Origin of the sequence: Fusobacterium varium, assembly GCA_021531615.1 — a bacterium.
In the GTDB taxonomy this organism is placed as follows: domain Bacteria; phylum Fusobacteriota; class Fusobacteriia; order Fusobacteriales; family Fusobacteriaceae; genus Fusobacterium_A; species Fusobacterium_A varium_C.
Genome location: JADYUE010000001.1, coordinates 229,155 through 344,497 on the forward strand (window position 1 = coordinate 229,155; position 115,343 = coordinate 344,497).

The 115,343-nt window shown below is 29.1% G+C and carries 100 protein-coding genes and 1 riboswitch (2 of these 101 cut by a window edge); of the genes, 26 read left to right on the forward strand and 74 right to left on the reverse strand.

What is annotated here, in order from left to right:
* The 21 genes from I6E31_01205 to I6E31_01305 form a co-directional block, all read right to left on the reverse strand.
* Positions 1–461, reverse strand: the 5' end (the start) of a protein-coding gene (locus I6E31_01205; protein MCF2638581.1) for an exopolysaccharide biosynthesis polyprenyl glycosylphosphotransferase. It extends 796 nt beyond the left edge of the window; the window shows 461 of its 1,257 coding nt (coding positions 1–461); its start codon is at positions 459–461; the stop codon falls past the left edge of the window.
* A gap of 15 nt (positions 462–476) precedes the next feature.
* The gene (locus I6E31_01210; protein ID MCF2638582.1) at positions 477–2,159 is read right to left on the reverse strand and encodes an aryl-sulfate sulfotransferase; all 1,683 of its coding nucleotides are present in this window, start codon (positions 2,157–2,159) and stop codon (positions 477–479) included.
* Positions 2,160–2,389: 230 nt separating this feature from the next.
* Positions 2,390–3,622, reverse strand: coding sequence for a peptidase T (gene pepT, locus I6E31_01215; protein ID MCF2638583.1), 1,233 nt, complete (start codon positions 3,620–3,622; stop codon positions 2,390–2,392).
* Positions 3,623–3,697: 75 nt separating this feature from the next.
* Positions 3,698–5,095, reverse strand: a complete 1,398-nt coding sequence (locus tag I6E31_01220) for an MATE family efflux transporter (protein MCF2638584.1) — start codon at positions 5,093–5,095, stop codon at positions 3,698–3,700.
* 11 nt (positions 5,096–5,106) lie between these two features.
* The gene (locus tag I6E31_01225; GenBank protein ID MCF2638585.1) at positions 5,107–5,544 is read right to left on the reverse strand and encodes a MarR family transcriptional regulator; all 438 of its coding nucleotides are present in this window, start codon (positions 5,542–5,544) and stop codon (positions 5,107–5,109) included.
* A 544-nt stretch (positions 5,545–6,088) separates the two neighbouring features.
* Complete coding sequence (locus I6E31_01230) at positions 6,089–6,388, reverse strand: cysteine-rich small domain-containing protein (protein MCF2638586.1); 300 nt, start codon at positions 6,386–6,388, stop codon at positions 6,089–6,091.
* Positions 6,389–6,507: 119 nt separating this feature from the next.
* The gene (sfsA, locus tag I6E31_01235; protein MCF2638587.1) at positions 6,508–7,227 is read right to left on the reverse strand and encodes a DNA/RNA nuclease SfsA; all 720 of its coding nucleotides are present in this window, start codon (positions 7,225–7,227) and stop codon (positions 6,508–6,510) included.
* A 67-nt stretch (positions 7,228–7,294) separates the two neighbouring features.
* A complete protein-coding gene (locus tag I6E31_01240; protein MCF2638588.1) occupies positions 7,295–7,705 on the reverse strand; it encodes an Rrf2 family transcriptional regulator in 411 nt (136 codons plus the stop codon).
* A gap of 94 nt (positions 7,706–7,799) precedes the next feature.
* Positions 7,800–8,705 carry a DUF1385 domain-containing protein gene (locus I6E31_01245; protein ID MCF2638589.1) on the reverse strand — a complete coding sequence of 302 codons (906 nt, stop codon included), beginning with the start codon at positions 8,703–8,705 and terminating at the stop codon, positions 7,800–7,802.
* Between the two features lie 18 nt (positions 8,706–8,723).
* Positions 8,724–10,232 (reverse strand): PP2C family protein-serine/threonine phosphatase, encoded by a 1,509-nt coding sequence (locus I6E31_01250; protein ID MCF2638590.1) that lies wholly within the window; start codon positions 10,230–10,232, stop codon positions 8,724–8,726.
* Positions 10,232–11,224 carry a hypothetical protein gene (locus I6E31_01255; protein MCF2638591.1) on the reverse strand — a complete coding sequence of 331 codons (993 nt, stop codon included), beginning with the start codon at positions 11,222–11,224 and terminating at the stop codon, positions 10,232–10,234. The genes I6E31_01250 and I6E31_01255 overlap by 1 nt, the downstream gene beginning before the upstream one ends.
* Before the next feature lie 16 nt (positions 11,225–11,240).
* Positions 11,241–13,016, reverse strand: coding sequence for an excinuclease ABC subunit UvrC (gene uvrC, locus I6E31_01260; GenBank protein ID MCF2638592.1), 1,776 nt, complete (start codon positions 13,014–13,016; stop codon positions 11,241–11,243).
* 7 nt (positions 13,017–13,023) lie between these two features.
* Complete coding sequence (gene rapZ, locus I6E31_01265; GenBank protein ID MCF2638593.1) at positions 13,024–13,878, reverse strand: RNase adapter RapZ; 855 nt, start codon at positions 13,876–13,878, stop codon at positions 13,024–13,026.
* Between the two features lie 214 nt (positions 13,879–14,092).
* Positions 14,093–15,805: an arginine--tRNA ligase gene (gene argS / locus I6E31_01270; GenBank protein MCF2638594.1), complete on the reverse strand. Its 1,713-nt coding sequence runs from the start codon at positions 15,803–15,805 to the stop codon at positions 14,093–14,095.
* Positions 15,806–16,136: 331 nt separating this feature from the next.
* Positions 16,137–17,921 (reverse strand): aspartate--tRNA ligase, encoded by a 1,785-nt coding sequence (gene aspS / locus I6E31_01275; GenBank protein ID MCF2638595.1) that lies wholly within the window; start codon positions 17,919–17,921, stop codon positions 16,137–16,139.
* A 25-nt stretch (positions 17,922–17,946) separates the two neighbouring features.
* A complete protein-coding gene (locus I6E31_01280; GenBank protein ID MCF2638596.1) occupies positions 17,947–19,194 on the reverse strand; it encodes a histidine--tRNA ligase in 1,248 nt (415 codons plus the stop codon).
* A 19-nt stretch (positions 19,195–19,213) separates the two neighbouring features.
* Positions 19,214–20,437, reverse strand: a complete 1,224-nt coding sequence (locus tag I6E31_01285; protein ID MCF2638597.1) for a replication-associated recombination protein A — start codon at positions 20,435–20,437, stop codon at positions 19,214–19,216.
* A gap of 66 nt (positions 20,438–20,503) precedes the next feature.
* Entirely contained in the window at positions 20,504–20,728 is a 225-nt protein-coding gene (secG, locus tag I6E31_01290; protein MCF2638598.1) for a preprotein translocase subunit SecG, read from the reverse strand.
* Positions 20,729–20,873: 145 nt separating this feature from the next.
* Positions 20,874–22,181 carry a PhoH family protein gene (locus I6E31_01295; GenBank protein ID MCF2638599.1) on the reverse strand — a complete coding sequence of 436 codons (1,308 nt, stop codon included), beginning with the start codon at positions 22,179–22,181 and terminating at the stop codon, positions 20,874–20,876.
* 96 nt (positions 22,182–22,277) lie between these two features.
* Complete coding sequence (locus I6E31_01300; protein MCF2638600.1) at positions 22,278–23,192, reverse strand: FAD-dependent oxidoreductase; 915 nt, start codon at positions 23,190–23,192, stop codon at positions 22,278–22,280.
* A gap of 12 nt (positions 23,193–23,204) precedes the next feature.
* Positions 23,205–23,828: an MBL fold metallo-hydrolase gene (locus I6E31_01305; GenBank protein ID MCF2638601.1), complete on the reverse strand. Its 624-nt coding sequence runs from the start codon at positions 23,826–23,828 to the stop codon at positions 23,205–23,207.
* A gap of 177 nt (positions 23,829–24,005) precedes the next feature.
* On the opposite strand from I6E31_01305, the gene I6E31_01310 reads away from it, so the two are divergent.
* The 5 genes from I6E31_01310 to I6E31_01330 all read left to right on the forward strand — a co-directional run bounded on the left by I6E31_01310 (position 24,006) and on the right by I6E31_01330 (position 26,600).
* Complete coding sequence (locus I6E31_01310) at positions 24,006–24,464, forward strand: tRNA (cytidine(34)-2'-O)-methyltransferase (GenBank protein MCF2638602.1); 459 nt, start codon at positions 24,006–24,008, stop codon at positions 24,462–24,464.
* A gap of 1 nt (position 24,465) precedes the next feature.
* Positions 24,466–24,852 carry a VOC family protein gene (locus I6E31_01315; GenBank protein ID MCF2638603.1) on the forward strand — a complete coding sequence of 129 codons (387 nt, stop codon included), beginning with the start codon at positions 24,466–24,468 and terminating at the stop codon, positions 24,850–24,852.
* Between the two features lie 27 nt (positions 24,853–24,879).
* A complete protein-coding gene (locus I6E31_01320; GenBank protein MCF2638604.1) occupies positions 24,880–25,353 on the forward strand; it encodes a YbaK/EbsC family protein in 474 nt (157 codons plus the stop codon).
* A gap of 346 nt (positions 25,354–25,699) precedes the next feature.
* Positions 25,700–26,170 (forward strand): toxin-antitoxin system YwqK family antitoxin, encoded by a 471-nt coding sequence (locus I6E31_01325; protein ID MCF2638605.1) that lies wholly within the window; start codon positions 25,700–25,702, stop codon positions 26,168–26,170.
* 109 nt (positions 26,171–26,279) lie between these two features.
* The gene (locus I6E31_01330) at positions 26,280–26,600 is read left to right on the forward strand and encodes an STAS-like domain-containing protein (GenBank protein ID MCF2638606.1); all 321 of its coding nucleotides are present in this window, start codon (positions 26,280–26,282) and stop codon (positions 26,598–26,600) included.
* Between the two features lie 165 nt (positions 26,601–26,765).
* Here I6E31_01330 and I6E31_01335 read toward each other — a convergent pair whose 3' ends face one another.
* The 18 genes from I6E31_01335 to I6E31_01420 form a co-directional block, all read right to left on the reverse strand.
* Positions 26,766–27,749, reverse strand: a complete 984-nt coding sequence (locus I6E31_01335; protein ID MCF2638607.1) for an ATP-binding cassette domain-containing protein — start codon at positions 27,747–27,749, stop codon at positions 26,766–26,768.
* On the reverse strand, positions 27,749–28,750 hold the full coding sequence (locus I6E31_01340; GenBank protein ID MCF2638608.1) for an ABC transporter ATP-binding protein: 1,002 nt from the start codon (positions 28,748–28,750) through the stop codon (positions 27,749–27,751). Before I6E31_01340 ends, I6E31_01335 begins: the two co-directional genes overlap by 1 nt.
* Before the next feature lie 19 nt (positions 28,751–28,769).
* Positions 28,770–29,654, reverse strand: a complete 885-nt coding sequence (locus I6E31_01345) for an ABC transporter permease (GenBank protein MCF2638609.1) — start codon at positions 29,652–29,654, stop codon at positions 28,770–28,772.
* Between the two features lie 15 nt (positions 29,655–29,669).
* Positions 29,670–30,596, reverse strand: a complete 927-nt coding sequence (locus I6E31_01350; GenBank protein MCF2638610.1) for an ABC transporter permease — start codon at positions 30,594–30,596, stop codon at positions 29,670–29,672.
* A gap of 136 nt (positions 30,597–30,732) precedes the next feature.
* Positions 30,733–32,277, reverse strand: a complete 1,545-nt coding sequence (locus tag I6E31_01355) for a glutathione ABC transporter substrate-binding protein (GenBank protein MCF2638611.1) — start codon at positions 32,275–32,277, stop codon at positions 30,733–30,735.
* A 357-nt stretch (positions 32,278–32,634) separates the two neighbouring features.
* A complete protein-coding gene (locus I6E31_01360; GenBank protein MCF2638612.1) occupies positions 32,635–33,714 on the reverse strand; it encodes a YibE/F family protein in 1,080 nt (359 codons plus the stop codon).
* A 131-nt stretch (positions 33,715–33,845) separates the two neighbouring features.
* Entirely contained in the window at positions 33,846–34,103 is a 258-nt protein-coding gene (rpsO, locus tag I6E31_01365) for a 30S ribosomal protein S15 (GenBank protein MCF2638613.1), read from the reverse strand.
* A gap of 120 nt (positions 34,104–34,223) precedes the next feature.
* Complete coding sequence (gene ftsH / locus I6E31_01370; protein ID MCF2638614.1) at positions 34,224–36,203, reverse strand: ATP-dependent zinc metalloprotease FtsH; 1,980 nt, start codon at positions 36,201–36,203, stop codon at positions 34,224–34,226.
* A gap of 221 nt (positions 36,204–36,424) precedes the next feature.
* Positions 36,425–37,756 carry a tRNA lysidine(34) synthetase TilS gene (gene tilS, locus I6E31_01375; GenBank protein ID MCF2638615.1) on the reverse strand — a complete coding sequence of 444 codons (1,332 nt, stop codon included), beginning with the start codon at positions 37,754–37,756 and terminating at the stop codon, positions 36,425–36,427.
* Positions 37,757–37,812: 56 nt separating this feature from the next.
* Positions 37,813–39,468 (reverse strand): B12-binding domain-containing radical SAM protein, encoded by a 1,656-nt coding sequence (locus I6E31_01380; GenBank protein MCF2638616.1) that lies wholly within the window; start codon positions 39,466–39,468, stop codon positions 37,813–37,815.
* Entirely contained in the window at positions 39,468–40,421 is a 954-nt protein-coding gene (gene mltG / locus I6E31_01385) for an endolytic transglycosylase MltG (GenBank protein ID MCF2638617.1), read from the reverse strand. The genes I6E31_01380 and mltG overlap by 1 nt, the downstream gene beginning before the upstream one ends.
* A 175-nt stretch (positions 40,422–40,596) precedes the next feature.
* Complete coding sequence (gene raiA / locus I6E31_01390) at positions 40,597–41,145, reverse strand: ribosome-associated translation inhibitor RaiA (GenBank protein MCF2638618.1); 549 nt, start codon at positions 41,143–41,145, stop codon at positions 40,597–40,599.
* Between the two features lie 98 nt (positions 41,146–41,243).
* The gene (locus tag I6E31_01395; GenBank protein MCF2638619.1) at positions 41,244–41,930 is read right to left on the reverse strand and encodes an ABC transporter ATP-binding protein; all 687 of its coding nucleotides are present in this window, start codon (positions 41,928–41,930) and stop codon (positions 41,244–41,246) included.
* Positions 41,923–43,086 carry an ABC transporter permease gene (locus tag I6E31_01400; GenBank protein ID MCF2638620.1) on the reverse strand — a complete coding sequence of 388 codons (1,164 nt, stop codon included), beginning with the start codon at positions 43,084–43,086 and terminating at the stop codon, positions 41,923–41,925. Before I6E31_01400 ends, I6E31_01395 begins: the two co-directional genes overlap by 8 nt.
* Before the next feature lie 12 nt (positions 43,087–43,098).
* Positions 43,099–45,363: a penicillin-binding protein 1C gene (gene pbpC, locus I6E31_01405; GenBank protein ID MCF2638621.1), complete on the reverse strand. Its 2,265-nt coding sequence runs from the start codon at positions 45,361–45,363 to the stop codon at positions 43,099–43,101.
* Positions 45,363–50,219, reverse strand: a complete 4,857-nt coding sequence (locus I6E31_01410) for an alpha-2-macroglobulin family protein (GenBank protein MCF2638622.1) — start codon at positions 50,217–50,219, stop codon at positions 45,363–45,365. The genes pbpC and I6E31_01410 overlap by 1 nt, the downstream gene beginning before the upstream one ends.
* A gap of 23 nt (positions 50,220–50,242) precedes the next feature.
* Complete coding sequence (gene recQ, locus I6E31_01415; GenBank protein ID MCF2638623.1) at positions 50,243–52,165, reverse strand: DNA helicase RecQ; 1,923 nt, start codon at positions 52,163–52,165, stop codon at positions 50,243–50,245.
* A 78-nt stretch (positions 52,166–52,243) separates the two neighbouring features.
* On the reverse strand, positions 52,244–52,510 hold the full coding sequence (locus I6E31_01420; protein MCF2638624.1) for a hypothetical protein: 267 nt from the start codon (positions 52,508–52,510) through the stop codon (positions 52,244–52,246).
* Positions 52,511–52,667: 157 nt separating this feature from the next.
* Here I6E31_01420 and mnmH point away from each other — a divergent pair, with 157 nt between their 5' ends.
* Positions 52,668–53,702, forward strand: a complete 1,035-nt coding sequence (mnmH, locus tag I6E31_01425) for a tRNA 2-selenouridine(34) synthase MnmH (protein ID MCF2638625.1) — start codon at positions 52,668–52,670, stop codon at positions 53,700–53,702.
* A gap of 44 nt (positions 53,703–53,746) precedes the next feature.
* On the opposite strand, the gene I6E31_01430 is transcribed toward mnmH, so the two are convergent.
* The 17 genes from I6E31_01430 to I6E31_01510 form a co-directional block, all read right to left on the reverse strand.
* Positions 53,747–53,971, reverse strand: a complete 225-nt coding sequence (locus I6E31_01430; protein MCF2638626.1) for a hypothetical protein — start codon at positions 53,969–53,971, stop codon at positions 53,747–53,749.
* 11 nt (positions 53,972–53,982) lie between these two features.
* Positions 53,983–55,221, reverse strand: coding sequence for a nucleotide sugar dehydrogenase (locus tag I6E31_01435; GenBank protein MCF2638627.1), 1,239 nt, complete (start codon positions 55,219–55,221; stop codon positions 53,983–53,985).
* Positions 55,222–55,242: 21 nt separating this feature from the next.
* A complete protein-coding gene (locus I6E31_01440) occupies positions 55,243–56,436 on the reverse strand; it encodes a dTDP-glucose 4,6-dehydratase (GenBank protein MCF2638628.1) in 1,194 nt (397 codons plus the stop codon).
* Positions 56,433–57,896 carry a flippase gene (locus I6E31_01445; GenBank protein ID MCF2638629.1) on the reverse strand — a complete coding sequence of 488 codons (1,464 nt, stop codon included), beginning with the start codon at positions 57,894–57,896 and terminating at the stop codon, positions 56,433–56,435. The genes I6E31_01440 and I6E31_01445 overlap by 4 nt, the downstream gene beginning before the upstream one ends.
* Positions 57,896–58,735, reverse strand: coding sequence for a dTDP-4-dehydrorhamnose reductase (gene rfbD, locus I6E31_01450; GenBank protein MCF2638630.1), 840 nt, complete (start codon positions 58,733–58,735; stop codon positions 57,896–57,898). Before rfbD ends, I6E31_01445 begins: the two co-directional genes overlap by 1 nt.
* A complete protein-coding gene (locus I6E31_01455; protein MCF2638631.1) occupies positions 58,710–60,017 on the reverse strand; it encodes an oligosaccharide repeat unit polymerase in 1,308 nt (435 codons plus the stop codon). Before I6E31_01455 ends, rfbD begins: the two co-directional genes overlap by 26 nt.
* 3 nt (positions 60,018–60,020) lie before the next feature.
* Entirely contained in the window at positions 60,021–60,584 is a 564-nt protein-coding gene (gene rfbC, locus I6E31_01460) for a dTDP-4-dehydrorhamnose 3,5-epimerase (GenBank protein MCF2638632.1), read from the reverse strand.
* Between the two features lie 3 nt (positions 60,585–60,587).
* Entirely contained in the window at positions 60,588–61,457 is an 870-nt protein-coding gene (gene rfbA / locus I6E31_01465) for a glucose-1-phosphate thymidylyltransferase RfbA (GenBank protein MCF2638633.1), read from the reverse strand.
* Positions 61,454–62,641, reverse strand: coding sequence for a glycoside hydrolase family 99-like domain-containing protein (locus I6E31_01470; GenBank protein ID MCF2638634.1), 1,188 nt, complete (start codon positions 62,639–62,641; stop codon positions 61,454–61,456). Before I6E31_01470 ends, rfbA begins: the two co-directional genes overlap by 4 nt.
* Before the next feature lie 69 nt (positions 62,642–62,710).
* On the reverse strand, positions 62,711–63,496 hold the full coding sequence (locus I6E31_01475) for a hypothetical protein (GenBank protein ID MCF2638635.1): 786 nt from the start codon (positions 63,494–63,496) through the stop codon (positions 62,711–62,713).
* A 36-nt stretch (positions 63,497–63,532) separates the two neighbouring features.
* Positions 63,533–64,303 (reverse strand): glycosyltransferase family 2 protein, encoded by a 771-nt coding sequence (locus I6E31_01480; GenBank protein ID MCF2638636.1) that lies wholly within the window; start codon positions 64,301–64,303, stop codon positions 63,533–63,535.
* 11 nt (positions 64,304–64,314) lie between these two features.
* Positions 64,315–65,244, reverse strand: coding sequence for a branched-chain amino acid transaminase (locus tag I6E31_01485; GenBank protein MCF2638637.1), 930 nt, complete (start codon positions 65,242–65,244; stop codon positions 64,315–64,317).
* A gap of 9 nt (positions 65,245–65,253) precedes the next feature.
* Positions 65,254–65,934 carry a sugar transferase gene (locus I6E31_01490; protein ID MCF2638638.1) on the reverse strand — a complete coding sequence of 227 codons (681 nt, stop codon included), beginning with the start codon at positions 65,932–65,934 and terminating at the stop codon, positions 65,254–65,256.
* Positions 65,935–65,948: 14 nt separating this feature from the next.
* Entirely contained in the window at positions 65,949–68,003 is a 2,055-nt protein-coding gene (locus tag I6E31_01495; protein ID MCF2638639.1) for a hypothetical protein, read from the reverse strand.
* A 28-nt stretch (positions 68,004–68,031) separates the two neighbouring features.
* Positions 68,032–70,173, reverse strand: a complete 2,142-nt coding sequence (locus I6E31_01500) for a polysaccharide biosynthesis protein (GenBank protein ID MCF2638640.1) — start codon at positions 70,171–70,173, stop codon at positions 68,032–68,034.
* Between the two features lie 338 nt (positions 70,174–70,511).
* On the reverse strand, positions 70,512–71,738 hold the full coding sequence (locus tag I6E31_01505; GenBank protein MCF2638641.1) for an aminopeptidase: 1,227 nt from the start codon (positions 71,736–71,738) through the stop codon (positions 70,512–70,514).
* Positions 71,739–71,748: 10 nt separating this feature from the next.
* Complete coding sequence (locus I6E31_01510) at positions 71,749–72,393, reverse strand: alpha/beta hydrolase (protein MCF2638642.1); 645 nt, start codon at positions 72,391–72,393, stop codon at positions 71,749–71,751.
* A 144-nt stretch (positions 72,394–72,537) separates the two neighbouring features.
* Here I6E31_01510 and I6E31_01515 point away from each other — a divergent pair, with 144 nt between their 5' ends.
* Genes I6E31_01515 through I6E31_01525 form a run of 3 tightly spaced genes read left to right on the forward strand, consistent with a single transcriptional unit; the run spans position 72,538 to position 76,384 of the window.
* On the forward strand, positions 72,538–75,294 hold the full coding sequence (locus tag I6E31_01515; GenBank protein MCF2638643.1) for an insulinase family protein: 2,757 nt from the start codon (positions 72,538–72,540) through the stop codon (positions 75,292–75,294).
* Positions 75,295–75,314: 20 nt separating this feature from the next.
* Positions 75,315–75,644 carry a DUF1904 domain-containing protein gene (locus I6E31_01520; GenBank protein MCF2638644.1) on the forward strand — a complete coding sequence of 110 codons (330 nt, stop codon included), beginning with the start codon at positions 75,315–75,317 and terminating at the stop codon, positions 75,642–75,644.
* Positions 75,644–76,384 (forward strand): YaaA family protein, encoded by a 741-nt coding sequence (locus I6E31_01525; GenBank protein ID MCF2638645.1) that lies wholly within the window; start codon positions 75,644–75,646, stop codon positions 76,382–76,384. Before I6E31_01520 ends, I6E31_01525 begins: the two co-directional genes overlap by 1 nt.
* 426 nt (positions 76,385–76,810) lie before the next feature.
* On the opposite strand, the gene I6E31_01530 is transcribed toward I6E31_01525, so the two are convergent.
* The 12 genes from I6E31_01530 to I6E31_01585 all read right to left on the reverse strand — a co-directional run bounded on the left by I6E31_01530 (position 76,811) and on the right by I6E31_01585 (position 89,682).
* Positions 76,811–77,989 carry an NAD-dependent malic enzyme gene (locus I6E31_01530; GenBank protein MCF2638646.1) on the reverse strand — a complete coding sequence of 393 codons (1,179 nt, stop codon included), beginning with the start codon at positions 77,987–77,989 and terminating at the stop codon, positions 76,811–76,813.
* Positions 77,990–78,185: 196 nt separating this feature from the next.
* Positions 78,186–78,404, reverse strand: a complete 219-nt coding sequence (locus I6E31_01535; GenBank protein ID MCF2638647.1) for a hypothetical protein — start codon at positions 78,402–78,404, stop codon at positions 78,186–78,188.
* Positions 78,405–78,474: 70 nt separating this feature from the next.
* Positions 78,475–79,629, reverse strand: coding sequence for a hypothetical protein (locus tag I6E31_01540; GenBank protein MCF2638648.1), 1,155 nt, complete (start codon positions 79,627–79,629; stop codon positions 78,475–78,477).
* Between the two features lie 157 nt (positions 79,630–79,786).
* Positions 79,787–80,539 (reverse strand): 5'-methylthioadenosine/adenosylhomocysteine nucleosidase, encoded by a 753-nt coding sequence (locus I6E31_01545; protein ID MCF2638649.1) that lies wholly within the window; start codon positions 80,537–80,539, stop codon positions 79,787–79,789.
* Between the two features lie 56 nt (positions 80,540–80,595).
* Positions 80,596–81,750, reverse strand: coding sequence for a methionine adenosyltransferase (locus I6E31_01550; protein ID MCF2638650.1), 1,155 nt, complete (start codon positions 81,748–81,750; stop codon positions 80,596–80,598).
* Between the two features lie 104 nt (positions 81,751–81,854).
* Positions 81,855–81,945: riboswitch (SAM riboswitch) on the reverse strand.
* 68 nt (positions 81,946–82,013) lie between these two features.
* A complete protein-coding gene (citF, locus tag I6E31_01555) occupies positions 82,014–83,555 on the reverse strand; it encodes a citrate lyase subunit alpha (protein MCF2638651.1) in 1,542 nt (513 codons plus the stop codon).
* A 26-nt stretch (positions 83,556–83,581) separates the two neighbouring features.
* Complete coding sequence (locus tag I6E31_01560) at positions 83,582–84,454, reverse strand: CoA ester lyase (protein ID MCF2638652.1); 873 nt, start codon at positions 84,452–84,454, stop codon at positions 83,582–83,584.
* Positions 84,455–84,490: 36 nt separating this feature from the next.
* The gene (gene citD / locus I6E31_01565) at positions 84,491–84,751 is read right to left on the reverse strand and encodes a citrate lyase acyl carrier protein (GenBank protein MCF2638653.1); all 261 of its coding nucleotides are present in this window, start codon (positions 84,749–84,751) and stop codon (positions 84,491–84,493) included.
* Positions 84,752–84,877: 126 nt separating this feature from the next.
* Positions 84,878–86,122, reverse strand: coding sequence for a methylaspartate ammonia-lyase (locus I6E31_01570; GenBank protein ID MCF2638654.1), 1,245 nt, complete (start codon positions 86,120–86,122; stop codon positions 84,878–84,880).
* Positions 86,123–86,311: 189 nt separating this feature from the next.
* A complete protein-coding gene (locus tag I6E31_01575; protein ID MCF2638655.1) occupies positions 86,312–87,784 on the reverse strand; it encodes a methylaspartate mutase subunit E in 1,473 nt (490 codons plus the stop codon).
* A gap of 27 nt (positions 87,785–87,811) precedes the next feature.
* On the reverse strand, positions 87,812–89,218 hold the full coding sequence (locus I6E31_01580) for a glutamate mutase L (GenBank protein MCF2638656.1): 1,407 nt from the start codon (positions 89,216–89,218) through the stop codon (positions 87,812–87,814).
* A gap of 44 nt (positions 89,219–89,262) precedes the next feature.
* Positions 89,263–89,682: a methylaspartate mutase subunit S gene (locus I6E31_01585; protein ID MCF2638657.1), complete on the reverse strand. Its 420-nt coding sequence runs from the start codon at positions 89,680–89,682 to the stop codon at positions 89,263–89,265.
* A 509-nt stretch (positions 89,683–90,191) separates the two neighbouring features.
* Between I6E31_01585 and I6E31_01590 the strand changes: the two genes are divergently transcribed.
* The 17 genes from I6E31_01590 (at position 90,192) to I6E31_01670 (ending at position 109,279) form a co-directional block, all read left to right on the forward strand.
* Positions 90,192–90,671 (forward strand): ribosome maturation factor RimP, encoded by a 480-nt coding sequence (locus I6E31_01590; GenBank protein MCF2638658.1) that lies wholly within the window; start codon positions 90,192–90,194, stop codon positions 90,669–90,671.
* A gap of 29 nt (positions 90,672–90,700) precedes the next feature.
* Positions 90,701–91,798, forward strand: coding sequence for a transcription termination/antitermination protein NusA (nusA, locus tag I6E31_01595; protein MCF2638659.1), 1,098 nt, complete (start codon positions 90,701–90,703; stop codon positions 91,796–91,798).
* Positions 91,791–92,318: a DUF448 domain-containing protein gene (locus tag I6E31_01600; GenBank protein MCF2638660.1), complete on the forward strand. Its 528-nt coding sequence runs from the start codon at positions 91,791–91,793 to the stop codon at positions 92,316–92,318. Before nusA ends, I6E31_01600 begins: the two co-directional genes overlap by 8 nt.
* A 21-nt stretch (positions 92,319–92,339) precedes the next feature.
* The gene (gene infB, locus I6E31_01605) at positions 92,340–94,571 is read left to right on the forward strand and encodes a translation initiation factor IF-2 (GenBank protein ID MCF2638661.1); all 2,232 of its coding nucleotides are present in this window, start codon (positions 92,340–92,342) and stop codon (positions 94,569–94,571) included.
* A 39-nt stretch (positions 94,572–94,610) separates the two neighbouring features.
* Complete coding sequence (gene rbfA, locus I6E31_01610) at positions 94,611–94,958, forward strand: 30S ribosome-binding factor RbfA (protein ID MCF2638662.1); 348 nt, start codon at positions 94,611–94,613, stop codon at positions 94,956–94,958.
* 9 nt (positions 94,959–94,967) lie between these two features.
* Entirely contained in the window at positions 94,968–96,686 is a 1,719-nt protein-coding gene (gene recJ / locus I6E31_01615; GenBank protein MCF2638663.1) for a single-stranded-DNA-specific exonuclease RecJ, read from the forward strand.
* Positions 96,687–96,701: 15 nt separating this feature from the next.
* On the forward strand, positions 96,702–97,988 hold the full coding sequence (gene tig / locus I6E31_01620; GenBank protein MCF2638664.1) for a trigger factor: 1,287 nt from the start codon (positions 96,702–96,704) through the stop codon (positions 97,986–97,988).
* Positions 97,989–98,113: 125 nt separating this feature from the next.
* The gene (gene clpP / locus I6E31_01625; protein MCF2638665.1) at positions 98,114–98,689 is read left to right on the forward strand and encodes an ATP-dependent Clp endopeptidase proteolytic subunit ClpP; all 576 of its coding nucleotides are present in this window, start codon (positions 98,114–98,116) and stop codon (positions 98,687–98,689) included.
* A gap of 17 nt (positions 98,690–98,706) precedes the next feature.
* Positions 98,707–99,957: an ATP-dependent Clp protease ATP-binding subunit ClpX gene (gene clpX / locus I6E31_01630; protein MCF2638666.1), complete on the forward strand. Its 1,251-nt coding sequence runs from the start codon at positions 98,707–98,709 to the stop codon at positions 99,955–99,957.
* Positions 99,958–99,969: 12 nt separating this feature from the next.
* On the forward strand, positions 99,970–102,273 hold the full coding sequence (lon, locus tag I6E31_01635; protein ID MCF2638667.1) for an endopeptidase La: 2,304 nt from the start codon (positions 99,970–99,972) through the stop codon (positions 102,271–102,273).
* A gap of 24 nt (positions 102,274–102,297) precedes the next feature.
* Complete coding sequence (locus I6E31_01640; protein MCF2638668.1) at positions 102,298–102,906, forward strand: YihA family ribosome biogenesis GTP-binding protein; 609 nt, start codon at positions 102,298–102,300, stop codon at positions 102,904–102,906.
* 36 nt (positions 102,907–102,942) lie between these two features.
* The gene (locus I6E31_01645) at positions 102,943–105,603 is read left to right on the forward strand and encodes a valine--tRNA ligase (protein ID MCF2638669.1); all 2,661 of its coding nucleotides are present in this window, start codon (positions 102,943–102,945) and stop codon (positions 105,601–105,603) included.
* A gap of 77 nt (positions 105,604–105,680) precedes the next feature.
* The gene (locus I6E31_01650) at positions 105,681–105,995 is read left to right on the forward strand and encodes a hypothetical protein (GenBank protein ID MCF2638670.1); all 315 of its coding nucleotides are present in this window, start codon (positions 105,681–105,683) and stop codon (positions 105,993–105,995) included.
* 62 nt (positions 105,996–106,057) lie between these two features.
* Positions 106,058–106,840 carry a Cof-type HAD-IIB family hydrolase gene (locus I6E31_01655; GenBank protein ID MCF2638671.1) on the forward strand — a complete coding sequence of 261 codons (783 nt, stop codon included), beginning with the start codon at positions 106,058–106,060 and terminating at the stop codon, positions 106,838–106,840.
* A 227-nt stretch (positions 106,841–107,067) separates the two neighbouring features.
* Positions 107,068–107,940: a LysR family transcriptional regulator gene (locus tag I6E31_01660; GenBank protein MCF2638672.1), complete on the forward strand. Its 873-nt coding sequence runs from the start codon at positions 107,068–107,070 to the stop codon at positions 107,938–107,940.
* Between the two features lie 14 nt (positions 107,941–107,954).
* Positions 107,955–108,530 carry a D-sedoheptulose 7-phosphate isomerase gene (gene gmhA / locus I6E31_01665; protein ID MCF2638673.1) on the forward strand — a complete coding sequence of 192 codons (576 nt, stop codon included), beginning with the start codon at positions 107,955–107,957 and terminating at the stop codon, positions 108,528–108,530.
* A gap of 122 nt (positions 108,531–108,652) precedes the next feature.
* Positions 108,653–109,279: a hypothetical protein gene (locus tag I6E31_01670; GenBank protein ID MCF2638674.1), complete on the forward strand. Its 627-nt coding sequence runs from the start codon at positions 108,653–108,655 to the stop codon at positions 109,277–109,279.
* A gap of 378 nt (positions 109,280–109,657) precedes the next feature.
* Here I6E31_01670 and I6E31_01675 read toward each other — a convergent pair whose 3' ends face one another.
* The 6 genes from I6E31_01675 to I6E31_01700 form a co-directional block, all read right to left on the reverse strand.
* Entirely contained in the window at positions 109,658–110,383 is a 726-nt protein-coding gene (locus tag I6E31_01675; protein ID MCF2638675.1) for a GntR family transcriptional regulator, read from the reverse strand.
* 130 nt (positions 110,384–110,513) lie between these two features.
* Positions 110,514–111,785 carry a Gfo/Idh/MocA family oxidoreductase gene (locus I6E31_01680; protein ID MCF2638676.1) on the reverse strand — a complete coding sequence of 424 codons (1,272 nt, stop codon included), beginning with the start codon at positions 111,783–111,785 and terminating at the stop codon, positions 110,514–110,516.
* 67 nt (positions 111,786–111,852) lie between these two features.
* The gene (locus I6E31_01685; protein MCF2638677.1) at positions 111,853–112,686 is read right to left on the reverse strand and encodes a carbohydrate ABC transporter permease; all 834 of its coding nucleotides are present in this window, start codon (positions 112,684–112,686) and stop codon (positions 111,853–111,855) included.
* A 24-nt stretch (positions 112,687–112,710) separates the two neighbouring features.
* On the reverse strand, positions 112,711–113,604 hold the full coding sequence (locus tag I6E31_01690) for a sugar ABC transporter permease (protein MCF2638678.1): 894 nt from the start codon (positions 113,602–113,604) through the stop codon (positions 112,711–112,713).
* A gap of 16 nt (positions 113,605–113,620) precedes the next feature.
* Entirely contained in the window at positions 113,621–114,901 is a 1,281-nt protein-coding gene (locus tag I6E31_01695; GenBank protein ID MCF2638679.1) for a carbohydrate ABC transporter substrate-binding protein, read from the reverse strand.
* A gap of 41 nt (positions 114,902–114,942) precedes the next feature.
* On the reverse strand, positions 114,943–115,343 hold the 3' end of the coding sequence (locus tag I6E31_01700; protein MCF2638680.1) for a beta-galactosidase. Its footprint extends 1,345 nt past the window's final position; 401 of the gene's 1,746 nt are visible here — the last part of the coding sequence; its start codon lies beyond the right edge, outside the window; the stop codon is at positions 114,943–114,945.

Here is a 115,343-nt window from a genome sequence, read left to right on the forward strand (position 1 = left end):
TCAGTTAAGCTTCCTTTTCTATCTGCCTCATCTACATACTTATATTCTGGGAAATTAACTAAACTTTCAACAATTCTATTTTTCATCTCTCCAGTTCCATAGGTAGTTAGATTTTTAATTTTAAAGGTAACTATACTTATAATTGTACTTATAAATACTTGTGATGCAGTAAAGATAAGAAAGAAAGGAATAAGTCCAAAATCCCAAGCATCTATAAACCAGATAAAAAATGCTATAAAATTCAATAGGAAAATTATTACATATCCTTTATTACTACTCTTATATCTAATAAACTCCATATTATCTGTGATATAAAGTCCTAAAATAACAAAACCAAACACTCCTAAAGAGTAAATAGGAAGTCCTACTTCATAAATAAAAAGATATCTACATATATAAAATGTTACCCCTAGCAATGCTATATATACTAACTTTAATACTGTACTCTTTTCTTGTTCCATTCTCTTCTCCCTCTCCTATCTCTCTTGAAAAAGCTCTATTCTCTTTCCAGATAAGATACTATTATCTTCAAAACCATTTTTATCATAATATAATCTTGCTTTGAATAACTCATTTCCACTATCTTTTCCTATTTCAGAAAAAACTCCACTAGGATATACTTTATCACTGAAACCATATACATAAAGAATATTATTTTTCTTAGGTAGATATTGGTTATTTCTAAATAAGATACCATTTTTCCAGTTTTCATCTAGTTTAACTCTATTATTATCTTGAATATTAACTATCTTTCCAAGCATATCAAATTCAAATATCAAATCATCATCATATGCTTCCCAATTTCCATTTTCATTTCTATCTAATAAAGATTTTTTAATAACTGGTGAAACTATAAGAATATATCTGATATTTCCATTTGAGTCAAAAATAAATGGTAATGATTCTTCACGAGTATTAAATGAAACTAGGTTCATTCCATTTTCAATACTTCCATCTACTCTCTTTTCTATAACTATTGCAGGTAGAGCATCATTAATTATTCCTGTTTCAATCTCCACACTTTTTTTCTTTTGTATCTCCCCATCATTTAATTTGATAGTAACATTGTTTTTAGTTTTAGGATATAATCCTATAATCTCTATCTCTCCATTCTCTTTTATCTTTGTTTTATAAGTGTAATTTTGACTGTTCTCTCTTCCCTCAATAGTTACACTTACATCTTTTCCAACAAATTCATTTTCCACTTTTACTATTGCTGAAAGAGGTGTTCTTCCATATGGATTCAATTTTATAAAAGGTGAATCAAAGGTATAGTGATTACTTCTATATTTTTTTTCAAGTTCAACAGAGTTATTTTTATCTAAAAGATAAAACTCTCCATAAGATGCCATCTTTTTATACTCTATTCCATCCATATTTTTTCCAATAATTGTTTTTAGTTCTGGAGATACTCCACCTATACTTTCAAGTTTTTTACTTAATAGTAACAACTTTTTCATATCTTCAAATATCAGTTTATCATTGAAGAAATTTTCTTCACTCTCTTTTAACTTTGCAATATCCTCTTTTTTAAACTCTAAAAGAGATATTAACTCTGCATCTCCTGTAAGTATTCCATTTAATTTTTCAAGTTGCTCTCCAGTTAAATTCTTTACAACTTCATCTATTTCATTATTTGGTATTAATTTTACTATTCTATCTCTTATTTTTAGAGTTTCAGGAATATTCTCTTCATTTTGTGCTATTTTATTATAGTCAAAATTTGGATAGTTTGCCTTTAAAAAATCTTTCATCTCTACTGAAAGAACTTCAATCTCTTGAAACCCTTTACTTATGTTTAATATTTCCATAGCTTTCGGATAATCTATATCCCTTGAATAATATATATCTGTATTATATTCTTTATCTCTATTATTTAAAGCTTCTAATACATCTGGTGTTTTTAGTATCTCTTTTAAAATTTCTAACTTCTCTAAAGAAAGTTTATCTAATAACTTTATAAACTCCTTATTATTTAATTGTTTTTCAAACTCTTTTTTTAATTTTTTACTTTGATTTTCCTTATATGTTATAGAAAAGGTAGGACTATTCTCCATTCTATTCATTATTTTTCCCTTTGAAAGATATAAAACTACTCCTACTCCTATTATAAGAAGTGAAGCTATAAGTGTTATTTTTTCCTTCCTATTTATTTGCATGATTATCTCCTTTTTCTTTCCTTTTCATTGAAACCCTATCTTAATATTATAATAATAATTATAAAGAAAATCTAGTTATATTTTTCTATAATAAAAAATATAATTATTTTAGCCCTATTTTAACATATTTTTTTCCATTTTTTAACATTGATTTTTTTAGTTTCTATACTTTTTTTGTTGACTAACAAAAATAAAAACGACTAGAAATAATTCCAGCCGTTTCATTTTAATTAATAATTTTTCTTTCCTACATTTTCAGCTATTTTTACAATAAGATCTCTAGCTTTTTCCATTGATTGAATACAGATATATTCAAATCTTCCATGGAAGTTGTGTCCTCCTGTAAATAGGTTTGGACATGGAAGTCCTCTGTAAGAAAGTCTAGCCCCATCTGTTCCCCCTCTAATAGGTCTAATATTTGGTGCTATTTCTAACTCTTCCATTGATTTTTTAGCTAGATCTATTATATACATAACAGGCTCTATCTTTTCTCTCATATTGTAGTAACTATCTTTTACTTCAATCTCTATCTTAGCATCTTTATATTTTTTAGCTAGATATTGAACTGCATCTTTAATAATAATTTTCTTTTCATTGAATTTTCTCATTGAGTGATCTCTGATGATATATTCCATCTTAGTATTTTCAACTGTTCCTGTTAACTCATCAAGTAGGAAGAATCCTTCATAATTTTCAGTATGTTCAGGTCTTTGATCACATGGTAACATAGCATTTAATTCCATTGCAATCATAATAGAGTTGATCATACTATTTTTAGCAGATCCTGGGTGAATATCTCTACCTTCTATTTTTACTGTTGCAGAAGCTGCGTTGAAGTTTTCATATTCTAATTCTCCAAGCTCTCCTCCATCTACTGTATAAGCAAATTTACAATCAAACTTCTTAACATCGAATAAATCTGCTCCTCTTCCTATCTCTTCATCAGGAGTAAATCCAACTTTAATAACTCCATGTTTAATCTCTGGATGTTCTTTTAGATATTTAATAGCTTCTATTATTTCAACTATTCCTGCTTTGTCGTCAGCTCCTAAAAGTGAACTTCCATCAGTTACTATAAGATCTTGTCCAACATAATTTTTCATATGAGCAAAATCTTTAGGTGAAAGAACTACATTTTCTTCACTATTTAATACTATATCTTCCCCATTATAATTTTCTACGATTCTTGGTTTTACACCTCTTCCATTGTATGAAGGAGCTGTATCCATGTGAGCTATAAATCCTATTGCAGGAATATCCTCATCACAGTTTGCTGGTAATGTTGCCATAATATAACAGTTTTCATCTAAAGTTATATCTTCCATTCCTAATGCTTTTAGATCTTCAACTATAACTTTTGCAAGATCCCATTGTATTTCACTACTTGGACAAGCATTGCTTTCTGGATTAGAGTCTGTATCAATTTGTACATACTTTAAAAATCTTTCAACTAAACTATTCATCACTAACATCTCCCTATCTATATTTTTAGCTACTTATATTCTAATATGAAATCAGATTTATTTCAATCAGTTATTTTAGTTTTCTTCAACAACTGCTTCTAATTTCTCCATCTCTTCTTGCTCTTTTTGTAGATGTTTTAATGTTTTCATCTCTCTCTTTATTAAAATAAATGTAATCACTGTTGATATAAAGTCTGATGTAGGTGCTGCAAACCAAATACCTGTCAAACCAAATAATCTAGACATAACTATAATACATGGAATCAATATAATTATCTGTCTTGATAAACTTATAAACAAACTTAATTTTGGCTTTCCTACTGCTTGGAAATATACTGATGAGATTATTTGGAATCCTATGATTGGGAACATTATTGTATTTATTCTCAATCCAAATGAAGCTATATCTAACAATGCTTTTTCTCTTGTAAAGATAAATATAAAGTATTTTGATAAAAGTTGTATTACAAGGAAGTTAAATATACATATTACACTAGCTCCTAATATTGCCTTACGCAGTGCTTCTCTTACTCTTGCATAAAGTTTAGCCCCATAGTTATATCCTAAAATTGGTTGTAACCCTTGGTTAATTCCAAAGATAGGCATAGCCAAAAATATTACTATAGCCTGAATTATTGCCATTGCTCCTATTGAATTATCTCCACCATAGATTTTTAATGTATGGTTAAAGGTGTAGTTTACAAGACTTGAACCTAATTGAAGTGCAAAAGGTGCTGATCCCAATGCCATTATATTTTTTATTCTCTCCCATTTCAATGGTAGATCTTTCATATATAGTTTTAAACCACTAAATTTAGATCTAAAATAATAAATTGTCCATGCTGCTGAAATATATTGAGATATTATTGTTGCCCATGCTGCCCCTGAAACTCCCATATCCATACCAAATATAAAGATAGGATCAAGAACTATATTTATTATTGCTCCAATTAATAGAGTTACCATTGACATTTTAGGGTTTCCATCTGAACGAATACCTGCATTAGCTACATACCCCACTATTGTTGCTGGAAATCCAATTGCAACTATTCTCAAATACTCAATAGTATATTTAGAAGTATTCTCACTTCCACCTAATTTGTCAACTAATCCTTCCATAAAAATTATAACTAAGATTCCAATTATCGTTGAAATAATAGTTCCAAAACAAATTGCATTTCCTAAATAATGTTCTGCTTCATCTTTCTGTTTCTTCCCTAAATTTAAAGATATATTAGTTGCTCCCCCTAGCCCTATTAAAACTGCAAATGCAAATACAAAAATAGTAACTGGGAATGTTAACCCTACACCTGCTATTGCAAAATGTCCTACATCTTTTATATTTCCTATATATATTCTATCTACAATACTATAAAGAGCATTAACAAGCATCCCTATTATTGCTGGTAACGAAAACTGAATTAGCAGTTTTGTAATCTTTTCACTTCCCATAAATTGATGTTTATTTTTCATTTACCCTCCCATTATTCCCAATTCTCTATAAGTTTTGACATTATTTTTATAAACATTTTTCTCTCTTCTTCATCAAGTATTTTTTCTACTCTACTTTGAAAAATATCTGAGACTTCAAAAATAATATTTAAAATCTCTTTTGCTTTATCTTCTAATTCTAAATATGTTACCCTTCTATCTTCTTCACATATTTTTTTTCTAAGATATCCTTTCTTCTCTAACTTATTTACTAAAATAGTAACAGTTGACTTATCCTTAGATATCTTCTCTGTAACTTCTTTCATTGAAAGAACTTTAAAAACATGAAGTATTATAATTATTCTTACATGAGAAAAGCCTAACTCTGTTATTCCTCTTTTCCTTAGTTGTTCATCCATAAAACACCTATTCCTATGGAACAACCTTGCAATACTACTATAAAGTGTATTCTCTAATTTCCTCTCTTCCATTATTATCACCCACAAAAAATGTTAACATATAATTAGTTTTATGTCAAACTATTTTTTGCTACTTATACAAATAACTTTAAACTATAATTTCCAAAAGTAGAGGAGCACAAACGACTACTACTTTTGGAAATTACGTCAACTTGATGTTAGGGATAATCTACTTTTTTAATTAGAGTTATTCCTAATATCAGCTAAATGTAATTTGGAAAAGAATATTAGAGAGAGTTACGAAATCTGACGCTAAAAATTCCGACGTGTTTGAAGACTAAGTCAAGTTTCGGAATTTTAGTCAGATGAGTGTTACTCTCTCTTTATTCTTTGACATGGAATTTAGCTGATATTTAAAAGAAATAGAGATAACTAAACTTGACTAATAATCGCTAATACAAAGGCACTTTGTCAAAACCTAGCAATGTGCTGGATAACTGAGCTTAGTTAAATATATTATAGTTTTTAGCAAATAAATAATTATATTGAAAAAAACTACGTTCTAACTTTATTTAAAGTTTCAAACGTAGTTTAATATCAATTTATTTTTTATTTACTATTTTTTCTCTTTTTCCTCTGCTTCTTTTTTATCTAAATATCTTTTTTGTACTATCTCAATTACTTCAAGCATCTTCTTTTGAATATGATCATATCCAACCTCTTTAATATGAGGTAAAGTACAATTTGAACAATCTTTTATTCCATGAGGTGTATATTTAAAGTTTCCTCCACAATTTTCTCCTAACATATATAGTGGGCAATAGCAAAACATACAGTTAAAATCCTCAATATTCTTTACTTGATGACATGGAAAAAATTCACAATCTTTATGGTGGATAAATTTATAGTTATTCATAAAAGACCTCCTAGTTTTAATTTCTATACTTTAAATATACCCTTTTTATATTATTAAATCAAGAGAAGTTTTACATTATTACTCTTTTATCTAAAAAATAGATATTTTATACATTTTCTTTATAATGTTTCAGGTAAAATCTCTATCTTCTTTTCTCTATATATTATATCTCCATCTTTTAAATAAAATTGAACTGGATAAATTTCTACTCCTGCCTTTATTGCTTTATAAAATAGTTTTGAAAACTCTAAATCTGTTTCATATTTTGGTCTAAAACTTTTAGAATCTCTAAAAACTAATAATAAAACTGCTGCTCTATCTCCATTCTCTTTTATTTTTATCAACTCTTTCAAATGTTTTTGAGCCCTTGTGCTTGGAGCATCTGGAAACATTGCTACTTTATTTACAGAAAGAGAAACTCCTTTAACTTCAACCCAAATCTTTTTTCCATCTTTTTCTAAAAGATAATCAAGTCTGCTATCCCCATTTTTTACCTCTGCTGTTATACTATCAACTTTTCCAAAAGGTGAAATCTCAAAATCTCTTAAAAAATTTTCTGAAATATATCTATGGTAAGCAGAATTAATTAAAATATCTTCTCCATCATCTGCTTTTGCTGAAATTAGATCCCAATCTGTTTTTCTCTTACTTCCCTCTTTGGCTTTTTTTAAACTAACTTCATTTCCTAAAAAAAGAAGTTCCTTTATTCTTCCAGAATCATGAACATGACAGATAACCTCTTTTTGATCTTTTAATTCTACCTTTGCTATAAATCTATTTGGTCTCTCTAAAAATTTCCCTATGGTATCTATTCCTATCTTATAAATTAATTTATCCATTTTTTCTCCTAAAATAAAAAATTGGCTAAAACTGTTATAATGATTCTAGCCAATTATTTTCTAATTATTAATATTTTCCATCTGCTAAATCTCTAAAATTAACAGCTTCTAATCTTTTTATAAAATCATCTTCTATACTTTTCATAACTCTGTGAATTCCACAATTTCCACCTCTTAAAGTACAACTTTCAGGTGATTCCATACAATCTTTTAAACAAATTTTCCCCTCTATTGATTCAATAGCATCTTTAAGAGTTATCTCTCTACTATCTCTTTTTAATTTGTATCCCCCTCTAGCACCTTTAAAGATCACTACTAAGTCAGCTTTTTCTAACTTTTTTAAAATTCTCAAACTAAAAAGATGAGGTATATCTTCCAGTAAAGATATTTCATTTGAAGAAATAATTCTCTCTTCTCCATTTTTAGTTAAGTATAGAAGTATTCTAAATGCATATTCTATCTCATTTTTTAATCTCATCGCTTTTTCTCCTATAATACCTTCCTACATTTTTATAAAACATATTGCAATTATAGCACATTAAGTATGCAATAACAATAGTTTTATTCACATTTTAACTTATCTCCCTTGCATTATCTACTTTCTCTCCTAAAGCTGCTTTTATAGCAACAATCGCCACTTCCAATTGATCTAAATCTGGTTCTTTAGTTGTAATTCTTTGAAGTGATAACCCAGGAAATGCCACTAACTTTACCCAACATCTATCTAAATGATTACTACTATATCTTTGAAGCTCATACGAGATCCCTGCTATAACAGGCATCATAATAACTCTTAATACAACCTTTATAATTATTTTTTGTAACATATCTTTAGGTACTGGCAATATAAAATCCATACATGAAAAAACAATTATTGAAATTAACATTACTATTAAAAGAAAGCTTGTTCCACATCTAGGATGTAGTGTAGTAAATTTCTTAGCATTCTCTGGTGTTAACTCCAATCCATTTTCATAGGCATATATAGATTTATGCTCTGCACCATGATACTCATAAACCCTCTTTACATCCTTTGAAAAAGAGATTACCCATATATAGAATATAAAGAATACTAATCTCAATACAGCTTCTAAAAGATTTGAGTGAATCTTGTTATTGCTAAATACAAAACTACCTATTAAAGATGGAATTACTACAAACAATCCTATCCCTAAGGCTAAGGATACAACTGTTGTCATAACAGCTTCCTTCTGAGTAATTTGCTCCTCCTCTTCAACCTCTGACTGATTAGCTGAAAATGTAAGCTCCTTTATCCCCATAACAAGTGCATCAAAAAGTGAAACTGCACCTCTTACAAAAGGTATCTTTGCTAACTTTCCCCTATTTGATGAAATTTTCGTCTTCTTATATACAATCTCTCCTGAGGGTTTTCTCACTGCTGTTGCTAACCATTGAGGACTTCTCATCATAACACCCTCAATTACAGCTTGCCCCCCTATACTAATTTTCTCTACCATCTTGCTCCTCTCCAAAGACTATTTTTTTAAAATAACAAATGTTAAGTCGTCCACTTGTTCATAGTCTCCTCTAAAATCAGTTATCGCTTTTAAAATACTCTCTTTTATCTCTTCAGGTTCTCTATCTTTATTTTGATATACAACCTCTTTCAATCTATCAATTCCAAACATATCTTTATTGCTATTTTCAGTTTCATTTATTCCATCAGTATAGAAAACTACAATATCTCCATCATTTAATTTTAGCTCTCCATGTCTATATGAATACTCTTTAAGGAATCCAATTGCTACCCCTTTTACAGTATGCAGTTCAACTGTATCTGTTTCTGCTCTATACACTACAAGAGGGTTATGCCCTGCATTTGAATATGATAAAATCTGAGTTTTTCTATTATATTTACTATGCATCATTGTGATAAACATATCCTCAGTTATATCTGGATATATCAATCTATTTAATTCATTAAGATTTTTTTCTGGCTCCATATCAGCAGTAATCATCAATGTTTTCAATACCGATCTTCCCAATGCCATCAAAAATGCTGCTGGTACTCCCTTACCACTTACATCTGCTATTGTAATGCAACAGTTATCCTCATCTACTACTGTATAGTCGTAATAGTCCCCTCCAATCTCCTTTGCTGGCTCAAAGAAATTGGCAATTTTTAATCCAAAAATATCATTGATATTTGCTGGAAGAATTTTCTTTTGGATTCTAGCAGCAACTTCAAGTTCATTGGACATTCTCTCTTTTACAAGAAGAGCTGAATAAATTTGAGCATTATTTATGGCAATAGAAACTTGAATTACCAATGCTGATATAGTTTCTTCATCTATATCAATCAATTTATTTCTATCTTCTATTACATATATAACCCCAAGCTCTTTTCCCTTTACAACAAGTGGAGAGATAACAACAACCTCGTCATCTCCAACAGCAAATCCCTTTGAAAGATCTTCGTAAATTCTCTTATAGTCAGCTCTTGTAAACTCTTTTATCTCATCTTCACTAAAGCTTATCTCTCCTCTAAATCTTATAGCTCCCTTTACTCTTCTATTTTTTAATTTTCCATTGTCCCAAAGGTAAAGTGATATTCTCTTTGCTCCTGTAAGTACAAAATAAGCATCTAATATAATATTTATTATCTTATCTACCTCAAGTATTGAAAGAACTGCCCTTGATAGAGAGTTAAGATTTGATAGATTTTCTACCCTTCTTTCAAGAATATGATTACTATACTCTAACTGTGTAGATTTAGTAACAAGAGCATCATATGTCACTTCCAGCTCTTTTCTATACTCTCTCAACTCAACTATTGAATTTTCAAGCTCTAACTCCTGCTTAATTATCTTATTTAAAGTCTCTATATACTCCTCTTTTAAAACTTCTGGAATATCTTCTAACTCCTGTCTTGCCCTAAGACTAGTCAGTATTCTTATAATATCTTTAAAATTTTCTTTCTCCTGCCTCTTTAAAATATAAAAGAAAAATATTGTAAGCAGACAAAGAAAAAACATATACAACATTAGTTAATCCTCCATTGATTTCCCTCTTCTTTTATATTTAAAATATCTCTAGGTATATCATCTACTTTTACACTTGCTTTTCTATTATCTCTTTTTTCTGGTGTTACTACTTTAAATCTTAACATATCCTTTATTTTAATATCCTCTTCATCTTCAAATTTAGATAGTAAACTTTTTGGATCTTTTATCTCTTCAACTTTTACTCCAAATCTATAATCTTTTACAGTATCTACATCTGTTCCCTCTACAAGTAGTATCTTATTTGGAATAATTCTTGGCTCTCCACCTGTTTCTAAAATAATAATATTAGCTTTTATGTCATTCTCTTTTCCAAATGTATCTTTAGTATAAATAGGGAACCCCTCTGCTCCTGCTTCAACTATATTTTTTTCATCTACCTCTAATATAAAATCTCTTGCTATTGGATAGAACATTTTTGAAGTTAATTTTCTCTTATCAAAAACTTCAGACACTATTCTCATTTTATCTAACTCAGTATAGTAAGCATACTCATCATACTCTCCAGATCTTTTTAAATAATCAAACCAGTAGTAAACTTGTTTATTCAAATATTGTTGAATAGTTCCTGCATTTGTAGGAAAATCTATTTTAATTTTAGAATCAATAAGATCTTTCTCCTCTTGAGTTAGATCAGATGCTGGTTTAAAGAAAACTTTTTCACTTTCTCTTACCTCTCTAATTCCAATATTTCTAATATCTTGATAAAGTTCATATGGAATGATAATATTCAAATCTTTTTTATGTGCTATCATTTTACCCATTAGAACATTCAAATTATCAAAAAATAGATCTTTCTCCTCTACTGTTTTAGGATAATCTAGTTTATAAGCTTTTAAAATATATTCCCCTCTTGATAATCCATTATTAAACTCTACTATTTGGCTTTGATCTCTTCTAGCAACTACACTTTGACAACCAGTTACTATAAAAGCTATCAAACTTAAAAATATTATTAGGACTTTCTTCTTCATACTTCCTCCAAATAAACTATTTTTTTAATTTTTCTAATATATTTTCTGCAACTTTTCTAGGAACAAACCTAGTTAAAGATTCTATACTTTCATTTTTCATTCTCTCAATAGAGCCAAACTCTTTTAAAAGAACTGTTTTTCTTTTTGTTCCAACTCCCTCAATATCATCAAGCTCTGACTTTAAAACCCTTTTACTTCTCAATTTTCTATGGTAAGTTACTCCAAATCTATGAGCCTCATCTCTAACCCTTTGAAATATTTTAAGAGCCTCTTGATCTTTAGAAAATATATATGGCTCTTTCTCTCCATATTTATATACTTCCTCTTCTCTCTCTGCTAAGCTTAAAAGATCTGAGATTCCATCTTTTCCTAACTCCCTCAATACCTCTCCAGCTGCATTTATCTGTCCAATTCCACCATCTATTAAAATTATATCTGGAAATTGACTCTCCTCTAATTTTCCATAACGTCTAGTTATTACCTCTCTCATCATCTGAAAATCATCTGGAGTATCTTTACAAGTTATCTTAAATTTTCTATAATCTTTCTTTGACGCTCTCCCCTCTATTGAAACACTCATTGAGGCAACTGCATCTTTTCCTTGAGTATTTGATATATCAAAGCACTCTATCTTTCTTGGATATCTTGTAAGTTGTAAAGTTGTATATAACTTATACAATCCCTCTTCAACTACACTTTTCTTTCTATAATAATTTTCTATATCTCTTTCTAAATTCAATTTTCCCATTTCAAGTAGCTCTTTTCTTCTACTTTTAATCTTTGGAAAATGAAACTCTATCTTTCTATTTTTTATCTTTTTTAATGCCTCTAATATCTGTTCACTCTCTTTTTCATACTCACTTTGAAAAACTATACTATTAGGTAAAGGGTGTTTTGTATAGAATGATAAGATCATACTCTCTAATACATTCTCATATATTTTATCCTTTAAACTTAAATTTGTCGAGATTTTTCCTAAAATTTTTCCATCTCTTACATTTAAAACGCAGATAAAAACTCTCTCCTTTTCAATTTTCAAATTAAATATATCTTCATCCAGCTCTTTTCCATACTCAGTTACTTGATTATTTAAAATGGTTGATTCAATCTCTTTTATCTGCTCTCTATAAATAATAGCATTTTCAAACTCCATCTTCTCTGAAGCTAAATTCATCTTCTTATTAAGTTCTTCAACCAATAATTTTCCTTGCCCTTTTAAAACTTGTTTTGCCTGTTCTACAAATGTATTATACTCCTTTTCTCTATCTTTATATACACAAGGTCCTATACACATTTTCATATAGTACTTTAAACATGGTCTAGAATATTTTTTATTCATATCTCTTGTACAGTCTCTAAGTTTAAATATCTTTACAAGCATCTTTTTTAACATCCATCCTCCTTGAGGATATGGACCAAAATATATACCTGATTTTGTATCTAAAGCCTTTGTTGTTCTTATAACTTGAATATTTGGAAATTTTTCTCTACTGATTTTTATATAAGGATATGTCTTTTCATCTTTTAATAAGATATTATATTTAGGCATATATTTTTTTATTAAGTTGTTTTCTAAAATCAGAGCATCTACTTCACTATTACATATTATAAACTCTATATTCTCGATATTCTTTACAAGCTCTTTTGTTTTTTCGCTCTCATGCTCTCTATTAAAATATGAAGATACTCTATTTTTTAGATTTTTAGCCTTTCCAACATAGATTACCTTTCCCTGTTTTTTCATCAAGTAAACCCCAGGATTCTCAGGTATCTCTATCTTTTTTATATCTATCATAAAATTACCAGTTCCTTCTCTCCTTCTCACGATGGCTAATATATACATTTAAACTTTCCACTTTTGAAAGTTCATCATGTAACAGTCTAGCAAAAGTTACAGAACGATGTTTTCCTCCACTACATCCTATTCCAATAGTAAGATGTTTTTTCCCCTCTTTTATAAAATTAGGAATTAAAAACTTTAACATGTCCAATAATCTTTCAGCAAACTCTTGAGAGATATCATATTTCATAACATAGTTGTAAACCTCTGCATCCTCTCCAGTTTTCTCTCTAAGTTCCTCTATATAGTAAGGATTAGGTAAAAATCTCACATCAAAAAGTAGATCTAAATCAATAGGAATACCATATTTAAATCCAAAAGATTGAACATGAATATTTATTGCCTTTTCATGTGAATCTATCATTAAAATCTCTTTTAATCTTTCTGAAAGTTCTTTTGGTTTAATATCACTTGTATCTATAATTCCACTTGCTTTTTCTCTAATTGAAGCCATTATTCTACTCTCTTTAGTTATACTTTTTAAAAGAGTATCTGCTTCTAAAGGATGTTTTCTTCTTGTTAGATTATATCTATTTAAAATAACTTCATTTGATGCTTCAATAAATACAAGTGAAAACTCCATTCCTGCTTTTTCTATCTCATCTAACAATTTAAAAAACTCTTCTGTTAATTTAAATGAACGAATATCTATTCCTAACGCTAATTTTTCTATTGAAGTATTTATAAAGAAGCTTGCTACTTCACAAGGTAAATTATCAACAACATAATACCCCATATCTTCCAATACATTTAAAGCTGTTGTCTTTCCAGCCCCACTCAATCCACTTACTATAACAAACTTTTTTTTCTGCATAATTTCACCATTCTTTATATTTATTTAAAATTCTCTATAAAAACACTTATGCTTTATTATATCACAATTTTTATAAATAAAATATTTTTCTCTTAAAGAATCTATATATTTTCTGAAATTATACATTATTTTTTATTACCTGATCTTTTTTTGAAATAAATATTTTCAAAATAAAAACTACCCCTAAATTTTAGAGGTAGTTTTTTTAATTATATTACATTCTATCTAGTGTTTTAATTCCTAATAGAGATAATCCCTCTTTAATAGTTTCCCCTGCTACTTTAGCAATTAGTCCTCTTGAATATAGAATATCATCTTCTTGATTTAAGATAGGACAACTATTGTAGAAACTATTGAATTTCTTAGAAAGTTCAAATAGATAATCTGCTATTATATTTGGTTTAAATGATTCAGCAGCTTTTAAAACAACCATTGGGAATGTTGCTATATGATCTGCTAATGCTCTTTCTTGTTTATTTTCTATTTTTATCTCTTTAGAGTAATCAATCTCTTTTCCTTCAGCAGCAGCTTTTCTTAAAATAGATTGGATTCTAGCATAAGAGTATTGTAAATATGGTGCTGTATTTCCTTCAAAACTTAATATCTTATCCCACTCAAATATGATTGGACTTTGTCTATTTTGAGAAAGGTCAGCATATTTTATAGCTCCTACTCCTACAACTTCAGCAATTTGATCTTTTTCTTCTGCTGATAGATCAGGATTTTTCTCATTTACTATATCATAAGCTCTTTTCTTTCCTTCATCTAGAAGTTGCTCTAATCTAATTACATTTCCTTTTCTTGTTGAGAATACTCCATCAGCAAATCTCATAATACCAAACCAAATATGGTATTTTTCAACATCCCAACCAAGCATCTCTGTTATTTTAAAGAATTGTTTAAAGTGATCTTGTTGTCTTTCATCTGTAAGATAAATTAATTTATTTACATTGTAGTTTTCTCTTCTAAATTTAATAGTAGCTATATCAGATGTTGAGTAAAGGAATGCTCCATCTTTCTTTTGTACTATACATGGGAATAGGTTATCTTCTTCTGGGAAGAATACAACTTTTGCCCCATCATCTTCTACTGCTAAACCTTTTTCTACAAGCTCATCTACAACACCTTGCATCATTGGGTGATAGAATGATTCTCCATAGTATGTATCAAAGTGTACATCAAGTCTTGTATATAATTTTTCATACTCATCAAGAGATACTTTTATAAACTCTTTCCAAAGAGCATAGTTTTCTTCATCTCCATCTTGAAGTTTTTTAAGCTCTAATCTTGCTTCCTCTTCAAGTTCTGGATGTTCTTCAGATTGTTTTGTAAACTCAACATATACTCTTTCTAATTCTTCAATAGAATTTTCTTTATAAGCTTCTTGATTAAGCCATTTTCTATATCCAATAATAAGTTTACCAAATTGTGTTCCCCAATCTCCTATGTGGTTGTCAGCTACTAAATGGTATCCTAAATATCTATATATTCTAGCTACTGAATCTCCTATTATTGTTGATCTTAAATGCCCAATGTGCATTCTTTTAGCAATATTTGGAGAAGAGAAGTCTATTATTACATCTCCATCTCTGTTAAGGAATGAAAAATCATATTTCTCATTTCTTGATTTTTTTAGTAATTCTCCAAGATATTCACTTTTTAAAAATATATTAATAAATCCTGGTCCTGCTATTTCTAATTTATCTATTACATTATTAGGCTCAAGATTATCTACTATCTCTTGTGCTATTGCTCTAGGATTTTTTCCTATAATCTTAGAGTTCATCATAGCAAAGTTTGTTTGAAAGTCTCCAAATTTCTCATTTGTTGCCACAGATACTTCAATTTTCTTTGTTTCTATATCTCCATATACTTTTTTTACTGTAGCTTCAAATATCTTAGCTATCTCTCTATCTATAACCTGCACTCTTCCACCTCTTCTTTTTATTTTTTAAAATAAAAAAGGGACATGAAGTCCCGAAAGAATAAATCCAACCTACCGCCTCCAGTGTAGTTTTAGTCGCCAAAACCAAAAGTGGTAGTCAGTTATCTATAATATACAGAGTCCGTAAGTAACTTAAGCTTTAAGCCAATCGTGACTTTGCTGAGCTATTATACACAGCGCCAACCCCATGACGACATTAGGCCCAAAACCTCGTGAAAATAGCAAATAGGTCAGAAACTCTTATTCTTATACGAGAATTATATCACTTTTTTTATTTTTTTTCAATAACTTATATTAATTTAATGTAAATTTATTATTTCTCTTCCTCTTCATAAGTAGATTTTAAATGTAGTTCTTCTAATTGATCTTCATCTACTATTCCAGGTGCTTCTGTCATTAGACATTGTCCTTTATTTGTTTTAGGGAATGGAATAACGTCTCTTATTGAATTTTCTTTTAACATTACCATTAACCATCTATCTAGTCCAAATGCAAGTCCTCCATGAGGTGGTGCACCATATTTAAATGCGTCAAGGAAGAATCCAAATTTAGTTTTAGCTTCTTCTGGTGTAAGTCCTAATCTGTCAAACACTTTAGATTGAATTTCTGGATTGAAGATTCTAATTGAACCTCCTCCAATTTCAAATCCGTTTAATACCATATCATAAGTATTTGTTCTGATATTTTCTGTTTGTCCATTTAAGAATGCTTCTAAATCCTCATCTTTTATTGATGTAAATGGATGGTGTTCAGCTTTATATCTTTGTTCCTCTTCATCATAAGCGAACATAGGGAAGTCAACTACCCATAGGAATCTAAACTCATCTGGATTGATTAAGTTAAATTCTTTTCCTATTCTTGTTCTTAATGCTCCTAAAGCTCCGTATACTACTTTTGCTTTATCAGCTATTATTAAGATAATATCTCCTTTTTCTGCTCCAGTTCTTTCAACTATTGCATCTAATTCCTCTTTAGTTAAGAATTTAGCTATTGGAGAGTTTACTCCATCTTCAGTTACTTTTATATGAGCCATTCCTTTAGCTCCAAAGTATCTTTTTGCATGTTCCTCATATTCTCCTAATACTTTTCTAGAGAATCTTTCTGCACCTTGAGGAGCTACTATAGCTTTAACAATTCCTCCATTTGCAACTGTTTCTTGGAAAGCTTTAAATCCACAATCTTTAACTATATCAGTAAGATCTTTTAATTCTACACCAAATCTTAAATCTGGTTTGTCAGAACCAAATCTTCCCATAGCTTCAGCATAAGGCATTCTTTCAAATTTGTAATCTACTGTTTCCCCTGTAATAGCAGTAAATACATCTTTAGCTAGTCCTTCTATTGTATTCATAACATCATCCATAGTTACAAATGACATTTCAATATCTAATTGAACAAATTCAAATTGTCTATCTGCTCTTAGATCTTCGTCTCTAAAACATTTAGCTAATTGGAAATATCTTTCAATTCCACCAATCATTAAAAGTTGTTTAAATAATTGAGGTGATTGAGGTAGAGCATAAAATTCTCCTGGACTTATTCTACAAGGTACTAAGAAGTCTCTTGCTCCTTCTGGAGTTGATTTAGTTAATAATGGAGTATCTATATCTAAGAAACCATGTTGATCCATATAGTTTCTAATAGCCATTATCATTTTATGTCTCATTTTTAAATTACGTAACATTCTTGGTCTTCTAATATCAAGATATCTGTATTTTAATCTAATATTTTCATTTACATTGTCATCTACACTTGAAATTTGGAATGGTAGAACATCACAACTATTTAATACAGTTAGTTCTTTAGCAAAAACTTCTATATCCCCAGTAGGCATATTTGGGTTTTTACTTTGTCTTTCTCTTACCTCTCCAACTATTCTTATTACAGCTTCATTTTTTAATTTTTGAGCTTGTTCTACTACTTCTTTTGGTGCTACATCTATGTCAAAAATTACTTGAGTTTTTCCCTCTCTATCTCTCATATCTACGAAAGTTAATCCCCCAAGGTCTCTTTTTGTGTCAACCCAACCAGAAAGAATTACTTCTTGACCTATATTTTCCTTCCTTAGTTCACCTAAATTATGAGTTTTGTAAATCATACTATCCTCTCCTTAAATTTTAAATCTATTTAGATTTTTTTATTATCTCCATTGCTTGTTCAAAAGGCATCTCTTCTTGAGTTCTATTTATAAAATCTTTTAATAGAACTACACCTTTATTTATTTCATCTTCTCCAGTAATTATACAATATTTTACTCCAAGCTTATCAGCTTTTTTCATATGAGATTTCATACCTTTACTATTGAAGTCTATATAACTTTTTATTCCTTCATCTCTAAGATCTTTTGTTATTTTTAAACTATAATCTTTTGCATTGTCACCAAGCCATGCTACATATACATCTGGACTGTTGCTAGGGTATTTATCCAATAACATCATCATTCTCTCTACCCCTGCTGCAAATCCAACTGCTGGTATATCCTTATCTCCTAGTTGTTTTAGAAGATTATCATATCTTCCTCCACCTAATACTGTTCCTTGTGCTCCTAATTTATTAGTTACAATCTCATAAACAGTACTTGAATAATAGTCAAGTCCTCTAACTAATTTAGGATCTTCAACATATTTTATTCCAAAAATATCAAGATATTTTTTTACATTTTCATAGTGTTCTCTTTCTTCTGATGAAAGTGAATCTATTATGCTTGGAGCATTTTTAGTAAGCTCTTTACACTTATCAACTTTACAATCTAGAACTCTCAATGGATTTTTTTCCATTCTCATTCTACAATCTTCACAAAGTTCCTCTTTTAGTGGTTCTAAGAAAGAAAGTAGTTTTTCTCTATATTGAGTACGTGATGCATTTGTTCCAACAGAGTTTATATGAACTTCTAGATCACTTATACCTAATTTTTCAAGTAAAGTATAGCTCATTGCTATAACTTCAGCATCTAAAATAGGTGAGCTTTCTCCTAATACTTCTACCCCAATTTGATTGAACTCTCTTTGTCTTCCAGCTTGTGGTCTCTCATATCTAAACATAGAACCATTGTAATAGTATCTAGTTACATCTTCCTTTCCATAGATTCCATTTTCTAAATATGATCTTACAACTGATGCTGTATTTTCTGGTCTTAAAGTAAGGCTTCTATCCCCTCTATCTTTAAAAGTGTACATCTCTTTTTCAACTACGTCAGTTCCCTCTCCAATTCCTCTTTTGAAAAGATCTGTTTCTTCAAAGATTGGAGTTTTAATATATGAATATCCATAGCTTTCAAATGTATCTTGAGCTACTCTTGAGATATAGTTATATTTTACAGCCTCTTCTCCAAAAATATCCTTTGTTCCTCTTACTGCTTTTATTAGCTTCATCCTTTTACCACCTCATAAATTATTTTCCCCATAATTTTTCCAGTTTTTCTTTTATCAGTTTCTCATTTTTATTTTCCCCAGGTATATAATATCTTCTTTTCTTCTCACTATAATTCTGTTTCACAAAATTTCCAGCAAAATCATGTGGATACTTATACCCTTTGTTATTTTGACAGATATTTAACGGTACTTTCTCAAGATCTCCATTTTCTATATCTTCCAACGCTTTATTTATTCCCATATAGCATGAATTACTTTTTGTAGAGATAGCTATATATATCACTGCTTGAGCCAAAATAATTCTAATCTCTGGCATTCCTATCCTTTCACTTGCTTGCATAGCACTATTTGCTATAAGCATAGCCTCTGGATTTGCCATTCCTATATCTTCACTTGCGTGAATCATAATTCTTCTAGCTATATATCTAGGATCTTCCCCACCATGTAGAAGTCTAGCCAACCAATACAGAGCTGAGTCTGGATCACTTCCACGCATACTTTTTATCATTGCAGATATAAGATTATATTTATCCTCTGCCTTATGATAGGAAGATTGTCTCTCTCTAAATATTTGTAAAACTTCTGAGTCATCTAAATCAATACAACTATTTTTATAAAGCTCTAAATAGTTAAGTGCTATTCTACTATCACCTTGAGAAATATCCAATATACACTCTACTATCTCATTAGAAATATCTATACCTAAATAATTTATCCCCTTTTGTAATATCTTTTTTATATCTTCTCTATTTAAAGATTTAAACTCAAAAATCATAACTCTTGAAAGTAAAGCATTATTTAAACTATAATAAGGATTTTCAGTTGTTGCTCCTATAAGAGTCAATACCCCTGATTCACAATAGGATAACAGTGCATCTTGTTGCATCTTATTAAATCTATGAATCTCATCTAAAAAAAGTATAGTCTTTTTCCCATAAAATTCAAGATTTTTTTTAGCTTTTTCAACAATATCTCTCAAATCATTTAAACTAGCTACTGTTGCATTTAAAGTTTCAAAGTTGCTATCTAAAGTTTTAGAGATTATCTCTCCCAATGAACTTTTCCCACACCCTGGTGGTCCAAAGAATATGCAATTTGATATTGTCTGCTTCTCTATAAGTTTCCTTAAAATGCCACCTTTTCCTAAAATCTTCTCCTGCCCTATAAAGTCATCTAAAGTAGTTGGTCGCATTTTTAAAGCTAATGGTTTTACTTTTTCATAGTTATTTTCAAATAGATTCATTATATCACAACCATAGATTAGTTTTTACAAAAAAAGCGTATTGAAGAACAATACGCCTCATACCTTCTATTTTACTAAGTATAATAAAAGTGCACTGACTATAAACAGTACTGCAACTACTTCTGTTGCTTTAGCTAAAGGCCCACCGTCTTTTGATACTCCAAACACAGTATTTGATGCTCCCATTCCCATGCTTGCTGACATTCCGTGGCTCCTATCAGGCTGGATAAGTACAAGAATTATCAAGGCTATAGCAAATACAAAAAGCATTAATGTAAATAATGTTTCCATAAATTCCTCCTAAAATTCACTCCCATGTTTATTAATACATTAAATTATATCATAGATATTCAAAATATTAAAGATATCTTTTACAAGATTTAATTTATTTTTATTAAATTTAAAAGAGCCCCCTTTTAAGAGAGCTCTAATTTCACTATAATAATTTTGCTGCTATTTCAGCTAGTTTAGATCTTTCACCTTTTTTCAAAGTGATATGTCCAACAATCTCTTCATTTTTCAATCTATCAGCCATATAAGTTAAACCATTTGTATTTGAATCTAGATATGGGTTGTCTATCTGTTGAGGGTCACCAGTAAAGATTATCTTAGTATTTTCCCCAGCTCTTGTAACAATTGTTTTTATTTCTAATGGAGTTAAGTTTTGAGCCTCATCAATTATTATAAGCCCTCTAGGAATACTTCTTCCTCTAATATAAGTCAACGCCTCAATTTTCAAAATTCCCATTGCCTCTAAACCTTCAACAACCTTTTCACCAGTTTTATCATCTTTAGCTTCACTTAAAAAATCTATATTATCAAAAATTGGTTGCATCCATGGTTTTAATTTTTCCTTTTCACTACCTGGTAGATATCCAAGATCTTTACCCATAGGAATAATAGGTCTTGCTATTAAAAGTTTTTTATATTTTTTTCTCTCAACTACTTGCTCTAATCCTGCTGCAATAGCTAAAAGAGTCTTTCCTGTTCCTGCTCCTCCAACTAAAGTTACAACTTTTATATTTTCATCTAGCAACAGATCCATAGCAAATCTTTGTTCATCATTTCTTGCTCTTAATCCCCAAGCACTACTATCTCCTAGTAAGAATTTTTTAATTTTTCCATTATCATATCTTCCAGTTTGAATATTTCCACTACAATTTAATTTAAAGAAACAGTTAGGAGTAGGGACAATATCATCTCTTCCTAAATCTTTAAAATCCATTTTTCCACTTTTTTCATACTGTCCAAATGTTTTGCTATCTACTTCAACTTCAAAGAAACCATCATAAAGTTCCATATAGTCAACCATATCAGTAGAATAGTCCTCTACTTCAAGTCCTAAAGCATCAGCTTTAATTCTCATATTTATATCTTTAGTAACTATTATTACTCTTTCATTTGGATGCTCTTTTTTTATTCCCAATGTAACTGAGATAATATGATTATCCATTACATCTTTTCTTAACACTTCTGGTAAAAGGCTCATATCATTTTTTATTTCCACTCTAAAAAAGATATCATTTTTTAATTCTACACCTTTAAATAGGCTTCCTTTTTTCCTAATTTCATCTAATACTCTTGATGCCATTCTTGCTTGTATTGCAGTATTTTGATTTCTTTTTAACTTATCTATCTCTTCAATTACATAGATAGGTAAAATAACATCATTTCCTACAAAATTATAAATACAATAAGGATCGTGAATAAGTATATTAGTATCTAACACAAAAATTTTTCTCATAGAATCAGCCCCTTATTAAAGCAATTTTTATGCAAAACTTTTACTTTTATATAATAATGTACTAGATTTTTTTAGATTTTCCTCTTTTTTTCACACCTATTTTTTCTTCAATACTTCCTTTATTACTTCCATTGCTGCTATTGTTCCCTCTGCAACTGCAACAGTTACCTGTCTTACTACTCCAGATCTTATATCTCCAGCTGCATACATTCCATCTACATTAATTTTTAAATTTTCTTTTGTTACAATAAACCCATGATTATCTAAATCAGCTATTGTTCCATACATCTCAGCTTTACTTTTAGTTCCTAGATATAGAAAAGCAAAGGCAGTAGAATAATTTTTTAACTCTCCATCTACTTTTACATCAACACTTTCCACATACTCATTTCCCTTTATCTCTACAAGTTCAGCATTATATATTATCTCAACCTTATCTGAATTAGCAAGAGCATCAAATACCTCTTGATTACATTTTAATTCAGGAGCATTTACAAAAATTCTTATCTTTTTAGCAAACTTTGTAAGGAATAGTGCCTCTTCTGCAACCTCTTCTCCCTGTCCAAATAGAGAGACTTCCATAAACTTTGTAAAAGCACCATCACAAGTTGCACAGTAAGAAACCCCATTTCCTAAAAGTTCCTTTTCTCCCTTAATTTTTTTATTATCACTATTTCCAGTTCCAGTAGCAATAATAACTGTCTTTCCTCTAAAATTTCCCTTATCAGTTTTTACAATCTTGTTTTCTTCTGAATATACATCAAAATCTAACACAGTTGCATCTACAAAATTAGCTCCAAATCTCTCTGTTTGCTCTTTCATTAATTGATATAGATCTTTTCCTGAAATTCCCATAGGAAAACCAGGATAGTTATCTACTTTATGAGCCATTATTAAGCTTCCAGTCTCTTTTTTTTCTATTACTAATGTATTCAGTTTAGCTCTGCTTGTATAAAGTCCTGCTGTTAGCCCTGCTGGACCTCCTCCAACTATTATAACATCATATACCATTTTTGCCTCCTATTAGATTAACCCTTGCATAGATAAAAACTTCTTCTCTTCTCCGATAGTTGTTTCATCACTATGTCCACTATATACTCTTACATCTTCAGGTAGTTCACACAGTTTTCTAAGACTTTTAAATAACATATCTCCACTACTTGTTGGAAGATCATATCTACCATAACTTCTTCTAAACATTGTATCTCCAGAGATTAAAATTTTTGATTCTGGACAGTAGAAACTTTTTGAACCTATTGTATGCCCTGGAGTATCTATAACTACAAACTCTCCAATTTTGTCTCCCTCTTTTACTACATTATAAGTTCCATCATATACAAAATTTCTACCTGTTATATATACCATTAGGTTCAATTCACCCTCTGTTAAAAATGTAGCTTCCTCTTTTCCAATATAAACCTCTGCCTCTGGATACTCCTCTACAATTTTATTAAGTCCTGCTATGTGATCTCCATGCCCATGAGTTAAAACTATATATTTTAATGTAAGTCCATTTGTTTTTATAAAAGTTGTTAATCTATCTATATTTTCTCCACCACAATCAAAAAGATATGCCTCTTTTTTCTCATTCCATGTTAAATAACAATTTGTCATCATCGGTCCTAAATAAAATGTTTTTATATTCATTATTCTTGTTTCCTCCTAACAATTTCTAGTACTATCTATCTTTAATTATACTTTAACTTCATTACTTTTGTCTACTTAATTTATTTTGTAAGATTTACTTAAACATTAAAAATTCATACACTATTTCTCAAATTTGTTGTATAATTTACTGGTAATTAAATTTTTGGAGGTCAAAAAATGAATATTGTTTTACTAACCCCTGAGATTCCATACAATACTGGAAATATAGGTAGAAGTGCTGTTTTAACTAATACAACTCTACATCTTATTAAACCCCTTGGTTTCTCTCTTGATGAGAAGCAATTGAGAAGAGCTGGATTAGATTATTGGCATCTTGTTGATTTAAAAGTTTGGGAATCTTATGAAGATTTTATAGCTGGTAACCCTAATGCAACTATCTACTATGCTACTACTAAGACAAAACAAAGATATAGTGATGTAAAATTTAAAAAAGATGATTTTGTAATGTTTGGACCTGAATCAAGAGGTATCCCTGAGACTATTCTTAATGCAAATAAAGAAAAATGTATAACTATTCCTATGATTGATATGGGACGTTCTCTAAACCTTTCAAATTCTGCTGCAATTATTCTTTATGAAGCACTTAGACAAACAGATTTTGAGTTTGGTGAGTAATATGTTATTTAATAAAATTCATCATGTGGCTATAATAGTTTCTAATTATGAAATATCTAAAAAATTTTATGTTGATACTTTAGGATTTAAAATTTTAAAGGAAACTTATAGAGAAAACAGAGATTCATACAAATTAGATCTTATGATAGGAGATGATTATCAGATAGAGCTTTTCTCTTTCCCTAATCCTCCTAAAAGGGTTGATTCTCCAGAAGCTTCTGGACTTAGACATCTTGCCTTTGAAGTTGACTCTATTGAAAAAATAGTTGAATATCTTAACTCTAAAAATATTGTAACCGAGCCAATAAGAATAGATGATATTACTGGAAAAAAATTCACTTTTTTTAAAGATCCTGATTCTCTGCCATTAGAGATATATGAAAAATAATATTAAAATTAATATGGGGATGATCAAATGAGTGTTGAAAGTGTAAAAAAATTTTTTGAAGATAATAATTTACCACTAAAAGTTGAAGAAACTATTGGAGATACTGCCACTGTAAAAAGTGCTGCTGAAACTTGGGGTATTGAAGAAGATGAAATTGCTAAAACTATGGGATACAAACTAAAAAGTGGAGAGTACATTCTTATTCTTTCTAAAGGAACTGCTCGTCTTGATAATAAAAAATTTAAAGGTATCTTTAAAGAAAAAGCAACTATGATTCCAAAAGATGAAGTTTTAGAAGCCACTGGACACCCTATTGGTGGAGTTTGTCCCTTTGGATTAAAATCACCTTTAAAAGTGTATCTAGACAAAACATTAAAAGAGTTTTCTATTGTTTATCCTGCTGGTGGTTCTGATCACTCAGCTGTAAAAATTAGTGTTGACCTACTAGCAGAAGTTACCAATGGAGAATGGATTGATGTTTGTAAAGATGAAGAAAAATAAAAAAAGAGAGTTCACACTTTGGACTCTCTTTTTTTATAAATCTGTTCACCCTAAAAATGAAAGTTTATAAACTATCATAAGCGTAAGCAATATCATAGCTTGTATAGAATAACTATTCTCCATTCACTTTCCTCCAAATTTATAAAATCCTTTATAATATTATACCATATTTTATTTATCAAGAGTAATTTTTTTTATTATATCTTTTTTTAAATTGATTTTTTATTTTTAATAACTATCTTTCTTTTATTGTTTTATTCTAAAATATTTAAAAGTATTTTTCCATCAAAATAAATTTATTGCTTTTTTTCTAAAAATTTGTAAAATATAAAATAGGTGATATAGTATGAAGAAAATTAAATTTTTTATTATAATTTTTATTATCTCTTTTTCTAATATTTTTGCTGATAATTGGATTGATATTTCAAATATCCATGAATATGATGGATTAATATACCTAAGAAATAGCAATATCCCTTTTACGGGAAAAGTTAAAGATGAAAAAGATAGACTTTATTATAAAGATGGGAAACCAAATGGAAAATGGATTACTTTCTTTCAAAATGGTAATATTAAATCTATTGAAAATTGGCAAGATGGAAAACTTAATGGAAAATATATTATTTATCAAGAAAATGGAAAAAAAGTTATGCAAACTAGATATCTAAATGGAAAGGATAATGGAGAATACTTTCTTTTCCATGAAAATGGTATGCCCCAAGTAAAAGGTAGTTTTAAAAATGGAAAACCTTGTGGAATTTGGAAATACTATAATTCTAGTGGGAAATTAAAAGGTAAAGCAGATTATACTAATTAAATTTTCTGAGATTATTTGACTTTTTTATTGTTTATATATATAATATAAGTGAGGGAGGATTTATTTAAATTATTATTATTTTTTAACAGATATTAAAGGAGGGTTCTGTATGAATCTTGTATTAAGCAAAATTTTTGAAACTTCTGTACTAGTATCTCCTAAAAAAGCTACTCAACTTTGTACTATGATAGCTAAGAAAGTGAAAAATGGTGATGAAGTAGTAATAGATTTTCACGGTATAAAAGCTACCACATTAGCGTTCTTATATGTTTTATTTTCAAATGTAATTAAAGAATGTGGAAAGGATGTTAAAAAAGTTATTTCTGTAATAAATGCTTCTAATGAATTAAAAGAAGAATTTAAATATTTCAAACAAAACTACAAAGATCTTTGTGATAAATTTTCTGATCTAGATGCAGTTTTAGCATAATTAAATAAGTTTACTTTAGCCTTGGAGAAATCCAAGGCTATTTTAATTTAGAATTATATTTACTTAAATATTTATCTATAATATAAATATTTGAATAGTTGCTCATAATAAAAATAGCTCTCTATGATCTCTCATAGAAAGCCATCTTTATATTTAAATACTTTTTTATTTTTCTTCTTTAACAAATCCAAGTTCTTTTGCTAAGTGACAAGCATAGAAATGTCCATTTCCTACTTCTGTTAATTTTGGATCCTCTTGTCTACAAATATCTTTTGCATAAACACATCTTTTTGCAAATCTACATCCTTTTTCAGGATTAATTGGAGATGTAATCTCTCCTTGAAGTTTAATTCTTTCCATTTTCTTGTCTACACTAGCAACTGGTATTGCAGATAATAGAGCTTTAGTATATGGATGAATTGGATTTTTAAATAGAGCTTTTGAAGGTGCTTTTTCAACTAATTGCCCTAGATACATAACAGCTATGTCATCAGAGAAATGTTTAACAACTGATAAGTCGTGTGTTATGAACATATAAGTTAATCCATATTTTTCTTGTAGATCCTTCATTAGGTTTAATACTTGTGCTTGAATAGATACATCTAGAGCTGATACTGGCTCGTCACAAACTATAAATTTAGGGTTTAAAGCAAGTGCTCTAGCTATTCCTATTCTTTGTCTTCTTCCTCCATCTAGTTCGTGAGGATATGTATTAATAAGTCTTTCACTTAATCCAACTGTTTCCATTAATTCTCTTACTTTTTCATCAAGTTCAGCTTTTGATTTACATTTTTTATGAATGATTAATGGTTCAGCAATAATTTCACTTACTGTCATTCTTGGGTTAAGAGATGCAAATGGGTCTTGGAATATGATTTGCATCTTTTGTCTCATTTCAATCATCTGTTGTTTTGAATAATTTCTGATGTTTTCTCCTTCAAAAATTACCTCTCCATCAGTTGCTTCTAGAAGTCTTAAAATAACTCTTCCAGTAGTTGATTTTCCACATCCTGATTCTCCAACTACCCCTAGTGTTTTTCCTTCACAAATTGAAAAATTAACATCATCTACTGCATGTAGAAGTCCCTTTGGAGTATTAAAATATTTCTTTAAATTTTTTACTTCAAGTAAAACTTTATTTTCTGACATTATTTTTTATCCTCCTCTTCTGCTTTAAATTCAACTTGTCCTTCACAAATTAGACATCTTACTTTATGTCCTGGAGCTACTTCAGTAACCTTTGGTACTTGTGTTGCACAAAGTTCTGTTGCATGAGGACATCTAGGATGGAATTTACATCCTGATGGTAAATCTGTCGGATCTGGCATTAAACCTTGAATTGGTTTTAATCTAGTTGCTTCTTCATCTAAGCTTGGAATTGATCCAAATAGTCCATGAGTATATGGATGTTTTGGAGCTAAGTATACATCTCTTAATGTTCCAGATTCTACTATCTCTCCAGCATACATTATAGCTACCTTATCACAAACTTGAGCAACTACTCCAAGGTCGTGTGTTATTAATATCATTGCTGTTTTAAATTTTTCTTTTAAGTCATTCATCAAGTCTAGAACTTGTGCTTGAATAGTAACGTCTAGAGCTGTTGTAGGTTCGTCAGCTATAAGAAGTTTTGGGTTACAAGCAAGTGCAATAGCTATTACAACCCTTTGTTTCATTCCTCCTGAGAATTGGTGAGGATAGTCATTTGCTCTGGCACCTGGTATTCCAACTAGCTCAAGCATCTCTTTAGCTTTTTCAAAAGCTGCTGCATTTCCTATATTTTCATGAATTTCTATAACTTCTGCTATTTGTTCTCCTACTGTCATTACTGGGTTTAATGAAGTCATTGGATCTTGGAAAATCATTGAAATTTGATTTCCTCTTATTTTTCTCATTCCTTCTTCAGATTCTTTTAAAAGATCTTTTCCAGCAAATTCTATACTTCCACTAACAATTTTTCCAGGAGGATTAGGAACTAGTCCCATTATTCCAAGAGCTGAAGTAGTTTTTCCTGCTCCTGTTTCTCCAACAAGTCCTATTGTTTCCCCTTCATTAAGTTCAATATCTAATCCGTTAACTGCAGATACTACTTCATCTTCAGTAACATATTGAATTGTTAAATCTTTTATGTTCAATAATTTATCACTCATTTTCTTCCTCCTGCCTCTATTATTGTTTTAGTCTTGGATCTAAAGCATCTCTAAGTCCATCTCCTAAAAGGTTTAGAGATAGAATAGTTATCATAATTGCTACACCTGGGAATGTTGTTACCCACCATGCATATCTAAGGTATTGTCTACCTCCTGAAAGCATAGATCCCCATTCTGGAGCTGGAGGTTGAATTCCTAGTCCTATAAAACTTAATCCTGCTGTTGATAAAATAGCACTTGCTACTCCTAAAGTTCCTTGTACAATTACAGGAGCTAGTGAGTTAGGGATTATATGTCTAAATATTATTCTAGCATTATTAGCACCAATTGCTCTAGCTGCTTCTACGAACTCTTGGTCTCTAATTGAAAGAACAGAAGCTCTTACTATTCTTGCATATCTAGGTACACTTGAAATACTAATAGCTACCATTAGGTTAATTATACTTGGTCCTAATGCTGATACAATTGCAATTGCTAGTAGAATACTTGGTACTGCTAAGAATACGTCCATTATTCTCATTATTATGTTATCTATTCTTCCACCATAGAATCCTGCTAAAGCTCCTAAGATTCCTCCAAGAATTATAGATATTCCAACTGCAATAATTCCTACTTTTAATGATACTCTTGCACCATGAACAAGTCTTGCAAAAATATCTCTACCAAATTCATCTGTTCCTAACCAGTGCTCTGCACTAGGTCCTTTTAATCTATTTGCTAAGTTTTGCTTAATTACTACTGTATCATAATCTGCAATTACATCTGCAAATAAAGCTAATAAAACTAAAATTACTAATATTCCAAGTCCAACTAAAGCCATTTTGTTCTTTTTAAGCATTCTCCATACTTCTCTCCATTGGCTTCTTTTTTTATTAGTTTGTTTTGTATTTTCTTTAGTTGACATTATTAATCCTCCTTACTACTTATATTGTGACTTAATTCTAGGGTCAACATAAGCATATAGTATATCCACCAATAGATTTACAACACTGAATGTTGCTGCTAAGAATACAACTGCTGCCAATACTGTTGGAGTATCTTTTTGTCTGATTGCATCTACCATTAGTCTTCCAACTCCTGGCCATGAATATACAGACTCAGTTAAAACTGCTCCTCCAAGAAGTCCTCCAAATTGTAATCCTACAACTGTTATTATAGGGATAAGTGCATTTTTTAAAGCATGTTTATTAATAACTACTTTTTCAGCTACCCCTTTAGCTCTTGCTGTTCTAATATAGTCTTGTCTGATTACCTCAAGCATTGAAGAACGAGTCATTCTTGTGATAATAGCTGCTGATCCTACTCCAAGTGTCAATGATGGAAGAATCAAACTCTTAAATCCATCAAATCCTCCTGAAGGAAGTAATCCTAATTTAACAGAGAAAGTAAGGATAAGCATTAATCCTAACCAGAATACTGGCATTGAAACTCCTAGTAATGCTAATACCATACTGAAACTATCTAAGAAAGAGTATTGTCTTGTTGTTGAAATAATTCCAACTGGAATTCCAATACAAACTGAGATAATAATTCCAATTACTGCTAGAATAAGTGTATTTGGGAATCTTGAAAATATCTCTCCAAAAACTTCCCTTCCAGTAGTATATGATCTTCCAAAATCTCCTAATACAGCCTTTCCAACGAATCTAAAATATTGAACTAAGAATGGATCGTTTAATCCCATCTCTTCTCTTAATTTTAAAATTGCTTCTTTAGGTGCATTTTCTCCTAATATTAATTGAGCTGGATCCCCTGGAGTTAATGACATAATTGTAAAAACTAAAAGTGATACTCCTAATAATACAGGAATAAGTAATAAAAGTCTTCTTAATACATATTTATGCATCTTTTAGTACGACACTTTAACTCTTTAAAGTGCTCTCTCCTTTCCTTTAATTTAAATATAACTAACTTAAAATTTATTTATAATTATTTTAAAGGGCTGACTCTAAATATAGATGCAGCCCCTTTTCTATTATTAACTATTTATCAGCATTTTCTTTAAATTTAACTCCATATAATCTATGGTGTCCTGCTGGTCTTTGTTTGAAGTTTTCTACATATTTTTGTAGTCCAACGTTTTGTTCTTTAAATGCTGTTATATAATAAGGTACTTCTTCTTGTGCAATAATTTGTACTTCTCTGTAAAGAGCTTTTCTTTCTTCTTGGTCATTTGAGTTTCTAGCTCTTAATAATAGATCATCAACTTTTGGGTTGTTGTAGAATGCTCTGTTTCCTGCTCCACCAAAACATGAACTATGTAATAGTGGGAATAATCCATAATCAGCATCTCCTGTTACAGATACCCAACCAAGAATATACATTTCATGATCTCCTCTTGAAGTTCCTTCTAAGTAAGCTCCCCATTCAAGAGTTTCAACTTCGATGTCTACTCCAATAGCTCTTAATTGATCTTGAACTATGATAGCTATATCTCTTCTATCTGGATTTTCATTGATCCAAATTTTGCTCTTGAATCCATTTGGATATCCTGCTTCAGCAAGAAGTTGTTTAGCTTTTTCAATATTTACTTCCCAAGCTTTAGCATCATCTGTATGTCCAAATACTTTTGGTCCAATTAATGAGTTAGCTCTTGTTGCTGATCCTTTATATACAGTTTCTATAATGTCATCAACTTTGATAGTCATAGCAATTGCTTGTCTTACTCTTACATCGTTGAAAGGTGCTTTAGCTGTATTAAATCCAATATAGTCGATTCCTAAAGATGGCTCTTCTAAGAATACTAGATTTTTATCTTCTCTTACTCTATCTTTATCCATTCCTTCTAGATCGTAAGCTATATCAATTTCTCCAGTTTCAAGTCCTATAGTTCTATTAGTTGCTTCAGATATTGCTCTGATTATAACATTTTTAATAGGAGTTTCTCCCATGAAATAATCTGGGTTTGCTTCAAGTATGATTCTATCTCCAGAAGCCCAAGATATAAATTTATATGGTCCTGTTCCAACTGGATGTTGCCCATAAGAATCTCCATACTCTTTAACTGCTTTTTCATTAAGAATAGCTGCAGTTGGATGGCTTAAGTGACTTAATAAAGCTCCAAATGGTTGTTTAGTTATTACTTTAACAGTATAATCATCAACTATTTCTACTCTATCTAAAGTTCCTATGATGTGAGAAACTTGAGGTGAGCTCTTCATTCTATCTAAACTAAATTTAACATCTTTTGCTGTTAATGGTTCTCCATTGTGGAATTTAACTCCTTTTCTTAAATGGAAAATTGTTGTTACCCCATCTGGTTGCTCCCAACTTTCTGCTAGAGCTGGAACAACGTTCATATTATCATCTTGATCTACTAATCTATCATATATTTGAACTGTTACTTTAGATGATGGTGCATCGTTTGTTGCATGTGGATCTAAAGATTTAGCATCTGCTCCGTTAGCAACTATTAAAGTATCTCTAACTTCTCCTTTACCTGATTTAGTTTCTTTCTCTCCACCACAAGAAACAAAAAGTAATACTGACAGTACTGCCATAATTAATAGATGTAGCTTCTTCTTCATACTTTTCCTCCTAAAATATTTTGTTTTCATCTTGAAAAAATCGCTTCCAAAATGCTTTTTTTATAAAGTGTCCTTTTATAGTTTTTTATTTTCTAAAAAAACACTCTTTCTATATTAAGGATACAACATTTTTAAAATAAGTAAAGACCCATATCCTTAAATTTTGCATTTTAGAAATTAACACATAAAAAGAATGTACTATTTATTAGGCTTTTAGTCAAATTTATAAAATTTATATGATAGATATAAATTTTATATATGATTAGTTAAGAGAACATTTTATATACATAAATACTATTTTTTTAGCATAATTCCAAAGTATTCTTCCATTTTATTTTGAAAAAAAAATTTAATTTTTTATTTTTTTGAATAAATTTTAGCCGCAATATATGCTGTAACAGGAACAGCTATTAAAATTCCGATACTACCACATAATGCTCTTAAAATTTCCACCACTATCGATTCAAAATTCAATATTCTAATTGAAGGGTATTGATCTTTCTGCATATATATAAATATTGATGTCATTAAACTGCTTCCTATATATGCTAATATAAGAGTATTGATCATAGTTCCTATAATATCACTACCTATCCTCATTCCAGAATAGAATAACTCTTTTCTATGAATATCTCTATTTTTTTCCTTTAACTCGTTTAGTGCTGAAGCTATAGACATTGCCACATCCATAACTGCTCCCATACTTCCTAAAATAACCCCTGCTGATATCATCTCTTTAACCTTTATATTTCCTAACATAGAAGCATAATTTAAAGTCTCTGTTGTTACATATCCTGTTAATCTCATAGTATTCACAAAGGTATATGATAAAGCTCCTGCTATTATTACTCCACCAAAGGATCCTATTATTGCAACTACACCTTTTCTATTAAACCCTGTCATTAAATATATAGTAACTACTGAAGCAAAAAGTGCTACTATAACAGATAATAGTATTGGAGAGTATCCTAAAATTATTCCAGGTAGGAAAATTTTATATATAAATAAGATTACCAATAATAAAGCTATCATTGCTTTAAACCCTTTAAATTTAGCAAGTAATAAAACTATCAGCACAAATATTCCTGTAAGATATAAAATATCCATTCTCTTGTCTATATCTGCTATATAGTATTTTTCATTTCCTTCATCATCTACTTCATAGTATAGTACTACCCTATCTCCCTCTTTTACATTTATATTAAAAGCTTCCTCTCTATAAATTGGAAATTCAACTAAAATTGTATTTCCCTCTCTTGGACCTTCAGCTATAACTACACTATACAGCATTATCTCCTTCAGTTCTTCTACCTCTTCTTCTGGTGAAAGGCAATCTTCTAATTTTAAGATTCTTCCCTTTAGGTATTCTTCTTGAGCTGAAACACTTATAGAAAATATTGAAAATATCATTAATACTACTAATACAAATTTTTTCATAATCCTCTCCTACAATTTCTTTACTCTTCATTAATTAATAGGATACTTCATAATCATTAAAAATTCAATTTATTTTTAATAATTATAAAAAAACGAGGATAAATATCCTCGTTTTTAGCAACTTTAAATAATTATTTTCTGATTCCAAGTCTAGCGATAAGGTTTCTGTATCCTTCAAGATCTTTCTTAGTTAGGTAAGCTAGTAATCTTTTTCTTTGTCCTACCATTTTTAATAATCCTAATCTTGAGTGGAAGTCTTTTTTGTGAACTCTTAGGTGATCTGTTAAGTGATTGATTTTTTCAGTTAATAGAGCGATTTGTACTTCAGTTGATCCAGTATCTCCTTCGAATTTTCCATATTCTTTGATTATTTCTGCTTTACTTCTCATAGCCATTTTTATGTTTCCTCCTAAATCATAATATTATCTAAGCTAAGTAATACGGGGCTAATCGTAAAACTGAGCTCAAATTACATTCATTCTATCATAATTTTTATTAAAAGTAAATAATTATTTTTCCTCTTCTACTTTTTCTTTAATATTTTTTTCTTCTTCTATTTTTTCTACTATCTCTTCTTTTTCAGCTTCTATCTTTTCAGACTCAACTTCTTCACTAGTTTCTACTTTTACCTCTTCACTCTCTTTTGATTTAAAGATATCTTCTCCTCTCATAAGAGCTTCAAAGTCTTCTCTATTTAAAGTTTCTTTCTCTAATAATGCTTTAGCAACTCTATCTAAAGAGTCATAGTTTTCTTGTAACATTTTTATAGTTTCAGCATACATTTCAGAGATAATTCCTCTTATCTCATCATCTACCTCTTTACCAGTAGTATCACTGTAATATTTTTGTTGGAAAAGATCTCCTTCTTTTGTATTATCTAATAACATAGGTCCAAACTTGCTAGTCATTCCAAATCTTGTTACTAGAGCATGAGCTATTGCAGTAGCTCTCTCTATATCATTACTTGCTCCTGTTGTTATGTCATTAAATACAATTTGCTCTGCTGCTCTTCCACCAAATAATACTCTTATATCATCTAAGAACTCACTTTTGAATTTATAGCTTCTCTCCTCTTCTGGAAGTGCCATTGTAAATCCTCCAGCCATTCCCCTAGGTACAATAGTAATCTTATGCACAGGATCTGTATTTGGTAGTAAATAATGCATTAGAGCATGTCCTGCTTCATGGTAAGCAGTTATCAATCTTTCTTTTTCAATTACAACTTTAGATTTTCTTTCTGGTCCTATACTTACTTTTTCAGATGCTTCTTCTAAGTCAGCCATATTGATCTCATCTCTTCCAGCTCTTGCTGCTAAAATAGCTGCCTCATTTAACATATTTGCTAAATCTGCCCCTACAAATCCTGGAGTTTTCTTAGCAATTACAGACAAGTCCACATCTTTAGCTAATTTTTTACCTCTAGCATGAACTTTTAAAATCTCTTCTCTTCCTTTAATATCAGGATTATCAACTACAACTTGTCTATCAAATCTTCCTGGTCTCATTAAAGCTTTATCTAATATTTCAGGTCTGTTTGTCGCTGCTAAAACAATAATTGTTTCATCAGTACCAAATCCATCCATCTCAACAAGAAGTTGGTTCAAAGTTTGTTCTCTTTCATCATTTCCTCCACCTTGACCAGAACCTCTTTTTCTACCTACAGCATCTATCTCATCTATAAATATGATACATGGAGCACTTTTTCTTGCTTTATTAAATAGATCTCTTACTCTTGAAGCTCCAACTCCAACAAACATCTCTACAAACTCAGATCCAGACATGCTGAAAAATGGTACCTTAGCTTCTCCAGCAACAGCTTTAGCTAATAAAGTTTTACCTGTTCCTGGTCCTCCTAATAAAAGTACCCCTTTAGGAATTTTAGCTCCTATCTTTTTAAACTTTTCAGGCTCTTTTAAGAAACTTACAACCTCTTCCAATTCAATTTTAGCCTCTGGAATACCTGCAACATCTGCAAAAGTTACCTTTGAAATCTCTTCTCCATTGTCCTTTGCCTTAGATTTGCCCATATTAAAGATTTGTGGTCCTCCACCACTACCTTTATTCATTCTATTTAGCATAAATACCCATACACCTATAAGAAGTAACATAGGGAACCAAGATACTAATACATTTACAAGGAATGGAAGTTCTTGTGGTGGTAATGAAGCTACTTCTGTTCCATAAGTGTTTAGAACTTTTACCATATTAGGATCATCTCCTAATCTATTAGTAATCATTCTAGCTTTAAATGTTTTTCCCTCTTCTCCTTCAGAAGTTTGTGCTACTTCACCATATACATACCCCTCTTTTTCATTAACCTTTTTTATCTCTGAATTTTCAATTTTTTGAATAAATTGGCTATATCCAATTTCATTACTTGCAGTAGTATTTACATCTTTTAAGAATGATGAACTTGACATTGCTATTGTGATTATAAATAATAGCATTATAAAGGCTTTAAAATTAAATTTTCCACCTAATTTCTTCATCTTTTTTATATTTCTATTTTTTTCATCATCATCATTAGATTTTTGGTTTAAACCATCTCTTAATTTAGATTTTAACTCTTCTTTTCTCTTTTTTATCTCATCATTTTCTTTATCTTCTTTTTTCTCTTCAGTGTTGTCTTTTGCTTTATCTTTTTGTTCTTCAGTAGAGTTATTTTCTTCCTCTATATATAGTACCTTCTCTTCAAATAAATTTTCCTTGCTCAACTAATGCTCCTCCTTATACTCAATTTAATACAGTTGCCCTTTTGTAAGTTTTTATAATTTTCACTTCCCTTTACTCCAGCAATCCATATTATCTCATTTTTAAATATAACTATTGGTATATTTTCTCTCTCTTCCTTAGGAACTTTTTCATTTATAAGTATATCTTTTATTTTTTTATAATTTTTCATTCCCATAGGAACTATTCTATCCCCATCTTTTTTACTTCTAACAAGTAATTCATCTCCGATTTTTAAATTTGTATAGAAATTATTTTTATTATAAACTATCTTATCACTTTCAATAGCCTCAATTATATAATCTCCAAATTTAATCTGACCAGGGATCTTTAAAACTTTTTCTTCAATACCTTCAAATCTTTCTCTATTTTCAATTATACTGAGATAGTTATAATCCTTTCTCAATATATAATTTCCATTTAGAGAAATATCTTTGCTCCCTCCTTTATTTAAAATCTCTTCTATTCCAGATATTTTTTTTCTAGTTACCTCTATATCATAACTATATAAATATTGTAATAATACCTTTCTTAGAAGATATCTGTCTAACTTTTGCAATTTTTCTATAGATAATTTTCCATTTACAAGATAATCCTCTAAATTTATATTTAAAGCTCTATTTACCTCTCTTATCTCTTCAATCAGAGCATACAATCTATCTTTAAATTTAGGATTATATCTTTTTTCTATAAATGGTATTAAATCTAATCTAATACTATTTCTTGTAAACTCATTTTCAAAATTTGTTTTATCTATTCTATACTCTATTCCATTAGAATCTAAATAGTTTACAATATCTTTTTTATAGATTTCAGAAATTGGACGAATATATCTGTCACGTTTAGAAACTATACCTTCTAACCCTTCTAACCCTGCACCACGAACCAATCTAAACATAAATGTTTCTAATTGATCATCTTTATTGTGTGCAAGAGCTATCTTATTAGCTTTCTCTTGAATAAAAATCTCATTAAAAAGATTATATCTAGCTTCTCTACCTGCTTCTTCTAAAGTCAATCCCTCTTTTTTACCTAATGTAGTTATATCTATTTTTCTGCTAAAAACTTTTAATCCTTTTTTCTTTCCATATTCTAAAGAGAATCTCTCATCTCCATCAGAGGCTTCTCCCCTTAAAAGATGATTTATATGAACTAAAATTATTTCAAACTCAATCTCTTCTTTTAATTTCAATAACATCTCTGTTAAAAAAACTGAGTCTGGACCACCAGAAAAACCTACAACTATTCTATCATTTTTTTCAATAAGATTTTCCCTTAAATTCTTCCTTTGAATCCCTTTATATAGCTCCATAAAATCTCCAATCCATTTCCTTAAAATTATAACATACTTCCCTACTTTTTTTCAAACTATTTAAAAATAATCTCATGTTTCTTTGTCTTATAATTAAAGAAAATATTTATATTCTCTCTTTTATTTGTAAAGATATTATATTTAAACTCTTCTAATTCACTATTTTTATGTCCCTCTCTAACACTTTTAAATTCACTATCTTTTATCAATTGATTGTGTAATTCACTATTTTTATTGCTTTTTAACCATTCTGGATATGATCCTGGCTTTCCTAAAGCTAGATAATCATATTTTAAAAATTCAACAAATATATCTAAATCTTTCAAATTATTTTCCACATAAAAATCATATAAAATATTAAAAAGTGCTACCTCTTTGTGACTAATTTTTAAATACTCTTTCTTATCATAGTAATCTGCTATTTTCTCAAAAAAAGTAAAAGCACTATCAAAATTATTCTTTATAACAAAATCACAAGTGTAACTAAATTTTTCAGAGTTATAATAGTAATCTAACATCTTTTCCAGATTTTTTAGTTTTACTAATTCACCAAAACTTATAAACTTATTTGAAAAAACCTCATATGGTGGTTTAGAATAATATTTATATTGATACTTTTCAACCTCATCATACATCTGAGTTCCCTTTAACAGTTTTAAAAATCCAAGTTGAATCATCTCAGGTTTTAAATTATATACATAGTTAAAAGAATCTTTAAAAATATCGTATGTCTCATATGGCAATCCTGCTATTAGATCTAAGTGCAAGTGAATGTTTCTACTGATTCTTCTTACATTGTGAGCTAGTTTATCAAGAATATTATTTCTTTTAATAGCCACCATTGTTTCAGGATTTATACTTTGAACTCCTATTTCAAATTGAAAATATCCCTTTGGCACTTTTTCTAAAAAGTCTAAAGTTTCATCATCAAAAATATTAGCATTTATCTCAAAATGGAAAGTTATCCCCTCTCTATAATTTTCAAGAAGAAATTTCCAAATTTCCATATATCTCTCTTTTTTTAAGTTAAAAGTTCTATCTACAAATTTTAAAAGTTTAATTGGAGAGTCTAAAAATCTTTTCAGATCCTTTTTCACTCTATCTAAACTATAATATCTCACTGTTTTATCTATTGAAGACAGACAATATGAACAACTAAAAGGACACCCTCTTGAACTTTCATAATAGAAAATCTTTGTTCTATCCTCTAACTCCCAATCCTCATATGGAAATGGAACTATATCTAAATTCTCTATTATAGGTTCAATTCCATTAAAAATTATCTCTCCATTCTCTCTATAAACAACTCCAAGTGCTTTCTTATCTTTTTTAGTTAAAAAGTTTAAAATAACTTTTTCCCCTTCTCCCAATAATAGAGCATCTACCTCTGGCATATTTGCCATAAATTTTTCCCATTTATACGATACCTCAGGACCACCTAAAATAATTTCAACATTAGGTAGTACTTTTTTTAACTCTCTTACTATTTCAACAACATACTCTTTATTCCAAATATATGTTGAAAAGATAATTTTATCAGGATTTAATTCATAAATATCCTTAATAATATTAAACACTTGATTATTTATATTTGTTTCATAAATCTCTATTTTCAGATCACTATTTGCCTCTACATATTTTTTTAGATATCTAACTGCTAAATTTAGATGTACATACTGGCTATTTATTCCAGCCAAAACTATTTTACTCACTATTTGTTCTCCTTATTCTTTCTTTGAAATTCTAAATGTTCTCTATATGTTTTACTGAAAAAGTGTCCCCCATCTCCCTTAGCTACAAAGAATAGATAATCTGTTTTTGCTGGGTTATAAGCTGCTTCAACAGATACTACACTTGGATTTGATATTGGAGCTGGTGGAAGTCCCTTATATTTATATGTATTATATGGAGAATCTATCTCTAAATCCTTATAATACATTCTTTTCTTCTTATAATTATATACAAAATTAACTGTTGCATCAGAGGCTAATTTCATTCCCTTATCCATTCTATTATAAAAAACAGATGCCATTAAAGGTTTTTCCTCATCTAACTTTGCCTCTCTCTCTAATATTGATGCCATTATCAATTTTTGATAAAATTCCTCTTTATTTGGATAGTTTTCAGGTGGAAATTTTTTCAAAAACTCTCTCAATAAAGTTCTTAAAATTAATCTCTCATCATAATTTTCTGGAATATAATAAGTTTCTGGGTATAGATACCCCTCAAAATTTCCATTAGGTGTAGGATATGGAAATTCTATCTCATTAAATGTCTTATAAAACTTATCCTTGTCTATCTTACCCATCTTCTCTAAAAGCTCAGCTATCTCAGCTACACTGTATCCTTCAGGTATTGTCAATCTAAATACCTTATCCTTTCCCTCTTCAAGAACATCAATAAGCTCTTTCATATTTAAATTACCTTTTAACTCATAGTAACCAGCTTTTATTCCTTTGCCTTCATTTCTATATTTTAAATACCCTTTAAATATTATATTTTTAGAAATTGGTAAAACTGATAAAGATTTTTTTAAAGGAACATCACTTTTTATCTCTATTACTTTAGCATATTTTTCAGGCTTATTTATCTCATGATAAATATACCCTACTCCTCCACCAATAATTATCATTACTACTATAAGTAAATATATTAATTTTTTCATAACTTTCTCCTCTAGAACTTTCTTTATATTATAGCATAATCTTACTCTCTAGCAAGAAAAAAGAAATACCTTAAAAATTATATTCCTTATATCAAATTTTTTCAAGTTTTTAATAAATTTTTAGACAAACAAAAAAGCTGCAGATTAACTGCAGCTTTAATATTATTCTAAGCTATTATTTTGATGCTGGTTCTATATGACCATAATCTCCATCTTTTCTCTTATAAACTATATTCATTTCACCAGTTTCACAGTTAGTAAATGGATAGAATGTTCTATTTAACATTTCAAGTTGAAGAATAGCTTCTTCTATATCCATAGGTTTTGCTGGTAATAAAACCTTAACTATGTTAACTGCTGCTTCTTTTTCAACTGTGTTAGTTTCAGGATTATATTTTATTTTTCTAACTCCAGTTGCTTGTCCATAGTTTGCGTTTCTTTTTTCTTTATGTTTCTTTAATTGTCCCTCTATAATATCAGAAACTTGATCTATAGCTGCGTATAAATCTACATCTGAGCAAGTTGCTTTTAGTGTACTTCCACTTAGATATGCTAATACTTCAGCTGTATGATTGCTTCCTGTTTTTGTTTTAACTGCTGATAAGCTAACATCTAATTCTATAATACTGTCGTGATACTTTTCAACCCTCCCTAGTTTGCTTTCTGCATACTTTCTAATTGCATCAGTTACAACTAATTGTTTTCCATGGATAGACATTTTCATAATACCACTTCCTTTTTGTTCTGCAAGTTCCATTTGCTTTGTACTATATTATACAAGAAACTTATCAAATTTCCTTTTTTATTTTTAAAAAAATTTTTTTATTCTTCAGTTTCTAGAACACCTTTTTTCAAATATAGTTTTTTATTTGATATTTGAGCTAGATCTTTAGAGTGAGTTACAACAATTATTGTTTGCTTTCTATTTTTATTTATTTCTTTTAAAATATTAAAGATTGTTTCACTTGTTTCTTCATCTAAGTTTCCAGTAGGTTCATCAGCTAATAAAATTTTAGGTGAGTTTATCAAAGCTCTAGCTATGGCTACCCTTTGTTTTTCTCCTCCTGATAATTGTGATGGTTTATGGTGTACTCTTTCTTCTAGTCCCACAGATTTTAAAAGTTCCATGGCTCTTTTTTCTATCTCTGATTTATTAGAAAAATCATCTATAAGAGCTGGTAACATAACATTTTCTAAAGCTGTAAACTCTGGAAGAAGATAATGAAATTGAAATACAAATCCTAACATTCTATTTTTCAATCTATCTTTCTCTACATCTGAAAGAACATCTACTTCCTTTCCATCTATAAATATTTTTCCACCATCTATCTTATCTAAAAGACCAATTACATTTAAAAGAGTAGATTTTCCAGAACCTGATCTACCTAAAATAGAGATAAACTCTCCCTCTTCTACTGATAGATTTAGATTTCTAATTATATGTAGCTTGTCTACACTTCCACTATAATATTTTTCAATATTCTCCAATCTTAATATCTCATTACTCATGTCTTAATGCCTCCACTGTCTCTAATTTTGCTGCTCTATATGCTGGGAATACACTTGATACAAATATAATTCCAAGATTTGCTCCTATTATTATCAATATCTCTTTAAATGAAATTTCTACTGGTATCTTTGTCAAATAATAGATTGATGTTACAAATGCAAGAGTATAATTTTTTATATACCATAACATTCCTAATGCTATCAGAGTTCCAATAACTATTCCTGCTACTCCTAAAATCATACCCTGTATCAAAAATATCTTCATGATACTCTTTCTAGAAAATCCCATTGATCTCATTATACCAATATCTTTTATCTTCTCTCTAACTAACATATTCAAAGTTACCCATACAACAAACCCTGCTATAATAACAATAAGAGAAAAAACCATAATCATAACTGTTTTTTCAAGAGAAAGAGCTGACAGAAGATTTCTATTTAGCTCTCCCCATGTTCTTGAAAAAGCCCCTAACTTAGTCATTATCTCATTTGCTACCTCTGGTGCTTTATATGGATCATTTAAAACTACATCAATTTTATTAACTGTATCTCCACTATACATCATATATTGAGCTGCTTTTAAAGGCATTATAATCATATTAATGTCATAGTCATAATATCCACTTTGAAATATTCCATCTATTTTAAATTTTATCTCTCTATTTTCAGATGAAATAATTGTTACTTCATCTCCTATACTAGCTCCTATATTTTTAGCTAACTCTTTTCCTATCAATAAACCATTTATTTTATTAGGGTTTATACTTCCCTCATATAATTTTTTATCAAGATCCATAGCTTTTCTAGCACTTTCCAGATCAAATCCCTCTATTCTAACTCCAGCTATATATCCCCCATAGACACCATTATATTTAAAAATACCCTGTGTCTCTATACTTGGTACTGCTCCTTTAACATTATTCAACTTTTCTATCTCACTTTTTAACTCTTTGTAATCTGACATATTCTCTCCATTTGAAACTAACACATGACTAGTCATTGAAAGAATACTATCAATCATATTTTTATCAAGTCCATTAGCTATACCTATTGATACAACTAAAACTATAATTCCTATTGCTATTCCTAACATTGAAATTAAACTTTGTCTCTTTCTTTCAAAAATATGTTTTTTTGCTATAAAAAATTCTACCATTTTCTGTCCTCTCTATCGTGTTTTTTCTATTTCAAAGTCAACTTTTTCAATCTCTCCATCAGAAGAAACTATAGTTACCTGATATTTTCCAGCTTTAAGATTCAGTTTTCTCTCGCTTTCTCTTCCTTCTCCTATATACTCTCCATTTATATACCAATAAATATTTTGTTTCTTCAAGTTAGCTATCTTTATAATTATATCCTTTTCTCCATCAAAATCTTTAGGAAGTATAATTTTTAGATTTTTTACTGGATATATAAATTTTACACTTTTTTTCTTTATCCTGTTGCTATATAAAGTTGAAATATCTCTATTTTCTTTGATTAAATAATTAATAACCTCTATTGGATAATTTAAAACTATCTCCTCTCTACTATTTACAAATTCACTATCCCTTGAGTCTACCTCTTTTCCATCCTCAGTTACAAAAATCTTTTTGTAATATGGAGATGTTTTCAGAGGCTTTACATCACTTGGATAATAAATCTCTTTAAAAGGTATATCATATTTTAATCTATATCCAGTTTCTTTGTCCACCTTTATTTTTAACATATGATCTTCAGGAAGAGTAAACTCCTTCTCCTTACAAGATAAAATATTAAATATATTAAAAAGTAACTTACCAGAAGTTTTAACTCCAGTTAAATTTATATTTCCCTTTCCTGTAAAATCTCCCGTCCATACTACCACTGTCCACTCTGGTGTCACTCCTGCTGCCCAACCATCTTTTCTTCCATAGCTCGTTCCTGTTTTCCAAGAGATTGGATTTTTTTCTATATACATTCTCTCTAATCCTGGACGTTGTAGCTCTTTTATAGTGTCTAATGTTAAATATGCACTTCCTTTTGACAGAAGTTGTTCTTCCTCTACTAAAGCTTGTGTTTTAATATATTTAAGATCTTTAAAATTCCCATAGTTTGCTAAACCTGTATAAAGTTTAGCTATATCTTCAACTTTTAACTCCTTAGTTCCTAAAATAAGAGAAAGCCCATATCTCGATACATCACTATCTTTAAATCCCAATACCTGCTTTAAAAAATAGAAAAATCTCTCCTCTCCATACTCTCTCAACAAGTTTACAAAGGGGATATTTAAAGATTTTATCAGTGCCTCTCTAATCTCTATCATTCCATAATATTTTTTATTAGCATTTTGAGGGGTGAAGTTTGAAAAATATAGAGGTACATCTGGGACTTTTGATTGTGGCGCAACTAATCCATCATCTATGGCTAGAGCAAAAAGAAAAGGCTTTAACACCGAACCTGGAGATCTTAAAGCTGTTATCCCATCAACTTGTCCATTGCTCTTTTCATCAAAAAATTCCTGTGAACCTATATAGGCCTTTACCTCATAGTTTCTGTTGTTAACTACCATTACAGCTATATTGGGAATCCCTTCACTTCTCAAATACTCACTATAATCTTTTACAACTTTTTCTATCTTACTTTGTAACTCTCTATCAATAGTTGTTTTTATTATCTTATCACTATTTTCATTTATTACTCTTCTTGTAAAGTGTGGAGCTATACTTTTAAAATAATATCTCTGCTTTGGTATAGGCTCTTTTATAGAAAGAGTGTGTTGTGACTCACTTATAACTTTTCTATCCTTTAACTTTTTTAAAAGTAAATTTCTTTTTTTTATTAATCTATCTCTGTTTTTCTCTACATGAATAAGCCCAGGAGAGTTAGGCAACACTGCTAAAAGTGCTGCCTCTCCCCAAGTAAGCTCATTTGGCTCTTTTTGAAAATATAAAAGCGATGCTGTCTTATATCCTACAATATTTCCACCATATGGAGCATTATTTAGATATATTCTCAATATCTCATCTTTATCAAAATTTCTATCTAATTTTAGAGCTTGTACTATCTCAATATACTTATTAAAATAACTTCTCTTTTTAGGATTCAATATCTTTACTACTTGCATATCTATGGTACTTGCCCCTGTTCTCTGCCTACTAAAAATATTATCTTTTACAGCTCTTATTATAGCTTTAAAATCAACTCCATTATGAGAGTAAAACTTTCTATCTTCAAAATTTAAAACTGCCTCTTTCAGCTTTTCAGGAATCTTCTCTTCACTTTTTAGATGCCATTGTTCATCTTTATTTAGATATACACCTAAAATTTTATCTTTCTCGTCAAGCACCATTTGACTATATCTACTTTCAAAACTCTCTTCCATCTTTTCTATATTAAAAGTCAGATATATTTTTAGTGTTACCCCTAATATAAAAATCAAAAATATTAGTGGTATATAATAAAGCTTTTTCATTATTTAACCTCAACTTCAGTTCCTTTTAAATAAGCTTCATAATTTTTATCATACATAGCCTCTGCCATTGTTCCTGGTAATCTATATCTTCCCTTTGTTACACTGTTAATTTTAACAAAGAAACTATTTCTTCCTGAATCATAATTATCAAAAGAGAAGAACCACATTATTCTATCATCTCTAATATCTTCATAATCAACATATGTATCCTCTGTTTTTTCCTCTACCCACTTAGGATAATCTTGATTTAAAGCTCTTAGATTTTCTATCTCCCAACCAGTTGGCAACACTTGAGTTAAAGCTACATTATTTATAGAGAAATATCTCTCTACATCATCACTAGGTAAAACTCTTACTTCTAACCAAAATGATTTTCCACTCTCTAAAGATTTTACAAACTCTTCTGATTGCTCTTTTCCATTTAAATCGTAGTAGTGTCTTTCTAGTTTAATATTTTTAGAGATATTTTCTCCCTCATAGTTAATAGGAACACCTTCCCAATAATAATTAACATATATCTCTTTTCCATCATTAGCTCTTACTTTTATATTTTTAATATCTTCTGAAAGATTTTCAATATAATCTTCATCACTTGAGATAAATTTTCTAGTTTTTCTATTGATTTCAAGAATAGCTTTTAACTTCTCTTTCTCTTTATTTTCTTTTATCTCTGCCATAGTTAAAAGAGAGTAAGCACTACTTTGAGTAGATAGCCACTCTTGAGATTGAAGAACTTTTACTATCTCATTATAAAGATTTTTCTCTATTTTCTCATAGATAGTATAGTAAGCACTTAATACTATTGCCTTGTCTTTAAGCCTTGAACCATAGCTACTTGAATAATATTCATAACTAGCTTTAGGAATCTCTATTGAAAGCTTATCCCCTATCTCTCTAGCCATCTTCTCATCACCAGAAAGTTTATATGTAGCTGCTAAATACCATTGACTTGGAACTAACATCTTATCTAAGTAATTTTCATACATCAAGTTCATCTCACTGATATCTGGCTCTCCTGCCAATGCCAATAGATAAAGAGTATAAGCTTTTAGATCTATATCTCCACTATAATTTTTAGCCTGTTGTTTACTAAATCTCAACCATTTCTCATACATATCATTAGGTATGTAATAACCTCTATCTTTAGCATTTATTAAAAAATGTCCAACATAGTTAGTTGCCCATAAATTACTATCTGAACCTCCTATCCAATATGAGAAAGACCCATCATTTAATTGAAATCTTGAAAGTCTAGCAATTCCACTATTAATATTTTTAGTTATCTCTTTCATATTAAAGTTCTTTTCATATGATAGTTTTGATATAAATAGTTGTGGGAAAACACTTGAAGTAGTTTGCTCTACACAACCATAAGGGTATCTAATTAACCATTGTAATCTCTCATCTATTGCTAAAATAGGTGAAGATGAAATAGTCACCCTACTATTTACACTGCCACTTACAAACTCTTTTGGTGCATTGAAATTCTGTTCATTGTCTACACTTTTTACTTCATTAATATAAATATATGGAGAATTTGAATTTATATCTATCTCTGTTATCTCTTCATAATCATATTTTGAAGAATCCACAGATATTTTTATCTTCTCCACTCCTATTTTATTTGGAACTTTTATTTTAAAGAATAGAGTTTTCTTCTCTTTATTCTTTAACTCAACTTCTTCTTTTTGAATTTCACCATTGAACTCTAAACTTACTTTTATATCTCCTATTCCATCTTCTAAAGCAAAAATTTCCACTGGAATAGTCAATTCATCTCCAACTTTTAAACTTCTTGGAATTGAACTATTTAACACAACAGGAGCTTTTACTAAAATCTCTTTTTCAGCACTTCCATATTTTTCAAAATCAGCACCTACTACCATTACTTTAACAGCTCCCATATAGTTTGGCATTAAGAACTCAACTTCACCTTCTCCATTTTCATCTGTGGAAAGTACACCTTTAAACATAACAACAGGCTTAAATCTCTCTGCATCCTCTATTCCTAATTGTTTACTTCTACTTTTATTAGCCATTAAAGATTCAGCTAAGAAATCTCCACCTCCTGCTTTTAAAACTTGATGTACCTCTCCAAAAGTTTTTCCTATAATCTCATTATAGTTGTCAAAAGCTGAGATTTGCAGTGCCTCTTTTTGATAGAAGTATTTCCAAGGATTTGGTGTTTTAAATCCTGTAATATCTAAAAGTCCCTCATCTACAACAGCAACTGTATAATCTATTTTACTATTAGCTCTATTTTTTACCTTAACTTTAAAAGTTTCATTTGGTTTTATCTCATCTGGAGCTGAGATATCTAAATTTAACTTAGTAGAATCATCTTTTACCATTAATGGTACTGCTCCATATAATCTCAATGGTCTATCATTTGTATAGTTTTCATAATCTTGGAATAGTGCAACTGTTACATAGGCATTTGGGAACATTTCCTCGCTAATTTCTACCTCTTCAACATTCTCTATTCCCTCTACATCTTTCCAATATCTTTTCAAAATTTGTCCAGATTTTTCAACAGTTACTAAAGCTCTTGCTCCCTTTTCTCCCTCGTAGTATATTTTAGCTTTATCTCCAATATTGTATTGCTCTTTATCTGTTTTTATTTTTAAGGTATCTATTTTTTTACTAATACTAGAATCTATCCAAGTACTTGCATATAAATTTACCCCTGTCTTTTGTCCTGTTGCAAGATCTTCAACCTCAACTAAAATTTCCCCTGTTCCATTAATTTCACAATCTATTAAATATGGTTTGTCTGAAGATACAAACTCTTTTTCAGAGATTAAAGTTGTATTACTATCTGTTTTTATTGATTTTAGGAAACTTCCATAGTCACTATAATCCCACCACCAAGAGTACTCATTTCTATATATTCTATATTTTAATTTTCTTCCTGCTACCAATTCCTTTCCATCATTAGTTACAGATATTACTTTAATATTAAGTTTATCTCCACTTTTAATATAATCTCTTCCACTATTTTCAATTCCTACATATGTATCAAATTTTTTCAATAAAATTTCCTCTATATTAGTTACTGGTCTACCACCAGTTTCTAAAACTCTTGTAACTATTCTTCCAGTTAAATTGATATTTGAAGGAGATATTTTTTCTACATTATATGTAATTTCTCCTCTTCCATCTTTGTTTAAAACTCCATTTTTTTGATCATTATAATAAAAACTATAAGTTGTAGGATCTTTAAAGATATAGTTTTTATACTTCTCAAAAGAGATCTCTTCCTCTCTTACTTCCAATTCACTTGTATATTTCAGATCACTTCCTGGAGCTCCAAAAAGATAATCTGATTTTACACTATATTTCAACTCTTTCTCTTGAGATAGATCTACCTCTTTAGGAACTTCAGTTTCCACTTTTATTTTATAAGGAACTATTGTTTCAACAGGTATATCCTTTTGAAACTTATCTCCACCTAATTCAACCTCTACCTTCCATAAACCAGTTTCTGAATCTTGATTAGTTTCAATCTCAAAAGTGTAGAATCCATTTTTACTATCTTTTATAACTCTATTCTCAATAAATTTTTCTCCTCTAGGTGTATAAACATTTACCTTTATAGGTTGCCCCTCTGGGAAAATACTTTTATTACTTCTAGCTATAACAGAGAAATAAATTTTATCTCCAGGTCTATAAATTCCTCTATCTGTATATAAGAACCCTTTTACACCTTTGCTACTATAAATTCCATCAACTGCAAATCCCTCATATGAAAGTTGAGAGTCATCAAATTTTAAAATTGATTTCTCCTCTCCTTTTTCACTAAGTAGATAAAAAATCTTATCGCTGTTATTAAAAATAACCTCTCCATTTTCATCAGTTACTTTCTCTTCTAAAAGTTGATTATTCGTTGTTATAGCCTTAACTTTAGCCCCTTTTACTAAAGAGTTATCTGTTATATTAAGAACATTTACTACAATGTTATCTTTTGTCTTTTGTGCTACCATTGCATTATCTGACAACATAACAACTTTTCCAATCTTTCCATTGTTCTCAAAGAAACTATATTTTTTCCAATTTTCTACATCATCTGGAAACTTATAATCTATCCCTTTCTCATCAAAAGATAGTTCAACTATATAAAATCCCTTTTTATCAGCTAAATTTCCTAAATCTATCTCTGTTTGAATCCACTTGTTTTTTATACTATCAAGAGTGTAAGTTTTTTCTAAAATAGTATCTCCTATCTTGTAAAACTCCCCTTGTAAAGCATAGTTAAAAACATTTCCATTTCCTTTAAAATTAAACTCTTGTAAAAATTGTGTAGTGTTATTTTCATAGATTTTCTTCAAAGTGACATTGAGCTTTTTTACATTAAGAGATCTAAAACTTATTCTCTTTTCATTTACCCCAGGCAAAATTATTCCCTCATTTGAGAAAGATATTTTAGGCTCTAAATCTTTAAATGATACAGTGGTCTTATAATTTTCCTTCAGTTCTAAACCATCTTTAGATTTTAAGCCCTCTCTTATCTCAACTTCATAAGTGTCACCTAAATTAAAATCCCCAGTAATTACCACCTTATTTTTAATTTTAACCAAAGTATACGGAATATCACTATTTACTTTTACATAGGCATCAATATCACTATTGAGATCTAAATCTTCAGAGAATCTTATCTCTATACTTTTCTTTCCAGATGAAACTGTTGAAACTTCCACTATATTTAAATATTTTTCCTCTTGTTTTATCTCTTCCTTTTCTTTTTCTAATTCAATATTTGAACTTACCTCTTTATTCTCTTGAACTTTCTCCTGTTCTGCTTCTTTTCCACACCCTAATATAGTAACCAACATCAAAAATGCCAATAACTTTTTCATTTTCCCTCCTTATGTTGCTCCTATCACTTTAAAAATATAGTTTTCAATAGAATATCTCTTAATTTATCATTGCTAATTCTTAGATTAAGTTTTTCTTTTAAATTTTCTATTCTCTGCTCCTCTAAGTATCTCTCTTCATTCAAATTATCCCTATGTATAATCTCCATCTCTTCATCAGAAAACTTATTTATAACCTTTAGGAACTCCTCACCATAATTTTTAAACTTCTGATTTCCTATGCCCCTTATTTTTAACATATCCCATCTATTTTTAGGTTTCTTCTCTGCTAACTCCATAAGTGTCAAATCTGAAAATACAATGTAAGGAGCTACATTTTCCCTCTCAGCAATCTCACTTCTCAACTGATTTAAGTTTTCAAATAGTGGATCTTCATAATAATCAAAGGTTACTTTCTCATCTATTCTTCTAAAAACAGTTATCTCATTTTTTAAGACTTTTCTAGCTCTCTCATTCAATTTTAAAACTGGAAAACTTCCTGCACTTTGCTCTAAATATCCATCTGATATTAAGAAATTTATAAACTCCTCTATCCACTTTATCTCTCTATCCTTTAATATTCCAAAGGTAGAAAGTTTATTATACTCTTTTCTATCCATTTTACTGTCTGAACGTCCAACTAATATATTAGTCAAAGTTGATATTCCAATACTTTCTTTAGCTCTACCTATACAAGATAGAACTTTTTGAGCATCAATTGTTAAATCTTCTACATTTTTAAAAGATTTGCAGTTACTACAATTTCCACAATAATTTTTTATTCTCTTATCTCCAAAATATTTTAAAATATATTCACGATAACAACTTTCTAAATAGGCATACTCCACCATTACATCTAATTTAGCTCTCTTCTCTTTTTTTAAGCTATCCTCTGTCTCTTCATTGGAGTCAATTAGATACTCTTGTACCCCTATATCCTCTTCAAAAAACATCAAGATAGCCTCTGCTGGAGCTCCATCTCTTCCTGCACGTCCTGCCTCTTGGTAGTAACTTTCCATATCCTTAGGAATATTTCTATGTATTACAAACCTTACATTTGATTTATCTATTCCCATTCCAAAAGCATTTGTTGCTACCATTATCTTTATCTCATCTTTAATAAATTTCTCTTGATACTCTTTCCTCTCTTTTTCATTAAGTCCAGCATGATATTTTCCTACATTGTATCCCCTAATATCCTTTAAATATGAGTAAAGATTATCTACCTCTTTTCTTGTTGAGGCATATATTATTCCAGATTTCTTAGGATTTTTCTTCAGATAATCTACAATCCAAGCCTCTGGTACAATATTTCTCACTACCTTAAAAAATATATTCTCTCTATCAAAACCAGCTACATATGAGAAAGGTTCTCTCATCTGAAGTTTATCCTCTATATCTTCCCTTACCTGTGGAGTTGCTGTGGCTGTAAGAGCAAGAATCTGTGGTCTCTTTCCTACCTTCTTTAAAAAGTTTGGTATCTCTAGATAACTTTTTCTAAAATCGTGTCCCCATTGAGATATACAATGTGCCTCATCTACTGCTACCATTGAGATGTCTAACTTCCCAATAAAAGATGAAAACTTCTCATTTTCAAATCTTTCTGGAGCTATATATATTATCTTTACACTGCCACTTTTTATCTTATGAATTGCCTCTATATACTCCTCTTTAGATAGTGTTGAATTAATATATACACTTTTTATTCCTAACAATTTTAAACTATCCACTTGATCTTTCATAAGAGAGATCAAAGGGGAGATTACAAGGGTTATTCCCCTAAATAACAGTGCTGGAATTTGATAACAGATAGATTTTCCTCCTCCTGTACTCATCACCCCTAATGTATCTCTACGTGACAACACTGAGGAGATTATAACCTTCTGCCCCTCTCTAAAATCATCATATCCATATATCTCTTTTAATAATCTTCTAGCTTCTATTTTCATGAACTCACCAATCAAATTTTTTGTTATCTATATTATACCATAACCCTAGAAAATATCTTATGAAATACAATTATTTTATTATTCTTTCATATCAATGGCTATTTTAATAACTCCATCTCTCTTATTTTCAAAAATTTCATACGCTTCCATTATATCTTTAAATTTCATTCTATGAGTAATCAATGGTGTTGCATCTATCTTCTTTTCCTCAATATATTTCATTATCTTATCACAATCACAACCATCTACCCCACCAAATTTAATTGTTAAATTCTTTCCATATATATTTGGCAAAGGCAATACTTGATCTTTTTCATACATAGCCACCAATACAACTGCTTTCATTTTATCCTTCCTTTCTATTTTTTATCTTTTCTTTCATTAATATATATACTCTATAATCTATATTTTAGCAAGGTTATTAATTTATTTTAAATCTTTTGAATAAAAGAATAAAAACATGATATAATATATATTATTTTATTTTCAGGAGGCTTTAAAAATGAGTAACACCATTACATATAAAGAGGTTTTAGAATTAGATAATTATATACTTATTGATGTTAGAACACCTAAGGAATTTGCTAGAGAACCGATTATAGGAGCAATAAATATTCCTGTTCTATTAGATGATGAAAGGGTAACAGTTGGAACTACATATGTTCAACAATCTAAAGAGTTGGCTAAAGAGATTGGGATAAACTGTATATCAAAAAGACTTCCTGAAATTTTTAAACAGGTACAGGAGCTTTCAAAAAAATATAGAAGACTTATTTTCTACTGTGCTAGAGGTGGAATGAGAAGTGGTTCTATGTCTGCTCTTTTTGGCTCTCTTGGTTATAGAGTTTCAAAACTTGAAGGTGGATATAAAGCATATAGAGACTACATAGCTAAAAACACTCCATTAGCTAATGAAGGATTTAAATATATTGTTTTACATGGTAGAACAGGTATTGGAAAAACAAAAATTCTTAATAAATTAGAAGAGTTAGGTTATCCTGTTATGGACTTAGAAAAAATGGCTGATCATAAGGGATCTTTCTTTGGTAATCTATGTGAAAAAAGGCAACAAAGTCAAAAAAGATTTGAAAGTGAAATTTTCCATTTCCTTTTAAATAATAAAAAAGGGTATATTCTTGCTGAAAGTGAAAGTAAAAGAATAGGAGATGCTTATATTCCTGAATCTGTTTATGATTCTCTTGTTTCTGGATATCACTTAATGGCTGATACAACTCTTGAACATAGAATTGAAGTACTTATGGAGGATTATGCCAATGCCTCAAAAGAGGAGTTAAAAACTTCCCTTACTAAAGTTGGACGTTATGTTTCTAAGAAAAATCTTGCTAAATATATGGAGCTTCTTGAAAATGATAAATTGGTTGAACTTGCTACTGATTTAGTGAAGGAATACTATGATCCACTTTACCAAAAGAGTATTGATAAATATATGTTTAATGAGCATATTTTCTACTCAACTACTGATGAGGGGGTAGAAAAGGTTATTGAGTTTTTAAAAGCTCATGGGTTTGAGAAGTAGAAAATGGGGTGTTTCAGTGCACCCCATTTTTAATTTACTTTTCTTTATAGTAACTCTCTATACTTAATATTTTTTCTTTTTAATCTATTTTTCACTGCAAGTTTTGATACTTTTCTAGTTACAATCCAATCTTGAAAAATAAGTTTTTTATCTTTAGATAGTGCATAATCTATGGAATCTAAAAAAATTTCTAATTTTTCTTCTGCTTCCTCAATAGATTTTAATTTTTTCCTAATTTTATATAGCAATAGAAATTCTTTTTTTGTCATAATTTATCTTTCTAATCCCTTCCAAAAATATCTCTTGTGTAAACTTTATCTTTTACATCATCAAGACAGTTATCATATCTATTTGCTACAATTGCTTGACTTAAACTTTTAAATCTTTCTAAATCATTTACAACTTCACTACCAAAGAAAGTAGTTCCATTTTCTAAAGTAGGCTCATAAATAATTACTGTAGCTCCTTTAGCTTTTATTCTTTTCATTACTCCTTGAATTGATGATTGACGGAAGTTATCAGAGTTTGACTTCATAGTTAAACGATATACTCCTACTACTACACTTTTTTCTTTAGAAAGATCCCAAGTACTATTTGCCTCATATCCCCCTGCTATTTCTAAAATGCGATCAGCAATAAAATCTTTTCTTGTTCTATTTGATTCTACTATTGCTGACATCATATTTTGTGGTACATCATCATAATTTGCTAATAGTTGTTTTGTGTCTTTAGGTAAACAATATCCTCCATAACCAAAAGACGGATTATTATAATGAGAACCTATTCTTGGATCTAAGCACACTCCATTTATAATATCAGTTGTATTCAATCCTTTCATTTCTGCATATGTGTCAAGTTCATTAAAATATGAAACTCTTAATGCAAGATATGTATTAGCAAATAATTTAACTGCTTCAGCTTCTGTAAATCCCATAAATAAAGTATCTATATCTTTCTTAATAGCTCCTTCTTTTAAAAGATCTGCAAAAGTATAAGCTGCTTTTACTATTTTTTCATCATTTTTATCCATAGATACTATTATACGTGAAGGATAAAGGTTGTCATATAATGCTTTACTTTCTCTTAAAAACTCTGGACTAAATATTATATTTTTTGTATTATATTTTTTTCTTATAGATTCTGTATATCCTACTGGGATTGTAGATTTTATTATCATAATTGCATCTTTATTAACTTTTAACACTTCTTCAATTACAGATTCAACAGCAGATGTATCAAAATAGTTTCTTTTTGCATCATAATTTGTTGGTGCTGCAACTATTACAAATTCTGCATCCTTGTATGCTGATTCTCCATCTAAAGTTGCTATTAAATTAAGTTCTTTTTCTGCTAAATATTTCTCAATATAATCATCTTGTATAGGCGATTTTTTATTATTTATCATTTCTACTTTTTCAGGAATAATATCTACTGCTACTACATGATTATGTTGAGCTAAAAGAACTGCTAAAGACAATCCAACATATCCTGTTCCTGCCACTACTATTTTTTTATTCATTTTTACCTCTTAAAGTTAATTTTATTTATACATCTCTTCATAGTATTTTTGATAATCTCCACTTGTTACACTCTCTAGCCACTTTTGATTATCTAAATACCATCTTATAGTCTTTTCTATCCCTATTACAAATGGGGTTTCTGGATACCATCCTAACTCTTTTACTATCTTACTTGGATCTATTGCATATCTTGCATCATGTCCTAATCTATCTTGAACATAAGTTATTAGATTATAATTGATCTTTTCTAAATCTGTCTTTAATATTTTTCTATACTCAATTTCATTTTTCATTATTCTTGAAATTGTATCTATTATCAATTTTACTATATTAATATTAGTTTCCTCATTAAAACCACCAATATTATATACTTCTCCTAATCTACCTTTTTCAAGAACTATATCAATTCCCTTGCAATGATCCTCTACATATAACCAATCTCTTACATTCGTTCCATCCCCATATACTGGAAGTGCTTTTCCATGAAGTACATTATTTATAATCAATGGAATTAATTTTTCTGGGAATTGATATGCTCCATAATTATTTGAGCATCTAGTTATATTTATTGGCATATGATAAGTTTCCATATATGCCATAACTAACATATCTGCACTTGCCTTTGATGTTGAATATGGTGATTTAGGTGATAATGGAGTTTCTTCAGTAAAGAATTTAGTTCCAAAAGTTTTTACCTCTCCTCTATTTTCAAGTAAAATATCTAAGTCCTTATCATTAAAAATAAGTTCTTTTCCCTCTAATATATCTTTTTTTAAGCTTCCATAAACTTCATCTGTTGATACTTGTAGATATTTTTTTCCTTCTTTATATATAGGATATCCCTTTTCATCTTTTCCTATTGTCCAAAATTTCTTTGCTGTATCTAAAAGAGTTTGTGTTCCTAGAATATTTGTTTCAAGAAAAAGTTTTGGATTTTCTATACTTCTATCAACATGTGATTCTGCTGCAAAGTTTACAACATAATCAATATCATATTTAGAGAAAATATTTTCTACTAATTCATTATTGCAAATATCTCCTTTTACAAATTCAACTCTATTATCTTTTAACTCTTTTTCTATATTTTTCAAATTTCCAGCATAAGTCAATTTATCAAGAACAACTACAAAAATATCCTTATGTTTATTTAAAATATATTTTAAAAAATTTGCTCCTATAAAGCCTGCTGCCCCTGTTGCTAGATATGTTTTCATTTTAATTTCTCCTTTTTAAATCTATTTTTTAACATATTCATTCCTAATATCATTATATCTTCTTTTAATAAAAATAAAATAAGAAAATAAATAATACTTCCTAAAGAAATTGCAACTAACATAGTTAATAAATTACTTAGATTTAATGTTTTTATAATTAATATAAAAATTCCCATAATACCTGCTGAAATAAAATATTTTAAGTTTTTTAGACTATAAAATTCTATATCTTTCAAATAATTTCTTGTAAAATATAACATTATTATAACACCTGTCAGTTCTGCTATAATTGTTCCAATAGCTGCCCCATTTTGATAATACCTAGGGATCATAATATAATTAAATATAAAATTTATTATAGCTGCTATTGTTACTGAATAAGTATAATATTTTTCTAATCCATGAGGATATAAAATTTGAAAGCCTAAAAAATATGCCAATCCTACTATAAAAAGTATAAATACTAATATTCTCATAGTTAAAATAGAATGAATAAACTTTTCTCCTGCCATTATATAGATAATATTGTCAGTAAGTAAAAATATTCCAACTAAACTAGGGATAGAAATCATTAATATATATTTTAAGGAAAGATTTATATATTTTTTATAATTTTCAGCATCCTTATTCTTTATGCAATTTGAAATTCTAGGTACTAAAACTGTCCCTAATGCTGTAATAAGAATCATAACAAGCCTTATTAATTTATTAGGAACAGTATAATAAGCTACTATCTTATCATTTATATTTCCAAGCATAACTACATCAAGTTGTAAATAAATACTTATTGATAAAGATGCTGCAAATATTATTAATATAGGTTTTAAGTGTCTAAATATATTTAAATCTTTTAATTTTATACCTTTAAATGATAAATATTTTCTAATATTTATTAAATTTAAAATATTAGACCCACTGTTCATTAAAACTACTATTACTCCATAAATATAGTAATCATTAGAAGTTTTAACAAATAAAAACATTAAAACAATAACCACCAATCTTATCATAATAAATCTTACTGTAATATAAATTTGATTTTCTATACCTTGATAAAACCATTCAAATCCTATATTATTAAAAAAAATCCATATACTCATAATAAGAATTAAAGTTTTTATCTCTTTAAAATTTAAAATTTTATTTAAAAGAAAAAATAAAATAATATATCCAAATATAGTAGTAATTACAAGAATTATTCCTAATTCTAAAACTACTTTTGTTCTTTCAATCTCATTATCTCTTATTCTTGCAATCTCTCTTATTCCATAATTTGGAACTCCTAAAGCTGTAAAGAGAATAAAATATTGAATAATTGAAGTTACATAATCTACTTTTCCAAGATTTTCTGCTCCTAATACTCTTGTTACATATGGAGTGGTTATAAGTATAAAAAAAGTTCCTAAAAATATTCTTACTGCATTTAAAATAAAATTAAGTTTTACACTTTTTATTTCCATTAAATTTCCTCTAAAAATCTATCTATTCCACTTTGCCATGAAGGTATCTTTTTACCTATCACTTTTTCTAATTTTGAGCTATCTAATTTTGTATACTCTGCTCTTTTAGCTTTCAAATTAAAATCCTTTGTCTTAGCTCTATTTAATTTTCCTTGCCAATCTATTTTTGCTAAAACATATTTACCTTGATCATATTTACTAGCCTCACCATCATTTGATAGATGATACAATCCATATTTCTTTGTTTTAATTAGTTCCCAACTATAATAAGCCAAATCTTTTGAATATGTTGGAGATGAGGTTTGATCATCAACTATTGATAGCTCATCTTTGCTTTTACTCCAATTGATTACTTGCTTATTAAAATTATTATTAGCTATTCCAAATACCCAAGATGTTCTTACTACAAAACTATCTGGTTTTACTTTAAATACTTCCTTTTCTCCCTCATATTTGCTTTTTCCATAAACTGATAGAGGATTAGGAATATCCTCCTCTGTATATGGAGCTTTTTTCTCTCCATCAAATACAAAATCTGTTGAATAAGTTATATAATCAGCTCCTATTTCTTTTGCTACTATTGCTAAATCTCTTGGAGCATATGTATTCAGTTTTTTACAAAGTTCTTCCTCATCTTCAGCTTTATCAACATTGTTATATGCAGCACAATTTATAATAAGAGTTATATTTTTATCTTTTACAAACTCCCTTACCTTTTCTATATTTGTAATATCTAACTCATCTCTATCTGTTGCTATATACTCTTCTTTTATCTCATCAAACAATCTTTGAAAATCATAACCAAGTTGACCTTTAGAACCTGTTATTAATATCACTATTTAATTTCCTCCTCCCAACATTTAAAAAATAATATATTATACATAAAGTAACTAAATTATAAACTATTCCCTGAGGAAATAATGTCATAAAAAATCTTTCTTCTATAGCAAAATCAAATATTGGATAGCAATATATACTATAAGATATCAAAATAAAATTATTATTTCTGTAGCTAGCATAATAAAAAAATATACTATACATAAAGCCTAATATTAATACAATCAGCAATAATCCATATATTCCAAAATCTTCATAATATCGTCTTATAGCACTAAATATATTAGTACTTACTCCTCCAAAATAAACAAATTCATAGGGTTCATAAAATTTAGGAATATCATACCCAAATTTTCTTAAAATATTATATATTAAAAATAATGTGTTTTCTCCAAAATATGTATTTTTTATTATTTTTTTTGAATTAAGAAATATATTTAAAGCAGGTAACGAAGAACCAGCATATACAGAAATAACTTCCAATAAATCTCTATTATAACTTTTTTTAGTAAAATAACCACTTAAAATAAAAATAATAAAAAAAATTAAAATAGAAAAAATTCCTAATATTAATATTTTTATATTTGCTATTAATTTAAAATTTTTCTTTTTTAAATAAAGAATAGAAAAAATACATAACATGTATACAATTAAATAAATAAAATCTCCTCTTCCAGCTGTTAAAATTATAAAACAAAAATAGATGACAGTAGGAATTAATAAGTAAAAATATCTAAATTTTAATTTATTAAAAATACTTTTATATGAAAATATAAAGAAACATACATATGAAGTTATTTTAGCTAAATAAAATGAAAATAAATTAAATTTACTTAATGAAAAAAAATTTAATTTAGCATATCTTACATAATATAACATCATATCATATCCTTTGTCATTCCCAACTAATAAAGATAATTTATATGTATCTTTGAAATATTTAATTAATAGAACTATTAATATTATATTTAATAACATAACTTTATTAAAAAAATTTTTATCTATCAAATAATTCATTCTTTTACTTTTTTTTATTTTTAAAAGTCTTAAAAATAAATATGCTAGTATATTACCTATAATAAAAATTATGATTGTTAACCAAATTAAAAATATTGTTTCATAACTATATACTATCTTCCATTTTTTTTGATTTAATATTGCAATAAAATTAGTACATAAAAAAGAAGAACAAAGTATTACACTTGGATTTAAAATATTTTTTTTAAATAAAAAAAATGAAATAAAAAATAATGTAAGTATTCCTAAAAATAATATATAAATCATTTTTTATCCTTTATATTCTTTAAAAGATTGATGTTTTTTATCTTTTTCAGATAAAATTATATCTTCCTCTTTTAAATTATATTTTTCAAAATTCCATTCTATATTTATATCTTTGTCATTCCACATTATTCCTGAATCATATTCTGGATGATAAAAATCTGTACATTTATACATAAATTCTGTCTCATCTTCCAAAGTTAAAAATCCATGTGCAAAATCTTTAGGTATAAAAAACATCTTTTTATTTTCTGCACTTAATTCTACTCCAAACCATTTTCCAAATGTTTTACTATCTTTTCTTAAATCTACTGCTACATCAAATACAGATCCTTTTATTACTCTTACTAATTTCCCTTGTGAATGTTGAGTTTGAAAGTGTAACCCTCTCAATACACCTTTTTTTGATTTTGAATGGTTATCTTGTACAAATTCATCTATTATTCCAATCTCTTCAAACTCTTTTTTATTATATGATTCTAAAAAAAATCCTCTATTATCTCCAAAAACAGTTGGTTTTATTATATATAATCCCTCTATTCCTGTTTCTATCTTTTTAAATTTTGACATTTATTATCTCTCCTTGATAAGATTCATTAGATATTTTCCATATTCAGATTTTAGAAGTGGCTCTGCTAACCCTTTTACCTTTTCCTTAGTTATCCAACCATTTCTATATGCTATCTCTTCTGGACAAGCTACCATTACACTTTGCCTTGATTGAATTGTTTTTACAAAGTTACTTGCATCTAAAAGACCATCATGTGTTCCTGTATCAAGCCATGCCATTCCTCTTCCCATACTTACTACATTAAGAGTTCCTTCATTTAGATACATTTCATTTAAAGTTGTAATTTCAAGTTCTCCTCTTTTTGAAGGTTTTACTTTTTTAGCTTTTTCTACTACTGTATTATCATAAAAATATAATCCAGGAATTGCATAATTTGATTTAGGCTCTTTTGGTTTTTCTTCAAGAGAGATAGCTTTTCCATTTTCACCAAATTCTACAACACCAAAATCTTTAGGATTAGGTACATAATAACCAAATATTGTAGCTCCCTTTTTTCTTGCTTCTGCTTCTTTTAACATTCCTGTAAAACCATGTCCATAGAAAATATTATCTCCAAGAACTAATACACATGAATCATTTCCTATAAATTCTTCTCCAATCAAAAATGCTTCTGCTAATCCATTTGGCTGTTCTTGAATTGCATAAGAAATATTTAATCCAAAATCATTTCCATTTCCTAAAAGCTCTTCAAATACAAGAATATCACGAGGAGTAGAAATAACTAAAATATCTTTTATTCCTGTAAGCATAAGAGTTGATAAAGGATAGTAAATCATAGGTTTATCATAAATTGATACTATTTGCTTTGATATTGCTTTTGTAATAGGATAAAGTCTTGTTCCTGACCCTCCTGCTAATATTATTCCTTTCATATTTTTCTCTCCTTTAAACTAACTTTTAATTCTTTAGTTTCTAATAAAGCTTGTCTTAAAGCTTGTAAATATTTTTTTCCATATTTTTTATCTGGTTCTAAATAAGCTCCTTCTGCCCATTCATTCCATGCATTTATAAAAATTATTTCTTTATTATTTTTCTTTTCTTTTTCTATTAATTTTTTCATATATACTTTAAATTTTTCAGGATTACTACCTATAAAAATTCTTGAATTATTTATTCCTCTTCTAGGACTATTATCCCAATCTGTAAAAGCACTAAAAAATATTTTAGGTTCACTTTTTCTATTTAAAATATCTTTCCAAAAAATATCATAATCTAATATAGTTACCCTCCATCTATTATTATTTATATTTAAAAATTTTTTTAATAATTTCTTACTTTTTTGAAAATTAACTTTAAAAAAAATTTTTTGATTAAAAAAAGAAACTTTTACTTTTTCAAAGAGTTCTGACACTTTTTTTAAAGTATTAATTGAATATAAATTTTGAGTATAACCAGGTTCAAACATAATTCCATAATCAAAAATATTTTTTTTCACTTTATTTATTTCTTTATAATCATTCTGTGCTATAAAACATATTCCTGCAAGTCCATTTAATTTAGCTAAATATTGCCAATACTCTATCATTTCAGCTATCTTTTTTATTTCCATAGGTTTATAAATTAAAAAAATTGGTTTTTTATCTTTTAATATATATCTATCATCTTTAAAAAAATCTAATAAATAATAAAAATGTTCTTCCCATTCTTTTTTTTCACCATATTCTTGTTTCATTATTACTTCTCTATCTTTTCCATCCCATGTTCTTGTCCAATTTTCATTTGCCCAACATAAACAAAATTTTTGATTTAAACTTTTGTCTTTTAAATAATTTTCTATTGGTTTTTCCATTAATTTTTTTCCATTTTTAAACCAATAGTGATAAAAACAAAAACCATAAATTCCATGTTCTTTTGCTAATTTTATTTGCCATTCTATAACTTTATTATCTAGTAAATTATAATAATTATTATTTTCTGGTTCTCTTGGTTGATAATGCCCTTTAAATAAAGATTGTGATTTCTTTGTGTTTGTCCATTCTGTAAAATCTTTTCCCCACCATACATCATTCTCTGGAAATGAATGAAACTGAGGTAAATAAAATGTTATTATTTTCATTTTTTCAGTAAATATTTAAGAATAAATATTTACTATTACATCTCCCTTCTATAAATATTTTTTTATTTTTTAATAATATTTTTTTAAAATTTTTATCAAACTTTCAATTAAAAATTTATTTCTTATTTTTCTTTTTAGTAAGTTAGTTGTAGAATGTTCTAAGTGATATATTTTTAAATTTTTATCAAAATAAATTTTTTTCTTTAATTTTCTTAATTCTTCTGCAATAAATATTTCTTCGCCATATAAAAAACTAAAATACTTTTGTTCTTTTATTAAAAAAAATTCTTTCTTTAATAAAAAGAAGGAACCATGAGGTGCATAAATATAAGAGGAATTTCTATTTTTCATTGAAACTATTTTTCTTTTTAAACTTCCAATTTTTTCATACATCATATCAATATATACATTTTTTTTTATAAAAATAATTCTTTCTATCTTATTTTTTTTTAGTCTAATATTATAAAAAGGATTTTGATAACTTTGGTTATGTACAGAATAAATATTAGGAGCTATACACCAAACCTCATCCGAATAATTTGTAGATGTAAAATCAAAATTTTTTATTTCTATATCTGTATTTGACAAAACAATCCATTGAGGTAAAGTTTTTAATTTTTTATATTCATTTATTCCATAAAATAATCCATTTAAATATCCTAAATTTTTATTTGGAGTAAAAATATTTATACTTAAATTATCTATTTTTAATAGTTTTTCTAAGTCTTTAGTTAGAGAGTTATTAATAACTATAACTTCTTTTTTATTTTTTATTGTTCTTTTTATATTTAACAAAAAATTTTTAACTTCCTCCTCATTTTTATAATTTATACATACAAATAATAATTCGTCCATTTATACTCCTTTTCAAGAATATATCTTCTAAAAAACTTATATATAGTATTTTTTTAATGCATTTATACAAAAGCATAATATATTCCATCCTGCTACTATTTTGTTAATATTTTCCTCTTGAGTTTGTATTTCCCAAACTTGTTGAATACTTTTAAACTTATTAGAAGAAAGAGACCCCTTACTGACTCTATAACGAACTAAAGTTTCATTTAATCCTTTTGCTATTATGCCTGTTCCAAGTAACTTTAACCATGTTGCATAATCTTGTCCCCCTCTTCTAAGATGCATACGAAAATCGCCTATTTGTCTTCTATCCACTATCACAGAAGATGTTGCAATAATTGTATTCTGTAAAAGATATTTATAAGTACATTCTTCTTTTATACTTCTTTTTGGTTTAACAGTATTACTATCTTCATCTATCATTTCAATTGCTGTATAACAAAAAGATGTATTAGTTTTCCTCATTAATGCTAATTGTTTATCGATTTTCTCTAAAAACCATATATCATCACTATCTAAAAATGCTACATATCTTCCCTTTGCTAATTCAAGAGCTTTATTTCTTGCATGACCTGCTCCTAAGTTTTTAGCTTGCTTAAAATAAATAATATTTTTATTATTATTTTGATATTGTTTTATAATATTTTCTGAATTATCTTTTGAACAATCATCTATTAAAACTATTTCTATATTTTTATATGTTTGATTTAATACAGAATTTAAAGTTTCTTTAATAAATTTTTCAGAATTATAGACAGGAATTATAACAGATACTAAATCTTCTTGAAATATTTTATTTCCCATTATTCATATCCTTAATATATTGGTGTTAACCAATTTAATCTATTTTTAATTTTTCCTGTAACAACATTCAAATATAACTTGTGTAATTTATCTGTTAATTCTCCAGTATCACCATTCCCAACTTGGAATCTATCAATTGATAAAACAGGAGTTATTTCCATTGATGATCCACATAAAAAAGCTTCATCGCACATATATAATTCTGTTCTATCTATTGTTCTCTCTTCTACAACTAAACCTAATTCTTCCTTTGCTAGTTTTATAACTGTATCTCTTGTTATACTTTCTAAAACGCTTTCTGTTATACTAGGAGTAATTAATTTCCCATTTTTTATTATAAATAAACACGAACCAGGACCTTCTGCTACCTTTCCATCTTTATTTAGAAATATTGTTGTATCATACCCATTTCTTAATGCTTCTAATTGTGCCATACGACTATTGATATAATTTGCTCCACATTTTATTCTTGGAGATATGGAATTATCATTAATTCTCTGCCAAGAACTTATACAACAATGTAAACCTTTTTTATTATATTCTGCACTTGTTCTTTTTTTAGGTATAGGAGCAATGAACATATTTACAGCTCCGTGAGATCCCCATGATCCAAATCCATCTACAAAAATTGTTTGTCTGACAGCAATATTTTCTCTATAATCATTTGCAATAATAATATCTATAAAAGCTCGTTTTAATTCATCTAATGTATATTTATCTTCTAACATAAGTAGTCTTTGAGAAGTCTTTAATCTTTTAAAGTGATCTTCTAAACGGAAAGCATATAATTGTTTTTCTTCTTCATTCCAATAACATACTATCCCCTCAAAAATATTAAGTCCAAATTGTGATGTTGGAGATAAAACATTTATTTTAGCATCATTTACATGTAAAACCTCTCCTCCTAACCAAATATATCTTTCTTCAAAACTTGTTTTCATTTTTCCTCCTTAATCCTCATCTGGAAGATGAGCAATTCTTATAATTTCTTCTTCCGCTAATTGTGCTGCTTTAACATCATCTAAACTATCATCTATCTTTTCTTCATATATATTTTTACTTTTAAATACTTTTATGGTTGTTTCAATTAAAATTTGAATATCTAACAATATACCTCTTGTCTGAAATAGATCTATATATTGATTATCATATTTTACTTTCTCTTCCCAAGAATTTTCATTTCTTCCCCTTACTTGTGCTAAACCAGTTATTCCTGCCTTCATTTTAAATCTTTTTTTATATTTTTTATTTAAAGTATCAAAATCACCCAATTCATATACTACACATGGTCTTGGACCTACTAATGAAAGTTCACCTTTTAATACATTTAATAACTGTGGAAGTTCATCTAAACTTGTATCTCTTAAAAATCTTCCTATTTTAGTTACTCTTGGATCATTAGCAAAATTAAATAATCCTGTTCCTTGTTTTTCTGCATTTATACACATAGATCTAAATTTATATATTTTAAAAATTTCTCCATTTATTGTTCTTCTTTCTTGTTTAAAAAAAATAGGTCCTTTTGAGTCAATTTTTATTCCAATAGCTATAATCAGAAAAATAGGAGATAAAAATACAAGTCCTATTAATGAGCAAACAATATCAAAACATCTTTTTAAAAATAACTTCATTTTATACCTCATTATTAAAATTTAAATGTATGAAAAATATCATCAAAGTATTCTTGCCTTTTAATTACTTCTATTTCTTTTTCGTTACAAATATCTAAAACTGGAAAATTAGGAAGAATAAATGGTGGTTTTAAAACAACAGAATAAGATCCTACATTCCCAAAAACGACAATATCTCCTACAGCTAACTCTCCTATATAGTGCCTATACAAATAATCTGACTCTATACAAGTAAATCCTCCAAAGTCAAGGTCTTCATATTTAGAAGACTGATTCTTTGATTTTAATATTGTAAGTGGTGGATTTTTAGTATTTAATGTTGGATTTATATTATAGATACTTCCTAATAAAGTTGCTATACTCTTTCCACGAATATTTTTTATGTTGACTACTCTTGATATAAATTTCATACAATCTCCAACAAGAGCACTTCCTGGTTCTATTAGCATTAAGGGCTGTTTTGTTTTATTTTTAAAATGCTTTGCAAAAACTACTGCAACTTCCTCTGCATAATCGTTATACGACGGAATTTCTGTATCAAATTGTTTTTTTAGGCTCTCATCCATTTTTCCAAATAATCCCCCACCTAAATCAATATGATCAGGAACTATTTTTAAACTTTCTAAAAGATCTAGCATTTTTTCAACTCTTGGTTTCCATGTTTTTAAAGCTCTTGTTGCAAAATGACATTGTAATCCTATTAAATATAAATTAGGATACTCTTTTGTTAACATTAAAGCATCTTTAAACTCTTTTGAGTTAATATCGAAACCAAATCTTGATACAACATTATCATTAATTTCAAAGTTACAACGAATTCCTATATTTAAAGTTTTTTTAGGATATTGTTGAGCTAGTTTTTCAATAAAAGATAGCTCATATTCTGAATCTAAGTTTACTGTTCCTCCCATTAAAAGTAATTCCTCTACCTTTTTTAAATTTTTATATGGTCCATTCCATATAATTTTTTCAGGAGAAACACCTATTCTAAGAGCAATTTCCATCTCCATATCAGAAACAACTTCCGCATACCCTCCTAATTCATTAACAATCCTACAAAATTTTGGGATATAATTTGTTTTATAAGAATAAGCTATATTAAAATTATGATAAATTCTAGAAAAACTCTCTTTTAACTCAATAAAATTTTTCTTGAATTGTTCTGAATCAAGTAAATAATATGCATCTCCATAAACTTTACAAATTTCATTTATCTTTTCATAATTAAAGTTCATTTTAAATTTTCTCCCATAAATATTTTTAATTATTAATTCTATATCTTTTTTTATATTTAATTTATTAACGATAAAATCTTCTTCTTTTTTCTTTTCCAATTTTTCTTCATATTTATATAAATCATTTAGATTCTTTTTAAAAATATTTTCTATTTCATTGACATTATTTATTACATTAGTATTACAAAAACTCCTAGATAAAATAACTCTTGAGGATCCTAGACGATAATGTTCCATTAAAATTTTTTCAGCTGGAAGCTTACCTTCTCCTAACTTCGCTATTCCACCAAATCCATAAGGAATATTATATTTTTTTATTTTTTCACAAATCCCTTCAACTATCCCATTTGTAAGTGGTTCAAACATAAAAGAAAGATTATAGCTTAAATGTAAATCATTTAAACCTATATGAATTTCATCAAAACCACCATTTTTTAAAACTTCATCTAAGCATTGCACAGCTTCTTTAGTTTCTAATAATAATGTAGTCTTAACTCTCCCTTTAATAATTTCTAAAAAAGTTTTAACATCTTGAAAAGATTTCCACATTGGAAGCATTATCATATCAGCTCCAGCTTCAATTACTTGATTTATTTCCTCTATTGAACTTTCATTTATAGGATTTACTCTAACTAACATTTCTGAAATATTTAGTAATGGTTTTATTTTTTTTATATCTTCTATTGAATGATTAGACTTTACTGAATCTAGATGTCCTTGTCTTTCCTCTTTTCCAAGAGTTTCTAAATCTATCCAAATTCTATCCACTCCATATTTTTGAGCTATTTTAGCAACTTCTATATCATTTGTTATATACATTAGTTTTAAGAACATTTTCTCTTCTCTCCTAAAAATTTAATTATTAATTATATTTCACTTCCTTATACGACACTACCAGTTCTTTCATAATTTTTTTAATCTCTTCAATATTTGGATTTTTAATACACTGTTCCAACTTATCAAAATATTTAGTTATATCCACTGATCCATCTTCTATTTTTGTTATAAATATCTTCTTATTCTCTGTTTTTATTGCAGAATTAACATCATATAAAAGCTCCTCGTATAATTTCTCTCCTGGTCTTAACCCTACAATATCTATTCCCACATTGGCATTTGAAAGTCTTATCATACTTTTTGCTAAGTCATAAATTTTTACAGGTTTTCCCATATCAAGAATAAATATCTCTCCACCCTTTCCTATTGTTCCTGCTTCAATAGCAAGCTGAGCAGCTTCAGGAATAGTCATAAAATATCTTGTTATATCTCTATGAGTAACTGTTAAATTTTTCCCCTCTGATATTAATTTTCTAAATATTGGAATTACACTTCCATTACTTCCCAATACATTTCCAAATCTTACTGCCATAAACTTAGTCTTTGATATTTTATTCATATGCTCTATTACTAACTCACAAGCCCTTTTACTTGCTCCCATAAGATTTGTAGGATTTACAGCTTTATCTGTGGAGATAAGAACCATTCTCTCTACTCCATATTTATCTGCACATTCTGCAACTTTTTTAGTTCCAAAGATATTATTCTTTATAGCTTCTTCTGGATTATGTTCCATTAAAGGTACATGTTTATGTGCTGCTGCATGAAATACTATATTCGGTTTATATTTCTCAAAAAGAAACTCCAATTTCTCTTTTTCTCTTATATTACATATCTCTGATATCAAGTCTAAATTTGGATATTTTCTTTTAAGCTCAAGTTCTAAGAAATAAATATCATTTTCATTTACATCAAGAGTTACAAGTTTTTTAGGATTATACTTAGCTATTTGTCTCGCAAGCTCAGATCCTATACTTCCTGCTCCTCCAGTTACAAATATCGTCTTTTCTTCTATTAACTCTCTTATACTTCCATCATTAATTACAATCTCATCTCTTCCTAATAAATCTTCTATTCTTACATCTCTTATTTGAGAAGCAAGAGATTCTCCTTCTAAAATTTCTGATATTGAAGGTACTGTCTTTATATTTATTTCTTCAAACTTTTGAATTTTTTCAACAATTCTTCCTATCTCTGAGCCATGAATTGAAGGAAGTGCAAGAAGAAGTTTCTCTATTTTTTCATTTTTTATTATTATTTCTAAACTTTCTTTATTTCCTAAAACTTTTATATTATAGATTTCACTCCCTATTTTCTTCTTATCATCATCAATAAATCCTATTATTTCATAAGGAAATAATGGATTAGTCATATACTCTCTGGCTAATATTGCACCTGCTTCTCCTGCTCCATATATCAGAGTTCTTTTAATATCCTTTATATTTTTATGTGGTCTACCATAATATCTTTTTAATCTAAAAACATATCTTCCTAAAAGTTGCATTGACACTGAAAGAATAAGTATTATCAAAAGAGTTGTTACAGGAAATATATGTTCTTTATTTATGTACATAAAAAAGAGAAATACTATTGCAGTACCTATATTAAGTATTAAAATATTTAATACATCAAGAATATTTGTATAACTCCAACTTTTTTCACTTACCTTTTTATATACATACCCAACAAGAAAGATTCCTAAATATGTAATTACATACTCTTTTCTTAAATATTCATACCAATTAAAAGAAAATTTAAGTATAAAAGCTATGATTATTCCAACAATAACACTTATAGAATCTATTAAAAATTTTGCTAAATTTCTTTTATTTATTAAATTCGGACTGTATCTTTCAGCTTTACCATATGAAATTTTTTTTAATAATTCATATAGTATCTTTTGATAAACTGAAAATACTAAAAATACTGTAAATATTGAAATATCTTTATAGAAAAAGAGAAATATCATAAAAACAATAAGATTTATGAAGATAGGATTTTGTTTAGATCTTTTTTCAAATTGTAAATTATCTGTAGAATAGTAAAAAAATATTAACATTCCAAAAAGTCCATAGACTGCAGTATTAATACTAAATCCTGTTATTTTAAACATTATTTGATATACGACAAAAAGTAACATTGTATAAATAATTGCTAATTTATCCATATTTTCACCTTAATAAACTTTCTTAAATTTTGATAAAAAAGTTTTTTCTCTCCCCCTTAAACAAATTTTAAGTTATATTAAACTTTATTTACTACTAAGGTACTACTTTTTCTTATTTTTGTCAATTCCAAAAAATTCGTTAAATAGTTATTTTAAATTAAAAAATATAACATTTATATGTGTTTATACATATTTTAATTTATTGCATAGAGAATCTTTGTTTTTTCAGCCCCAAAAAACAAAAAAGAGTGACCAACATAATTTTTATGTCGTCACTCTCTTTTGCATTCCCCTGCCAAGGAATTATATTTTATCACTTTCCAACCTATCAGTAAAGATTATTTACAAAAATTCCCATCTTTCATTATCAGAATCTCTTCACCATCTTCTGCTACCCCTACAATCTCTAAATCACTTGTTCCAACCATAAAATCTTCATGGACCATAGAGATATTAACACCGTGTTTCTTTAATTCCTTCTCATTCATCTCACTTCCACCCTCTAAACAAACAGGATATGCTTGTCCTAAAGCTAAGTGGCAAGAGGCATTTTCATCAAAAAGTGTATTATAGAAAACTGTATTTGAGTTAGAAATTGGTGAATCATAAGGTACAAGTGCAACCTCACCTAAATATCTAGCTCCATCATCAGAATCTAAAAGTTTAATCAGAGTTTCTTCTCCCTTCTCTGCTCCTACTTCAACAACCTTTCCATCTTTAAATTTTAAATAGAAATTTTCAATTAGATTTCCACCATAACAAAATGGTTTACTACTATATACAATACCATTAACTTCATCTTTCTTAGGTAGAGTAAATACTTCCTCTGTTGGCATATTTGCTACAAAATATACTCCATCTTTTGAAGTTTCTCCACCAGCTGTCCAAATATGTCCCTTTGGTAATCCTATCTCTAAATCTGTTCCTAAAGAGTTTCTATATCTTAATTTTCTAAATTTCATACTATTTAGATAGTTCATAGTATCTTTTAAATTTGTCAGATGTTTATTCCACTCTTCAACAGGATTTTCACTATCTGCTCTCACTATTGAAAGTATTTGATTCCATAATTTTTTCTTTGCCTCTTCTCCTTGAAGTTCAGGATATATTTTTTTGCTCCAAGCATCAGTAGGAATTGATACTACACACCATTGAATTTCATTATTCATAGCCTTTTCATAGTATCCTTTCAAAGCGATACTTCTAGCTTTTTGAGCTCTTGCAACTCTCTCTTGATTTACATCTTTTAAAATCTCTGGATCAGTAGCATAGATACTTAAAAAAGCTGCTCCTTTCTCTGCATAATCTTTCATCATATCAGCTTGATATTTAGGATAGATATCAAAAATCTCTTCAGCTCCATAAATATACCTATATTTTCCACAAACTTCATCTACCCAATTTATAACTACCTCTTTAGCTCCAAATTTATATGCTATTTCTACAAATTTTCTAGTAAATTCAAAAGTTTCCACTGGTGCACTTACAACTAAAATTTGTCCCTTTTGTATATTTATTCCTATTCTAATAATCAGTTCTATATAGTTAGCAATCTCTTTTCTCATTCTCTTCTCCTTAATCTATTCTAAATCTTCCTTTGGAAATAAAGTTATTGATATATTTTGCTGTTCCCATCTTCTTATGAATTTCCTCATGTACAAGAGGAATTAACAATGTATCCTTTGCACTATCTAACATACACTCTTTAGAATTTAAAAGTCCATCATTGAACTCTCCCAACCATCTACTAAAAATCCCCTCTGTTTCTGTTCCAATTATTACTCCTATCTCTATTTTAGGATTTTTAACTTCAAATTTCTTTCCTTTCCCTAAAACTCTTAAAGGTTTAAATATTGTATCAAGTAGTGGAAAAACTCTTTTCAATCTTCTATGAACTACTGAATCCCTTAGAGGAGCAGCAATAAGTATTATTTTATCTACTATTCCATCAACTTCCTCATCTTTTAAAGTTTCCTCTATTAATTTTCCCCCTAATCCATATCCAATTAAAACAATCTCCTCTTTTTCAATCATTCCACCATATTTCAGATCAAGCAGGAATTTTTTTAGCATCTCCTTTGAAAATTTTATATCTGGAAAAGTAAGAGGAAAATTTAGATTTTCCACTTTATACCCTAATGATTTTAAATTTTGTTCTAAAGATTCCATATCTTTATAGCTTCTATGAAACCCATGAATCAACACTATTCTATAGTTCATCTTCTCACTTTCCTTTTCAATATTTTATTCATTTTCATTATATCATTTTTTTAGAAGAACTTTATTAAAAAATGAAAAATAATAGATAATTTTTTATTTTTTATGGTATTATATCTTTAGAAATCAAAAACAGAGGAGGAAATTATGCAGAAAAAAAGATTGATTTTATCTATTTTCCTATTACTTTTTATCTCTCTTATAGCTTTAGGGGAGAAGATAGAAAATAGTAAAAATTTACTTACAGGAAAACTTCCTAATGGGATTACCTATTATATTTATAGAAATAAGAAACCTGAAAATAGAGCAGAATTAAATCTTATTGTAAAGGCAGGTTCTCTTTTTGAAGAGGAGCAAGAGCAGGGAATAGCTCATTTTATGGAGCACATGGCATTTAACGGAACTACTAAGTATGAAAAAAATGAGATGATAAAATATTTAGAATCTATTGGTCTTAGTTTTGGTGGAGATTTAAATGCTTATACATCCTTTGATAGAACTGTTTACAAGTTAAATGTCCCTACTGATAATATGAAGTCTTTTGAAGAGGGTGTTGAAGTTTTAAGAGAGTGGGCTACTGAGGCAACTCTTGATCCTGAACAAGTTGAAAGTGAAAAAAAGGTTATCATAGAGGAGTGGAGATTGCGTCAAGGACTAGCTCAAAGATTGGGAGATACTCAAAAGAAAGCTATCTTTTCTGGTTCAAGATACTTTGATAGATTTCCTATTGGACTTCCTGAAACTATAAATGGAGCTACTTCTGATATTATTAGAGGATTTTATGAAAAATGGTACACTCCTAAAAATATGGCTGTTGCTATTGTAGGAGATATTGAACCTAAAAAAGCTGAAGATCTAATAAAAAAATACTTTAACTTCCAAGAAAAAACTCAATTTACTCAAGGGAAAGATTACAAACTTAAAGATCTTAAAAATTCATATATAGTTTTTAAAGATCCTGAAATTAGATATACAACTTTAACTATCACTAAATTTTTAGATAGAAAGATAATTAATACTACTGAAAATTTTCAAGATTCAATAGAAAATCAACTTCTATTTAATATTTTAAATACAAGAATTATAAATCTAACTAAAGAAAGTAACTGCCCTATTATTGAGGGAGCTGTTTATAGTTACAATATCAATAAATATACTGATATTTTTAATACTGCTGTTGCTCTTAGAGAGGATAAAATTCAAGAGGGAGTCGCCCTTATAAACAATATTTTAAAATCATCATCTATAAATGGAATCTCTGAAAATGAGTTAGAACTTGAAAAGAAAAATATGTTTAATTATTACAAAACTATTGTTGCCAATAAAGATAGTATCCAACATGATACCTATATAGATGCTATTGTAAATCACGTAATAGATGGAGAAAGTTTTGTTGATGTTGATACTGAATTTGAAATATTCCAAAAAGTACTAAAAAATATAGATGTTAAAATTTTAAATAAGAAAATAAAAGATATTTATAGTAAAGAGGGAGTATATTTTCTATCAGCACCTGAAAAAGACACTATTATATCTGAGAAAATCTTAAAAGAGATTATTGAAAACGATAGAAAAAACAGTAAAAATCTTTTAACTTTTTCAAATAATATTCCAACTCTTCCACCATTAAATTTAAAAGCTGGAGATCTAAAAAAAGTAGGCAATGATGAATGTATTCTTTCAAATGGAATTAAAGTAAAGGTTAAAAATAGTGATTTTGAAAAAGATAGAATATATATTAAACTTTTTAAAAGAGAGGGAAGTTCAATTAATGATTACAACGAGTATTTAAACTCTCTATTTGCTACTAATTTAGTTTTAGATTCTGGAGCAAGTACATTAAAACCAAATGAAATAGAGACATTTATGAAAGGTAAAAACTTTAATATCTCATCATATATAAATGATTACGAGCAAGGATTTACTATTATGAGTGATAGAGAAAATCTTATTCCTGCTTTAGAGTATTTAAACTATGCAATTAGAGAGCCTAAAATAGATAGTGAAGTTTTCAACACAGCTATTTTAAATGCAAAGGAAAGTATTAAAAATAGAGAAAACTCTCCTAAAGCAGTTTTTGGAGATAAAGTTGCTACTATTTATAGTGGAAATAATGAAAGAAGAAAACCTTTTACTTTAGAAGATCTGAAAAATATTAAAATAGATAAATCATTAGAATTATACAAAGAAAAATTTGATAATTTTAATGAATACAACTTAATTATTGTAGGGGCTTTTGATAATAAAGAGTTACCAAATATATTAAAAAAATATTTTGCCTCTCTTCCATCAGAAGAAAAAATCATAACTCCTAAATCTTTAAATTTGAATATTCCTAAGAGTATTGTAAATGAAAAAGTTATCAAAGGGGTAGATAAAAAGGCTACTGTTTCTCTTATCTTCCCATATAATTCAAACTATGGATACAAAGAGAGAGTTTTATACAGTGGATTTTCTAGAGTTTTAAATATCGCCCTTATTGAAGATATTAGAGAGAAAATTGGTGGAGTTTACTCTATCTACTCTAAAACTTCCCTTTCTCCTAATAACTTTGGAGAAGATTTTTTAAGTATCAGCTTTAGTTGTGATACTAATAGAGTAGACGAGATTACAAAAGCAGTTATTAAATCTATAGATTCACTTTTACAAGATATTGACCAAAAGAAAATTGATAGTGTTATAAAAAATTATGAGTTATCATATGATACTGAGCTTAAAGAAAATAGTTTCTGGGTAAACTATCTTTATCAAAAAGCTACAGTTGGAAAAGATTATAAAGTTCCCACTCCTAAAGAGTATAAAGATATTTTAACTAAAGAAAATCTAATAAATTACAATAAAAAAGCTATAAATTTAAATAACTATATCAATGTTACTTTAATTCCTGAAAAGGAAAGTTTATAATATATTTAAAGGAGGATACTATGCCACATTTAAAAGTAAGAGGTATGGATAAAAAAGCACTTATTGAAAATAGCAAGGAGATAATTGATGGTTTAACAAATATTATCAAGTGTGATAGAAACTGGTTTACTATTGAGCACATTGACACTGAGTATATTTTTGATGGAAAAATTGTTGATGGATATACTTTTGTTGAACTATTTTGGTTTGAAAGAACACCTGAAGTTAAAGCTATGGTTGGGGAATTTCTTACTAGAATGATTAAAAAGATAAATGGGAATAAAGATTGTTGTGTAATTTTCTTCCCTCTACGTGGAGAAGATTACTGTGATAATGGAGAGTTTTTCTAATGAAAATAATATTCTCTCCTAGCAAAGAGATGAAAGTTGGAGAGTTAAACTCTCCATTTTCTTTCTCACCTAAATTTAAAAATGAAAGTAATGAAATTCTAAATATCTTAAAAACTTTAAATAAAACTCAAATTGAAAAGATTATGAAGATAAAGGGTAAACTTTTAGAAGAAACTTATAATAATATAATAAATTATGACTCACTTTCAGAGATAAAAGTTATAAATCTCTATAATGGTGTAGCTTTTAAAAAGTTAGAAATAGAAAGTTACACTTCTAAAGAATTGGAATATCTTAACGATTCACTTATTATATTATCAGCTATGTATGGAGCTCTTAATCCCTTTGACAACATTAAAAAATATAGATTAGATATGACTATGAAAATTTCAGAAAACTCTCTTTACTCCTTTTGGAGTGAGAAAGTCACTAGTTACATTAATGATCTTTTATCACAAGATAATGAGAAAATACTTTTAAACTTAGCCTCTAATGAATATTCAAAAATGATTAATAAAAAGACTTTTAATTTTAAGATGATAACTGTTGATTTTAAAGAGTTAAAAAATGGAAAATATTCATCTGTTAGTAGTTTTTCGAAACAGGGAAGAGGAATGATGTTAAACTATCTGATTAAAAATCAAATTACTAATATAGAAGAGATTAAAAAATTCAATGAAGAGAATTACTCTTTTAATAGTGAGTTATCTAATGAAAATACTATTATTTTCTCAAGATAATTAATTATATAAAATAAACTATAATTTATCTAACTAAGCTCAGTTATCTAGCACATCGCTAGATTTTGACAAAGTACCTTTGTATTTAGCGATTATTAGTCAATTTTAGTTATCTTTATTTCTTTTAAATATCAGCTAAATTCCATGTCAAAGAATAAAGAGAGAGTAAAACTCATCTGACTAAAATTCCGAAACTCGACTTCGTCTTCAAACACGTCGGAATTTTTAGCGTCAGATTTCGTAACTCTCTCTAATATTCTTCTCCAAATTACATTTAGCTGATATTAGGAATAACTCTAATTAAAAAAGTAGATTATCCCCAACATCAAGTTGATGTAATTTCCAAAAGTAGAGGAGTACAAACGACTACTACTTTTGGAAATTATAACTAAATAATAAGAGGACAAGAAACCTTGTCCTCTATCTTTATTCTCTACAAATTCCTTGCTCTTTTGCCACTTTTTTAACTGCTGCTGCTACTGCATCTGCAACTCTAGGATCAAAAGCATCTGGAATTATATAATTTTCATTTAACTCTTCCTCTTTAATAAGTGAAGCTAATCCATTTGCTGCTGCAAGTTTCATCTCTTCAGTTATCTTCTTAGATTTAGCCTCTAATGCACCTTTAAATAATCCTGGGAATACAAGAACATTGTTGATTTGGTTAGGATAGTCTGATCTTCCTGTTCCTACTATTCTTGCTCCACCTGCTAAAGCATCTTCTGGCATAATCTCTGGAACTGGGTTAGCCATTGCAAATATTATTGCATCTTTATTCATAGTTTTTACCATTTCAGTAGTTAAAATATTTCCAACTGATACCCCTACAAATACATCTGCGTCTTTAATTGCTACTGATAGATCCCCTTTAATATCATCTGGGTTAGTAAGTTCTGCTAACTCTCTCTTAGAGAAGTCATAAGAATCTTTCTCACTTCTTCTAAGAATTCCTGGTCTATCTAATACAAGTAGATTTGTTACTCCTAATTTATGAATAAGTTTTGCTATTGAACTTCCTGCTGCTCCTGCTCCGTTTACAACAACTTTTGCTTCAGAGAATTTTTTACCTAAGAATTTAAAAGCATTTATTAATCCTGCTGCAACTACTATAGCAGTTCCATGTTGATCATCATGGAATACTGGAATATCTAATTCCTCTTTTAATCTTGTTTCTATCTCTATACATCTAGGGGCAGAAATATCCTCTAAGTTTATTCCTCCAAGCCCTGGAGCTAATAATTTTGCTGTTCTTATAATTTCTTCAGGATCTTTAGTATCTAAACAAATTGGAATTGCATCTACTCCTGCAAACTCTTTAAATAGAACACATTTTCCTTCCATTACTGGTAGTGCTGCTTCTGGTCCTATATCTCCAAGTCCTAATACTGCTGTTCCATCTGTTATTACTGCTACTAAATTTCCTTTAGAAGTATATTTATAAACATCCTCTTTATTTGCAGCAATTTTTCTACAAGGTTCTGCTACCCCTGGAGAGTAAGCTAAACTTAAATCATCTTTATTTTTTACTGCAACCTTTGATACTATTGACAATTTTCCTTTATTTTTTTCATGTAATTCTAAAGCTCTTTCATATACTGTTGGCATAATGTTACCTCCATTTTCTATTTACTTTATAATCCTATTATAGACCTTTTATTTGATAATGTAAAGATATTTTTTATTTTTATGTTTTATTTACGTAAAACTTTACCAAAAATAGAACGTAGATCAACTTAATTTTCTAAAATGAAAAATTATTTTCAAATAAAAGAAAAGGAGATTTCTCTCCTTTTCTAAAATTTTATTTTAATACACCTAGTTTTATTAGTTTTTCCTTATTTTCATCAATGAATCTATCATTTACTACATAAGAGATTGATTTTACAATTTCAGCATCATAACCATTGAATGTGATCTCAACTTTTTTCTCTTTTTCCTTAAATTCCTCTTTTCCCTCTTTTAAAATATCAGCTAGTTTTTCAAGGTCGATTCTTGTAATTAAACTTTCTTTAATTTTCATAATTGTTCCTCCTTTGAAATTAATCTCTTTCTTATAATGATTATTCAAAGGATACCTCTTACTTCCTTTATTAACCTAAAAATAAACTAAATAAAAAATTAGCTGACATTCCTGCTATAAGTCCACCTATTGTGTGACTAAAGATAGCTTTTCCAGTAAGTTCTCTATAATTTAAACTATCCATCATAGCAACATGGGTACTTAAATATCCACTCCAACACATTCCCATACTTGTAAATACTGCTATTTCCCTTGCTCCTATTACCCCTTCCTTTATAAATTGAGGTACAAGTCCAATAGCTGCTCCAACTGCTCCTAAAGCTGTAATAGGAAAAGCTATTGCCTCTGGACTACTAAATCCAAATAGAGGTTTTAAAATAAAGTTTAATTTTGCTCCTATTATTGGTAAAACTCCAATTCCTTCATAGGCAGCCCCTGTATATCCGCCTTCTGGCATTCCATTAGTTAAGATTAAAACTGTTGTACAGATAATTATAACTCCAGGAATTATTGCAATTCCCATATCAACTCCAATTTTTCCTCCCTCTAACATAGCCTCTAAAAATCTTCCAAATACAGATCCACTTCTTATCTCTCTAGTATCAAAAACAAATTTTTCTACCTTTGTTTCCTCTTCTAATTCTCCTAGCTCTTTAAAATATTTTTTACTGTAATGGATCATCAGATTTACACTTACTATACTTCCAATAACTGCCCCTAAGTTTCCAATTAAAACAGGTTTAAAAAGATTTACCTTTAATAATCCTCCTTGAGCTATCATAAATGCTGATACAATAAATCCCATACCAAAAGATGTTCCAAGATTTGTTAAAGCTGTAAATTGATAGTTTTTAAAATATTTTTTAAACTCTTTATTAGCTGCTAACCCTAAAACTGCTGGATTATCTGAAATATATGTAGTTACAACTGCCAAAGCTGATGCCCCTGGCAATCTATATAGAGGATAGATAACAAAATATAGTATCTTATTTATCAACGCAATAACCCCAAATTCTGAAAGGATAGATGATAATGCTCCAGCTAATACTGCTACTCCCATTATAAAAAATACTGTATTTATCAATAGATCATGTGCTGTTCCCATAATTGTATTGATCATATTTACTGGACCCATTATTTTAGCTATAGCAGTACAAACACCTCCTAATAATCCCAAACATACAAAGGCTTCTAAACTGATAGCTTTCTTTTTTAATTTATTCATAAAAAAACACTCCTTTTTAAAGTCATACTTTAAAAGTATAGCATCCAATATAAGGAGTGTCAATATTTTTAAACTATTTTAAAAGAAATGGACAAAATAAAAAACTAATTAGAATTTCAACTTATATAAAAGCTGACACTCTAATTAGTTTCTCTAATTACATGCTTTTTAACATCTCTTTAACTATCTTAGCTGAGTTATCTGCTGCTAAAACTTCAAACTCTTCATAAACCATTGTTGCACTTCCATCAGCTTTATCAGACATAGCTCTTAAAACTACAAAAGGTACACTATATGTTTTAGCTACTTGAGCAACTACTGCCCCTTCCATCTCTACTGCTGAGGCATTAAAAGTTTTTCCTATCCAATTTACTTTATCTTTAGAAGCTATAAATTGATCTCCAGTTGCTATTCTTCCAATTTTTACCTTATCTTTTCCTAAAACTTTCACTGCTGAATCATAAGCTACTTTTTTTAACTTTTCATCTGCTTTAAACTCTACTGTTTCTTGTCCTGGGATTAATCCTACTGGTCTACCAAAAGCAGTAAGATCCACATCATGTTGAACTAAATCTTCAGATACAACTATATCAGCTATATTTAAAGAGTTATCTATTGCACCTGCAACTCCTGTAAATATTATCTTATCTACCTTATACTCTCTAATAACTGTGTTGGCTCCTATAGCTGCATTTACCTTTCCTACTCCAGTTTTTAATAAAACTATATCCTTTCCTTCTAACTTTCCTTGAAAATACTCAATCTCTCCAATTTTTTCTGATTTAATATTTTTTATATCTTTTTTTAGAAGTTCAATTTCTGAATCCATAGCTCCTATTAAAGCTATTCTCTCTCCAAAAGCTAAAGTCCCCATCAATAAACTTAATAAAAATACAACAATTTTTTTCATATCTTCCTCCCATAAAAATTTAGACTAGAGAGCTTTTCTCTAGTCTAAACAATATACTATCTATTTAAAGCTTTTTTTAGTTCTTCTACTTTATTGCATTTTTCCCAAGGAATATCTAAATCTGTTCTTCCAATATGTCCAAAAGCAGCTAGATCTTGATATTTGAATTTTCCACTTCTCAATTCAAGTTCTTTTTCGATTCCTCTAGGAGTTAAATCAAATACTTTTTTAATAGCTTCTGCTAATTCATATTCATCTACTTTTCCTGTTCCAAATGTATCTACTTTTATTGAAGTAGGTTCAACTACTCCAATTGCATAAGATAATTGGATTTCACATTTGTCAGCTAAATCTGCTGCAACAACGTTTTTAGCTACCCATCTTGCTGCATAAGCTGCTGATCTGTCAACTTTAGAAGGGTCTTTTCCAGAGAAAGCTCCTCCACCATGTCTAAAGTATCCACCATAAGTGTCAACTATAATTTTTCTTCCTGTAACTCCAGTATCTCCGTGAGGTCCTCCAATTACAAATCTTCCAGTTGGATTGATATGGAATTTTTTAACTTGAGCTGGATCTAAGTTATAGCTTTCTAGTACTGGTTTAATTACTTTTTCTATAACTTCTTCTCTTATTTGTTCTTGTGTTACATCTGGATTGTGTTGAACTGATACTACTACTGTATCAACGTGATCTACTTTTCCATTTTCATCATAAGCTAAAGTTACTTGTGATTTTGAATCTGGTCTTGCCCATGCTAATTCTTTTGATCTAGTCATTTTAGTAAGTCTTACTAAGATTTCTCTTGCTAAAACTATTGCTAATGGCATTAATTCTGGAGTTTCTTTAACTGCTCCTCCAAACATTATTCCTTGGTCTCCTGCTCCTCCAATATCTACTCCCATAGCTATATCTGGAGATTGTGAGTGAATTGCATTTAAAACTCCACAGTTAGAGTCAAATCCCATTCCTTCTCTATATCCAATTTCATCTATTTTTCTTCTAACGATATCTTGGATATCAATATATGTTGTAGTTGTAATTTCTCCTCCTACAACAACTTGTCCTGTAGTACAAAATACTTCACATGCTACTCTTGAATTAGGGTCATCTGCTAAACAAGCATCTAATACAGCATCTGAAATTTGGTCTGATACTTTATCTGGGTGTCCAGGAGATACAAATTCTGATGTGAAATAAGTTAATTTTTTCATTTTTTCCTCCTATAATAATCAATCAAAATAATAATAACTATAAAAATAAAAAATCCCTTCATCTCAAGACAGATGAAGGGATTAAAACACTTATTCTATAATCCATTCCATCTATCAGGAGTTAGCACCACACTTTTTAATAAGCAGGTTGCTGAGATTTCAACGGGCCAGTCCCTCAATCTCTCTTGATGGTAATCTAAGTACACTCTTCTACATTTGAATTATATAATTTTATACTTATTTTGTCAATAATATTTTTTATTTTATTTTTTTATTTTTCTTACTACGTCAACTACTGATCCATCTCTATATTGAACTACTGCTACTACTCTATCTTCAAACTCGATAGCTTCCTCTTTTCCAGTCATAGCTTCAGCAATTTCTTTTAATTCTTCAATAGTTTTAATTGGTAGTTTAGAGTTTTTGAATTTTTCAATTAAATCTTTTCTTAGAGGGTTAATTGCAATTCCTCTTTCTGTAACTAAAACGTCAACTGTTTCCCCTGGAGTTGTAACTGTTGTGATTCTATCTTTAACTACAGAGATTCTTGCATTTACTAATTGAGATACTATGATACATAGTTTTGATCCAGCTGCTGTATCACTATGTCCTCCAGATCCTCCCATAATTACTCCATCAGATCCTGTTGTTACGTTTACGTTAAAGTTAGTATCCATTTCTGTAGCTCCTAGAATAACTATATCTAATTTATTTACTACAGAACCTTTATTGTTAGCATTTGCATACATTGATGCTGACATTTTTATATGGTTAGGATTTTCTTTAGCTGATTTAATTGCATTTAAGTCAAAACATTGAACGTCAAATAGAGCTTTAAACAATCCCTCTTTGTACATATCAACGATATATCCTGTAATTCCTCCAGCTGCAAAGCTTCCTACAATATTTTTAGATTTCATAAGATTTTTTACTTGAGCAGCAACTGCTAGAGATATTCCCCCTGCTCCTGTTTGGAAACTCATTCCATCTTTTAAATATCCTGATTGTTCTATAAATTTAGCTGTCAGATCAGCAACTTTTAATCCAATAGGGTTTTTAGTTATTTGAGTAGTTCCTGATACAATTCCTTTAGGATCTCCAATTGCATCTACTACTAATACATAGTCAATTAAAGTTTGGTTAATTTCAATTGTTGTATTAGGGTAAGGAACTAGATTGTCAGTAATAGCTACTACTAATTTTGCATTTTCTACATCTGAATGAGCATATCCTAAAGCTCCACAAGCAGATTTTCCATCTACTCCATTGATGTTTCCATATTCGTCAGAAGTTGGAGCAGCAACGAAAGCGATGTCAACTTCAACTTCTCCAGTTTCCATTATTCTTGCTCTTCCACCATGAGTGTGCATTACTGCTGGTTTTTGCATTTTTCCTTCAGAAATTGCTTGAGCAACTGGTCCTGACATATATCCTGCATATATTTGAGTTACAATTCCTTTTTCTATCATCTCTACTAATGGTTTGTGACATGGGAAAATTGAACTTGCAGCTATTGTTATATCTTTATATCCTCTTTTAGCTATCTCTTCCATTACAAGATTTAAAACATAGTCTCCATTTCTTAAATGGTGGTGGAAAGATATTACCATTCCATCTCTCAATGGTAACTTATCCATAAGTTCTGCTAAATCTGTATGAAGTTTGCTATCTTCTGGAGTAACAGTTTTAAAGTTATAGTTTTTCTTTACTACTCCTGTTGTATTTGCTAAATATCCATTATAATGATTTACTTTTCCATATCCTTCTATAAAATCAGGAACTTCTCTTCCTAAAATATTTTTCATCTATAAAACACCTCACATATTATTGATTAATCTATTAGACCAATAAGTCTAGCAATATCCAATGTATGAATAGCTCTGTTTATTATTGGAAGGTCTACCATTTTTCCATCTAATGAGAATACTCCTAGTCCTTCTCTTGCAGCTTCTTCTTTTGCAGCCATTACTCTTAAAGCATGATTAATCTCTGCTTGTGAAGGTGAATAAGCTTCATGAATAGTATCTATTTGTCTAGGGTTTATAGCTAATTTACCTGTAAATCCTAACATTTTAGCTTTTAATGAATCTGCCATTAATCCTTCATAGTCATTTGTATCTGTAAATGGAGTATCTATTGCATCAACTTTACAAGCTTTACAAGCATTTACAACTTTTGTTCTTGCATAGAAAAGTTCATCAGATGCTTTAGTTCTCTTAACTCCTAAGTCAGCAGCTAAGTCTTCTCCTCCTAGTAGTACAGATATTACTCTTGGACTTGCTTTTATTGTTTCATATACAGTTTCTACTCCATAAGTAGTTTCTACTAATGGGTGAATTTTTATACATCCAGCTTCAAATCCCATTTCTTTTTCAATTGCATTTAGTTTTTCATCTAATACTTTTATATCTTCTGGACAAGCTTTTGGTAAAAGAATAGCATCTGGTTTTAATCTAGCTATTACATCTATATCCTTTTCAGCATATGGAGTAGATAGAGGATTAATTCTTACTACAACTTCTACTGTATCATATTTATTAGTTTTTAAAGCTTCACTTATTAAAACTCTTGCAGCATCTTTTTCTGTTAATGCAACTGCATCTTCTAAGTCAAATATAACAGCATCTGATCCAAAAACAGGAGCTGTTTGAAGCATTCCAGGGTTGTTTCCTGGCATAAATAACATTGTTCTTCTTAATTCCACACTAAACACCTCTCATAATTAAATATAATCTTTGAACTATAATGCTCTAGCAACTGCTGCTTCTATTCTTGCTCTAATAGTAAAATCTAAAGCTCCTTTATCTTGAGCTTGAACTTTTACCCCTTCAACTCCTAGTTCAATTAATTTATTTTTTATAACTTCTCTCATATGAGCACCAAATTGTTTTTCAACAGTACTTTCTAATTCAATTTCTATTCCACTTTCAGCTGGAGTAAGAATTACAAATATATCATTTGATTCTAAAGTACCGCATTTTGCAGCTTTATTTAATCTCATTTAATTCACCTCAATTAAATTTTTATTTCCTTTTTTATATCTTTGCTAATAAAGGAAAAAGGTAGTCATATAACTACCTTCCTCCAACTTTCAAAATAAATTATAATTATATTTTTTCAAAGAAAACTATTTATTTCTTCTCTTAACTAGAGCTTCAACTCTTGACATTTCGTTGAATACGATCATGTATCCTTCGTCAACACCCATTCCTGGTTTAGCTAGAACTTGAAGAGCTCCACATGCCATACCGATGTTAGTAGTAACTTCAGCAGATCTGTTAGTTTCGTTACAAGTTCCTCCACAGTATGATCCGATTCCAACTTTGTTACAGTAAAGAATTGCATCAGCTATGTTGTTAACTCCTCCTAGGTCTGGAGTTTTGATTTGAACTACGTGTCCAGCTTTTTTATCAGCAAATAGTTTAATATCTTCTAGAGTATTACACCATTCGTCAGCAACTAGTTCAACTTCTATTCCTCTAGCATCTACTTCAGCAGTTAAAGCAGCAAGAGCTTCAATTTGTTTATCTCTGTCTTCAACGTCCATAGGTCCTTCGATTCTTAGTTTGAATGGTTTTGCAGCTTCTACTAATGTAGCAATGTAGTCAGCCATTTTTTTAGTATCGCAATTAAATGCAGCACCGATAGTTCCATAAACGTCAATGTGGAATATAGGTGAGTAGTTTTCATCAGTTCTTTGAGAAATGATTCTGTCTCTTAACCATTTTACATAGTCAAGAAGGATTTCTCCGTGTTCTCCTAATTTTTCTTTTACGTTATTGATTAAAGCGTGAGGTAATACGTCAGCTTCTTTGATTATCATTTTATCAGCAGCTACATATCTGTCGTCTCCTGATTGTGTGAATATAGGTCTCTTAGTGATTTCTAATCCTGTATTGTAGTCAGCTTTTATAACTTCTGCTAAAGTTACTTTTCTAGCTTTTGCAACACCATCTAGTAAAGCTTGAGTGATTCCGTATCTTATTGCTGTATGTAATCTTTTTCCATTAACTTCCATTTTGTCAAATTCTTCAGCTAGAGATTTGAAGTTGTCAAGTTCTCTTCCGATTAATTTTGGAGCAATTTCTTTTTCAATTACTGGTATAAAATCTTTAGCTAGGAATAGAGGATCTCTTCCTCCTGCACCTGAATATTGAACAGCAGCACAATCTCCGTGAGCAACTTGTCCATCTTCAAGAATAAGTAATACAGAAATAGCTTCTCCTGCTTGTCTTATTGATTTGAATCCTGGAGTTATTGGAGTTCCTAGATAGAACATTCCATCATGTCCAGCTCCTGCTTTTATAGCTCTTTGGTCATCAAAATAAAATCCAGTTTTTCCTGCAGAACATACTACATCTACAATTTTCATAATTAATCCTCCTAAGATTTATTAGTTGGGCAGGAGATCGGCTCCCCTGCTCTTATTATTATACTTATATATATAATCTATTTTTATTTTAAATGCAAATTCATAATTTAATTTACTAATTGATTTTATATTCATCTTATAAATCATTTTTTAGTTTACACTATCTATCTGATTTATTCTAATATAAAACTAGTTGTTTCTCATTGATTCAGTCTCTGGTCTTCCAATTAAAGTTCCTTTTCCAACAGCAAATATATCGTCTACTGTCATTTGGAATCCAACTGGTCTTCCTTCAAATTTAGCTCTTTCTTCTAATTGAGCCATGTTGTAATCTACTAATTCTTTACTTAATGGAACGTTTCCTACTGCTAGGTATCTTACTTTTCCTACGTTATCTCTAGCTGGCATCATTTTTCCAAGGTTATATTTAGATGGTGCAAATGGAACATCTAGAACACCTTGTTCAAATGCTTTAACTATACCAATAGCCCAGTCTCCTGCTCCTAATTCTAGAACTCTATCTAGGATACATTTAGTTTCAGCTTTTATAATTTCAATTTCTTTTGCTAATTCTGGAGACATTGATAATTGTTGTCCTCTTAATAGGTTAAGAACCATTTTTGTAGCTTTGATTCCTTGTGCGTTAGCTTCTTTTGTAGGTACTCCAATTGCTTCGTGAGGAGTTTTAACTATAACTTTAGTTGCTCCTGCAAGTGCTGCTGCTGAAGCTCCATTTGAAATAACTCCAAATGCTTTAGCTTCATCTTCTGGGAATCCTCCCATCCATTGGTGGAATACAGTTGTTAAGTCTATATCATTGTATCCATATTCTTTAAAGTATTCTTCTCCTTGCTCAGCAAGTGCTCTAATAGCAGCAACGTCTTGGATTAGGTTTCCACATTGTCCATATCCTAAAGTGATGTTTTTAACACCTTGCTCAGCAGCTAATAATCCTTCAAGAATTCCAACTGCATTTGACATTGAAGGTGGTACAAGAGTTCCTGTTAATGGTCCAAATGGTTCTCTGTTAATTGATACTCCATGTTCTTCATACCATCCAACTAATCTATCTACATATTGCCAGTCAATAAGTGTTTTTTCTAATGAAACTGATTTAGCATAAGGAACGTTATAACTGATTCCTCCACCTTCGTCAGAAGTATATCCTGCTGCGATCATGATTTCAGAAAGAAGTCTAGCATCTGGAGTTCCATGTCTTAATTGAAGAGGTAAATCTATAGCTTCTACTACTTTTCTACATCCTGCTACTCCATGGTTTACACCTGGGAATCCATTAAGTAATGATCTTCCAGCTTTTTTAGATTCTTCTATTCCTCTTTCACAGTTTTCATATTTATTTTGTCTAGTGTAAGAGTCAATAGTTGTAGGAAGTAAATCTGCTCCTCCAACTTTATCTAGGTAACTTAATAGTTCTATATGTTGATCAATTAAAGCAACCCCTGCTCTAGGTTGTGCTAATGTAATTCCAGCTTTTTTAGCATCTACTAATTTTTTAGAGAAGCTTTTTGATTCTGGTAATGATTTATGATAAGCAACTGCTTCTTCAAGGTTAACGTCTTTTCCTGTAGGCCATCCTTTTAAAACTTCTTCTCTCATTTCAAAGAACTCTTCTTCAGTCCATTTTTTAAATCTAAGTTTCATATTTAAATTTTCCTCCTTATTTTTCTCTTATACTTCGACTAAATATTTTTTCAATATTCTAACTGCTAAATCAGGATATTCTTGAGCTAATAATCCCATAGAAGATAAAATATATGTTTTATCTACTAAGAATTTTGGATCTTGTGGTTTCAAATGTACTGGATCTTGCTCATTAAAGTTTCCTGCTTTTAATATTCCTCTTGGATTCATACTGTGAATTATAACTCCACCTGTTCCTATAACATAAGGAGCTTCTGTTAAATCCTTACCACTTTGATTAAACATAGTTCCCATTGGAGTATAAACACATTCTAGTACTCCGCAGTGTCTAGTCATAGCTATTTCAGTTGCTGCCATAGCCATAGCCTCATCAAATCTAATCTCTTCTTCACTTTGTGGTACCATTTTTATATGATCATGTCTATATTGACAATTTGCCTTAACATCAACTTGTTTTAAAGAGTCATGTAAATAGTTTCTAATCTTTCTAGTTCCTGCAGCTTCTAAAAGAGCTATTGCTGAGTATCTCATTCCAAGATCTCCTTCAACTGTTCTCTTAGCATAAGGTTCTTCCAGACCCTTTATCATGATTGAAGGTTTTGTAGGTTCTCCTTTTGCTATTGAGTGGATATCTGTTGTTGCTCCACCAATATCTACAACTATAAGATCTCCTATTCCATCTTCATCATCAGTACCTTCTGCTAAGACTTCAGCAGCTTTTAAAACTGCAGCAGGTGTTGGCATCAAAATTCCTTTTATAAATTCTTCTGCATTTTTCATACCTTTTGCTTCAACTATTCTACCCATGAAAACTTTTCTTATCTCTTCACGACAAGGTTCAACATTAAGTTTATTTATGAAAGGCATTACATTTTCTGTAATAAAGTGATCTATCCCAGCTTCCTTGAAAATAGTTTCAACTTCATCTATAGCTGCTTTGTTTCCAGCAACTACCACTGGTACATTAAGTTTATACTCTGCAATCATTTTAGCATTATGTATGATACAATCTTTGTTTCCACCATCTGTTCCACCAGCTAATAATATAATGTCTAAAGGAGTAGCTTTTATCTCTTCAAGCTCTCTGTGATTCAATTCATAAGCATATGTCTTTATAACCCTTGCCCCTGCTCCTAGAGCAGCTTTTTTAGCAGCTTCAGCAGTAAGTTCAGGTACAAGTCCTATAGCCACCATCTTCAATCCACCAGCAGCAGATGAACATGCTGTCTTACTTACAAATTCTACAGAATCAAAATCTACTTTTTCACTTATAGCTGCTTTCAATTTATCAAAAGCTTTGTTAAAACCTATCATGATATCATTTTCAACTGTAGTAATGTCCTTTGCTGTAGCTAAAATAACTTCATTATCCATATCTATTGCTGTAAGTTTTGTATATGTACTTCCAAAATCTATGGCTAGATAAACTTTCATAACAACCACTCTCTTTACTGTAAATATATTTTTTTAGATTCTAATTAAGCAATTCCTAAATCCTTTTTCAAATCTTCTGTTGTATCTTCAATAGGTGTTCCTGGTTTGTATACTCTGTCAAATCCCATAGCCTTAAATCTTTTTTCAACGTCTTCCCAAACTTGTTTTCCAACAACTATGTTTCCACCTACATAGAGAAGGATATTATTAAGTCCTGCTTCTTTACATTTTTCTCTCATACCTTGACAATCTAGCTCTCCGTGTCCATATAGAGAAGAAACAATTATAGCGTCAGCATTTGTTTCAACTGCAGCATTTATGAAGTCAGCTTGTGGAGATAAAACCCCAATATTTACTACTTCAAACCCATTTGATTCTAATACGTGATGTATAATTTTGTTTCCAACTGCGTGACAGTCTGATCCAATAACTCCAATTACAACTTTTTTTCCATTTTTTTCCATGAAAAACAGCCTCCTCTGTGTATGATATTTAAACTTTAATAATAATATACCTCTTTTTTGTAAAAAATCAAGCTTTATTTAAAAAATGAATAATAAAAATTAATTTTTTTAATACAGTATATTAAAAAAGGCTTTTTTTGCTGTTTTGTACACTTTTATTTAATAATTTTAAATTTTAATTAAACACTTTTTTTAATTTAACTTTATATTTTTTATGAATTTTAATAAAAAAATTATTTTTTGCTATTTTCAGTTTAAATTTTCTTTGTATTTTTTATATTCTTTAATTTTTTTATTTTTACATTTTTAAATTCAATTTAATAATGTTGTTTTTACCAACTTATTACATTAATTTATATATTTTCAAAAATATTTAGTTAGATTTGATTTTTTTTACTTTATATGGTATAATACCTTGTAAAATAAATTGTGCTGGCTAATGATGGGAGTGGGTTATTAATCCACTCCCTCTTTAGTAGTGAAGTTGAAAGTGAGGTGACAAAAATTTTATGGAACTAAATAACAAAGAGATAATTTTAAAAAAGATTGAAAACATTGTAACTCCTGTTGCTGAAAGTATGGGTCTTTCTCTAGTAGACATTGAGTATTTACAAGATGGTGGATACTGGTATGTTAGAATATATGTTGAGAAAGAAAACGAAGATATTACTCTTGAAGACTGTGCTGCTCTAAGTAATAAGATTGATGAAGATATTGATAAACTTATTGATCAAAGATTCTTTTTAGAGGTTTCATCACCAGGTATTGAAAGACCTCTTAAAAAAATTGCTGATTATATCAGATTCAAAGGTGAAAAAGCAAAATTAAGTTTAAAACATAAAGTTAATGACAATAAAAATTTTGAAGGAATAATAGTTGATTGTAAAGATAACATTATTTTTCTAGAAATTAAAGAGCAAGAAATCATGGAAATTCCTTTTTCAGAAATAAGAAAAGCCAATCTTGTTTATGAATTTGAAGAATTTTAATAGAATTTTCGGGAGGGTATAAAAATAATATGAAAAGTAAAGACGCTAAGATTTTTTTAGAAGCTCTAGATGAATTAGAGAGAGAAAAAGGAATAAGTAAAGAAAATCTTCTTCTAACTGTAGAACAAGCTATTCTAGCTGCTTATAAAAAGAATTATGGTGATGAAGAAAATGTTGAAGTAGAAATCAATAGAGAAAATGGAGATGTTAAACTTTACGAAGTAAAAACTGTTGTTACTGAAGAAGATCTTTATGATGCTGCTATTGAAATCTCTTTAGAAGATGCTATTGACGAATATAGAAACAATAGAATTCAAAGAAAACCAAAAATTGGTGATGAAGTAAGAATAGAAATTAACTGTGAAGAATTCAGAAGAAACGCTATTCAAAATGGAAAACAAATTGTTATCCAAAAAGTAAGAGAAGCTGAAAGACAATATATCTATGATAGATTCAAAGATAAAGAAAATGATATCATAAATGGTATCATTAGAAGAATTGACGACAAGAAAAATATATTTGTTGAGTTTGATGGAATAGAAGCTATTCTTCCAACTACTGAACAATCTCCAGCTGACACTTATAGAGTTGGTGAAAGATTAAAAGTATATCTTGCTGAAGTTGAAAAAACTAACAAATTCCCAAGAATTGTTATCTCTAGAAAACATGAGGGACTTTTAAGAAAATTATTTGAACTAGAAATTCCTGAAATTACTTCTGGTTTAATAGAGATTAAAGCTGTAGCAAGAGAAGCTGGTTCAAGAGCTAAAGTAGCTGTATACTCTGCTGATCCTAACATTGATACTGTTGGAGCTTGTATCGGACAAAAAGGACTAAGAATTAAAAATATAGTTAATGAATTAAATGGTGAAAAAATTGATATAGTTGTTTGGAAGGAATCAGTTGAAGAGTTTGTTTCTGCTGTTTTAAGTCCAGCTAAAGTTAAGAGTGTTGAGGTATTTGAAGAAGAAAATACTGCTAGAGTTATTGTTGATAGCTCACAACTTTCACTAGCAATTGGTAAAAATGGACAAAATGCTAGACTTGCTGCTAAACTTACAGGAATGAGAGTAGATATTAAAACTGAAAACAGTTCTAATAATGAAGAGGTAGAACAAGGTGAATAATCAAGATTTTCCAGAAAGAACTTGTTTAATCTGTAAGGATAAAAAAGATAAGAAAGATTTATTCAGATTAGTTAAAACAGGTGAAGATAAATATGCTTTTGATGAAAAACAAAAAGAACAAAGTAGAGGCTATTACATCTGTAAAAGTCATGAATGTTTAAAAAGATTATCTAAACATAAAAAAATAAAAATTGATACAGATGACCTGATAAAGATGTTAAATCTTTTAAAGAAAGGTGAAAAGGACTATTTAAATATTTTAAGAGCAATGAAAAATTCACAAACTTTATCCTTTGGAATGAATATGGTTTTAGAAGAAATCGAACATACTCATTTTTTAGTTCTAGCTGAAGATATAAGTGAAAAAAATGAGAGAAAACTTCTTCTACGTGCTAAAGAGTTAAATATAACTTATGTTTACTGTGGAAATAAGCAACAACTAGGAGAAATTTTTGGCAAGGATGAAGTAAGTGTTATTGGAGTTAAAAACAAGCAAATAGCCCGTGGCCTCATAAATTAAATTAATTTAGGAGGTAATTTGATGAAAATTAGAGTACATGAATTGGCTAAGAGATACAATATGGGGAGCAAGGAATTTTTAAACTTATTACAAGAAAAAGTAAAAGTTCCTGTTTCGTCAAATTTATCTGGTTTAGCTGAGGAAGATGTCAAAAAGATTGAAAATTACTTTAATGATATAAATAAAAAAGATAATAATAAAGAGATTGCGAAGCCAGATAAAACGACTTCAAAAGGAAAAGGAGATAGTTTGAATAAAAAGATTATAGAAGAAGACGATATTTTTGAAGAAGAAAGTCTTGGAAATGGAAAAAAATCTCAATATGTAAAAATGGGAAAAGAGAAAAAAAATTGGAAAAATGGGAAAAACTCTTCTACTGAAGATGATAAACAACAACCAAGTAAAAAAAATAAAAAGAAAAAAGGTAGAAGAACAGATTTTGTTATGAAAACTGTTGACTCTGTTGCTTCTGAAACTATTGAAGAAGATGGAGTAAAATTAATAAAAATAAGAGGAGAAATCACTCTTGGAGATTTTGCTGAAAGACTTGGAGTAAGCAGTGCAGAAATAATCAAAAAACTATTTATGAAAGGACAAATGCTAACTATCAACAGCCCTATATCTATTGATATGGCTGAAGAGATAGCTATGGATTACGATGCACTTGTTGAGCAAGAGGAAGAAATCGAATTAGAATTTGGAGAAAAATTCGCTCTTGAAGTTGAAGATAAAGCTGAGGACTTAGTTGAAAGACCACCTGTTATCACTATAATGGGACACGTTGACCATGGTAAAACTTCATTACTAGATGCTATTAGAGCAAGTAATGTAGTTTCTGGAGAAGCTGGAGGAATCACTCAAAAGATTGGAGCTTACCAAATTATAAAAGATGGTAAAAAAATTACTTTCGTTGATACCCCTGGACATGAGGCCTTCACTGATATGAGAGCGAGAGGAGCTCAAGTTACTGATATAGCTATACTTGTTGTTGCTGCTGACGATGGTGTAATGCCACAAACAATAGAAGCTCTATCACATGCTAAAGCTGCTAATGTACCTATCATAGTAGCTGTAAACAAAATTGATAAACCTGAAGCTAACCCTATGAAAGTTAAACAAGAACTTATGGAACATGGACTTGTTTCAATTGAATGGGGAGGAGATACTGAGTTTGTAGAAGTATCTGCTAAAAAGCATCTTAACCTTGATACACTTTTAGATACTATATTAATTACTGCTGAAATTCTTGAATTAAAAGCAAATCCTAAGAAGAGAGCAAAAGGAGTTGTACTTGAGTCTAAACTAGATCCAAAAGTTGGACCTATTGCTGACATCTTAGTTCAAGAGGGAACTTTAAAAATTGGTGACGTTATTGTTGCTGGTGAAGTTTATGGTAAAGTAAGAGCTCTTATCAATGACAGAGGAGAGAGAGTTGAAAGAGTTGACGTTTCTCAACCTGCTGAAATTATAGGATTTAACCAAGTACCTCAAGCTGGAGATACTATGTATGTTATTCAAAATGAACAACATGCTAAGAGAATTGTTGAAGAGGTTGCTAAAGAGAGAAAACTTGCTGAAACAAGTAAGAAAACTATATCTCTTGAATCTCTATCAGAGCAATTTGACCATGAAAATATTAAAGAACTTAATCTTGTATTAAGAGCAGATTCAAGAGGATCTGTTGAAGCTTTAAGAGAGTCTTTACTAAAACTTTCTACTGATGAAGTTGCTGTTAACATTATTCAAGCAGCATCTGGAGCTATCACTGAAAGTGACGTAAAACTTGCTGAAGTTTCAAATGCTATTATTATTGGATTCCATGTAAGACCGACAACTAAAGCTATCAAAGAAGCTGAAGTAAATGGTGTAGAAATCAGAACTTCTAATATCATTTACCATATAACTGAAGATATTGAAAAAGCTCTTACTGGTATGCTTGAGCCTGAATTTAAAGAAGCTTACCTTGGAAGAATTGAGATTAAAAAGGTATTTAAAGTTTCAAAGGTTGGAAATATCGCTGGTTGTGTAGTTGTTGATGGAAAAGTTAAAAATGATTCTAATATTAGAATCCTTAGAGATGGAATTGTTATGTATGAAGGAAAACTTTCATCTTTAAAAAGATACAAAGATGACGCTAAAGAAGTTGTTGCTGGACAAGAGTGTGGTTTAGGTGTTGAAAACTTTAATGATATTAAAGAGGGAGATATCGTAGAAGCATTTGAAATCCAAGAAATACAAAGAACTTTAAAATAATAAATCTTTGATTCATTAAATAGAAAGCGAGTGATACTGATGAAAAGACAAAGATTAGCTGGAATAGAAAAAGAAATGGCAAGAGTTATTTCTAAAGTTTTAATGGAAGAAGTTAAAAATCCAAAAGTTAAAGGACTTGTATCTGTTACTAATATCAATGTTACTGAAGATCTTAAATTTGCTGATGTATACTTCAGCATAATGGGTCAAGAAAATGTAAATACAGATGAAGTTGTTGAAGGATTAAACCAAATAAAAGGTTTTTTAAGAAAAAGAGTAGCTGAAGAAATTGAAATAAGATATATACCTGAAATTAGAGTAAAACTTGATACTTCTATTGAACATGCAATTAAAATATCAAAACTTTTAAATGATTTAAAAAGGTAGTGATATGAAATGCATTGGGAGTATAATCCGCTACCTCAGTCTCTCATTGATTCTAAGGCTGCTCAATGGAAAAAAAGTAAGTTACTCACTACCTTATTACTCAATAGAGGCTTTGATAATCTAAAGCAAGCAGATAAATTTATAAGCCCAAAAATTTCAGATTTTAGAGATCCTTTTAAATTTGAAAAAATGCAAAAAGTAGTAGATAAGATACTTGAAAAAAAAGAAAAGAAAGAAAAAATCTTCATTTATGGAGATTATGATGTTGATGGAATCACTGCTGCAGTTTTTTTAGTAAAAGCTTTTAAACTTATTGGAATAGATGTTGATTACTATATTCCCAACAGAATGGATGAAGGTTATGGTTTAGATAAAAAAACTGTAGATTTCATTAACAGTGAAAATGGAAAATTAGTGATTACTGTTGATACAGGAGTCAATTCTATTGAAGATGTAAAATATGCAAAAACTTTAGGAATAGATGTTATTGTAACTGATCATCATAAATGTGTTAAAGATGAAGATGATGATGCTCTTCTTCTACTTAATCCCAAATTAAGTGACACATATGAGTTTAAATATCTTTCTGGAGCAGGAGTTGCTTTAAAAGTAGCTCAAGGTGTTTATAGTAAATTAAATATTGACACTAGAAAACTTTATCAATATATGGATATTGTTATGATAGGTACTGTAGCTGATGTTGTACCTATGCTGGATGAAAATAGAATAATTATAAAAAAGGGGCTTCAAGCCTTAAAAAGAACTAAAATTAAAGGCTTGATGTACCTTTTAAAATATCTAAAATTTCAAAAGAAAGATATAAATACAACTGATGTTAGTTATTTTATATCTCCACTTATAAACTCTCTAGGAAGAATAGGAGTTTCTAAGATGGGAGCAGATTTCTTTTTAAAGGAAGATGACTTTGAAATCTATAATATTATAGAGGAAATGAAGAAATCCAATAAAAAACGTCGTGATCTTGAAAAAATGATCTATGATGAAGCGACTTCTGCTATTTCAAAGTTGGATAAAAAGAATTTAAAATCTATATTTTTAAGCTCTCCTAAATGGCATCCTGGTGTTATTGGAGTTGTTTCTTCTAGATTAAGTGTTAAATACAATCTCCCTGTTACTTTAGTTGCTTTTAAAGATGGCATAGGTAAAGCTTCTTGTAGAAGTGTAAAGGGAATTAGTGTATTTAATATTTTTCAAAAAATGGGTAGTAAATTAGTAAGATTTGGCGGACATGACTTAGCAGCTGGATTTATTGTTACTCAAGAAAATTTAGAAGATGTTAAGAATATTTTTGAAGCTAGTATAGAAAACTTCCATGCTGAAAATGAAAAGAAATCATTAAAAATAGATGTTGAATACTCACTAGAAAATATAGATGATAAGATTTTTAAAGTTATGGAGGATATCGCTCCTTATGGCTTAGATAATCCCTATCCACTTTTCTTAGATACAAATCTTACATTTGAAAATATAAGAAAATTTGGTGTTGATGAAAGACACTTCAATGGAATTATAAAAAAGAATGGTAAATTTTACCATATGGTAGCCTTTGATTTAGGGCATAAAATAAATGAATTAGAAGCAAAAATACAAAAGTTTGATATTGTCTATTATCCTGAAAAAACAATATATAAAGGAGAAGAGATTCTTCAAATCAGGATAAAAGATATTAAAATAAAAGATGATTTTTATGAAATCTTTACTAAATAGATTTAAGGAGGAAAAATGAAACACGAAATCAAAAACTTAGAACACTCAGCAGTTGAGATTAAAATCTGTCTTACAGGTGAAGAATTAAGTCCATTAAAAACTGAAGTTTTAACAGCAGTTGCTGCAAAAGCTGAAGTTCCTGGATTTAGAAAGGGAAAAGCTCCTTTAGATAAAGTTGAAGCTCAATTCAAAGATGCTGTAAAAGAAGAACTTACTGAAAAAGTATTACAAAAATACTATGAAGAAGTTGTAAAAGAAGGAAACATCACTCCTATCAGCTACATTCACAATGTAAAAGTTGAAATGAACGAAAACTATGAATTAACTTTCCAAGTAGATGTATACCCTACAGTTGAATTAGGAGAATACAAAGGACTTGAAGTTGAAAAAGAAACTTTCGAAATGACTGAAGAAAAATTAAACAAAGAAATAGAAATCATGGTAAACAGCAAATCAAAATTAGTTGATACTGAAGCTGGACACAAAGCAGTTATGGGAGATACTGTAGATCTTGCATTTGAAGGATTTGTAGATGGTGTTCCATTTGAAGGTGGAAAAGCTGATTCTCACGTTCTTAAATTAGGATCAAAAATGTTCATCGATACTTTCGAAGATCAATTAGTTGGATATGAAGCTGGACAAGAAGGAGAAGTTAACGTAACTTTCCCTGAACAATACCACGCTGCTAACCTAGCTGGAAAACCTGCTGTATTCAAAGTAAAAGTAAATTCTATCAAAACTCTAGTTACACCTGAATTAAATGATGAATTAGCTAAAGAATTAGGATTTGAATCTGTTGAAGAGTTAAAAGCTAAAAAAGCTGAAGAAGTTAAAGCTAGAGAAGAAGCTAGAATCAAAAATGAGTACATTGGAAAATTATTAGATAAAGTTGCTGCTACTTCTAAAGTAGATGTTCCTTTCTCTATGATCGCTACAGAAGTTAAAAACAGAATCTCTGAAATGGAACAACAACTTTCTGCTCAAGGAATTGGAATGGATATGTACCTACAAATGACTGGAATGGACAGAGCTAAACTTGAAAGTCAAATCGCTCCAATGGCAGCTGGAAAAGTAAAAGTTGACCTTATCCTTGAAGCTATAGCTAAAGCTGAAAACATTGAAGTTTCTGAAGATGAAGTAACTGCTAAAATGACAGAAGTTGCTAAATACTATGGAATGGATCTTGCTAAACTTGAAGAAGAATTAAACAAACACAAAAACTACGATAACTTCAAATACACAATTAAAGGTGAATGTGTAATGCAAAAAGCTATCGACTTATTAGTTGAAACAGCAAAATAATAATATTTATTGTAGGAAGCAGATATCTGCTTCCTACATCATATTTTTACTTGAATAATTGGAAAATATTCTAACTTAATTTTTCTCTTAGTATATTCTCTATTTATTTAAGGAGGTAACGATTTATGTATAACCCAACAGTAATTGAAAGCACTGGTAGATCTGAAAGAGCTTATGATGTCTACTCAAGACTTTTAAAAGATAGAATTATATTTTTAGGAACAGAAATAGATGACAATGTGGCAAATGCTATTGTTGCTCAACTTCTTTTCCTTGAAGCTGAAGATCCAGATAAAGATATTATCATGTATATAAATAGTCCTGGTGGAGTAGTAACAGCAGGAATGGCTATTTATGATACTATGAACTATATAAAACCTGATATTCAAACTGTATGTATTGGACAAGCTGCAAGTATGGGAGCATTATTACTTGGTGCTGGAGCAAAAGGTAAAAGATTTGCCTTAGAACATGCTAGAATAATGATTCACCAACCTTTAGGTGGGGCTTCTGGACAAGCTACAGATATTGAAATTCAAGCAAAAGAAATTCTTAGAATAAAAAAGATGTTATCACAAATTTTAGCTGATAGCACTGGTAAATCTTTAGATGATATTTTAACAGATACTGAAAGAGATAATTATATGTCAGCTGAAGAAGCTAAAGAATATGGTCTTATCGACCAAGTATTTAAAAAATAATAAAGGAGATTGAAATTATGGGTAAAAAAGCCAGATGTTCCTTCTGTGGAAGCACTGAAGATGAAGTTTCTAAACTATTTAGTGGAATAGATGGAGCTCTTATATGCGATAGATGTATAGAAAGCTGTTTTGATATCCTTGAACTTTCTAACGAAAAATTAGCAGAGAAACATCATGATGATTTATCAGAAGATTCTCTTTTAACTCCAAAAGAAATCAAGGAAAAACTAGATGAATATGTAATTGGACAAGATGAAACTAAAAAAATTCTTTCTGTGGCAGTTTATAACCACTATAAAAGAATTTTAGATAAAGAAAATTCTGCAAAAGATGAAGATAATGTAGAATTACAAAAGTCAAATGTACTTTTAATAGGACCTACTGGTTCTGGAAAAACTCTTCTAGCTCAAACTTTAGCTAGATCTTTAAGTGTTCCTTTTGCCATAGCAGATGCTACTACACTTACAGAAGCTGGTTATGTTGGAGATGACGTTGAAAATGTACTTGTAAGACTTTTACAAGCTGCAGATTACGATGTTGATGCTGCTGAAAGAGGAATCATTTATATTGATGAGATTGATAAGATAGCAAGAAAATCAGAGAATGTTTCTATTACTAGAGATGTTTCTGGAGAAGGTGTTCAACAATCACTTCTAAAAATTATAGAAGGAACTAAATCACAAGTTCCCCCTCAAGGTGGAAGAAAACATCCAAATCAAGAGTTAATAGAGATAGATACTACTAATATTCTATTTATAGTAGGTGGAGCTTTTGAAGGACTTGAAAAAGTTATAAAATCTAGAACTAATAAAAAAGTTATAGGTTTTGGAGCTGAAATTAACAGTAAAATAGAAGAAAAAGTTGGAGAAACTTTTGCTAAAGTTTTACCTGAAGATCTTGTAAAACAAGGTATAATTCCTGAATTAGTTGGAAGATTACCTATTATTACTACTCTACAAGACTTAGATGAAGCTGCTCTAATAAAAATATTAACTGAGCCTAAAAATGCTATTGTAAAACAATATAAAAAATTATTTGATTTAGAAGGAGTTGAACTTGAGTTTACTCCAGAAGCTCTAAAGAAAATTGCTACTCTTGCACTTGAAAGAAGAATAGGTGCTAGAGGACTTAGAGCTATAATAGAACAAACAATGTTAGAACTTATGTATGAGGTGCCTTCTGATGATACAATAACAAAAGTTACTATCGGAGAGGAAGCTGTACTAGATTCTAATAAAGCCGTTATTGAAAAAAACACGACTAATTAGGAGGACAACTTTATGAGTAAAACATTATTTTTACCTACTAGGGATTTAGTTATCTTCCCAGGTATCGTAACTCCCATTTATGTAGGTAGAGCAAAAAGTGTTAGCACACTAGAAAGTGCTGTAAATTCTAAAAGTAAATTGGTTTTAGGTATGCAAAAAGACCCTTCAAAAGAGGATCCTGAATTACCAAATGATATATATAAAATTGGAGTAATAGTAAATATTCTTCAAATTGTAAAAATGCCAAATAACAATATAAAAGTTTTAATTGAAGCTGAAGAAAGAGTTATGATTGAAGATGTAGAAACAACTGATACTGAGTACACAGCTACATATAAAACTATAAAATGTACTAATGGTAAAGCAAAGGAAACAGAAGCTATCTATAGAAAAGTTCTTGGATACTTTGAAAAATTTGTAGGCTTAACAGGAAAAATATCTCCTGAACTATTAGTAAATCTAAAAGGAATCAAAGATATAAATAGTGCTTTTGATATTATCTCTTCTAATCTTCCAGTAAAAAGTGAAGTTAGACAAGAGCTACTTGAAATTTTCGATGTTAAAAATAGAGGATTTAAACTTCTTGAACTACTTTCTAGTGAAATGGAGATAGCCTCTCTTGAAAAGAAAATTGATGATAAAGTAAAAACTAAGATGAATGAAGCTCAAAAATCATACTATATCAAAGAAAAGATAAATGCTATGAAAGAAGAGCTAGGAGATTTTTCTCAAGATGAAGATATGCTTGATTTAGTTGAAAAATTAAATAAGACTAAGCTACCTAAAGAGGTTAAGAAAAAACTTGATTCAGAAATGAAAAAACTTTCTAAAATGCCACCATTTTCAGCAGAAGCTACAGTGTCAAGAAATTATATTGAAACTGTTTTAGATCTTCCTTGGGACAAAACAACTAAAGATATACTAGATCTTAAAAAAGCTAATGATATCCTTGAGAGAGATCACTATGGATTAAAAGAGGCTAAAAGTAGAGTTTTAGATTATCTTGCTGTTAAAAAATTAAATCCTTCTATGAAAGGTGGAATCCTATGTCTTGCTGGACCACCTGGAATAGGTAAAACTTCCCTAGTTAAATCTATTGCTGATGCTATGGGTAGAAAGTTCGTAAGAGTTTCACTAGGTGGAGTAAGAGATGAAGCTGAAATAAGAGGACATAGAAGAACTTATATCGGTTCTATGCCTGGTAAACTTATAAAAGCTATGAAAGATGCTGGAAGTAAAAATCCTGTTATCCTACTAGATGAAATTGACAAAATGTCAAATGACTTTAAAGGAGATCCTGCTTCAGCTATGCTTGAAGTTCTTGATCCTGAGCAAAACAGCCACTTTGAAGATCACTATATCGATATGCCTTTTGATCTTTCAAAGGTTTTCTTTGTAGCAACTGCTAATGATCTTAGAAACGTTTCTGCTCCTTTAAGAGATAGAATGGAGATAATCAATATCTCGTCTTATACAGAGTTTGAAAAACTTCATATAGCTAAAAAATATCTAATTAAACAAGCTAAAGAGGAAAATGGATTAAAAGATTATGATATCCAAATCTCTGACAATGTAATTATGAAAATAATTGATGAGTATACTAGAGAAGCTGGAGTTAGAAACTTAAAAAGAGAGTTTATCACTCTATGTAGAAAACTAGCTAGAGATGCTGTTGAACAAGATAAAAAGAAATTTATCATCAAAAGCAGTAGCTTAGAAAAATACTTAGGAAAACCTAAATTTAGACCAGAGAAACTAAAAGAGAAAGAACCTAAACTAGGAGTTGTAAATGGTTTAGCTTGGACTTCTGTTGGAGGGGTAACTCTTGAAGTTCAAGGTGTTTCTATTCCTGGAAAAGGAGAGCTTTCTTTAACTGGTACTTTAGGAAATGTTATGAAAGAATCTGCTCAAGTAGCTTTCACTTATGTTAAAGCTAACCTTGATAAATACAAACTTGAAAATCCTGAGTTTTTTGAAAAGAAAAATATTCACCTTCACTTCCCAGAAGGAGCAACTCCAAAAGATGGACCTTCTGCAGGAATTACAATTGTAACTGCTATTCTATCTGTTTTAACTGGTAGAAAAGTAAGACAAGATATAGCTATGACTGGAGAAGTTACTATAACTGGAGAGGTATTAGCTATAGGTGGAGTTAAGGAAAAGGTTATTGGAGCTCATAGAGCTGGAATAAGAGAGGTTATCCTACCTGAAGATAACAGAGTAGATGAAAGCGATATTCCAGCAGAAGTAGCAAAGACTATGAAGATTCACTTTGTTAAAACTTATGATGAAGTTGAAAAATTAGTATTTGCTTAAAATAATATTTAAAAGGGGAATTTTATGAAAATAAAACAAGCTGATTTTGTTAAATCTGCAGTATATGAAAAAGATTACCCAGAGCAACTTAAAAATATGGAATTTGCTTTTGTTGGAAGATCTAATGTTGGAAAATCCTCTTTAATCAATAGCATAACTGGTAGAAAAAAACTTGCTAAAACAAGTAAAACTCCTGGAAGAACTCAACTTATAAACTTCTTTAGTGTAAATAAAGAGTTTTATATAGTTGATCTTCCTGGATATGGATTTGCCAAAGTTCCAAAAGAGATGAAAGTTGAATGGGGAAAAACTATGGATAGATATATTGCTAGTTCTAGAAATAAACTGGTTTTTGTCCTACTTGATATAAGAAGAATTCCAAGTCAAGAGGATATTGATATGCTAGTTTATTTAGATCATCACAATATACCATTCAAAATTATATTTACTAAAATGGATAAAGTTTCAAATAATGAAAAATTTAAACTATTGAAAGATATTAAGAAAAAAGTTGAATTTCACAATGATGATGTTCTTTTCCATTCATCATTAACTGATAAAGGAAAAGATGAGATATTAGCATTTATTGAATCTCTTATTACAAATGAAGAGAAAAAAGAGGAAGAAATTTAAAATTTTAAAATTATATTTTGGGAGGAATTATAAAAGATGGAAGAATTAAACAAGACTTACTCTCCTAAGGAAATTGAGTCAAAATGGTATAAAGTTTGGGAAGATTCAAAGTACTTTGCTGGAAAAATGGAAGATGGAAAAGAGAGCTATTCTATAGTTATTCCACCACCAAATGTTACTGGTATTCTTCATATGGGACATATTCTAAATAACTCTATCCAAGATACATTAGTAAGATATAAAAGAATGTGTGGATACAATACTCTTTGGCTTCCAGGATGTGACCATGCTGGAATAGCTACTCAAAATAAAGTAGAAAGAAAACTTGCTGAAGAAGGATTAAAGAAAGAAGATTTAGGAAGAGAAAAATTCATTGAAGAAACTTGGAAATGGAAAGAAAAACATGGTGGAATTATCACTACTCAATTAAGAAAAATTGGAGCTTCTCTTGATTGGGATAGAGAAAGATTTACTATGGATGAAGGACTTTCTAAGGCTGTTAGAGAAATCTTTGTTCACCTATATAATGATGGACTTATCTACCAAGGTGAATATATGGTTAACTGGTGTCCTAGATGTGGTACTGCTCTAGCTGATGATGAAGTTGAACATGCTGAAAAAGCTGGAAATCTTTGGCATCTAAAATATCCAGTAAAAGATTCTGATGAGTATATTATCATTGCAACTTCAAGACCAGAAACTATGCTTGCTGACGTTGCAGTTGCTGTTCACCCTGAAGATGACAGATACAAACACCTAATTGGTAAAAAACTTATACTTCCTCTAGTTGGAAGAGAAATTGATATTATAGCTGATGAATATGTTGATAGAGAGTTTGGAACTGGAGCTTTAAAAATAACTCCTGCTCACGACCCTAACGACTTTGCTCTAGGAAAAAAATATAATCTTCCTATTATCAACATGCTTACTGCTGATGCTAAAATCGTAGATGACTACCCTAAATATGCTGGAATGGATAGATTTGAAGCTAGAAAAGTTATAGTTGAAGATCTAAAAGCTGCTGGAGTTCTTGTTAAAATAGAACCTTTAAACCACAATGTTGGACATTGTTATAGATGTCAAACTGTTGTTGAACCTAGAGTTTCTAAACAATGGTTTGTAAAAACTGAAACTTTAGCTCAAAAAGCTCTTGAAGTAGTTAGAAATGGCGAAATTAAAATTATGCCAAAAAGAATGGAAAAAATCTATTATAACTGGCTAGAAAATATTAGAGACTGGTGTATCTCTAGACAACTTTGGTGGGGACATAGAATACCAGCTTGGTATGGACCAGACAAATATATATTTGTAGCAAGAGATGAAAATGAAGCTAAAAAAATGGCTCTTAAACACTATGGAAAAGAGGTTGAATTAGTTCAAGAAGAAGATGTTCTTGATACTTGGTTCTCATCTGCTCTTTGGCCTTTCTCTACTATGGGATGGCCTGAAAAAACTAAAGAATTAGAAACTTTCTATCCAACTTCAACACTTGTAACTGGTGCTGATATCATATTCTTCTGGGTTGCTAGAATGATTATGTTCGGATTATATGAAATGAAAGAAATTCCATTTAAAAATGTATTCTTCCACGGAATCGTTAGAGATGAAATTGGTAGAAAAATGTCTAAATCTTTAGGAAACTCTCCAGATCCATTAAACTTAATTGATGAATTTGGTGCTGATGCTATTAGATTCTCTATGATCTACAACACATCACAAGGGCAAGATGTTCACTTCTCTGAAAAACTTCTTGAAATGGGAAGAAACTTTGCTAACAAAATATGGAATGTTGCAAGATTCGTTATTATGAACCTTGAAGATTTCGATGTAAAATCTGTAAATAAAGATGAATTAAAATTAGAACTTGTTGATAAATGGATATTCTCTAGATTAAATGAAACTGCTCAAGAAGTAGCTGTTAATATTGACAAATTCCAATTAGACGATGCTGCAAAAGCTGTTTATGAATTTTTAAGAGGAGACTTCTGTGACTGGTATGTTGAACTTGCAAAAGTAAGACTATACAACAACGAAGAAACTGATAAAGCTTCTAAAACTACAGCTCAATATGTTCTTTGGACAGTACTTGAAGCTGGATTAAGACTTCTTCACCCATTTATGCCATTTATAACTGAAGAAATTTGGCAAAAAATTAAAGTTGAAGGAGATTCTATTATGATTCAAAACTACCCTGTTGCTGATGAATCTATAATAGACAAAGATATTGAAACTTCTTTTGAATATATAAAAGAGGTTATCTCATCTCTTAGAAATATAAAAGCTGAAATGGGAATCTCTCCAGCTAAAGAAGTTAAAGTTGTAATAAAATCTAATGATGAAATGGAATTAAAAACTCTAGAAGACAACTACCTATTCATCACAAAATTAGCTAAGATTGAGGATCTAAAATTTGGAAAAGATCTAGCTAAACCTGAACAAAGTGGATTTAGAGTAGCTAGAAATTCAGAAGTATATATGATTCTTACTGGACTTCTTAACTCTGAAGTTGAAATCAAAAAAATCCAAGATCAAATGGCTAAAGTTCAAAAAGATCTTGATAAAGTAAATGCTAAATTAGCTGATGAAAGATTTACTTCTAAAGCTCCTGCTCATATCCTTGAAAGAGAAAGAAGAATTCAAAAAGAATATCAAGATAAGATGGATAAACTAACTGAAAACCTTAAAAACTTTATGTAATTATTTTAAAAATATGCTTTATTAATTTCTATAAAGTTGTATAATTGAAATAGAAAAGTTTTTTAAGGAGGTAAATGATGAACTTACAAGAAAAGATTTTCAGAGCCCTTATTGACTTTGAAGCTCAAGGTGAAATATATATTGAAAAAGAAAAAGTTATTCTTGGATGTATGGCTAATGGTAGTGAAATAGAAAAAGTTAGAAAATATTTAACATCATTAGACTTACAAGAAAAATTTCCTGAAAATTCATTAGAAGAGATTAACAAAGCTGTTCAAAGTTTAGTTGAAAAAGATTTTGTTAGAGCTAGAATAGTAACAACTACTACTGGAATGAACTTTTATGAGATCTTAGGAAGTCAATGTGACCTTGAAGAATTTTTAGAAGGATAAGAATTTTGAAACAGGCTAATATATATTAGCCTGTTTTTTAAAAATATAAAGGAGTTATTTTCATGATAAAAGCTATTTTCTTTGATATAGATGGAACTTTAGTTAGCTTTAAAACTCATAAAGTTCCACAAAGCACTATTGATGCTTTAAATTTACTTAGAAAAAAAGGTATTAAAATATTTATTGCCACAGGAAGACATCCCTCTATTATTAGTTTAGGAAATAATATTAATGAATTAAAATTTGATGGTTATGTAACTTTAAATGGTCAATACTGCTTTACTGATAATAAAGTTATTTATAAAAAAAGTATATGCAAAGAGGATATTATAAAATTAGTTGAGTTTTTAAAAACTTCAAATTATCCTTGTGCTTTTATTGAGGAAAAAGAGTATATGTATATTAATCATATCAATGATGATGTAAAATCTGTACTTAAAAGTGTTAATGTACCACTTCCTAATGTTAAAGATATCTCTAGAGCTTTAGAAAATGAGATTTTTCAGTTAAATCCATATATTCCACCAGAAAAAGATCATATTTTTATGAAGATATTAAAAAATTGTGATCTAACTAGATGGAATCCTCTATTTTCAGATATTATTCCTGCTGGTGGAGGAAAACATATTGCTATTGAAAAAGTTAGAGAATTTTATGGTTATTCTAAAGAGGAAACAATGGCTTTTGGTGATGGTGAAAATGATATAACCATGCTTTCAAATGTAGGTATAGGAGTAGCTATGGGAAATGCAAATGAAGCTGTAAAAAAAGTAGCTGATTATATTACTACTTCTGTTGATGAGGATGGAATATATAATGCCTTAAAACATTTTTCTATCATTTAAAAAATAAATTTTTATTTCTTTATTATTTTATGAAAAAGCAATATTAATACTTTGAAAATAAAAGAACAAAAAAACTCGTTTTAAAACAAAAATAATTTTTATTAAATATTTTTACAAAAAATTTTATATTTATTTATAAAAATATTATGAAATATCCAATTTTTATGATAAAATAAATATGTGTTGTTAATTTATTAAATATATAATTTCTCTGGGGAGTGATCATTGTGGATTTACATTATTTAAAAATATTCTATGAAGTTGCTAAGGAAAAAAGTTTTACTAAAGCTGCTAGTAAATTATATATAAATCAATCTGCTGTATCTATTCAAGTAAAAAAGTTTGAAGAAATTCTTAATGCAAAACTTTTTGATAGAAGTTCAAAAAAGATAAAACTTACATATACAGGAGAAGCTCTTTATAAAATGGCTGAAGATATTTTTGATAAAGTAAAAAGAGCTGAAAAAGAGATATCTAGAATTATAGATTTAGACAGAGCTAGAATCTCAATTGGAGCTACTTCAGTTATTGGTGAACCACTTCTTCCTAAACTTATGAAGGGATTCTCTCAAGCTCATGAAGAGATTGAGTATGATATTACAATTGCTGAAAAATCATATCTTTTAAAACTTTTAAAAGAGGGAGATCTTGATATTTTAATTATTGACGAGGAACATATTACAGATTCTAACTTAGAAGTTTTAACTATTGAGAAGATGCCTTATGTTCTTGTTAGTAAAAAAGAGTATCACAGTATGGAAAGTGTTTCAAAAGATCCGCTTATTACTCGTGAAACTATTCCTAATAATAACGAGGCTATTGCTGTTATTGAAGATAAATACAGAATATCTTTTGATTCAAAAATATCAGTTTTAGGAAACCTTGAGGTTATAAAGGGAATGGTTAGAGAGGAGATTGGAAATGTTATCCTTCCTATGTATGCAGTTCATAAAGAGATTAAAAATGGAGAGTTTAAAGTAATTTATACTGTTAATGAAGTAAAAGATGGATATCAAGTTGTAATCACTAAAGATAAGAAAAGCTTAATCCAAATTATTAAATTCATTAACTTTATCCAAGATTATCAAATCCAATATTAATATTAGGAGGCTAAATGAACTTAATAGATTCTTATAAAGCTGAAGCTTTACTTTTAGAAAATTTTATAAAAGAAGAGGAAGAGAGAAGAGAAACTGAAAAGGTAGCAAAGGAGTTAGCTAATATATTCAATGCTGGTAATAAAGTGCTAATCTGTGGAAATGGTGGAAGTAACTGTGATGCTTTACACTTTGCAGAGGAGTTTACTGGTAGATTTAGAGGAGATAGAAGAGCTCTTCCTGCTATTGCTATTGCTGATTCTTCTCATATAACTTGTGTTGGTAATGATTATGGGTTTGATTCTATATTTTCACGTGGTGTAGAAGCCTATGGTAAGTCTGGAGATATGTTTATAGGTATATCTACTAGTGGAAACTCAAACAACGTAATCAAGGCTGTAGAGGCTGCTAAAAAGTTAGGTATGAAAACTTGTGTTCTACTTGGAAAAGATGGAGGAAAATTAAAGGGAACTTGTGACTTTGAATTTATAATCCCTGGAAACACTTCTGATAGAATTCAAGAGATTCATATGATGATCCTTCATATTATTATTGAGGGAGTAGAAAGATTAATGTTTCCTGAAAACTATTAATAAAATCTAAAATTTACTACATCTTTTTTCTTATGAGAAAGGATGTAGTTTTTATTTTATCTTTTATTTTCTTTTTTTATATGATAAACTTTTCTTATAATAATACAGCTAGGAGGTGTACTATGTTACAAAAAATAACTTTAATAGATGATGAAATATTTAAAATAAAAGATGATAATAGTGAAGAGATATATTTCTCTGCTAATCAAGAATGGTATCATGGAGAAAGACAAAGACTTGCTGGTTGTGGTCCTACTACAGCATCTATGCTTATCTATTATTATAACTATAAACATTCAATTATAATTCCACCTCTAAAATCTAATATCTTAGCTCTTATGAATGAGATGTGGAATTTTGTAACTCCTGAACATAGAGGTATCCCTACAACTTCTATATTTTGTGAAAAATTAAAAAAATATATTGAGAAAAATAGTTTAGGTGTAACTTTTAATATTTTAGATATTCCTGAAGATAAAAATAGCCGTCCAAATTTCTCTACTCTTGTAAATTTCTTAAAAACTGGACTTGAAAATGATAAACCTATTGCTTTTTTAAATCTTTGTAGTGGAGCTGAAGAAAATCTAGATCGTTGGCATTGGGTTATCCTCTTCTCCATTGAGTATGATATTGATAATAATATTCTATACGCCTATATTTTTGATGAAAATATTATAAAGAAAGTTAATCTAGAATTATGGTTAAACTCTACCTCTCTTGGTGGTGGATTTGTATATTTAAACTATTAAACAAAAGAAGCTGTTGCATTTTTTTAAGTATCTATTTAGTTCATTAATATCGTTAGATTTAGAGCAAAGTTCCTTTGCATTTTGCGATTATTAGTCAATTTTAATTATCTCTATTTCTTTTTAACATCAAGTTGCTTCCATGTCAGTGAATAAAGAATCCCTAGGCTTATTCCGTTAAAAATGCAAAACTCGGCTTCGCCTCAAACACGTTGCATTTTCTTAACTGCATTTCGCTAAGGGATTCTAGTATTCACTTCCAAATTACACCAACTTGATGTTAGGGAAAATTACTTTTTAATTGATAGCTGAATGATTACTTTGTAAAAATAAAAAGAAGCTGAGCAAAATTATCAATTTGCAACAGCTCCTTTATTATCGTTATTTCTCTTCAAGTTCTACCTCAAATTCAAATCTATCTCCACGTACCAAACTTACTGTATACTCTATTATCTCCATTCCAGCATATGTCCATCTCTGTAATCTTATAATCGGACTTCCTTGTGGTATAGTTAAAATTTCTGCAATATTCTCATCTGCTAAAAGTACAGAAAATCTTTCAGTTGCCTTTGTAAAACTTATATTATATCTATTTTGAAGTATATCATATAGAGGATTTTCTAATAAAATATTCTTCGAAAGTCCTTGCATCTTCTTTTCTAATAGGTATGTTTTTTCATACATAACTACTTCATCATCAGCTAATCTAAGACGTTGCAATTCATATACTTTATCATCTTTATTTATATTTAACTCTTTACATATTTTTTCATCAGCTTTTTTCTCTTTAAATGATAAGACTTTTGAACTTGGAGTTTTTCCCTGTTTTTTTGCCTCTTCTGTAAAACTATAAAATTTAAGAAGTTTTTGTTTCATCACTCTTGAAGATACAAAAGTTCCACAACCTTGAACTTTATATATATACCCCTTTTTCTCTAAATATGCAATAGCTTGTCTTACAGTTGATCTACTTAAATTATATTTTTCACAATACTCTCTCTCAGTTAAAATTCTATCATTTTCTTGTAAATTCTTTTCTTTTATATCATTGATAATTATTTCTGCTAATTGATAATAAAGTGGACTTTTCGACTGAAACATTCCCATTTCCTCCATATAAATATTTATACAATACTAAAATTATATCACTACTCCTATAAATTTACAAGAAAATAAACTCTTTACTTTAGATAAAAGCACCCAAAACTTTAACTAAAATTTTGGGTGCTAATCTCTATTATTTATTAAATCTTCCTACAAACTCATCCATATTTACAACTTTTCCAGTTACTCTTGATTCTTCAGCTGCAAAAGCCATAATGTGACTCTCTAAAGATACCTTTGGATTTGTTCTTGTATCCTCTAGTTTTCCTTGACATAGTTTTATAAAGTCTTGCATAAGTCCAGTATCTCCTCCACCATGTCCTCCTAAAAGTACATCTGGAATTATCTCTGTTTTCTTTCCATTTGCAAAACGTCCTTCACCTTTTCCAAATTCATATACTTCTATATGATTTTTTAAATCATTTCCTCTAATTTCTCCTTTAGTTCCCATGATCTTAATAGTTCTGCATACTTCATCTGTAAAGGCACATAGGTTAAATGTTACATTTACTCCATTATCAAACTCTATTATAGAAACCATATTATCTACAACATTGTTATCACACTTATAAACACATCTTCCATATTTATTTGTTCTCAATGATTCTTCCAATGCCTCTTTAGTTTGAATTTCAGTTGCTACAAGTGTAGGCCATGCTCCTAAATTATTATAGTAGATTTTTTTAGGTGAGTAGATACAGCTATCTAGGTATTTACAATCTAAACATCTTTCTGCTGATCCTTCAGGTGCATTTTCTCTTTTAAAATGTCTTAATTGTCCAAAAGATGCTATTCTTTTGCAAGAACTTCCACCTAGTAACCAAGATAAAATATCTAAATCATGGCAACTTTTTTGTAAAATCAATGGACTTGTTTCATCTGAATTTCTCCAGTTTCCTCTCACAAAGCTATGAGCAAAGTGGTAGTTTCCTATATTTTCATTGTGTTGAATATCAACAACTTCCCCTATAATTCCACTTTCAATTAACTCTTTCAATTTGCTAAAGAATGGAGTATATCTCAATACATGGCATACCATTACTTTTACACCATATTTTTCTGCCATTTTCACTATATTTATACACTCATCAACTTTATTTGACATAGGCTTTTCAAGTAAAATATCATATCCTTTTTCCATAGCTATTTTTATTGGCTCAAAGTGCATATCATCACCAGTAGCTATAATTACAGCATCACAAAACTTATCCTTTGCTAAAAACTCTTCCCAACTTTCAAAAACAAACTCTGGATCTAATTTATGATCTTCCATCATCTCTTTTCTTTTTAATGGATTTGGTTCAGCTATTGCTATAACTTTTGCCTCATCTGTATAATTTAAAATATATTTTGCATAAACATCTTTTCCTCTATTTCCTGCTCCAATAACTCCAACTTTTATCATAAATTTCTTGCTCTTTTTTGAGCAATTCGCCTCCTTGATATTAAAAATCATTTATTTTAAAGTAATTCTACTCTTTTACTGCTCCAGCTACTATACCAGATAAAATCTTCTTCTTGAAAATTAGATACATAATTATTGTAGGTAACATAACAAGTACAATTGCTGCTGATAATTTAGCCCATGAACCACTACGTCCTACATAGTTCATCAACATAGTTGTTAAAGTTGCATTTTCTGCACTTGGCATATATAGATAAGGTGTATACATATCATTTAGTATATCTACTGATTTCAGTATTATAAGTGTTGCCGTTGCTGGTAAAATCAATGGGAATATTATCTTCCAATAGATTGTAAAATATGAACATCCATCTATCCTTGCACTTTCATCCAATGAATATGGAATTTGGTCAATAAATTGTTTATATACATAGATTTGCAAAATATCTGTTGATATATATATTATCATCGGTGCAAAGAGTGTATCATATAATCCTATCTTTCCAATTATTCCAAATCTAGTTATCTCTGCTATAAAACTTGGAACTAGCATTGCTAAACTAAATAGTAAGAAATATACTTTTTTCAGAGTAAATTCAAATCTACTTAATGAATAAGCCACCATACTACTTAAAAGTACATTTACTATAACTGTTCCTATTACAAGTAAAACAGAGTTCTTTAAACCTGTTAATATATTTCCCTTAACAAAAACCTCAGTATAGTTTTCTAAAGTAAATGGTGCTGGTAGAGAAAGGTGATTTCCCATAGCTATCTGCTCTGGAGTTTTAAATGATGATAACACAACTAATAATAGCGGTAATAAAACTATTAAAGTTACTATTATAAATATTCCATGATTAAAAATATTAAATATATAATTTTTTGTTTTGTTTTCCATTTTTCCTCCTAAACTAACCTAAAATTATGCTTTTTTCTTAAATATCTTCTTGATTTTTTCAGGTTCCAAAACAAGATTTTGAATCATAGAAATAATTATAATCGCTATTATAAGAACTATCGCCATTGCTGATGCCAAACCAAAGTTACTAAATTCAAAGGCTGTTTTTACAGTATGAAGTGCAAAAGTAGTACTGCTTGTTCCTGGTCCTCCACTTGTCATAACAAATGGAATATCAAATACCATTAAAGCTCCTCTTACATTTAAGAAAAGGATAATACTTAAAATTGACTTCATATTAGGTATAATAATCTTTATAAATTGTTGGAAAACTGATGCTCCATCAATCAATGCTGCCTCTAACATATCTTTATTTATTGACTGTAATCCAGCTAAAAACAATATAATATGAATTCCTGTAAATCTCCACAACGATACTATTACCAATGAATAGTTTACAATTTCTGGATCACTAAGCCATCTAACTTTTCCCATTTGCAATAGTGCAAGAAGTCCATTTAATACTCCATCTTCTGAACTATATAAAAATGAGAACATATAAGCTATTGCAACTCCATTTATTATATAAGGCATAAATACAATTGTTTTAAAAAATTCACTTTTTCTTATGTATCTATCTAATAACATAGCTAAATACATCTCAATAGGGATAAAAAATAGGTGAATTATAAAATACAGATTGTTATTTTTTAAACTTTGCCATATGTCACGTCTTTGAAAAACTTGATTGTAATTTTTTAGTCCTACAAAATTCCAAGTAGGATTAATTCCATCCCAATCTGTAAAGCTTATAGTTATAAGCTTTACAGTTGGATAAATTACAAATACTAATAATAATAGAGTTGGAATTGCTAAGAAACAAGTTAACAGTATTCTTTTTTGTATTTTATCTTTCATAGTTATACTCTCCAAATTATTTAGTATTTTCTCTAGCTTCTTTCCATCTATTGTTTAGATCATCCATATATTTTTCAAAGTCAACACCTTGTAACATCTCTTGTCCCATTCTTTTTACATCAAATGAAAGGAAGTTAGCAACTTCTCTATATTTTGCATCTCCACCTTTTTGTAATACAACTTCAGGATTAGAAATATTTGCTATTGTTTCATTAAATATAGTATTATCCCCTTCTACTCCTTCAACTGATGGAAGTACTTTCATATATTTTACATACTCTTTATAGTAGTCGCTTTGGAATAGCCAGTTTAAGAACTCTTTTGCCTCAGCAGCATTTTTACTATATTTAGGAATTGATAGGAATACTTCTGCTGTTACTAAATATCTAAATGGATCTTCTTTTGTTTCACGTGCAGGTAGTACAAATACTCCAATATCATCTAACTCTTCTTTTGATAAATCTTTTTGTAGATCTAAATAGAACCATTGTCCTGCTGCTAACATAGCTGCTTTTTTAGATACAAACATACTTTTTTCTTGATCCCATCCATATCCTAATGGATCGTCTCCAAATGGTTTTGTTTTATAGTAATTATTTAACATCTCATAAGCTGTATAGAATGGTTTTCCTTTAGAGAATGGAGCATCATCTACACCCATTTTAGTCCAAATATCATTTCCTCCTGATACTAAGAATGGCATAAATTCATTGAACGGATAAACAACCCAAGAATCCTTTCCTCCTAAAGCAACAGGAATATATTTTTCAGTAGCTTTTATCTTAGTTGAGATATCTACAAATTCACCCCAAGTTGTAGGAACTTCAACTCCAGCTTCTTTAAATATACTTTTTCTATAATATACGAATTCATTAAATCCATACATAGGAAGTCCATAGATATTTCCATCTATTGCATAATCTTTTGCAAATTTATTAACTTTTGTAGCTGGTAAATCATTTAAAGGAGTTAAAATATTTTTATAGTTTTCCATTGTTACTACTCTAACAGGGAAAATATCAGGTAATTTTTGTGCTGAGTTTCTAATTTTCATTGTATTGTCATATTCAGTAGCTTGTACTTTCTCCATTTTAATAGTAACATTAGGTTTTACTTTGCTATATGCTTCTGCTATGCTGTTTAGTTCCATCATATACTCTTCACCAGTACCAGTATATGTTACAAAACTTAACTCTACTTTTTCATCTTTCTTAGCCTCAGTTGCTTCTCCACCTTGTCCACAACCTACCATTAATAGCATTGTTCCTATTCCTAAAGCTTTTAAATAACTTTTCATCTTGTCCTCCCTCATATTTATATTTTAATTTCATATTTTTATTAACTAAGTTTTGCTTCCTCTTTTAGAGTCATTTTTTTATTATCTTTATGTAGTTCAAATACTACTATCTCATTTGTTCCCTCTTTTAATAGTGGTGCTGGAAGATATAATCTTTTTTGTGGTCCTGCTTTCCAATATCTACCTAGATTAAATCCATTTATAAATACAACACCTTTTTCCCAACCTTCAAAATCTAAATAAGTATCTCCTACTTCTTTTACTTCAAAGCTTCCTCTATAGAAAGTTGGATACTCTTCTTTATTACCATTTCCATATTTTATATTCTCTATATCTTTTAATGGAATTGTGTATATATCCCAGTTAAATAGGAATTGATTTCCTATTCTTACCCCTTCAGTTATTCCTTTAGGATCTTTTAATAGTGGTCCATAGTTTATTC

Coding starts and splice junctions, on each gene's coding strand:
- I6E31_01550 (MCF2638650.1), bottom strand. CDS start 81,750: ATGAAAAAATTAACTTATTTCACATCAGAATTTGTATCTCCTGGACAC.
- I6E31_01310 (MCF2638602.1), top strand. CDS start 24,006: ATGAATATTGTTTTACTAACCCCTGAGATTCCATACAATACTGGAAAT.
- rbfA (MCF2638662.1), top strand. CDS start 94,611: ATGAAAAGACAAAGATTAGCTGGAATAGAAAAAGAAATGGCAAGAGTT.
- clpP (MCF2638665.1), top strand. CDS start 98,114: ATGTATAACCCAACAGTAATTGAAAGCACTGGTAGATCTGAAAGAGCT.
- I6E31_01230 (MCF2638586.1), bottom strand. CDS start 6,388: ATGAATAACTATAAATTTATCCACCATAAAGATTGTGAATTTTTTCCA.
- rapZ (MCF2638593.1), bottom strand. CDS start 13,878: ATGCAGAAAAAAAAGTTTGTTATAGTAAGTGGATTGAGTGGGGCTGGA.
- I6E31_01570 (MCF2638654.1), bottom strand. CDS start 86,122: ATGAAAATTGTAGATGTAGTATGTTCTGCAGGAAAAACTGGATTTTAT.
- pepT (MCF2638583.1), bottom strand. CDS start 3,622: ATGAATAGTTTAGTTGAAAGATTTTTAAAGTATGTACAAATTGATACA.
- I6E31_01430 (MCF2638626.1), bottom strand. CDS start 53,971: ATGACAAAAAAAGAATTTCTATTGCTATATAAAATTAGGAAAAAATTA.
- I6E31_01435 (MCF2638627.1), bottom strand. CDS start 55,221: ATGAATAAAAAAATAGTAGTGGCAGGAACAGGATATGTTGGATTGTCT.
- I6E31_01280 (MCF2638596.1), bottom strand. CDS start 19,194: ATGAAGCTAATAAAAGCAGTAAGAGGAACAAAGGATATTTTTGGAGAA.
- I6E31_01440 (MCF2638628.1), bottom strand. CDS start 56,436: ATGAAAACATATCTAGCAACAGGGGCAGCAGGCTTTATAGGAGCAAAT.
- nusA (MCF2638659.1), top strand. CDS start 90,701: ATGAAAAGTAAAGACGCTAAGATTTTTTTAGAAGCTCTAGATGAATTA.
- I6E31_01325 (MCF2638605.1), top strand. CDS start 25,700: ATGAAGAAAATTAAATTTTTTATTATAATTTTTATTATCTCTTTTTCT.
- infB (MCF2638661.1), top strand. CDS start 92,340: ATGAAAATTAGAGTACATGAATTGGCTAAGAGATACAATATGGGGAGC.
- I6E31_01650 (MCF2638670.1), top strand. CDS start 105,681: ATGAACTTACAAGAAAAGATTTTCAGAGCCCTTATTGACTTTGAAGCT.
- recQ (MCF2638623.1), bottom strand. CDS start 52,165: ATGAAAATAGAAGCTAGAAGATTATTAAAAGAGATATATGGATATGAT.
- I6E31_01640 (MCF2638668.1), top strand. CDS start 102,298: ATGAAAATAAAACAAGCTGATTTTGTTAAATCTGCAGTATATGAAAAA.
- I6E31_01490 (MCF2638638.1), bottom strand. CDS start 65,934: ATGAAGTTATTTTTAAAAAGATGTTTTGATATTGTTTGCTCATTAATA.
- sfsA (MCF2638587.1), bottom strand. CDS start 7,227: ATGGATAAATTAATTTATAAGATAGGAATAGATACCATAGGGAAATTT.
- I6E31_01420 (MCF2638624.1), bottom strand. CDS start 52,510: ATGAAAGCAGTTGTATTGGTGGCTATGTATGAAAAAGATCAAGTATTG.
- gmhA (MCF2638673.1), top strand. CDS start 107,955: ATGAACTTAATAGATTCTTATAAAGCTGAAGCTTTACTTTTAGAAAAT.
- I6E31_01335 (MCF2638607.1), bottom strand. CDS start 27,749: ATGTCAGAAAATAAAGTTTTACTTGAAGTAAAAAATTTAAAGAAATAT.
- I6E31_01580 (MCF2638656.1), bottom strand. CDS start 89,218: ATGAAAGTTTATCTAGCCATAGATTTTGGAAGTACATATACAAAACTT.
- I6E31_01505 (MCF2638641.1), bottom strand. CDS start 71,738: ATGAGAAAAGAGATTGCTAACTATATAGAACTGATTATTAGAATAGGA.
- I6E31_01495 (MCF2638639.1), bottom strand. CDS start 68,003: ATGTTCTTAAAACTAATGTATATAACAAATGATATAGAAGTTGCTAAA.
- I6E31_01515 (MCF2638643.1), top strand. CDS start 72,538: ATGCAGAAAAAAAGATTGATTTTATCTATTTTCCTATTACTTTTTATC.
- I6E31_01525 (MCF2638645.1), top strand. CDS start 75,644: ATGAAAATAATATTCTCTCCTAGCAAAGAGATGAAAGTTGGAGAGTTA.
- I6E31_01355 (MCF2638611.1), bottom strand. CDS start 32,277: ATGAAGAAGAAGCTACATCTATTAATTATGGCAGTACTGTCAGTATTA.
- I6E31_01285 (MCF2638597.1), bottom strand. CDS start 20,437: ATGAATCTATTTGAAAATAACTATGAAAAAGTAAAACCATTAGCTTTA.
- I6E31_01645 (MCF2638669.1), top strand. CDS start 102,943: ATGGAAGAATTAAACAAGACTTACTCTCCTAAGGAAATTGAGTCAAAA.
- I6E31_01340 (MCF2638608.1), bottom strand. CDS start 28,750: ATGAGTGATAAATTATTGAACATAAAAGATTTAACAATTCAATATGTT.
- I6E31_01675 (MCF2638675.1), bottom strand. CDS start 110,383: ATGGGAATGTTTCAGTCGAAAAGTCCACTTTATTATCAATTAGCAGAA.
- rfbA (MCF2638633.1), bottom strand. CDS start 61,457: ATGAAAGGAATAATATTAGCAGGAGGGTCAGGAACAAGACTTTATCCT.
- I6E31_01245 (MCF2638589.1), bottom strand. CDS start 8,705: ATGGTAGAGAAAATTAGTATAGGGGGGCAAGCTGTAATTGAGGGTGTT.
- I6E31_01470 (MCF2638634.1), bottom strand. CDS start 62,641: ATGAAAATAATAACATTTTATTTACCTCAGTTTCATTCATTTCCAGAG.
- I6E31_01520 (MCF2638644.1), top strand. CDS start 75,315: ATGCCACATTTAAAAGTAAGAGGTATGGATAAAAAAGCACTTATTGAA.
- raiA (MCF2638618.1), bottom strand. CDS start 41,145: ATGAAAATGTCTATCCATGGAAAACAATTAGTTGTAACTGATGCAATT.
- I6E31_01445 (MCF2638629.1), bottom strand. CDS start 57,896: ATGGAAATAAAAAGTGTAAAACTTAATTTTATTTTAAATGCAGTAAGA.
- I6E31_01395 (MCF2638619.1), bottom strand. CDS start 41,930: ATGAGTAATGAGATATTAAGATTGGAGAATATTGAAAAATATTATAGT.
- rpsO (MCF2638613.1), bottom strand. CDS start 34,103: ATGAGAAGTAAAGCAGAAATAATCAAAGAATATGGAAAATTCGAAGGA.
- I6E31_01590 (MCF2638658.1), top strand. CDS start 90,192: ATGGAACTAAATAACAAAGAGATAATTTTAAAAAAGATTGAAAACATT.
- I6E31_01670 (MCF2638674.1), top strand. CDS start 108,653: ATGTTACAAAAAATAACTTTAATAGATGATGAAATATTTAAAATAAAA.
- secG (MCF2638598.1), bottom strand. CDS start 20,728: ATGGAAACATTATTTACATTAATGCTTTTTGTATTTGCTATAGCCTTG.
- I6E31_01410 (MCF2638622.1), bottom strand. CDS start 50,219: ATGAAAAAGTTATTGGCATTTTTGATGTTGGTTACTATATTAGGGTGT.
- pbpC (MCF2638621.1), bottom strand. CDS start 45,363: ATGAAAAAGCTTTATTATATACCACTAATATTTTTGATTTTTATATTA.
- I6E31_01585 (MCF2638657.1), bottom strand. CDS start 89,682: ATGGAAAAAAATGGAAAAAAAGTTGTAATTGGAGTTATTGGATCAGAC.
- I6E31_01320 (MCF2638604.1), top strand. CDS start 24,880: ATGAGTGTTGAAAGTGTAAAAAAATTTTTTGAAGATAATAATTTACCA.
- I6E31_01345 (MCF2638609.1), bottom strand. CDS start 29,654: ATGTCAACTAAAGAAAATACAAAACAAACTAATAAAAAAAGAAGCCAA.
- clpX (MCF2638666.1), top strand. CDS start 98,707: ATGGGTAAAAAAGCCAGATGTTCCTTCTGTGGAAGCACTGAAGATGAA.
- I6E31_01680 (MCF2638676.1), bottom strand. CDS start 111,785: ATGATAAAAGTTGGAGTTATTGGAGCAGGAAATAGAGGAAAAGATGTT.
- I6E31_01300 (MCF2638600.1), bottom strand. CDS start 23,192: ATGGTATATGATGTTATAATAGTTGGAGGAGGTCCAGCAGGGCTAACA.
- lon (MCF2638667.1), top strand. CDS start 99,970: ATGAGTAAAACATTATTTTTACCTACTAGGGATTTAGTTATCTTCCCA.
- I6E31_01210 (MCF2638582.1), bottom strand. CDS start 2,159: ATGCAAATAAATAGGAAGGAAAAAATAACACTTATAGCTTCACTTCTT.
- ftsH (MCF2638614.1), bottom strand. CDS start 36,203: ATGAAGAAATTAGGTGGAAAATTTAATTTTAAAGCCTTTATAATGCTA.
- I6E31_01455 (MCF2638631.1), bottom strand. CDS start 60,017: ATGATTTATATATTATTTTTAGGAATACTTACATTATTTTTTATTTCA.
- citD (MCF2638653.1), bottom strand. CDS start 84,751: ATGAGATTAAATAAAGCTGCAAAATGCGGTACTTTAGAATCAAATGAT.
- citF (MCF2638651.1), bottom strand. CDS start 83,555: ATGAAAAATATTTTAGGAAGAGAAGTTCCTGATTTTATAGAAGGATAT.
- I6E31_01240 (MCF2638588.1), bottom strand. CDS start 7,705: ATGAGATTAAAAAATGAGATAGAATATGCATTTAGAATACTTCTATAC.
- I6E31_01655 (MCF2638671.1), top strand. CDS start 106,058: ATGATAAAAGCTATTTTCTTTGATATAGATGGAACTTTAGTTAGCTTT.
- I6E31_01305 (MCF2638601.1), bottom strand. CDS start 23,828: ATGAATATAAAAACATTTTATTTAGGACCGATGATGACAAATTGTTAT.
- mnmH (MCF2638625.1), top strand. CDS start 52,668: ATGAGTAACACCATTACATATAAAGAGGTTTTAGAATTAGATAATTAT.
- I6E31_01330 (MCF2638606.1), top strand. CDS start 26,280: ATGAATCTTGTATTAAGCAAAATTTTTGAAACTTCTGTACTAGTATCT.
- I6E31_01295 (MCF2638599.1), bottom strand. CDS start 22,181: ATGAGAAAAATTTTTGTGTTAGATACTAATATACTTATTCACGATCCT.
- I6E31_01510 (MCF2638642.1), bottom strand. CDS start 72,393: ATGAACTATAGAATAGTGTTGATTCATGGGTTTCATAGAAGCTATAAA.
- tig (MCF2638664.1), top strand. CDS start 96,702: ATGAAACACGAAATCAAAAACTTAGAACACTCAGCAGTTGAGATTAAA.
- recJ (MCF2638663.1), top strand. CDS start 94,968: ATGCATTGGGAGTATAATCCGCTACCTCAGTCTCTCATTGATTCTAAG.
- I6E31_01685 (MCF2638677.1), bottom strand. CDS start 112,686: ATGGAAAACAAAACAAAAAATTATATATTTAATATTTTTAATCATGGA.
- I6E31_01255 (MCF2638591.1), bottom strand. CDS start 11,224: ATGAAGAAGAAAGTCCTAATAATATTTTTAAGTTTGATAGCTTTTATA.
- I6E31_01545 (MCF2638649.1), bottom strand. CDS start 80,539: ATGAAAAAAATTGTTGTATTTTTATTAAGTTTATTGATGGGGACTTTA.
- rfbC (MCF2638632.1), bottom strand. CDS start 60,584: ATGTCAAAATTTAAAAAGATAGAAACAGGAATAGAGGGATTATATATA.
- I6E31_01225 (MCF2638585.1), bottom strand. CDS start 5,544: ATGGAAGAGAGGAAATTAGAGAATACACTTTATAGTAGTATTGCAAGG.
- tilS (MCF2638615.1), bottom strand. CDS start 37,756: ATGGAGCTATATAAAGGGATTCAAAGGAAGAATTTAAGGGAAAATCTT.
- I6E31_01475 (MCF2638635.1), bottom strand. CDS start 63,496: ATGGACGAATTATTATTTGTATGTATAAATTATAAAAATGAGGAGGAA.
- I6E31_01250 (MCF2638590.1), bottom strand. CDS start 10,232: ATGTTGTATATGTTTTTTCTTTGTCTGCTTACAATATTTTTCTTTTAT.
- I6E31_01690 (MCF2638678.1), bottom strand. CDS start 113,604: ATGAAAGATAAAATACAAAAAAGAATACTGTTAACTTGTTTCTTAGCA.
- I6E31_01540 (MCF2638648.1), bottom strand. CDS start 79,629: ATGAATAAATTAAAAAAGAAAGCTATCAGTTTAGAAGCCTTTGTATGT.
- I6E31_01485 (MCF2638637.1), bottom strand. CDS start 65,244: ATGAAAACAAGTTTTGAAGAAAGATATATTTGGTTAGGAGGAGAGGTT.
- I6E31_01695 (MCF2638679.1), bottom strand. CDS start 114,901: ATGAAAAGTTATTTAAAAGCTTTAGGAATAGGAACAATGCTATTAATG.
- aspS (MCF2638595.1), bottom strand. CDS start 17,921: ATGATTTACAAAACTCATAATTTAGGTGAACTAAGGAAGGAAAATATA.
- mltG (MCF2638617.1), bottom strand. CDS start 40,421: ATGAAAAAATTAATATATTTACTTATAGTAGTAATGATAATTATTGGT.
- I6E31_01500 (MCF2638640.1), bottom strand. CDS start 70,173: ATGGATAAATTAGCAATTATTTATACAATGTTACTTTTTGTCGTATAT.
- I6E31_01350 (MCF2638610.1), bottom strand. CDS start 30,596: ATGCATAAATATGTATTAAGAAGACTTTTATTACTTATTCCTGTATTA.
- I6E31_01575 (MCF2638655.1), bottom strand. CDS start 87,784: ATGAAACTTAGATTTAAAAAATGGACTGAAGAAGAGTTCTTTGAAATG.
- I6E31_01360 (MCF2638612.1), bottom strand. CDS start 33,714: ATGAAAAAATTTGTATTAGTAGTATTAATGATATTTTCAATATTTTCT.
- I6E31_01220 (MCF2638584.1), bottom strand. CDS start 5,095: ATGAAAAATAAACATCAATTTATGGGAAGTGAAAAGATTACAAAACTG.
- I6E31_01315 (MCF2638603.1), top strand. CDS start 24,466: ATGTTATTTAATAAAATTCATCATGTGGCTATAATAGTTTCTAATTAT.
- I6E31_01530 (MCF2638646.1), bottom strand. CDS start 77,989: ATGCCAACAGTATATGAAAGAGCTTTAGAATTACATGAAAAAAATAAA.
- I6E31_01400 (MCF2638620.1), bottom strand. CDS start 43,086: ATGGTAGAATTTTTTATAGCAAAAAAACATATTTTTGAAAGAAAGAGA.
- I6E31_01535 (MCF2638647.1), bottom strand. CDS start 78,404: ATGAAAATTAAAGAAAGTTTAATTACAAGAATCGACCTTGAAAAACTA.
- I6E31_01480 (MCF2638636.1), bottom strand. CDS start 64,303: ATGGGAAATAAAATATTTCAAGAAGATTTAGTATCTGTTATAATTCCT.